The following is a 115,103-nucleotide window of genomic DNA, read 5'->3' on the forward strand; positions in this document are numbered from 1 at the left end:
CCAGCGCAGGACCGCCCGTGGCGCTCCGTGCTCGGCCGACCATCGCAACCAGTACTGCGCGTTCATCGCCACCCCTGCCGCTCTGCCGAATGGATGCCTCCACCGTACGGCCACCGGCACGCTGGCGGAACGTGTTCCAGTCGGAGATCGACCTATACCTGGGTAGGAGACGCGGCCAGGATCAGCGCCGGACGGTGACCCGCTCGGTGGCGGCCCGATGCTCCACGGCGGCCGGGTCGGGATTGACGACCTGGACCAGCGAGGCACCGGCGTACAGCACCGCGATGTAGCCGTCGATCAGCTCGGTCACGGTCTCCCACGGCGCGCTCGACAGCACCCGGTCACCGGCGGAGATCCCCTGGAGCGCCGCCGACTTCCTGGCCTCGGCGAGCACCTCGCCCACCGAGAGCCCGTCGAGCGCGGCCCGGAAGCCACCGGGCAGGAACTGGTCGCCGTGCACGCGGACCGCGGTCGCGAAATCGGTGACGCCGACCGGGACATCGCGCACCGGCGTGCCCATCGCGTCCAGCGACAGCACCGCCACCTCGTCGACGCCGTCGGCGTCGTCGAGCCGGTCGGGGGTGACCAGGGCGAGGTCGGCGTCGGGATCGGGGGTGAGCACCACCTCGGTGCCCGCCCACCAGCAGCCGAGCAGCACGGCCGCGGTCTGCCAGTGCGCCGGCAGCAGCACGGCGACCCTGGCGCCGGGACTGAGCGCGAACTCGTCGCGCAGCAGATTGGCGGTCTTGGCGGCCCAGTTGGCCAGCGTCAGACCCGACAGCTCGATGCGGGCGCCGGTGGCGTCGTCGTACCAGGTGACGCGCGGACCGGCCGGGTCGCGTTCGAGGATCGGGTCGAGGAGGACGTCGGTGAGGGTCGAGTTCGGCTCACGCATGGGTCAGTTCACGCATTTCGGTCCGTTCTGGCCTGCGTCGATCGGCGGGGCTGGCGGTACTGGCGTCGCGGTCGCCGAGGATGTTCCGTCGAAATCGAACATGCCTGCCGCGGCCGAGCCCGGACCAGAATAGTCGCTCGCCAGCACCACGCTCACGGTATCCGCCGACAGTGACGGATCCGCGACCACGGTGAGACCGCCCAGTGCCTCGGCCACCGCCGCGGCCTTCGGATCCCCGGCGTCCGCGGCGAGCACCCGGCTCGAACTCACGCTGCCTCCGGAGTAATTGCCCACCAGGCCCTCGCGGAAACCCTTGCCGGTCAACGCGCTCGACACCTTGGCGGCCAGCCCGGCCTTGCCGCCCGCGTTGAACACGCTCACCGTCACCGTCGACGGGTCGAGCTTCGGCGCGTCGCCGCCGCCCTTCTTCTCCTCGCCGACGAGCCCGGCGACGTAGTCCTGCACCGCCTTCGGCTCGACCCGGACCACCGATTCGCCCGCCGAGGTCATGCTGTTGAGGTCGGCGACCGGGATGGTCTCGAATTCCACCTTGCCGCCGGACAGATCCTTGAGCTGCTGCAGGAAGGCCAGCACGTCCCAGTCCTCGTCGAGCACCACCGTGCGCCCGACCGCCTCGCTGATCTCGCCGAGCTTGCCCGGATTCGCCAGGATCTTGGCATTGAGCAACTGGCCGACCAGCTGGGCCATGAACACCTGCTGACGCACGATGCGATCGATGTCACCGCGCGGCAGCCCGTGCCGCTGGCGCACGAAACTCAGCGCCTGCTGACCCTCCAGACGCTGCTGCCCGGCCGGGAAGTCCGCGCCCGACATCCATTCGTCCACCGCGTTGTTCAGGCACACCTCGACCCCGCCGACGGCATCGGTGAGCAGCACGAAGCCGAGCAGACTGACCTCGGCGTAATGGTCGACGGTGATGCCGGTGAGCGAGGCCACGGACTTGATCAGCGCCTGCCTGCCCGACTTGGTCGACTCGCGTTCGGCGTCGGCCTCGGAGCTGCCCTTGGCCAGCAGCTTGGCGCGTTCGGCCTCCTTGGTGGAGCCGTAGGCGGAGTTGATCTTGGCCTTGCCCTGGCCGGGCACGTCGACGTAGGAGTCGCGCGGGATCGAGATCGCGGTGGCCGAGCGGCCGTCGTTGGGCACCCGGACCAGCACGATGGTGTCGGTATTGGTGCCCACCTCGTCGCCCGCGTGCAGCATCGCGCGCTCGGCCGAGGTCAGCGGGTTGCCGTGCGCGTCGGTGCGGCTGTCGACGCCGACGAGCAGGATGTCGACCGCGCCGTCGCGACCGCCACCGAGCCCGAGGCCACCGATCCGATCGATATTGGCGATCAGGTTGTCGACACTGCGCCACGCGAATCCGGTGAGGGCGAGCACCAGCACCGCCGCGATCGCCACCATCACCTGCACCGGACCGGCACCGGTCTGGGTGGCGACCGTGGGTGGTCGTGTCGACTCTCGCAACTCGTGATCCTCTCGACGAACTCCGCGCTCGGCTCCGAATCCCCGGCAAACCCCACCATCTCGTGTGCCTGGGCTCGTCCACCGAAACCGGCCATCACAGGCTAACCAACAGTTACCACAGTCACGCCGAACCGCAGGTGTTCCGGCGTGCCAGACTGGCCGCGTGAACCCCGATTTCCCCGTCCCCTCCCGGCTGATCGTAACCGGAGCGCGCGGCCTGCTGGGGCGAGAGATCCTGCGGCTCGCGCCCGCGGCGTCGGGCTACGGCAGGGCCGAGCTCGATATCACCGATCGCGCGGCCGTCGACGCCGTCCTGCGCCCGGGCGCCGTGGTGCTCAACTGCGCCGCCTACACCGCGGTCGACGCCGCCGAATCCGATCGCGACGCCGCCTTCGCCGCCAATGCCACCGGCCCCGCCGTGCTGGCCGCCGCCTGCGCCGCGGCGGGAGCCCGGCTGATCCACGTGTCCACCGACTACGTCTTCCCCGGCACCGCGAGCACGCCCTACGAACCGGACGACCGCACCGGACCGGCGACGGTCTACGGCCAGTCGAAGCTGGCCGGCGAGCGGGCGGTGCTGGAGCTGAGCCCCGACGCGCAGGTCGTGCGCACCGCCTGGGTGTACTCCGGTGTCGAGGGGGATTTCGTCGCGACCATGCGCAGGCTGGAACGCGAACGCGAGACCGTCACCGTGGTCGACGACCAGCTCGGCTCCCCCACCAGCGCCGCCGATCTCGCGGCCGCGCTGCTCGAGCTGAGCACCCGGCCCGCCGCGCCGCGGGTGCTGCACGCCACCAATTCCGGCACCGCCACCTGGTTCGATCTGGCCGTCGCCGTCTTCACCGAGGTCGGGGCGGATCCGGCGCGGGTGCTGCCGTGCGATTCGAGCGCCTTTCCCAGACCCGCACCGCGACCGTCCTATTCGGTGCTGTCCCCCGCGGCGTGGGACGCGGCCGGTCTCACCCCGTTGCGGCCCTGGCGTTCCGCACTAGCCGACGCACTCCGGCGTCTGTCCGACTAGGCTGCCCAGTCGTGAACGCAGCCGATTCCGCGGCCCCTGCGGGCCTTGCCGTCGTCACGGTGACTTATTCACCGGGCGAGCACCTCGAGCACTTCATCACCACCCTGGCCGACGCCACCAGCGAGAAGCCGCAGGTGATCCTGGCCGACAACGGCTCGACCGACGGCGTGCCCGAGCTCGTCGCCGAGGCCAACTCGCATGTGCGGCTGCTGCGGACCGGCGGCAACATCGGCTACGGCGGCGCCATCAACCGGGCCGTCGCCGAGATCGACCCGTCGATCGAGTTCGTGATCCTGGCCAACCCGGACATCCGGTGGGGCGTCGATTCCATCGACAAGATGCTCGCGGCCGCCCAGCGCTGGCCCCGGGCCGGCGCGTTCGGGCCGATGGTCCGTGAGCCCGACGGCAGCGTCTACCCGTCCGCGCGCCGGGTCCCCGGCCTCGCCGACGGCGCGGGCCACGCCATCCTGGGCACGATCTGGCCGAAGAACCCCTGGTCGGTGCGCTACCGGCAGGAGAACGAGGAGATCTCCGAGCGGGTGGTCGGCTGGCTGTCCGGCTCCTGCCTGCTGGTCCGCCGGGCCGCCTTCGACACCATCGACGGCTTCGACTCGCGCTACTTCATGTACATGGAGGACGTCGACTTCGGTGACCGCATGGGCAAGGCGGGCTGGCACAATGTGTTCGTCCCCGACGCCGAGGTGACCCACGCCAAGGGCCACGCCGCGGGCAAGCATCCCGAACTGATGCTGCCCGCCCACCACGCCAGCGCCTACCGCTTCCAGGCCGACCGGCATCCGCACTGGTGGCAGGCGCCGTTGCGGGGCGCGCTGCGCGCCGGACTTGCGGTTCGCTCCCGGATTGCGGTTCGATCGGCGCTGCGCGAGAAAGCGCGCACCGGCGCCTGACGTGGGCGCCGTCACTGTGAACAGGGGAAACTCGATGGCAGGCAACTCAGGCACCGACGCGGTCATCCTCGTCGGCGGACAGGGCACGCGGCTGCGTCCGCTCACCCTCTCGGCGCCCAAGCCGATGCTGCCGACGGCCGGGCTGCCGTTCCTGACCCACCTGCTGGCCCGCATCGCCGAGGCCGGGATCACCCACGTGGTGCTGGGTACCTCGTTCAAGGCCGAGGTGTTCGAAGAGCACTTCGGTGACGGCTCCGAACTGGGGCTCGAGCTCGAGTACGTCACCGAGACCGAGCCGCTGGGCACCGGCGGCGGTATCCGCAACGTGCTGCCCAAGCTGCGCGCGGACAACGTCATGGTGTTCAACGGCGACGTCCTCGGCGGCACCGATCTGGGCGCGATCCTCGACACCCACGAGTCGACCAACGCCGACGTCACCCTGCACCTGGTCCGGGTCAGCGACCCGCGCGCCTTCGGCTGCGTGCCGACCGACGCCGACGGCCGGGTCACCGCGTTCCTGGAGAAGACCCAGGATCCGCCGACCGACCAGATCAACGCGGGCTGCTACGTGTTCCGCCGCGAGTACATCGAGAAGATCCCGACCGGTCGCCCGGTCTCGGTCGAGCGCGAGGTCTTCCCCGCGCTGCTGGCCGAGGGCGCGCGGGTGCAGGGCCACGTCGACGCCTCCTATTGGCGCGACATGGGCACCCCGGAGGACTTCGTGCGCGGCTCGGCCGATCTGGTCCGCGGCATCGCCCCCTCGCCCGCGCTGCCGGGGCAGCGGGGTGAGTCGCTGGTGCATCCCGGTGCGGGCGTCGCCCCTGGCGCGCTGCTCATCGGCGGCACCGTGGTCGGCCGCGGCGCCGAGATCGGTGCCGGTGCCCGCCTGGACGGCGCGGTCATCTTCGACGGCGCGATCGTCGAAGCGGGCGCGACCGTCGAACGCTCCATCGTCGGCTTCGGCGCCCGGATCGGGCCGCGCGCGCTGGTCCGCGACGGCGTGATCGGCGACGGCGCGAATATCGGCGCCCGCTGTGAACTGCTGCGCGGTGCCAGGGTGTGGCCGGGCGTGGAGATCCCCGACGGCGGCATTCGCTTCTCCACCGACGTCTGATCCGTTCCACCGCGGTGGCCGCCGACTGTCGGTCGGTGGCCACCGCGGTGGCGGTTTCCGCGACAAAATCACCTGGTCGGAGCCCCGATACAGGTAGTGAAGTACTCAGGCGTGGCGGTTCTCGACCCTGCGAACATTCGCGGTATGGAGAGGCTCGTCATCCTCCACCCGCAGGAACTGGCGGGTACTGTTCTGCCGCTCACCACTGGTCGGCAGCTGATCGGCCGCGGCGCGCGGGCGGACCTGCGCCTCGACGACCGCTATCTCAGCGCCGCGCACGCGGCCATCGATCTCACCGCCGGTCGCGCCACCGTGGAGGACCTCGGTTCCGCCAACGGCACCAGGGTCGACGGTGAGCTGATCGCGGGTCTGCGCCCGCTGCGCGACGGCGACATCCTTACCTTCGGCAATGTCGACGCGCGCTTCGAGCAGGGGCCACCCACCGTGACGATGCCGAGTTCGGCCGTTCGCAGGCCACCGCCGGATCCGGTCACCTTCACGGTGGAGCGGCAGACCGGGCACCAGATCAACAACGTCGGGCGGGATCAGATCAACAGCTACATCGAGCAGCGCGAGAGTTTCCTGCGCGCGGTCGCGGCGTCCAGGACCAAGGCGCGCTGGGTGTTCTGGATCGGCCTGTTCATGCTGGTCGGCGGCGGAATCGGCTACGCGTACTTCCTGATCGACGGGATCAGCGAACTGAACGACACGTTCGGCGATGCGAGCGCAGGGCCGCCCGACGGGATGCTGTTCTTCGGCCCCGACACGAGCCTCGGCATGCCCGCCGGGTTGATCTGCTTCGCGGTGGCCTTCGTCGGTCAGTTCCTGCTGATCATCGGCCTGATCATGTGGATCGTCGCGGCCGCCCGCGTCCGCAAGGTCGACCGGGACCCACGGCACGCGTGGAACTCACCGTTCGTCAGATAAGGGGAAAATCTCGTGGTCTTCAATATCGGCTCGCAGCAGGGCAACATCAACAACGTGGCCGGCGACCAAACCATCCACGGCGGTCAGCACGGCACCTTCACCGCCACCCAGACCGTCGACTTCGCCGTCGAACTCGAGGCCACCCTGCGGCGGCTCGGCATGGACCGCGCCGCCGACGACGCGGCCGCGGTCCAGCGCGAACTCGCCCGGCCGCAGCCCGACCGCGAACAGATCTCCGCGCGACTGACCCGGATCGCCCAGGCCGCCACGGTGGTCGCGGGCGCGGCGACCGCCGTGGCCGGCCCGCTCACCGCCCTCGCACACTGGCTGGGCGCGCTCGGCGCGCCGATCCTGGGGCTGCTCGCCTAGCTGAAGCCGACCGCCTGGTCGCCCCAGGCGGTGTGCAGGTCGGCGTCGGGGTTGTCGACGACGCGGTCGATGGTGTCGATGAGCAGGGTGGTGCGGGCCGACGGGCGGTAGTGGGGCCAGTGCTTGGAACCGTCGATGGCCGCGGGGACACCGTGTTCGGCGAAGGCCAGCCAGCGGCGCTGCATCCGGCCCGAGACCGCGACCGAGGCCTTGCGGCCGCCGAGCCAGAAGGTCGGATCGTGGTTCAGCGTGCCGAAATTGCCGAAGACATAGGGCAATTCGGTGGCGTGCCCGGCGCCGACCCGGGCGGCCTTCAGCATCGGGGTCGCGTAGTCGAAGCGGTACATCCAGGTCGGCGAGTGCTGGGCGTGGCCCTCGGCGACCCAGGCGGCGGGCATCCGGAAGGCCGCGTCGGTCGACATAGCCAGCGCCCCACGGGTTTTCGTCAGATCCGGGTAGGCGGAGGTGATCTCGGCGATCCGCTCGGGCGACATCTCCGGATGCGAGGCCGCGACATCGCGCAGCATCGCGTTCACCGCGTCGGGTGTCACCGGCATGATCGGCGAGCGCAGCACCCGGAACAGCGAGGCCTCGTCCCGGTTGGTCCCGATCAGCAGCGGCACTCGATGCGAACGCCCCTGCTGGAAAAGGTCGATCGGGTAGCCGGGCAACAGCTCACCGTCGACGACGGGCGCCGCCGCGAGCCTGCCCGGTTCGTTGATCGGCACCTCGTCGAGCAGCACCGCGCCCACCTCGACGAGCCGCTCGATCGGCAGGTCCAGCAGCCGATCCGTCTCGCCGGGGCCGAGTTCGAGCAGTTCCAGGTAGCGCTGCGCGACGACGGCCGCGCGTTCCTGCCCGAAGACCGTGGTGGCGGGCGGACTCTGGGCGATCGCCTTGTGGAACAGCCCGGCCGCCGACGGCGAGGTGAGCAGCGCCGTCACGCAGCCGGCGCCCGAGGACTCACCGAAGACCGTGACATTGTCCGGGTCGCCGCCGAACGCCGCGATGTTGTCGCGCACCCAGGCCAGCGCCGCCAGCTGATCGCGCAGGCCGAGATTCGGGGTGAACGGCGTGCCGAACGAGGACAGGTCGAGGAAGCCGAGCACGCCGATCCGGTAGTTCACCGACACGACGACCACGTCACCGGCCTCGGCCAGTTTGCGCCCGTCGTAGATGGTCTGCGCCGCGGTGCCGAGGCAGTAGGCGCCGCCGTGCAGCCACACCATCACCGGGCGCGGCGCGTCGTCGCTCGGCTCGGGTCGCGGCGACCAGACGTTGACCCAGAGACAGTCCTCGCCCATCGCCAGATCGGAGTCGACGGGCACCATCGCGCCCATCGCCTGCGGGGCGATGTCACCGAAGACGACGCAATCGCGCACGCCGTCCCAGGCGCGCGGCGGCCGCGGCGGCGAGAAGCGGTCGGATCCGGCCGGTGCGGCGGCGTAGGGGACGCTGCGCCAGACCGCGATCGGCCCGTCCCAGGCGCCGCTGACCGTTCCGTACTCCGTGCGAGCCAGCGGTTCGGCCTCGTGCGTCCGCACGTCGGGGCCGAGATCGGACTGAATGCTCATCGCACACCTCCTAGCCGGCGCGACCCGACGGGTGCCTGTGTATTTGCTCCCGCAGGCCGCAGCACCTGGTGACTCCTTACGAGAGTACGTGCGTCCGCCCCGGTCAGCCTCCCAACGCACCATTCCGACAGGTAACAGTTACCCCGCGGAACACACCGAATCCGCTTCTCAGCGGGCCGCCCGGCGGTCACGATGTGGATTCGGCCACGTCCGCCGCCCACTCCGGCCCCGGCGAGAGCGATATCGGCCGCTGCCAGGAGATCCCCGTCCGGGCAGCGGCCGACACCGCGTCCGGTTAGCTGGAAATGCGCTGTGCTTCGTCGCCGACATAGGCGGCCCACAGCCGCCGGTAGGGACCGTCGGCGGCGAGCAACTCGGCATGGGTGCCGACCTCCACCAGCTTCCCCCCGCCGACCACCGCGACCAGATCGGCGTCGGCGGCGGTCGCGAGCCGATGCGCGACGACGATCGTGGTGCGGCCCGCCGTCAGCACGTCCACCGCGGCGCGCACCCGCGCCTCGGTGGCCAGATCCAGCGAGGCGGTCGCCTCGTCCAGGATCAGGATGTCCGGGTCGATCAGCTGGGCCCTGGCCAGCGCGAGCAGCTGACGCTGGCCCGCCGAGAGGCTGCGGCCGTGCGCGCCGATGGACTGGTGGTAGCCGTGGTCGAGCGCGGCGATCATCTCGTGCGCGCCGACCGCCCGTGCGGCCCACTCGATCTCGGCCGGTGCCGCCCCCGGATTGCCGTAGGCGATGGCCTCGCGCACGGTGTCACCGAACAGGAACGGCTCCTGCGGGACGACGCCGAGCCGCTTGCGATAGTCGCGCAGCCGGAACCGGCGGATGTCCACGCCGTCGACGAGGACCGCGCCGCCGGTCGGGTCGTAGAACCGGGCGAGCAGCTTGACCAGCGTCGACTTCCCCGCGCCGGTCTCCCCGACCAGCGCGACCTTCTGCCCCGGCGCGATCCGCAGGTCGAGCCCGTCGAGCACGGTGCGCTCGCGCGCGGCGTAGCCGAAGCTCACCGCGCGCAGCTCGATCGCGCCGTCGAGCCGGGTGACCGGGAGCGGGTCCTCGGCCTCGGGGGTGTCGACCGGGGTGCGCAGCAGGTCACCGATGCGGTCGACGCCGACCACCGCCTGCTGATAGCTGTCGAACACCTGCGACAGCTGCTGGATCGGCGCGAACAGCAGCTCGATGTAGAGCAGGAACGCGATCAGCGTGCCCGCGGTGAGCAGGTCGTCGCGCACCTGGTGCACCCCGACCGCGAGCACCGCGGCGGTGGCGATCACCGACATGAGCTCGATGCACGGGAAGAACACCGCCATCAGCACCTGCGAGCGCAACCGGGCGTCGCGGTAGGCCCACGAGCGCCGCTCGAACTCGGCCTGGTTCACCGCTTCCCGGCGGAACGCCTGGGTGACGGTGATGTTGTCGACGTTCTCCTGCAGGTAGGCGTTGACCGCGCTGACCCGCTCCCTGGCCAGGTTGTAGGCGGGCACCGAGGCGCGCCGGAAGGCGACGGTGGCCACCGCAAGGATCGGCAGCAGCGCCAGCACCACCAGGGCCAGCCCCGCGTCGATCACCAGCAGCGCCACGACCACACCCGCGATGGTGACCGTACTGGTGAGCGCGGTGGCCAGGCCGGTCTGCAGGAACGCCGACAGGCCGTCCACGTCGGTGGTCATCCTGGTCATGATCCGGCCGCCGAGCTCGCGCTCGTAGTACTGCAACCCGAGGCGTTGCAGGTGGGCGAAGGTCTTCAGGCGCAGCCCGTAGAGCAGCCGCTCACCCACCCGCCCGGTGACGCGCACCTGGGCGACACTGATCCCCCAGTCCACCACCACGACGACGATCGCCAGCGCGGCGGCGCCGAGCACCACGTCCCGCGCCCCGGCCAGCACGCCGTGGTCGATGCCGTAGCGCACCAGGAACGGGATGAGCACCTGGGCGATGGCATCGAGCCCGACCAGGCCGAGCCCGGCCAGCAGCGGCCAGGTGAACGGCCGCAGCAGCCGGGGCAGCGAGAACGCGGTGTCGGGGGTGTGCGAGAAGGACCGGTCGACCTCCGGTTCGCCCGAGACGGGCGGCAGCTGGTCCAGCAGGGCGACGACGTCACCGGTCGGCGGCGCGCTCGCCATCATCCCGCCGCCCGGCCCGCCCGGACCAGCGGGCGCCCCCGCCGACCGGCGCGCGAACGCCTTGGCCAGGTGTTCCATGGTGCGGTCGTCGTCCTCGTCGACCTCGGGGGCCACCCACAGTTCCGCGGTGGCCTCGCGCGGGGTGTCGCGGTGCGGGTCGGCGCCGATGCCGACGACCTCGGGCGGGGTGAACAGGGCGCGGAACAGTTCGCCGGAGCGCTGGAGTTCGCGCAGCGTCCCGAGCTCGGCGACGCGCCCGCCGTCGAGCACGGCCACCCGGTCCGCCAGCGCGAGCGTCGAGAGCCGGTGGGCGACGACGATCGTCGTGCGCTGCCGCAGTTCCGCGCCGATGCGCTGGTAGATCAGCTCCTCCACCTGGGCGTCGATGGCGGAGGTGGCGTCGTCGAGTACGAGGACCGGAGCATCGGTGAGCAGGGCGCGGGCGAGCGCGATGCGCTGGCGCTGGCCGCCCGAGAGTCGTTGGCCGCGTTCGCCGATGGTGGTCTCGATACCCTGCGGCAGCGCGGCAACGAACTCGTCGGCCGCGGCCAGATACAGGGCGTGCCGGACCTGGTCGTCGCTCGCGTCGGGCCTGCCGTAGGCGACATTGGCCCGGATGGTGTCGGCCATCAGGTGCGTGTCCTCGAAGACCATCGCCACCCGCGCCCGCGGATCGGACAGCGCGCGCAGATCGACGCCGTCGAAGAGCACGACGCCCGCCTCGGGTTCGAGCAGCGCGGGCAACAGCGACACCAGAATCGTCTTGCCGCTGCCCGCTCCGCCCGCGATGGCGACCGTCTCGCCGGAGCCGATCGCCAGGTCGAGATCGTCGAGGATCGGGGTGTCCCCGAAACCGAAACGGACCGAACGGAACTCGACACTCGGCGGCGGTCCGGGGGCCACCGGCGCGGTGCCGGGGACGGGCACATCGGAACCCGGCGCCTCGATCACCTCGCGCACCCGGTCCAGCGAGGCCTTGCCCTGCTGACTCACCGTGAGCAGCATCGAGAACTGGCGCACCGGGCCGACGAACGCGCTCAGATAGGTCATGAACGCGAGAAACGTGCCGAGCGTGATGGCCTGGCGCAGCGCGAGCAACCCGCCGACGACCAGGATCAGCGCCTGACCGGCGGCGGGCACCGCCTGCACGACCGGGGTGAACCGGCTGGTGATCCGGGCGACCCGCAACCGCGACCGGTACAGATCGCGCGCGCTGTCACCGAGCCGGTCGAGCTCGTGCCGCTCTTGACCGAAACCCTTGACCACCCGCACCCCGGCCACCGCGGCCTCCACCCGCATCGCCACCTCGGCAGCACGGGCCTGGGCGTCCCAGTTGGCCGGGAAGAGCTGGCGCTGGCTGCGCCGGGTGACGATCCACAGCCCCGGCAACACGAGCAGCGCGATCACGGTGAGCGCGGGCGACATCACCGTCATCAGCACCAGCACCGCGACCAGCAACGCGACATTGCCCGCGATCATCGGGATGAGCTGGAGGAACATCTGGATCAGCGTCACGTCGGTGATCGCCCGGCTCACCACCTGCCCGGTGCGCAGCTGCGCCTGCTCGCGCCCGTTCAGCCGCAGCAGCGCGGCGAACAGGTCGCGGCGCAGATCGTGCTGCACCCCGAGCGACAGTTCCGAGGAGGCGACCCGGCGCGCGTAGGACGAACCGAACCGGGCCGCCCCGAGCACCAGCAGCACCGCGACCCACGGCGCCACCGAGGCCGCCGTGGCGCTGAGCGTGTCGACCACATGCCGCACGACCAGCGGCAGCGCCGCGGTGAGCAGCGCCGCCGCCAGCGCGCCGGTGTAGCTGACGATCACCAGCCGCCGGTGCTCGAGACAGCGGCCGACCAGGTAGCGGATCCAGTCCGTTCTCATCGGGCGGCCACGAGCGCGTCCGCCTGCTGGTCGAATCGGTTGGCGGGCCGGGCCAGGCCGTAGTGACCACGCAGGGTGGTCTCGGTGTAGTCGGTGCGGAACAGGCCGCGCTCCTGCAGGATCGGGACCACCTCGTCGACGAAGCGTTCCAGCCCCGACGGGAGCACGGCGGGCATGATGTTGAACCCGTCGGCCGCGCCCTGGCGGAACCAGTCCTCGATCGCGTCAGCCACCTGCACGGCGGTGCCCGCGAAGGTGCGGTGCCCGCGGCCACCGCCGAGGCGGGCGATCAGCTCGCGCAGCGTGAGCCGTTCGCGCCGAGCCAGATTCACGATCAGGGTGAAGCGACTCTTGGAGCCCTGGATGTCGTCCTCGGTGGGCAGGTCGTCGGGCAGTTCGCTGTCCAGGTCGAGCTGGTCGATGGGCAGCTTGAAGTGCGCGGCGAGCTGCTTGCGCGCGTACTCGGGCGAGATCAGCCGGGCCAGTTCGTCGTCGAGCGCGCGCGCCTGCTCCTCGGTGTCACCGATGATCGGGACGATGCCGGGCAGGATCTTGATGGTCTCCGGGTCGCGGCCGGCGGCGACGGTGCGCGCCTTGAGATCGGCGTAGAAGGCCTTGGCGTCGTCGAGGGTCTGCTGCGCGGTGAACACGGCCTCGGCGTAGCGGGCGGCGAACTCCTTGCCGTCCTCCGACGAACCCGCCTGCACCAGCAGCGGATACGCCTGCGGCGAGCGCGGCACGTTGAGCGGGCCGTCGACCCGGAAGAACTCACCGTGGTGCAGGATCTTGCGCACCTTGGACGCGTCGGTGTGGATGCCGAGTTCCTTGTCGGCCAGCACGGCGTCGTCGTCCCAGCTGTCCCACAGCTTCGTCGCGACGTCGACGAATTCGGCGGCCTTGTCGTAGCGCAGCTTGTGGTCGGGGGTGTCGTCGAGACCGAAGTTGCGGGCCGCGTCGGCGCCCGCGGTGGTGACGATGTTCCAGCCCGCCCTGCCCTTGCTCGCCCAGTCCACCGAGGCGAACCGGCGGGCCAGGTTGTAGGGGTCGTTGTAGCTGGTCGAGGCGGTGGCGATGAGCCCGATCCGGCTGGTCTGCACGGCCACGGCGGTCAGGATGACGGTCGGCTCCAGCTTGCCGCTGGGCCTGCGCCCCGGATCCCCCATCAAAACCGGGCTGTCGGCGAAGAAGATCGAGTCGAGCTTGCCGCGCTCGGCGGTCTTGGCCAGCCGGACGTAGTAGTCGATGTCGGTGTGCGCGTGCGGATCGCTCTCGGGCAGCCGCCAGGCCGCCTCGTGATGGCCGACCGACATCAGGAAGGCGTTGAGGTGCAGTTGTTTCGACATGGGAAGACCTTTCAGACCGCGACGGGCGCGACGCCGAGTGCGGCGAGCAGGGTGCGGCGGATGTGCTGGAATGCGGGCAGGCTGGGATCGCGCTCGGCGGGCAGCTCGACCGGGATGTCCACGGTGAGGCGGCCGTCGTCGAGCACGATCACCCGGTCGGCCAGGGCGACGGCTTCGTCGACGTCGTGGGTGACCAGTAGGACGGTGGGCCGGTGTCTGCGGATGAGATCGCGCAGCAGGGCGTGCATCTTGATCCGGGTGAGCGCGTCGAGCGCGCCGAAGGGCTCGTCGGCGAGCAGCAGGTCGGGCTCGCCGACGAGGGAGCGGGCCAGCGAGACCCGTTGCTGCTCACCGCCGGACAGCTCGCCGGGCCAGGCGCGCTCCCGGCCCGCCAGGCCGACCTCGGCGAGCACCGTGACCCCGGCCTCGCGGCGCGACCTGGGCTGTCCGTAGAGGACGTTGGGCAACACCCGCTGCCACGGCAGCAGGCGCGAATCCTGGAACACCACCGAGGTTTTCGCGGGCACCCGCAGCGAGCCCGTGCCCGCCACGTCGTAATCGAGTCCGGCCAGCGCGCGCAGCAGCGTGCTCTTGCCCGAACCGCTGCGCCCGAGCAGCGCGACGAACTGGCCCGCCGGAATGGTCAGGTCGATCTCGTCGAGCACGGTGCGCTCGCCGAAGCGGCGGGTCAGCGCGCGCACGGTGACCCCGGCGGCCGCGCTCACCCCGCGATCGTGCGCCGCCATGACAGCACCTTTCGCTCGAGCACCCGGATCGCCGAATCCGAGAGCAGGCCGAAGGCGCCGTACACCGCGAGGCCGACCAGGATCACGTCGGCCTGCCCGTAGTTCTGCGCGTTGGACATCATCTTGCCGAGACCGTCGGTGGCATTGACGGATTCGACGACGATCAGCGCCAGCCAGGCACCGGTCACCGACAGCCGCAGGCCGAGGAAGAAGCCGGGCAGCGAGCCGGGAATCACCACGCGACGGATGAACGTCGCCCGCGACACCCCCTGCACCTCCGACAGTTCCACCAGTTTCTGGTCGATCGTGGTGAGCGAGGCGTGGGTCTGGATGTACATGGTGACGATCACGCCGAGGGTGATCAGCACGACCTTGAACTCCTCGCCGATGCCCAGCCACAGGATCATCAGCGGGATCAGGCCCAGCGTCGGGATCGCCCGCTTGAGCTGCACCGGTCCGTCGACCAGCGACTCGCCGAGCCGCGAGAGCCCGGAGACCAGCGCCAGCACGGTCCCGACGGCGACACCGATGACCAGGCCGAGCACCGCGCGCTGCAACGAGACACCCAGGTGCGACAGCAGCGGACCGTCGACGAGCAGTTCCCAGCCGGTCCGCAGCACCGTCCACGGTGCCGCCAGTTTGCGCTGGTCGAGCAGCCCCGACCAGGCGCCCGCCGTCCAGGCGGCGAGCAGCAGGACCACGCCGAGCAGGCGCGCGGCCGGAATCGCCTTGCGCAGACCGAGCCTGCGCAGCGCCCTGCGGTCGACGAAGCCGTCCTCGCGCGGGGCGGCGACGGGGACGGCCGCGCGGGTCAGTGCGATGGTCATTGCGCCCCCTTGGTGCGATACGGACCGGGGACGGCACCGGCGGCCAGCTTCTCGAAGCGCCGGTCGAACAGGTCGGCGGCCGCGAACGGCGTGCCGAAGTAACCGGCCCCGGTGACCAGGTCGATGGTCTGCTGCTCCCAGGCGATCGCCGCGTCCCAATTCTCCGGGAAATACGGCTTCTCGACGGTCGAGAGAATGCGGCGGCCGTCGGCCTCGGTGACCGACTGATCCTTCACGTAGTAGGCGTCGATCCATTCTTCGGGATGCTCCCAGGCCCACACTTCGCCGCGCGCCCAGAATTTCACGAATTCGGCGATCGCGGCGGCCTTGCTGTCGTCCCGGAGAATGCTGGTCGGCGCCCACAGCACGCTCAGCGCGTCGACGGCGGGCGTGGCCACCGCCCTGGCGCCTTCCGACGCGTACTTGTCGAGGTACTTCGTCAGCGTCGGCTCGCCCAGCGGGGCGACGTCGATCTGCTTGCCCTGCAACGCCGTGAGGAACTGGGGTCCGTTGATCTCCACCAGCTGCACCTCGTCGGTGCGGATACCCGCCGCCGCGAGGGTGCGCAGCACGACCACGCCCTGCGCCTGCCCGGGGGAGAAGGCGATCTTCTTGCCACGCAGGTCGTTCAGGCCGGTGATCGCGGTGCCGGGCGCGGTGGCCAGCTTGTACAGCGGCGTCTCCCTGACCTTGACGCCGACGATCTTGGCGTCGAGCCCGGTGGCGTGCGCGTGGATCGGCGGAATCCCGGCATTGGTGGCCAGATCCAGCGAACCGCCGCGGAAGGCCTGGATGACATCGGGTCCCGCCGAGACCGCGGGCCAGGACGACACCGTGAACGGCAGCTTGCCGAGTTCACCGGAGGCGGTCAGCGCCACCTTGGCGGTGTTGGCGGAGACGGTCAGCGCCACACCGGGCGGCACCGTGGTCGGCAGCGCGGCGGTCAGCGCGGCCCCGTCGCTGTCGTCGGTGGCGCACGACACCGCCAGCAGCGACGCGGCGGCGGCGAGCAGTGCTATTCGTCGAATATTCTTACGCAAGATGATTTCCCGGATCGAATCGAAGTAATGTCGGCGAGCGAATTCGATGCGCGACAACACTGCATTTTGTTCATACGACAACTGTCGCCGCAGCCGTCCGTTCCGGTCAATATTCGACTGCCTTAAAATAACCACGAATCAAACCGCGTCGGCGACCACCGAGGTCAGCGGTTCACGGAACAATTCGTGGAGCACGACGCCGGCCGCCGACATCACCAGAACCTGTCCGGTGAAGGCGGATTCGCACACCACCTCCGCCGGGTCGGCACCGATGAGCGAGTGGGCGCGCACCGCGTCGTCGTAGGCTTCGCGGACCCCGGGCACCGTGCCGAGGCCCCGGTCGACCAGCACCAGCGCCTCGGGATCGAGCAGATCGATGAGCGCGGCCGCCACTTCGCCCATCGCCGTTGCCCGTTCGAGGAAGTACGCCCGTTCCGGTCCGCCCGCCGCGGCGGCCGCCACCAGCTCGGCCATGCTGTCGACCTGCCCGGCGCGCATCGCTCTGGCCAGCAGGGCGTGGTCGCCGAAATCGTCGAGGGCGAACGCGGATCCGGCGGTCGCGCCGAGTAATCGGGCGATCGAACCGGCCCCGGAGTGCGGGCCGTAGTGCACCCGCCCGTGCACGGCGATCGCCGCGTCGATGACATTGCCGACGAACAGCACGATCGAACTCGTCGTGCCGCGCAGGTGCCCGTAGAGCTGCTCGACGTGCGCCAGCGCCCTGGTGTGGCTGTCCACGCTGGTCGGCAAACCCGTTCGCGCGGCCAGGTATTCGCGCACCGGCACATCTCGCCAGCGCAGGTAGGAGTGGTCGACGACCGAACCGGTGGTGGTGTCGACCCGGCCGCCGACGGCCACGCCGAGGCCACGGACCCGCAGGCCGTCGGGCAGGCCCGCCGCGACGGCGCGCACCCGGTCGATCGCGGTGTCGAGGATGTCGTAGGGCGCGTGCGTCCGGTGCGGCACCTGCTCGCTGGACAGCACGGTCCCGGCGATGTCGACCACGGCGACGGTGATCTGCGCGGCCGCGATATGCAGTGCCAGCACCACGTTCCCGGCGGCGTCGAGCGCGATCGGGCTGTGCGGCCGGCCGACCCCGGCCGGTCCCGCGGTCTCGGGCAGCTCGACCAGGAGCCCCGCCTCGAGCAGGGCCTTGCTCTGCCAGGTCACCGTCGCGGGCGACACCCCGGCCCGCCGCGCCACGACGCTGCGCGGCGCGGGCCCCAGTTCGAGCACCGCCCGCAACACTGCCCCCGCGCTGCTGTTCGTCATGTGCCACCTCGCCGTCACCGCTGACCGATGAGGCTACGGAGCCACCCGGGCTGGACGAAGGCTTCGGCGCACGGTGATCGCAAGCGCCCGCCTACACTGTGCCGATGCCGAACTACAGCTTCCGGTGCCGCTCCTGCGGCGACACGTTCGAGGTGAACCGGCCGATGGCGCAGGCCGCGGACCCGGCCGCCTGCCCGGCGGGCCACGACGACACGGTCAAACTGCTCACCACCTTCGGCACCGTCGGCCGCGGGTCCGCCCCCGCGCCGGTGGCCGCGCCACGCCCCGCCGGTGGCGGGTGCTGTGGTGGCGGCGGTTGCTGCTGACCCGCGGAGCCGTCCGCTGATCGCCGCGGGTTCGTAGAATCGAGGGGGACCGATCCCCTCGCGGAAGAAGACGCGTCATGACCGTCGCGCGTATCGCGGTCGCCCTGGTGCTGGCCGCCCTGCTCGTCTACTCCGCCCGCGCGAAACTGTCCGGCAGGCCCGAGGTCGTCGAGGCCTACGCCAGGGTCGGCGTCGAACGCCGACGGCTGCCGATCCTCGCGGCCGTGCTGCTGGCCGCCGCGCTCGGGCTGGTCGTCGGCCTCTGGTGGACGCCGCTGGGCCTGGCGACGGCGCTCGGGCTGGTGGCGTACTTCGCGCTGGCGCTCCTCGCGCACGCCACCCACCACGATCTGAACCATGCCGGACCGCCCGCGGTGATCTTCGGGCTCGCGATCGCGGCCGCGGTGCTGTTCGCCTGATTCAGTCGCGGCGGTCCGCGTGGCCGAGGTCGCGGTCGGGATCGATGCGGTCGCGCACCCGCTGCTTGAGGACGGCGATGTCGGGGAAGCCGCCGTCGGTCTTGCGCTCCCACAGCTGTTCACCGTCGAGGGTGATCCGGAATATGCCACCCTGGCCGGGCACCAGGGCGACCTCACCGAGGTCGGTGGCGAAGGTGGTCAGCAGTTCCTGGGCCATCCAGCTCGCGCGCAGCAGCCAGCGGCATTGGGTGCAGTATTCGATCGCGATCCTGGGCACGGGGTCAGTATCCACCAGGGGCGACTCAGGCGCTGAACGTGCCGTCGAGGTAGACCCATGCGCCGTCGACCCGGACGAAGGTGCTGTTCTCGTGCATCGCGTCGCGGACGCCGGCCACCTTGTAATGGGCGATGAACTCGACGGTGCCGTTGTCGTCGAACGGCCCGCCGCGCTGCGTGCCGACGATCTCCAGGAACAGCCACCGCTGCGCCGGGTCGAGCTCGAGCTCGGCGGGCCGGGTGTTCGGATGCCAGGAACGCAGCAGGTAGTCGACGTCACCGACGACATAGGCGGTGTAGCGCGAGCGCATGAGGGTCTCGGCGGTGGGTGCGGGCCGGGTGCCTGCCAGGATCGGTCCGCAGCAGTCGTCGAACGGTTCGCCGCGACGGCACGGACACGGTTTCGCTTCACCCATGCCGGTCATCCTGCCGGGTCGGGACCGGCGGCGCCCACGCGGGATCAGCCGAACGGCTGGTGCGCGAGCGGGACCAGTTCCAGCGTCCGCGCGAGGTCACCGGTCTGATCGCGCCAGCGCCGCAGGTCGGTCACGCTGGGCGCCATCTCGTAGTCGAGGTGATGGGCCGCCCGGGACAGCGCGGCCCACAGCGCGCCGACCCGGCCCGCCGTCTCCGGCCCCGCGTACACGCGCAGGGCGAGGAGCTGGGCCCGCATCGGGCAGCGCATGAGTTCGGGGGCGATCTGTGCCCACAGTTCGTCGACGGCCTGCTCGAGCGCGAGCCGCAGAATCCACGCGACCGCCCGCGACCACACCCCGCCCGCGTCGGAGACGTCGCCGGACAGCAGGTTCTCGGCCGCCTCCAGGCGCTCGGCCACCGAGGGGCGCGGGGTGTACCTGGGCCGTCGCGGCCTGCTCCGCCGGTTCACCGGCGCACCACCGCAGCACCGCCGCCCCGGCGGGACCGCGAGCGCCGACTACCTGTATCGCGGCTCATGAGCGGACCGCGGCGGGCTCGTGGGCGCGCAGCCAGGCGATGAATCGTTCGGTGTCGCTGATCAATTCCCGCATCGGCCGATCGATCGGCACGTGCGCGCCCGCGGTGGCGTCGCGCAGCACGCCGACCAGCCAGCGGCCGCCGACCGCGCTCAGGTGCTTGTTCAGGTCGTCGACGCGGGCGCCGGGGCCCATGATCGCCAGGGTGATCATCGCGCGGGTGGTGTGGGCGTTGCGCACCCGCCGTTCCACTTCGGCGTGATCGAGGCCGGTGGCGAGCAGTTCCTGGCGGGCCTTCGCCAGCCCCGCCGCCTCGATCGCGGAGCGGCAGCAGGTGGCGACGAGTTCGTCGGCGATGGCGGGCGGCAGCTGCGGGGTGCGCAGCAGCGAGCGGGCGTCGTCGAGATAGCGGCGCACCGGGTCGCCGGTCACCCGCACCTCGACCACGGAACGTTCCCGGCGCTGTACCTCGAGCACCGTGGCGTCGAGCTGCATCCGGCGCACCGCCTCGGCCAGGCGCTCGTCGTGGGTGAACACCACCACCTGCCGGGTGGTCGCCACCTCGGCGAGCACCCTGGCCAGGCCGTCGACCTTCGCCGGGTCCATCGCCTGCACCGGATCGTCGATCATCACGAAGCGGAACGGACTGTGCGACATCGTCGCTCGCGGCAGGAACAGCGACAGCCCGAGTGCGTGCAGCTCGCCCTGGCTCATCACGCCGAGCGCGGCGCCGTCCACCTCGTCGACGGTCACATCCAACAGCACCCGCCGCGCGGTGCCCGCGCTGCCCTGCAACCGGATCGCGCCGAGTTCCACATTGCTCTGCTGTCGCAGCGTGCTCCACACCCACCGCGCGGTGCTCTCCAGCGGGCGCATCCGCTCGCCGCGAATCGTCGCGGTCGCCGATTTGAGCCAGTCCGCGGCCTTCTTCACCATCCGCAGTTCGGCCGCGTCGGCGGACACCGCGCGGGCGGGATCGAGCCAGGCGAGGATGCGCGGGACGAGCGGTGACCACACGGAGTCGAGGCGATCGAGCTCGGTGCTCGTATCACGTTGCAGAGCAGAGAGTTCGGCGCTCAACTCGGCGTAGGTGTCACCCAGACGCTGCGAAAACTCGTCATCGTGTTCCGCCTCGCCGAGCCCGGCCCACACCGTCCAGAGTGCATGCACCGCCGACAGTTGCCGCCTGATCAGACCCGCCCCATCGCTCGTCTGCCCGACGCTCGACGCAGTCCCACCACCGAACACGGCGGCACCGCCCAGCGCGGTCCCACCTCCAGGCGTGGCCACACCTTCCGACAGCACAGCGCCGCTGCCCGGTGTGGTTTCGCCGCCGACGATCGACGCGGAAGCGACCGGTGTCGGCTGCGCGGCGCCGAGCTCGAGGGGTACACGCGACGTGAGCGCGCGAGCGGCGGCCAACGCGGCATCGAACTCCGCGCGGGCCGAGCGGAGTGCGGCGAGTTGCGCTTCGCGCTGGCTGATTTCGCTGTCGGCGGCCGCCAGCCAGGCGGTGTCGAGGTCGCCGCGGCCGCAGAGCGGGCAGGGGCAGGCGCCGCTGGCGGTGACGTGTTCGCGGGCGCGGGTGAGCAGTTCGAGGACGCGCAGGTCGGACTCGGCGTCGGTGGTGGCGTGGCGCGACAGCGCGGTGGCGGCGTCGGCGAGGCGATCGACCGCCGCGGCCACCTGTGCCGGGTCGGGCAGCGTGAGGCGCAGGATGGCCCGCAGCCCGTCGGATCCGTCGGGCCCGAGCACCGAACCGGCGACCGCGGCGGCCACCGCGTCGAGATCGGGGTCCGGGACGCGGAGCAGGTCGGCGACGTGGCGGGCGCGCGCGTCGTCGACGTCGGCGAGTTCGGCGAGCAGATCGGTGCGGGACTGCCGGGAATCCTTGACGGCGCGCTCGAGTTCCAGCTTGCGCAGGCGGATGTGTTCGGCGGCGGCGGCCAGTTCGTCCAGGCCGAGCAGGCGGTGCAGCGCGTCGAACAGGTCGCTGGGCTTGCCGTCGACCAGGGCGCCGAGCTCGCTGTAGGACAGGAAGGGCCGATACAGGTCCAGCCGACCGCGCCTGCTGCGCGGGTCGATGGCCACGGTCCGGTCCGTGCCGCGGCGCTCGGTCCACTGCGCCTCGCCGAGTTCGCTGCCGGGCGCCCAGTGCGTGGCGACCGTGAGCTCGGCCTCCTCGCCCGCCGTGAGCAGGTCGACCTCGATCCGGGCGAGATCGGGTTCGTGCAGGTTGCGCCAGCCCTCGCGCCACGCGGTCGAGCGGCCGTCCCAGCGCCGGTTGCCGCCGGTGAGCGCGAATTCGGCGGCCTCGGCGAAGCTGGACTTGCCGCTGCCGTTGCGCCCGACGACCAAGGTCAGCCCCGGTCCGGGGTTCAGGCGCAGCGTGGCCGTCGGCCCGATGCCGCGGAAGCCGTGCACGGTGATCGAGCGCAGGAAGACCCCGGTATCACCGGAATCGGGTGCGGCTCGATCACCGTCGGCCTCGGCGAGGGCTGCCAGCACGCACTCGGCGACCCGCCCCTCCACGGCGGGGTCGGCGGCGAGCTCGCGCGCGACCACCTCGGCGATGCGATCCGAGCACACTTCTGCGACATCCCCCTTCGCGGCCGCACGCACCGCGGCGGCCGATCTGCCCGGCCCACGTGATCCTCCTCGGCAAACGCTACCTGATCGCGGAGCGTTCGCCCAGGGGATGCGCAGTGCCCCAGCGAATCTGCCCGCGGGAGTGGAATGGCCATCGTGGTGCCACGGCGGGCCCCTCGATGTCCACCCCTCGCCCACCCCGGCGGGCAGCTCGATGAGGTGTTCACACCCGCGCTACGCTGCGATGAGCGACGTGGGCGGTCCGGGCGAGCCGAACAGGTCAGAATGCCAGACTTTTCCGCAGGCAGCAAGTCCAACCGCACGAATCTGCCGGAGCGGCAGCGTCTTCCGCCGAGATTCGCCGACGTGAACGGCAGTTGTCGGTCCCCTGCGGTAGATATTTCGGCGAGGAGAGAACGGGGGAAGGCGATGACCGACCAACAGGCGCCGTGGACCGAGGACCAGGTCCGCGCACTCGCGCCGGACGCGAGCTCACTGGCTGCCGCGCGCAAGCTGGCCGGTCGCTGGCGCGCGACCGGCAGCGCGGGCAGTGCGGTGTGGGGTCTGTGCCAGGGCAGCGGGTCCAAGCCCTATCAGACGATCGTCGACCTGGCCGGGCCCGCGTACAAGTGCTCGTGCCCGAGCCGCAAGTTTCCGTGCAAGCACGCGCTGTCGCTGCTGCTGAGCTGGTCCGGCGGCGCGGTGCCTGCGCAGGACGCGCCCGCGGAGTTCGCCGCGGAGTGGCTGGCGGGCCGGGCGGCCAAGGCGGCGGCACCACCCAGGGCCAAGGCCGCCGCCACACCGTCGCCGGCGACCGTCGAGCAACGGCGGGCCAGGGTCTCGGCGGGCCTGACCGAGCTGGAGGTGTGGCTCACCGACCAGATCCGGACCGGGCTGGCCCAGACCGACCGCTCGTTCGCCGCGTACGAGGCGATCGCCGCCCGCATGGTCGACGCCCAGGCGCCCGGTGTCGCGGCGACGCTGCGCCGCCTGCCCGCCGCCGTGGTGACCACCGAGCACTGGCCCGAGCTGCTGCTGCGCGAGTACGCCCGGCTGCATCTGCTGGTGCTGGCCCATCGCACCATCGATGCCGTCCCGGAGCCGCTGCGGGCGGGCATCCGCACCCATGTCGGCTATCCGACCCAGGCCGAGACCGTGCTGGCCGAGCCCGCGGTGCGGGACCGCTGGCTGGTCCTCGGCATGCGGGTCAGCGAGGAGGAGCGCCTGCACACCCGGCGCACCTGGCTGCGCGGCCGCGGCAGCGGGCGCTGGGCGGTCCTGATCGAACATTCCTTCGGCACACCGAATTTCACCGGCGAGGTCCCCGCGCCCGGCCACGAGGTCGACGCCGATCTGCACTACTACCCCGGCGCCGCGCCGTTGCGCGTGCAGTGGGGCGCCCGGCACGGCGTCCCCGCACCGTTCACCACCGTGCCCGCGATCGGCGGCGTCACCATCGGCGACGCGCTCGACGCCTACGCCTCGGCACTGGGCGACGACCCGTGGCTGCGGGCCTGGCCCGCCCTGCTGGCCGACGTGGTGCCGGTGCTCGACGAGCACGGCTGGCACCTCGTCGACGCCGAGGGCGCCGCGCTGCCGCTGCCCGCCGGGGTGCGGCCGTGGCGGTTGTTCGCGGTGGCGGGCGGTCATCCGGTGACCGTCACCGGTGAGTGGCGCGCCGACGGGTTCGATCCGGTCTCGGTGTTCAGCGCCGGCGAGGTCACCGATCTGGAGACCGAGTTCCCCACCCGGTCGGCACCGACTCCCGAACTGGCCGAACTGGTTTCGGTCGCGCTGCTCGGCACGGCCCGCCGCAGCGCCGACGGCGTCCAGCTGGCCGACGCCGTGACGGCGGTGGTGCCGCAGCGCTCCGGCGAACCGCCGGTCCGGCTGCTCGACGCGGCCGCCCTCCAGGACCTCTACCTGCGCGGCGGCCGGATGCCGGGCACCGCGCCGAAGCCGGACCCAGCGCCCGACGACGCGCGCCCGCTGCTGCCCCGGCAGGCCGCCGAGCGCCTCAGCCGCCTGCTCACCGAGAAGTCCGCGTTCCTGCCCGAATGGTTCACCGCCGCGGCGCCGTTCGACTACCGGCTGCCGGATGTGCTGTGCGTGCAGGCGCTCACCGCGGCCGCCGATGTCCAGCTGCGCGGGCCGCTGCTGCGGCTGGCCGGTCGGCGTGGCCGGTGGCTGGCGGCGCGGAACCCGGCGTGGTCGACGCTGCTCGACTCGTTCCCGGTGGATCGGGTCGAGCGGGCCGCGCCCGAGGAGGTCACCGGAACACCCGGGGCGCAGGATGTCTGGCTGTTCGGCGCGCCCGGCGAGCGCAAGGATTGGCTGGCGCGCCTGCGCCACACCGATCCCGCCGCCGCGCTCGAGGTGCTGAGTACCGCGTGGGCCAAGGAATCGGGCCCGATCAAGGCCGAGTTGCTCGCGCTCCTCGTCGACGGATCGAGTCTCGCCGACGAGCCGCTGCTCGAGCGGGCACTCGACGATCGCCGCGGCGACGTCCGGCGCACCGCGGCAGGCCTGCTGGCCCGGCTGCCCGGGTCGGCGCTCGGGCAGCGGATGGCGGCGCTGGTGTCGGCGTGGCTGCGCGTCGACGCCGACGGCACCGTCGAGGTCACGGTGCCCGCTGCGGTCGACGCGCAGGCCAGGCGCGACGGCATCACCGACGGCACCGACCAGGCCACCCTGCGCTGGGACACCCCCGACTCCACGCTGAAGACCCTGCACCAGGCGATCGCGGCCACCCCGCTGACCGCGTGGGAACCGCTCGTCGGCGCCACCGGAGCGGCCACCGCGACCGCCGCGCTGACCCTGACCCTGCCGCCGCGCTACGCCAAGGCGATCGTCGACGGCTGGGTCGACGCCGCCCTCGCCCAGCGCGACACCACCTGGGCCCGTGCGCTGTTCGCCAACGCCACCCCGACCGAACAGGCCGTGCTGCGCCGCCGCGAACTGTTCACCCTGCTCGACGCCACCGACCGGATCGAGCACGTCCTCGATCTCGACGCCCACCAGCTCACCGAACTGCACGCGATCCTGCCCGGCCTCGACCATCCCTGGCCGCGCCCGGTCGCCGACCACGTCGTGCGCCTGCTCGGCGAACGCGCCCGCACGACCTCCCGTCAAGCCCATGCGAACGCCGGCGTCTACGCCGACCGGGCCCTGATCACCGCGGCGGGCGTCCACCTGCCCGTCGACCTGGCCGAGCGCGTCACCGCACTCGCCGACAGCACCGACGACCCCGCCTGGCAACAGGCCTTCCACCGACTCGCCCACCACCTCACCGACCGCGCGACCATGCTCGAGGAGCTGCGTTGACTGCTCCCAGCCCCGAAGAACCAGGATTCCTGCTTCACCATCAGCCGCCCGAAGGGAAAACTCCCGCCAGGTCTTACGCCGACTCCACAGGCGTTTCATCTCTCTGCCAGCCCGGCAGCGAGGATATTGCGGGCCGCGTTCACGTCGCGGTCGTGAACAGCGCCGCATCGGCACGTCCACTGACGAACCTGCAGCGGCAATTGGTCAGTGAGCACACCACAGGCCGAGCACACTTTGCTCGACGGGTACCAGCGGTCTACTGCCACCAACTCGCGTCCATACCAGTCGGCCTTGTAGTCGAGCATGCTGCGCAACTGTCCCCAACTCGCGTCCGAAATCGCACGGGCAAGCGTGTGATTGGTAACCATGTTGCGCACCGACAGGTCCTCGATGGCGATCACTTGGTTCTCGCGAATCAGCCTCGTGGACAGTTTGTGCAGGAAGTCGGTACGTCGATCGGTTATCCGCGCGTACACGCGAGCCACCCGTCGGCGTGCCTTCTGCCGATTGTTCGAGCCGATTTGTTTGCGAGCCAGATCCCGTTGCGCCCTGGCCAACTTCAGGCGATCACGTCGCTCGTGTCGCGGATTGGCGATCTTCTCGCCGGTCGACAGAACGGCCAACGAGGAGAGGCCAACGTCCACACCGACCATCGCATCGATCAGCGGCAGCGGCTCGATCGTCTCTTCAACGAGAACCGACACGAACCAACGGCCCGTCGCGTCGCGGGACACTGTGACCGTAGATGGGTTCGCGGATTCGGGCAGTTGCCGCGACCATCGGATATCAAGCGGCTCAGCCATCTTCGCCAAGGTCAGCTGTCCGCCGCGCCAGCGGAAGGCCGATCGCGTGTATTCCACGCTCGCCATAGACTTCTTTCGCGACTTGAACCTCGGATATCCTGCGCGTTTCGCGAAGAATGCGGCGAACGCTGCCTGCTGGTGTCGCAACGCCTGCTGCAACGGAACCGAACTGACCTCGTTCAAGAAGGCCAGCCCGTCACTGCGCTTCCACTCGGTCAGCGCGGCGGAGGCCTGCACGTAGGTGGTGCTTCGCCCGTCGGCCGCCCAGGCCCGGGTACGAGCATCGAGCGCTTTGTTCCAAACCAGACGAACGCATCCGAATGTTCGAGTCAGCTCTGCGCTCTGCGCGGGGGATGGATAGAAGCGGAACTTGTAGGCCCGCTTCACCGTCTTCGGCATGGCTCACACAATACGACACAACTATGTGAAGAAGGAGAGGGCGCAGCCACCCGGTCACTGCCGAGTGCCGCGTCGACAAGCCGATGACTACAGCTGAATCCACAACCACCCTGCTGCGTCCGCATGCCGAACAGGCCTTCGCCGAGGAGCTGGCCGCGCTGGCGCGCGTCGACGATCGGCCGCGGCCGCCGTCCTGGCGGCTCTCGCCGTGGGCGGTCGTCACCTATGTCCTGGGTGGCACGCTCGACGACGGCACCGTCATCACGCCGAAGTACGTCGGGCCGCGGCGGCTGATGGAGGTGGCCGTGGCGACCCTGGCCACCGATCGCGCCCTGCTGCTGCTCGGGGTGCCCGGCACCGCGAAAACCTGGGTGTCGGAACATCTCTCGGCCGCCATCAGCGGGGAGTCGACGCTGCTGGTGCAGGGCACCTCGGGGACCGCCGAGGAGGCGATCCGGTACGGCTGGAACTACGCCAGGCTGCTGGCCGAGGGGCCCAGTGACGCCGCGCTGGTCGCCTCGCCGGTGATGACGGCCATGCGGACCGGGGCCATCGCCCGCATCGAAGAGCTGACCCGCATCCCGTCCGATGTGCAGGACGCGCTGATCACCATCCTGTCCGAGAAGACCCTGCCGGTGCCAGAGCTGGGCGCGGAAGTGCAGGCGGCCAAGGGTTTCAATGTGATCGCCACGGCCAACGATCGTGACCGCGGCGTGAACGACCTGTCCTCGGCGCTACGCCGCCGCTTCAACACCGTGGTGCTGCCGCTGCCCGCCGACGAGGATTCCGAGGTCGCCATCGTCAGCAGGCGGGTCGAACAGCTCGGCACCGCACTGGAACTTCCGACCGTCCCCGCCGCGGCCGAGGAGGTCCGCCGGGTGGTGCGGGTGTTCCGCGAACTGCGCTCCGGGATCACCGCCGACGGGCGCACCAAGCTCAAGTCGCCCTCGGGCACCCTGTCCACCGCCGAGGCCATCTCGGTGATCACCAACGGGCTCGCCCTGTCCGCGCACTTCGGTGACGGCGTGCTGCGGGCCTCCGATATCGCCGGTGCCGTCCTCGGTTCGGTGATCAAGGACCCGGTCGCCGACTCGGTGATCTGGACCGAATACCTCGAGGCCGTGGTGCGCGAACGTCCGGACTGGGCCGACTTCTACCGCGCCTGCCGCGAGATCTCGCACTGACGCCGGGCCGACGGGGAGGACGGAACAGACCGCACACATGGGGTTTTCGATGAATCGACCGAATGACGGCACGAACCCGGACCATGATCCGGCGAGCGGGCCGAGTGCCGCACCCGTCGCCGCGGTGGCAACAGCCGATGTGAGCGCGCAGGTCACCGGGGCGTCGGCCGCGGACGACGCGACTCCCGACCCGAGCCAGGACAGGCGGACCGGGACAGGAGCCGCCGCGCAGACCCGGGTCTTCGGCATCCGCCACCATGGTCCGGGTTCGGCCAGATCGCTGCGTCAGGCACTCGAGGAGTTCCGCCCCGACGCCATCCTCATCGAAGGCCCCGCCGACGCCGACCCCCTCGTCGGCTTCGTCGCCGCCGACACCATGCGCCCGCCGGTCGCCCTGCTGGCCTACGTTCCGGATTCGCCTGCCCGCGCGGCCTTCTGGCCGTTCGCGGTGTTCTCCCCGGAGTGGCAGGCCATGCGCTACGGCGCCGACCACGCCGTGCCGGTGCGCTTCTGCGATCTCCCCGCCGCGAACGTCCTCGCCGACGATGACGACGCTCGTGGCGACCGCAGCGACCCCTTGGCCGCCCTGGCCTCGGCAGCGGGCTACGACGACGCCGAACGCTGGTGGGACGCCGTTGTCGAATCCGTCCCGGACAGTGCAGCTTTCGACGCGATCGCGGACGCGATGGCCGCCCTGCGCGAAGACGCGATCCAGACGCCACAGGACGATTCGCCGCTCTCGACCGGCCTGCCCACCGATTCCACAGTGGAACCGGACGACGTAGCACCGGCACCGGGATCGGGCACCGCGCTACCGGCGGACCCCGCGATCGCACCGCTGGTCGTCGATCAGCACACCCTGCGGCGCGAGGCGTACATGCGGCAGGTGATGCGGCAGACGCTCAAGGACGGGGCGAAGCGGCTGGCCGTGGTGTGCGGCGCCTGGCACGCGCCCGCGCTGGACGGGGCGCTCGGACCGGCCGCACCGGACGCCCGGCTGCTCAAGGGCTTGCCGAAGATCAAGACCGCGCTGACCTGGGTGCCGTGGACGCATTCGCGGCTGGCGGCGGGCTCGGGGTACGGGGCCGGGGTCACCTCGCCGGGCTGGTATCACCATCTGTTCACCGAGACCGAGCGACCGGTGGCGCGGTGGCTGACGAAGGTCGCCGGCGTGCTGCGGGCGCACGATCTGCCGGTGTCGAGCGCGCACATCATCGAGTCGGTGCGCCTGGCCGACACGCTGGCCGCGCTGCGCGGGCGCCCGCTGGCCGGATTGTCCGAAGTGACCGAGGCCGTGCGCTCGGTCATGTGCGGTGGCGACGAGACCATGCTGCGGCTGGTGATCGACGAACTCGTCGTCGGCGAGACCCTCGGCGGCGTCCCCGAGGACACCCCCACCGTGCCGCTGGCGGCGGATCTGCGAGCGCGGAGCAAGACGCTGCGGCTCAAGCAGGAAGCTCTCGCCCGCACGGTCGATCTGGACCTGCGCAAGGAGCGCGATGTCGAGCGCTCGCACCTGCTGCACCGGCTGCGGCTGCTCGGCGTCGACTGGGGCACGCCGACCGTCGGCGAGGTCCGCAACACCGGCACCTTCCGGGAGACCTGGACCCTGCGCTGGGAACCGGAATTCGAGGTCCGCATCGTCGAGGCCGCGGTCTGGGGCACCACGCTGCGCACCGCCGCCGAGGCGAAGATCCTCGACACCGCGAGCCGCGACGGGGTCACCGTCGCCGAACTCGCCGACGCGCTGGAGACCGCGCTGCTGGCCGATCTGGGCGGCGCCACCGACGGCCTGATCACCCGGCTGGAAGCGGCCGCCGCCCTCGACCACGACGTCACCCATCTGCTGGGCGCGCTGCCCGGTCTGACCAGGACCCTGCGCTACGGCGACGTCCGCGGCACCGACACCAAGGCGCTGGCCCATGTCGCCGACGGCCTGCTGGTGCGGATCTGCGCCGGGCTACCCGGCGCGGTCACCGGCCTCGACACCGACGCGGCCGAGGCGTTGCGCGCCCAGATCGACGCCGCGCACACCGCGATCAGCACCCGCGACGACGACCACGCCACCACCGAATGGCTGGCCACGCTCCAGCGCATCGCCGACCGCGACGACGTGCACGGCGCGATCAGCGGCCGCGCGGTCCGCCTGCTGTGCGACGCCGAACGCATCGACGACGCCGACTCGGCCCGCCGGCTGGCCGCCGCCCTGTCGGTCGGCAACACCCCCGCCGCCAAGGCCGCCTGGATCGACGGCTTCCTCGGCGGGCGCGGCCTGCTGCTCGTCCACGATCGGGAGTTGTTGCGCCGCATCGACGAGTGGCTCCGCGAACTCACCGAGGACCAGTTCGTCGCCACCCTGCCGCTGCTGCGCCGCACCTTCGGTTCCTTCGAATCCGGGGAGCGTCGCGCCATCGGCCAGGCCCTGCGTGATACCGGTTCTGCACCGGCCGCGGCCACCGGCGCGACCCCCATCGACCCGGCCCGAGGGCAGGCGGCCCTGCGCGCCGCCGCCGCGATCCTGGGCGCCGCCGGATGACCGCGCCACCGGCCCACGGTGCGGTCCTCGCCGCCGCCCGCCGAATCCGGTGCAGCACACCGCCGGAGATCCGAGCTACGGCCCGGGTATCACCGGCATCCCGACGAATTCCGCTCGAACACCTGGAGCTGCTGCCGTGACCGGTAACGACGACACCCATTCGCGCCGTTGGCGACTCGTCCTCGGCCAGGCCGCGGAGGAGCAGCTCGGCGGCTTGTCCTCGGGCCCCGACCAGGCCATGGACCAAGCCCTCGGCGCCCTCTACAACACCGGTGAGGCACGCGGATCGACGAAGAGGTCCGGCGGACTCGGTGGTTCGGCACCGCGCGTGGCGCGCTGGCTCGGCGACATCCGCACCTACTTCCCCGCGACCGTGGTCGAGGTGATGCAGCGCGACGCCGTACAGCGGCTGAACCTCACCCAGCTGCTGCTCGAACCCGAACTGCTGGAATCGGTGGAGCCCGATGTACACCTGGTGGGCACGCTGATGGGGTTGAACCGGGTGATGCCGGAGACCACCAAGGCCACCGCCCGGATGGTGGTCGAGAAGGTGGTGCGCGAGATCGAGCAGCGCATCGCCGCCAAGACCGTCGCCGCGGTCACCGGCGCGATCAATCGCTCGGCCCGCACCCACCGCCCGAAACTGCGCGATATCGACTTCGACCGGACCATCCGCAAGAACCTCGCCAACTATCTGCCCGAGCACCGCACGGTGGTGCCGGAGCGGCTGGTCGGTTACGGGCGCAAGGCACAGTCGATCCAGCGCGATGTGGTGCTGGCCATCGACCAATCCGGCTCGATGGCGGCCAGCGTCGTCTACGCCTCGGTGTTCGGGGCGGTGCTGGCCTCGATGCGCTCGCTGAAGACCTCGCTGGTGGTGTTCGACACCGAGGTCGTCGACCTCACCGAGCAGCTCAGCGACCCGGTCGACGTCCTGTTCGGCACCCAGCTCGGCGGCGGCACCGACATCAACCGCGCCATCGCCTACGCGCAGACGCTGATCACCCGGCCCACCGACAGCCTGTTCGTACTCATCTCCGACCTCTACGAGGGCGGCGTGCGCGAGGAGATGCTGCGCCGGTGCAACGCGATGAAGGAGGCAGGCGTCCAGGTGGTGGTCCTGCTGGCACTGTCGGACGAGGGCGCGCCGGCCTACGACCACGACAACGCCGCCGCGCTGGCCGCGCTCGGCATCCCCGCCTTCGCCTGCACGCCGGACAAATTCCCCGATCTGCTGGCGGTCGCCCTGGACCGCGGCGACCTCACGCACTGGGCCGACACCAACACTCCCGCCGTGTAGCACCGCGAGTTTCGCTAGGCTGCGAAGCGATCGGGTTCGGTGAACGGGGTGAGGCGATGTTGCGGCGCGGGGAGGTGTTCGCGGGGTTCGTCATCGAGCGGGAGCTGGGGCGCGGGGGCATGGGCGCGGTGTACGCGGCCCGCGACCGGCGGCTGCCCCGGCTGACCGCGCTCAAGCTCATGCACCGTGACCTGTTCACCGACTTCGAGATCCGGACCAGGTTCGAACGCGAAGCGGACCTGGTCGCGCAGCTGGACCATCCGAACATCATCACCGTCTACGACCGCGGCGTCGACGAGGACCGGCTGTGGATCGCCATGCAGTTCGTCGACGGCGTCGACGCGGCGGCGGTTCCGGTGCCACAGTTCGGGAGCGAGCGGATCGCCCAGGTCGTTACCCAGACGGCGAGCGCGCTGGACTACGCGCACCGCCAGGGCGTGCTGCACCGGGACGTGAAACCGGCCAACATCCTGCTCTCCCGCACCGCCGGGGTCGGCGCGGGCTTCGACGAACGCGTCCTGCTCACCGATTTCGGCATCGCGAAGCTCCTCGACGACACCGGCGGCCTCACCCGCACCGGCCAGTTCACCGCCACCATCGCCTACGCCTCCCCCGAACAACTCAGCAGCGCGCCCCTGGACGGCCGCGGCGACCAGTACTCCCTGGCGTGCACCGTCTTCCGGCTGCTCACCGGCAGCGGCCCCTACGACGCCCCCAACCCGGCGACCGTCATGCTCGGCCATCTCAATGCCGTGCCGCCGCGGGCCAGCACCCGGCGGTCCACCTTGTCGCCCGCGGTCGACGCGGTCCTGGCCAAGGCGATGGCCAAGGACCCGGCGCGGCGCTTCCCCACCTGCGCCGATTTCGCGGCCGCCCTCACCGAATCCCTCACGCGCCGAGGGACTGCCGCGCCGAGCGGGTCCTCGGCCACGCCCCGGACCGCCCTGTCCACTGGTCACGCGCCGGACCACCGATCCGGCACCGACTTCCGCGGCCGAGGCGCCGGACCGGTGGCCCACACCGACGCGCCGCCTGCCCGGCGGAACGCCGCGGCGGAGGCGGCCCGCCGGTCCGAGCCGACCGCACGCGGCGCGACAGCCGCGGACGGCCGGCCGCGGATCGACATCCGGCACCCGGCGCGACACCCCGGCGCCACCTCGCGCACACCGGCTTCCGGTCGGCACGACCCCGAACAGCAGGCGTCCCGACGCGAACACACGCACCGCAGCAGCGACGCCGTGGCGAGCGCGGGATCGGTGTGGCTGAACGCGGTACACGGTTGCCTGATCGGCGGTGCGGTCGGTGACGCGCTCGGGGCCCCGATCGAGACCAGAACCCTGCGCCAGATCCGGGACCAGTACGGCCCGGACGGCCTCACCGACGCCGATCCACTGCGGATCTCCGAGGAGACGCAGCTGACCGCGTTCACCGTGGAGGCATTGATCCGCGGCTCGGTGCGGGCCAGGGCCAAGGGCATCGGCGGGGCCACCATGGGCCTGCTCCAGCAGGGCATGCTCGTCTGGCTGCGCGGCCAGGTGGTCGACCTGCCCGACCAGCCGTTCGCGCTGCACAGCTCACTCAGCGGCCATCCCGAACTGATCGAGCAACGAGGCGTGGCGAATTCGGTGTACACGGCATTGCGGCAGGCCGCGGCGCGCCGCGCGCCGACCGCCCCGCTCGGGACCCGCCGTCAGCCGATCAACCAGTCCAAGGGCAGCGGTGCGGTGATGCGCGCGGCACCGTGCGGATTCGGGTACGCCGCGGATCGTTCCGGCGCGGCCACCGCGGCGATCTTCGAATTGGGTTGTGACGCGGCCGCACTGACGCACGGCCATCCCAGCGGCTGGCTGCCGGCGGGCACCCTGTCGGCGCTGATCTATCAGCTCGCCCGGGGAAACGACACCACGACGGCGCTCGCCCGCGCCCGGGCCGAACTGGCGACCTATCCCGAGCACGAGGAAACCTCGGCCGCCCTGGACGCGGCGGTCGCACTGGCCGAGGCGACCGCGCGCACCGGCCGCGGACCGACCCCCGAGGAGGTCGAATCCCTCGGCCAGGGCTGGGTCGGCCCCGAGGCACTGGCCATCGCCGTATACGCCGTGCTCGCCGCGGAATACCGGGGCGGCGCCGCGCACGACATCGTCCGCGCCGGACTCCTGGTGTCGGTCAACCACTCCGGCGACAGCGACGCCACCGGCTCGATCGCGGGCAGCCTCCTCGGCGCCCGCTACGGCCGCACCGCCCTCCCCCACCGCTGGTCCGACACCGTCGACGCCCGCGCCGCCCTGGACCGCCTCGCCACCGACTACTGCACCGAATTCGGCCTCACCCCACCACAGGACGACCACGGCCAGCCCACCCCGGACTGGTTCGACCGCTACCCGGCCTAGCCGAGTCACATCGCCCGTTGGCTACGGCGGGTGCCTCGGGCTACAGTGGGCCACCTGCGGCCGGAACGCCGCGTCCAAGGGTGGGGACAGATGACGAATTACGACGGTTTCACCGCGGATCTAGCTGGGATCCAGGCACTTTCCCGATTTCTCTACGATCGCGCCGCCGATCTTCGCGTGATCGGCAAGGGAATCCAGACGCTGCCGTGCGCCAGCGAAGACGCGCTCGGCTCGGCCGACGCCCTCACCGCCTACACCGCCTTCCACAGCGCGTGGACCAAGGAACTCGGCATCCACGCGGGTGCCCTCGACGAAGTCGGGGCGAAGTTCGATACGGCCGCCTCGACCTACTCACAAAAGGACGTGACCTGGTCGAGCGACTTCACGTCCTTCATGCACGGCACGGCGCTCGACAGCTAGGCGGAGCGAGGCAACGATGTCCGATCTCGAAACAATCGGCAAAGCGATGGCCCAATTGCAGATCGGGTCGTCGATGACGGTGGCGGCCGCGGTCGCGAGTCTGGCCGGTGTCCCGGCACCGAAAGGCAACGCCGAGACCATCGACCAGCTCTCGGATGGCTATGGGAAAGCGGCCGGGCCGACCGATATGGCCGCTCTTGACGTCGCCAACGCCTCGGCGCGGGAGCTGCCCGAGGTATGGGTCGGTCGCACCGCCAACGTCGCGGGTGACGTGGTGGTCGCCGTGGCGGAAGACGTGGAACTGGCCGCTGCGGTATTCGGCAGGGCGCGCACGATTCTGGCCACGCTCGCCGAGGGGATCACCACCGCGAAACAATCGCACACCGACGCGCAGGATCCGCTGCGTCGCGCGATCGAAGCCTGCGACGACAGCGACTGGATGACGGCGAAAAGTTACGGAACGAGCGCCGCCGAGCTACTACTGTCCGCGATCACCAAGGCCGAGACCGCGGGCACCGATGCCGCGCGGGACCTGCGGGCGCTCACCGCGCAAGCCAGGGCCGCGGTGATGGACTCGGGAAATCTGTCCGATTCGGACCGGATGGTCCTGGCCGAGACGTCGACCGGCGACGGCGCGCAGGGCAAGAACATCATTCTCACCACCGATGCCGCAGACCGGGCGGCGGCTCGACTGGACCAGATGAGCGACACCGACCGGCAGAAGGTCACCGAGCTGCTGGCGAACGCCAAATCGCCACAGGAACGCGCGTACCTGATGAAGACGCTGGCAGCCGGCCACAGCGCCGACGAACTCACTCAGTTCGCGAATACGATCCACCCCTACGGCGACGATACGACCTGGCTACGTGAGCATCTGACCCCGTTCACCAACTCCGACAGCACCATCTCGGCCAGCTACCAGGATGGCAGCTGGACCCAGGGCGGATATCCCACCTGTGTCGCCTCGTCGACGGTGATGGCTCGGGCGATGATCGATCCCTCGTACACCCTGATGCTGACCACCGGAAACAATCCGAGCGACCCCGCCTCCACCAGTAAGGACGCCTTCCTCTCCCGGCTCCGCGACGAACAAGCCACCCTCTACGACCACGGCCGCGACGAAGGCAGCATCATCGGCGATATCGGCCAGTTCTTCGGCAAGGATGGCATGCAGACCGACGAGGGCGAATTCATCGCCGACGAGCAGATCGGCGCGTACACCGGCAAGGACTACCAGCACGTGGAGCTCGGCGACACGCAATCCCGGCGCGACATCCTCGACGACATCTACAGCGCGGTGGACAACGGATCACCGGTCCCGTTCCAGGCGCGCGACAGCGACGGCGGCCACCAGATGATGGTGATCGGCCACGATGGTGACCGAATTCAGGTGTACAACCCGTGGGGCGTGGTCAGCTGGATCAGCGCCGACGACTTCGTCAACGGGAAATCGACAACCTGCCCACCGACGGCAAGGGCAAGGTGCCCAATCAGCTCGAAGGCGTGACCCTCCCCCGATGAACACCCAGTACACCGACGTCGAGGCCGCGGCGACCGACATCACCCGGCTCTTGATCGACGGACTGACCACACCGGATGCCCGCCACCCCGAACTGTTCGGAATCGGCGCGGTGGGCGCGGCGGTGCGGCTGGACCGTCTGCTCACCCCTCCTCGCGCGGTGGCCTACCTGGCCCGCGTCGTCGCGGCGGGCGGCACGGTATCGGCCGCCGCGCTGTCCGATCCGCTCCCGGATCCACGGCAGAGCGCGGTGCTGCGCCCCTGGCTCGACGCCGCGGCGGCGATTCCGGCCGCCATCGCCGTCGACGATCTGTTCGCCCGCTGGCTCGACGCCGTCGCGGCTGTCCTCGCGCTGCGCACCGTCGATCGGCGGCGGACCGGGCTGTCTCTGTGACGGCATCGACGGGCCGGCGCCGAATGATCGCCGGGCTCGTGGTCGTTGCGGTCGCGGTACCCGCGCTGGCGTGGGGTGTGGTGACGTATCGCAGCGGGCATGCCCCCAAGGGCACCCCGGCATCCGGGCAGACCCCGCCTGCGGTGTGCGAGCTGCCCGAATCCGTTCTGGCGCAGACTCGTACGCACAATTTCCGGGAGTTCGAGCTGTTCGACGCCGCGCCGGATCGCAACGCACCCGATCTCGACTTCTCCTGTGACTGGGACCAGCTGGCGGGGGCCGACGGCATCGACAGCAGAGCGATCGGCTGGCGTGCCTACCGATTCGACAGCGCCGACCGAGCTCTGCGGTACTTCGAGATGCATCGCGAGATGCCGAGTGTTCTGCCGCCTTTCGAGATTCGCTCCGTCGACGGCTTCCCCGGGCCCGCGTCCTGCCAGCGGACCGTCGACAAGTCGGGCACAACCGAGGTGGCGCTGACCGTGCTCGACCGGAATCGGATCGTCGTCGTCCGGATCGACGCCGAGGACCAGCACTTCCTCTGGACCCGGCCGACCCCGTTCACCACCGCTGAAGCTCTCACCGCGCTGGTCGCGCGGGAAGTACTGCAACGCACGTGGTAGTCGGACCGGTCCCGCACGGGGCCCGGTCCGACCACGACTCCTACAGGTCCGCGATGGCGGCCAGTGGGGGTGTGCGGGCGGCGCGGACGCCGGGCCAGACGGCGGCCAGGACGCCGACGACGCCGGAGGCGATCAGGACGGTGACCAGTTGCGACCACGGGATGGTGATCTGGTCGATGCCCAGGTCGCGCAGGGTGCGCAGGAAGCCGACGCCGAGGGCGATGCCGAGGACCAGGCCGACGATGGCGCCGAAGATGGCGATCAGCATGGATTCCAGGTAGATCGTGCGACGGACCTGGGAACGCTGGGTGCCGACGGCGCGCAGCATGCCGATCTCACGGCGGCGTTCGACCACCGACAGGGCCAGCGTGTTGATGATGCCGAGCACCGCGATCACCACGGCCAGGGCGAGCAGGCCGTAGAGGATGGCGAGCAGGGTGTTGATCTGCTTGCCCTGGGCGCCCTTGAACTGCTCGGCGTCCTGCACCTGCACGACGACGAACGGTTCGGTGGCCTTCTCCAGATTCGCCCGCATGGCGGTGAGGTCGGTGCCGGGCGCCGCCTTCACCAGCACGTAGATGTTGGTGCGCAGGCTCTGCGGCATCAGCTGTTCGTAGACGCCGGGGTCGACGACCATCGGGCCGAGCAGCGGCGAGTTGGCGAAGATGCCGCCGACGGTCAGCTCGAGCTGCTTGTTGTCCAGGCTGGTGATGCCGACCTTGTCGCCGACCTTCCAGCCCCGATCGGTGGCTTCCTTCTCGTCGACGAGCAGCCCGTTCGGGGCGATGGTGGTGGAGCCGCTGAGCAGGTCGATGTTCATCACCGGGTCGATCGGGCCGTCCGGGGAGGTGGCGCCGATCTGTTCCTTGCCGACCTTGAAGGCGACCACCCGGATGCCGGTGACATCGCTGACACCGGGCACCTCGGTGCGCACAGCGTCGACCGCGCCGATCGGCACACCGATCATCTGCGGACCGGCGAGCACGTATTCGGCCTCGACGCCCTTGTCGATCAGCACGCTGACGCTGGTCTTCGCGGAGGCGCCGAGAATGCCGATCGCCGAGACCAGCATCAGGCCCAGCGTCAGCGCGAACGCGGTGGCGGCGGTGCGGCGCGGGTTGCGCACGGCGTTGTTGCGGGCCATCTGGCCGATCGCGCCGAACGGGCGGGTGAGCACGCCGAGCACGAGCACCATCGGCCGCGACAGCGCGGGCGCGGCGAGCAGGACGGCCAGGATCAGGCCGAGCGCGCCGATGCCGACGGTCACCGCCGCGCTCTTGCCGGTGCCCTGGGCGCCGAGGTACACGAGCACGCCACCGGCGACGGCCATGACCGCGCCGATCACCGTGCGAATCCGCAGCGAGTCACCGGCGCTGGCGAATTCGGACCGCATGGCCTCCACCGGCGGCACCTTCGCGGCCCGCCGGGCGGGCGCGTAGGCACTGGCGACGGTGACGATGAGGCCCACCAGCAGCGCGACGATCGCGGTGCGCGGCAGCACTGTCAGTGATCCGGTGGGCAGGCCCAGGTCGAAGGCGTTGAGCAGGGCGGACAGACCGAACGCGAGCCCGATGCCCGCGATCAGGCCGAGCACGCTGCCGATCACACCGATCACCACGGCCTCGACGACCACCGAGCGGCCCACCTGCTGACGGCTCGCGCCGATCGCCCGCAGCAGCGCCAGCTCACGCAGGCGCTGGGCGACGATCATCGAGAAGGTGTTGTAGATGATGAACGTGCCGACGATCAGCGCGATCGCGCCGAAGGCGAGCAGGAAGTAGTTGATGAAGGTGAGTGCCTCGGAGACCTGCTTCTTCATGTCCTCGCGGACCTCGTCGGCGTTCTGCACCTTGTAGTTGGGCAGGCCGGCGGCGAGCTTGTCGCGCAGGTCGTCGGCCGAGACGCCCGGCGACGCCGCGATATCGGCGTAGGCGACGTGCGAGCCGTCGGTGAACAGCTTGCGGCCCTGCGGCTCGGTGAACATCACCGCGACCACCCCGCCGCCCTCGGTGCCTGGCATCTCGTAGATGCCGGTCAGCGTCACCTCGAACGGGTCGCCCTTGGACGGGACCAGCACCTTGGTCTTGTCACCGACCTTCAGCCCGGCCTTCTCGGCACCGCTGGTATTGAGCGCGATCTCGCCCGACTGGGTGGGCGGACCACCGGCGACGAAGGTATTGGGCTCCTCGACCGACTGCTCCGGCGGCAGGTAGGACAGGCCGAAGCTCGGCGCGCCACCGGTCTGCACGGCCTTCTTGCCGTCGGGTTCGAGCAGCACCACCGGGCCGTTGACGGCCGGGGCGACCCGGTCGACGCCCTCGGTCTTGGCCAGCGCGTCGACGATATTGGTCGGCAGGCCCAGCGACTGCTGGTCCTTGGGGCCGACGCGCACGTCGACACCCTGGGCCTGGCCCTCGAAGATGCCGTCGAAGGTGCGCTGCAGGGTGTCGGTGAAGACGAACGACCCGGAGATGAAGGCGGTGCCGAGCACCACCGACAGCAGGGTCAGGGCCAGGCGCACCTTGTGCGCGGCGAGATTGCGCAAGGCGACCTTGCGCATGGGATTCGTGCTCACTTGGTCTCCAGCGCCTTCATCCGGTCGAGGATGGAATCCTGGGTCGGATCGCGCAGTTCGTCGACGATCCGGCCGTCGGCGAGGAACACGACGCGATCGGCGTAGGCGGCCGCGCGCGGATCGTGGGTGACGATCACGACGGTCTGGCCGAACTCGTCGACCGAGGCGCGCAGGATCGAGAGCACCTCACCGGAGGAGTGCGAGTCCAGGTTGCCGGTCGGTTCGTCGCCGAAGATGATCTCCGGCTTGCCGACCAGGGCGCGCGCGCACGCGACGCGCTGCTGCTGACCGCCGGACAGCTCGGAGGGCCGGTGGTCGAGCCGGTCGCCGAGGCCGAGGCGCTTGACGACGGTGTCGAGCCACTCCTGGTCGGCCTTGCGGCCCGCGATGTCGAGCGGCAGGGTGATGTTCTCCAGCGCCGTCAGCGTGGGCACCAGGTTGAACGCCTGGAACACGAAACCGATGCGGTCGCGGCGCAGCGCGGTCATCTGCTTGTCCGACAGCCCGGTCAGCGCGGTGTCACCGATGCGGACCTGGCCCGCGCTGGCGCTGTCGAGCCCGGCCAGGCAGTGCATGAGCGTGGACTTGCCCGAACCGGAGGGCCCCATGATCGCGGTGAACTCACCCTTGGCGAAGTTCGCCGACACTCCATCCAGGGCTGTGACCTGGGTGTCTCCCGATCCGTACAGCTTGACCAGGTCTTGTGCGGCGGCCGCGATCTCGGTGTCGGCCGCCGCGTCGACGGCCTCGGTGCCCATGGCGTGCGAAGTCATGGTGTCCAGTCTGTCTGTCCGCCGGAAACCGCGCCATCCGGGATCCCCCCGATACCTACCGGATGACCCACTCGAACGCCGCCGCCTCCGACCGCGCGCCCTCGGCGGCGCGCGAGCGATTCGGTTCGCCGAGGTCGGCGAGCAGCTCCTCGGTGAGGCCGACCAGGCTCGCCAGCGACGCCGGGGTGAACCAGTCCGGCCTGGTGGCGAACAGGATGTCCTCGGAGGCGGTGTTGCCGCTCGCGCCGGGCGCGAACGGACAGCCGCCGAGACCACCGAGCGCGCCGTCGACCATGGTGGCGCCCGCCGCGACGGCGGCGAGGGTGTTGGCCACACCCATGCCCCAGGTGTCGTGGCCGTGGAAGACGATGCGGCGCGCCGGGGTGGTGTCGCGGACGGCCGTCACCAGCGCGCTCACCTGGCCGGGGTGCGCCTGGCCGAGGGTGTCGGCCAGGACGATGTCGGCGGCGCCCTCGGTGCGCGGGTCGCGGGCGATGCCGAGCACCCGTTCGGGATCGACCGGACCGTCGAACGGGCAGGTGAAGCTGGTGGCCAGGCACAGCTGGATCTCGCCACCCGCCTCGCGCGTCAGCCGGATCGCGTCGGGCATCGCGGCCACCGACGCCTCGGTGTCGCGGCCGATATTGGCCCTGTTGTGCGCGTCCGACGCCGAGAAGCAGTACTGGAAATTGCGGGCGCCCGCCGCGGCCGCCTTCTCGATGTGCCGCGGCGTGGCCACCCAGACCCAGCATTTCGCCAGCTCGTCGGGGGTGAGCGCGGCGATCAGCTCGAGCGAGTTGGCCATCGGCGGCACCAGATCCGGCCGGGCCATCGAGCCGATCTCCAGCGCGGGCACGCCCGCGGCCAGCAGCCGCCGGACGACGTCGATCTTCTGCTCGGTCGGCAGCACCTTGCCGGTCAGCTGCAACCCGTCGCGCAGGGTGACATCACGCAGCAGCGGCGCGGTCATCGCCGCTGGTCCGGTTCCTGGGCGGGCACGCACATGACCCCGCCGCACGGCTTGTCACCGACGCTGGCCGGCGTCGGATGCACGGTCGGGCGCACGTGGCCGGGGCCACGCTGTTCCCACTTGCTGCGCACCGGTGGGCGGCGTCTGCCGTGTACTCGCCTGCTCACGATGCCTCCAGCGCGTCGATCTCGTCTTGCGTCATCCCGAGCAGCTCGCCGAGCACCTGGGCCGTGTGTTCGCCGAGGTCGGGGCCGACATTGCGAATCGGCAGCGACTGTCCCCCGATCACCGGGACGATGCCGGGGAACCCCACCTGCTTGGGTTCGGGCTCGCCCACGTCGACGGGGAACGACTGGATCATATTGCGTGCGCGGTACTGCTCGTCGGCCACGATGTCGGCGGCGGTGTAGATCGGGCCGCACGGGATGGCCGCCTCGTCGAGGATCTTCAGCGCCTCGTCGCGGGTGTGCTCGACCGTCCACTCCGCGATCGAGGCGTCGAGGCGTTCCCGATTGCGCCAGCGACCAGCGTTGTCGGCGAGCTCGGGATCGGCCGCCAGGTCCGGACGCCCGATGACCTGCATGTAGCGCTGGAAGATGGCATCGCCGTTGCCGCCGATGATGATGCTGTAGCCGTCGCTGGTCGGATAGGCGTTGCTGGGCGCGATGCCCTCCATCCGGCCGCCGACCCGCTCCCGGTTGATGCCGTAGGCGAGGTGATCGGGGACCAGCGATTCCATCACCGACAGGATCGACTCGTTGAGCGCGACGTCGATGATCCGCTCCGGCTGCGGCACCGGGCCGCTGACCCGCTCACGCTGGAACAGCGCCATCACGGTGCCGAAGGCGGCGTAGATGCCCGCGATCGAGTCGCCGATCGACACCCCCACCCGCACCGGCGGGCGGTCGGGGTCGCCGACGAGTTCGCGCAGGCCACCCACGGCCTCGGCGACGGCGGCGAACCCGGGGCGCGCGGCCATCGGGCCGGTCTGGCCGTAGGCGGAGATCCGGGTGATGACCAGCTTCGGGTTCACCTCCTCCAGCACCTCGGGCCCCAGGCCCCATTTCTCCAGCATGCCGGGCCGGAAGTTCTCCAGCAGCACGTCGCAGTGCCGCAACAGGTCGAGCACGATCGCCCGGCCCGCCTCGGTGCGCAGGTCGAGCACGATCGACTTCTTGTTGCGGTTGACCGTGCGATACAGCATGGAGGTGTCGCCGCCGTAGAGCCGCCAGTTGCGTAACTCGTCGCCCGTTCCCGGGCGCTCCACCTTGATCACCTCGGCGCCGAAGTCGCCCAGAATGCGACCGGCGGTGGGAGCGGCGACATAGTTGCCGAGTTCCAGGACGCGCACACCGTCCAACGGCCGAATATTCTGTTCCGCCACCCCGCGACTTTAGCGTGTCGTCCGGGAGCTCGGCTGTTGGTGGTCGGGCTTGCGTCGTGTGCGGCACGGCGGGGAGGTGGTCGGGGAGTTACCCATGTCCCCGCGGGATCACCCCGCCACCTCCCTCCCCGTTGTCAGCTGGCGAGGAGTTCCGGTTCCTCGATGATGGAGTAGTGGTCGGCGTTGCCTTCGAGGACGGTGCTCGGCTTGCCGTCGACGCCGATCGGGATGTCGCCGGCGAGGGTGATGCGGGTCAGGCGGCGGGGCTGGTTGTCGTAGTCGTCGATGGCGTAGTGCTGGGTGGCGCGGTTGTCCCAGATGGCGACGTCGCCGTCGGACCAGGTCCAGCGGGTGGTGTTCTCCAAGCGGGTGACGCGGTCCTGGAACAGGCGGAACAGCGCCTGCGACTCGCTGGTGGACAGGCCGACGAAGTTCTTCACGAAGTGGCCGAGCAGCAGCGCGCGTTCACCGGTCTCCGGGTGCACGCGCACCACCGGGTGCTCGGTCTCGTAGTAGGTGGACTGGAACTCCGCGCGGTACTCCGCGGTCTTCGGGCGCAGCGGCTCGACAGTGCGGGCGGCGTAGTCGTAGACGTTGGTGTGCACGGCGCGCAGGTTCTCGGCGAGTGCCTTCAGCGGTTCGGGCAGCGAGTCGTAGGCCGCGACGGTGGAGGCCCAGGTGGTCGAGCCGCCGTAGGTCGGTAGGTACTCCGCGCGCAGAATGGACGCCTTCGGGATGCGGTCGACGAAGGTGACATCGGTGTGCCAGGAGTTGGCGCGGCCGGTCTCGGAGTCGATGGCCAGGCTCTTGACGCCGTGCGAGGTCACCGTCGGGTGCGGCGTCGTCGGGCTGCCGAGCAGCTGCGCGAACTCGTGCTGGCCGTCCTCGGTGAGGTGCTGCTGGCCGCGGAAGAAGATGACCTTGTGCTCGTTGAGCGCGCGCCGGATCGTCGCGACGGTCGCCGCGTCCAGGTCACCCCCCAGACGGACGCCGTCCACCTGGGCGCCGATGTGGGCGCCGAGCTTGGTCACCGTCAGCGCGGCGGGGATGGCGTGGTCGACCGTCATGGGAGATCACCTCTGTCGTTGTGGAACGGTTGGTATGCCTCAAGCACACCGCGAATTCCGTTCGGCAGACAGGTTTTCCCTCCGGGTGATCGGAACCGTCAGCCCAGGTTCTCCCGCAGGTAGGCGAGGTCCTCGGCGACTCCCTCGGCCGGGGTCTCCAGGATGACCGGGGCGCCCGCCGTGCGGCAGACCTCGGCCAGCAGCTGCGGGTCGATGGTGCCGTCGGCGAAATTGGCGTGCCGGTCGGCGCCGGAGTCGAACTCGTCACGCGAGGAGTTCAGGTGGACCAGGTCGATGCGGCCGGTGATGGCCTTGATCCGCTCGACGACGCCGACCAGTTCCTCACCGCCCGCCCAGGCGTGGCAGGTGTCGAGGCAGAAGCCGGCGCCGTAGTCGCCGACCGCGTCCCAGAGCCGGGCGATCGAGTCGAAGTGCCTGGCCATCGCGTGATTGCCGCCCGCGGTGTTCTCGATCAGGATCGGCACCGCGAAGCCGCCCTTGTCCTGCTGGCGTTCGAACAGCTTGCGCCAGTTGTCGATTCCGGTATCGAGCTCGGCGTCGGAGCGCACGTGTCCGCCGTGCACGACCAGGCCGAACGCGCCGAGCTCGGCGGCGGCCTTCGCCTGCTGGGCCACCGCGTTGCGCGAGGGCATCCGCAGCCGGTTGTTCAGGCTGGCCACGTTGATCTGATAGGACGAGTGCACGACCACATCGATCGGGCTGGCCAGGATCTCGGCGGCCTTCGGGTGCGGCTGCGGTTTGTCCCAGCTCTGCGGATCGACCACGAACAGCTGGATGACCTCGGCGCCGAGCTTCTCGCCGAAGCCGATCGGATCGCTCTCGTCGCGAACGTGTGCTCCAATGCGCATGACGTCACCCTAAACCGCGGCACCGACAGCATCGGCGGATGTTGCGAAGCGGGGGCGTCGGGAGATACATCGGTAGAATTTCGACGGGTGCTCTGCCCTGGAGGGGGTGACTTCGCGGTGTTGCGCAAAGGCGACGTGTTCGCCGGGTACACGATCCGGCGCGTGCTCGGCTACGGCGGGATGGGCGTGGTCTACCTGGCCCGGCACCCCCGCCTGCCCCGGCTCACCGCGCTCAAGCTGCTCAGCCGCGACCTGTCCGCCGACGATGAGATCCGCCACCGTTTCGAACGCGAGGCCGACCTGGTCGCCCAGCTCGAGCACCCGAACATCGTCAACGTCTACGACCGCGGCAACGACGACGACCAGCTGTGGATCTCCATGCAGTTCGTGGCGGGCACCGACGTGGCGACCGCCGACGTCAACGTGCTGACGCCCGGCCGCGCGGTGCAGATCGCCGCCGAGACCGCGACCGCGCTGGATTTCGCGCACGCGAGCGGGGTACTGCACCGGGATGTGAAACCGGCCAACATCCTGCTCGCCAAGCCGCCGATCGGACGCCCGGAACGGGTGGTGCTCACCGATTTCGGTATCGCGGCCGTGCGCGACAGCGAGACGACACTGTCCTCGGCGGGCAGTATCACCGCCACCCTGGCCTACGCGGCGCCCGAGCATCTCGCCGGCGCACCGCTGGATCACCGCGCCGACCAGTACTCGCTGGCCTGCACCCTGTTCTGGATGCTGACCGGCTCGGTGCCGTTCCCCGGCCCGAATCCGGCCGCGGTGATCCAGGCGCACATGAGCAAGCCGGTGCCGCCGCTGCGCAGCCTGCGCCCCGATCTGCCGTCGACCCTGGACACCGTGCTGGCCAGGGCCACCGCCAAGCAGCCGGGGGCGCGCTACGACAGCTGCGCGGAGTTCGCCGGGGCCGCCAGGGCCGCGCTGTTCGCGGTGCCCGGCCCGTGGCAGCACCAGCGGCACCAGCAGACGGCGACCGGGGTGGTGCTGCGTGCCCGCGAACCGTATCCGCAGCAGCCGTATTCGCGCCCGGCCACGCCGCCGCAGCCCTATCGTCAGGCGCCGCCGACCACGCCGGCCCAGCCGCACACGCAGGTGCCGCGACCGGCGACACCCGCGCAGCCGTATCCGCACGCACCGCGCCCGACGACCGGCAACACCGCCATCCCGCCGCGGCGCGGTACCCAGCGGCCGGGCACCATCGATTTCCCCGGTGGCCGTAACCATCCCGGCTACATCGTGCCGCCACAACCACGGCGACCACCGTGATCGGGGCGTCCTGGTCGGTCGCTTCGCTGGCCACCGTCCGCGCGGTCACCGACTGCTAAGGTTTCGTTGAATTTTCCCGTGGCGGGCCACCCGGCCGCGGCTTTCTTGCTGTACGCGCGTGCGCTGGTGGGTCCCGGCGCACGGCGGGAAGTGGAGCAGACATGCTGGCCAACGGAGATGTCTTCGCCGGCTACGTCATCGAACGGCAGCTCGGCCGGGGTGGCATGGGTTCGGTCTATCTGGCCAAGCACCCGCGCCTGCCGCGGATGACGGCACTGAAGTTGCTCAATCGCGAGATGTTCTTCGATCAGGAGGTGCGGGCGCGGTTCGAACGGGAGGCGGACCTGGTCTCGCGCCTGGATCACCCGAACATCGTCACCGTCTACGACCGCGGTCTCGACGACGAGCAGTTGTGGATCTCGATGCAGTTCATCGACGGCATCGACGCCGCCTCGGTGGACCCGCAGACGCTGCCGCCCGCCCGCGCGCTGCAGATCGTCAAGGAGACCGCCGACGCCCTGGACTACGCGCACGGCATGGGTGTGCTGCACCGCGACGTGAAACCGGCCAACATCCTGCTCGCCCGCTCGGGCGCCGGCCGCGGCGAACGGGTCTACCTCACCGACTTCGGCATCGCCCGGCTGCGCGACGACACCGGACATCTCACCCAGACCGGCACCTTCACCGCGACCCTGGCCTACGCCTCGCCCGAGCAGCTGACCGGCGCCGCGCTGGACCACCGCTCCGACCAGTACTCGCTGGCCTGCACGCTGTTCTGGCTGTTCACCGGGTCGGGCCCGTTCACCGCCACCAATCCGGCCGCGGTCATCCAGGGCCACCTGCAGCAGCCGCCGCCGCCGCTGAGCAACGTGCGGCCCGGCCTGTCCTACGCCCTCGACAGCGTGCTGGCCAAGGCCATGGCCAAGCGGCCCGACGACCGTTTCGACTCCTGTTCGGACTTCGCCAACGCCGCGATCACCGCGCTCAACAACCCGAGCGCGCCCGCGCTGCCGATCGTCGGCCCGCGCCCGACCACGGGTGGCGCGATCCCGGTGACCGGTGGTCCGCGCCCGACCACCGGCGGCGCGATCCCGCAGACCGGATCGCCGTATCCGCTTGCCGGGCAGGGCCCGATGACCGGCGGCCCGATGGGTACCGCAGCGCCGGGCCCGATGACCGGCGGCCCGATGACGGCCGGTCCGATGACCGCGGGTCCGATGACGGCGGGGCCGATGGCCAACCAGTCGCCCGCGCCGCTGACCGGTGGCGCCGCGACACAGCACCCGTACACCCAGCAGTCCCGGCCGCAGTACCCCACGCCGCCCGGACCGCCGCGCCCGCCGACGAACAACTTCGCCCAGTACCCGCAGGGGCCGCGACCGCCGTCGAAGTCGAACGCCGGCCTGATCGTCGGCATCGTCGTCGCCGTGGTCGTGGTGCTCGCGCTGCTGGTCGGCATCGGCATCGCGGTCAGCGGCGACGATTCGGGCGGCGGCTCCACCACGACGACCAGCGCGTCGGCGGGCAAGCACGTCACCCCGAACGCCGACGCGATCAGCGCCGAGTTCGGCCGGATGGTGCCCGCGAACGTCGACGGCGACACCGGCTACAACGGAGCCTCCTGCTGGGAGACCGATTCCAACTACACGCCATCGCCCAACGACGGTGACCCCGATTTCGGCTCCTGGGCCTGGCAGTGGCGCTGCTACGACGGCGGCGGCAGCGGCGGCAACGATCCGTTCTACCGGATCTACGTCTACAACTCGGCCGCCGATGTGCAGGCGGTGATCAGCGGCCTGCCGACCAACACCAAGTCGGTGGATACCAACGGCGGCAAGCAGTACACCAACTACAAGTACACCGACAACGGGAACAAGATCATCACCCAGTTCACCGGCGACCCCGATCGCGCGCAGTTCCTGATGTTCACCGACGGCTACGGCAAGGCCGACGAGGTGCTGCGCTGGTGGCGTTCGGCCCCGCTCAACTGATGGCGATGCTCGACCGGGACGACGTCTTCGCCGGATACACCATCGAGCGGTTGCTCGGCCGCGGCGGCATGGGCTCGGTGTATCTGGCGCGGCATCCGCGCCTGCCCCGGCGCACCGCGATGAAGCTGCTGAACCGGGAACTGTTCGACGACACCGAGATCCGGGCCAGGTTCGAACGTGAGGCCGACCTGGTCGCGCAGCTGGAGCATCCGAACATCGTCACCGTCTACGACCGTGGCGTCGAGAACAACCAGCTGTGGATCTCGATGCGCTACATCGACGGCGCCGACGCGGCCTCGCTGCCCGCCCCGGTCGATCCGGCGCGGGCGGTGCGCATCGTCGCCGAGACCGCGGCGGCGCTGGACTTCGCGCACAGCCGCAGCGTGCTGCACCGCGACGTGAAACCGGCGAACATCCTGATCGAACCGGTCGACGACACCGAACGCGTCTACCTCACCGACTTCGGCATCGCGCGCCTGCACGACGACAACGCCGCCAAGCTCACCCAGACCGGCACCTTCACCGCCACCCTGGCTTTCGCCTCGCCCGAACAGCTCTCCGGCATCGCCCTCGACGGCCGCGCCGACCAGTACTCGCTGGCCTGCACCCTGTACCGGCTGCTCACCGGGACAACGCCGTTCGACGCGAGCAACCCGGTCACGGTGATCCAGGGCCACCTGCAACAGCCGCCGCCTCGCGCCAGCGCGCTGCGCGCCGAGCTGCCGGCGGCACTGGACGCGGTGATCGCCCGCGGCATGGCCAAGCGGCCGGACGAGCGTTTCGCCACCTGCGCCGAATTCGCCGCGGCCGCCAGGCAGGCGCTGGCCGGTCCTGGTACGGGACAGCGGTTCCCGGCCTCGGCCCAGACCAGGACGTATCCGCCGAACTCGCCGTTCACCCCCGCGCCGGGATTGCCGATCGCCGCGAGTGGGACGGGCGGACCGAACTCGGCTGCCGAAGTGGGCAATCCGTCGTGGCCAGGCGGCGGGCAGCCGTCCTCGCCTGGCATCCCGCAGCCGACCTGGCCTGAGGCACAACAGTCCTCCTCCCCGGGGATTCCGCAGGCGGGATGGCCCGGCGCGCAGCAGTCGTCCTCCCCGGGGATTCCGCAGGCAGGGTGGCCCGGCGCGCAGCAGGCTTCCTCGCCCGGGCTCCCTCAGCAGTCCTGGCCTGGAGCGCAGCACGCCTCGTCACCCGGCGTCCAGCAACCGGCGTGGGCGAGCGGGCAGCACTCGTCGCCCGGCCTCCAGCAGCCGTCGTGGCCTGGTGCGCAGCAAACTCCCTCGTCCGGGGTCCCACAGCAGTCATGGCCAGGGGCGCAGCACTCCTCGTCACCCGGTAACCAGCAGCCGGTATGGGCGAGCGGGCAACCATCGCCTGCTGCGGGGATGCCGCAGGGATCGTGGCAGGGTGGCGCGCCGAGCAGGACGGCCGAGCGGCCGCGGGACGGCGGGTCGTCGCGGGGCGCGGGGACTCGGTCGAAGGTGGCCGACGACTATCTCGGCCGGAAGCGGGATTCCCGCTGGCAGGCGTCACCGGTGGGGTGGGTCGCGCTGATCGTCCTGCTCGGGCTGGTGATCTGGATGATCGTGGGCGTCCTGCAGAGTCCCGAGGACAAGCCGTCGGGCGCGCCGCCCGTCGAGTCGACCGAGTCCATCGCGCCGACCACGGTCGCGCCCACCACCGTCGTCACCCAGCGCCCGTCCAGCGCCGCGCCGACGACCAGCGATCGCAAGGTGATCGGCGCGAACGCCGCGCAGCTCAGCGACCAGTTCCCGCGCATGCTCCCGCAGACCAGCGCGAACAACCTGGTGCACGCCGGCTCCGGGCTGGGCAACGCGGGCTGCTTCGCCTACGACCGCACCACCGCCAGCCGCGACAGCGACGACGCCGACATGGGCGACTGGGTGGTCATGTGGCACTGCTTCGGCGGCGGCAACAAGGCGACCTACGAGTTCTTCCTCTACCCCTCCGCCGACCAGGCGAAGCAGGCGATCGCGGCGCTGCCCGCCAACGACGCCCGCGCCGCGACGCACACCGGGCACAGCTACACGAACTTCGTCCTCCAGGGCAGCCAGGCGCGGTCCCCGCGCATGGTCACCCGGTTCGACGCCGACCCGGCCCGCGCGGCGATGCTCATGTACAGCCGGGGGTTCATCGCCGACGAGGCGCAGATGCTGGAGTGGTGGCACACCGCGCCACTGACCTGAGCCGTCACCGACACGTTCGCGGGCGTGGGGCGCGGGCACAGGTTTCGCCGGGAGCGCGGCCGATGCAGCCCTCGCCCACCGGGGTGAGTGTCTCGCCTGCCGGGGTGAGTGTCAGGCCCTAGCCCGCCGGAGTCAGCGTGTAGTGCACGAAGTCGCGCACCGGTTCGTAGCCGATCGCCTGGTATATCTTGTTCGACGTCGGGTTGGCCAGGTCGGTGAACAGGCAGACGTCCGTGCCCTCGGCGCGAACCACCTGGGAGACAGTGGCGGTCAGCGCGCTGGCGAAGCCGTTGCCGCGCAGTTGCGGAGGCGTGTAGACCGGCCCGATCCGCGCCCAGCCGAGGGTTTCGCTCTGCCGGGCGACGAACGCGGCGGGCACCCCCTCGTGCTCCCACAGCCACCAGAATCCGGCGTCGATCCGGCGCCGCGCGGCCTCCTCGTCGAAGGGCCGCGGCTCACCGATCTCGACGCAGAAGGCATCGATGAAGTCCCGGCAGACCGGGAGATCGGCCACGGTGGCCAGGCGCGGCTTGCCCGCCGCCTCGGGCACGGTCAACGTTCCGAGACGGAACAGGCGGGCCGAGTACGACTCCGCGCTCGAGCCACCGGTTCGGGCCGCCCACTCGCGCCCGAACGTCTCCGCGTCGGCGCGCACACCTTCGACGCTGGTCGGCGGCGGTCCTGCCGCGAGAAAGGCGTCGGCCACGGCCGCAACGCTGTGCGCGGGCAACTCGCCCAGGTAGATCCGGCCACCGAAGGCACTCGTGGCGACACCGGCGACCCGACCCGCGTCCTCGCGCACGGTCAGGAATCGCGTCGCCGCGGTTCCGGCCCGGCCGCCGAGTTCGTTGGCCACGGCGGTGGCGATCACCGTATGCCGCAAGGGGTCTTGACGAAGAAAACTCTCCGCGTCGGCCAGGAAGTGGGCGGCGTCGCCGGTGATGTCGATACGCACCCTACCGACGGTAGGCCGTGGCGGGGGCGATCGCAGCTGAATTCTTCCGCTACTCAGTCCTTTTCGCGCGCGTCCCGATCGGTGCGCAGCTTCAGCAGGATGAGTCCCGCGGTGCAGGCCAGGATCAGGCCCGCCACGGTGATCTCCACGTGCAGGCCGGCGATGCCGAGCCCGGCGCCGACGAGGCCGCCGACGAAGAACAACCAGCCCAAGACCCGGGCGACGACCGCGAAAGCGCGATTGCCCGGTGGGTTCGACAGTGCGTGCTGAACATTTGCCACTGCGGCCGAATCACCGTTCGCCGCCGCGGTTTCCAGCCGGGGTGTCGAGTAAGCTCCCATCAGATTCTCCTCGATGACGCCGATCAGATTCTTGCTTCGCGCAGACCTCGCGCGTCGGGGTTCGTTCCGGGCGTCTCATGCGTAACTTTGCTCACACACGCTACGACCCGGCGACGCCGATCGCGCGCGACACGTCCCCGCGACACGCTGAAGAAATCAATCCGATATCTGAATCAATAGTGTTTAAGATAGGCTGTTTGCCCCGACCTGCACTACTGTGAGGCGACTCGAAGCCGACGAGGAGTGCACGCGATGGATGACAGCAGGACCAAGCTCGTAGGTCCGGCAATCGCTGTCGGCGCGGTATCGCTCGGACTGATCATCATCGGTGCCTGCGGTGTCGGACAGCAGGATGTCTACGTTCCGCCGCCGCCGCTGAACGCCGATCTGGCCGCCGCGCCGGCCAGGATCGCCGAGGAGACCACGTCCACGACGACCCGGATCTCGATTCCGCCCTCCCCCAGCTGGCGCATCGCCCCCTACATGTCGCCGCGGAAACCGTTCAGCCTCAGTTCCACCGAGACCTCGCCGTCGGAGACCCCCGCCGAGGGCGAGCCGACCAGCGAGTCCAGGCCGGCGGATCCGACGACCGAATCCCGCCCGCCCGCGACCACCGCCGAGGATCACACGACCACGCCGCGCAGCACCACCACCCGGCCGATCCCGACCCTCACCACCCCGCCGCGGATCCGGCCGACGGTCGACGACGAGGAAGCCGCCGAGACGGACTACCCGACGACGCATTCCCACGACAGCACCACCACCGCGCCGATCACCCCGGCCACCCCCACACCGGCGGCCACCACCGAGGCGGAGACGACCACCGTCGCCCCGACCACGACCGACGACGAGCGCTGACACGGCGACGGTGCGCACCCCACGGGGCGCGCACCGTCGGCAACGTCGCGCTACAGCTCCGGCAGGTCGTAGCTGCCGACCCGGTCGGCCAGAATCCGCCGGTGCTCCAGCGCCCCGCCGAGCGTCTGCCCGATCGCGGTGAGCCGGGCGACGTAGTGGCTCACCGGATATTCCGCGGTGACGCCGATGCCGCCGTGCATCTGGATCGCCTCCTGTCCGATGTGCTCGGCCGACTTGCCGACCTGCAACCGCGCCCGCGACGCCACCACCGGATCGTTGCCGCCGTCGGCCAGCGCCGCCGTCGCGAACAGGCTCATGCTGCGCGCCAGCTCGAGGGAGACGTAGCAGTCCGCGGCCCGCTGGGTCAGCGTCTGGAACTTCGACAGCGTGACGCCGAACTGCTTGCGGGTCTTGAGGTAGTCGGTGGTCAGGGCCAGCGCGATCTCCATCGCCCCGACCGACTCCGCGCACAGCGCCGCCTGCGCGTACCCCTGCACCAGCGCGATCTGCTCGGCCGCGTCGACGGTGTCGCCCAGCAGTTCCCCGGCGGCGCCGTCGAAGTCGAACTGGGCGCCGCGCCTGCCGTCGAAGGTCCGGTAGGCGCGCTTGGTCACCCCGGCACCGGCCGGGTCGACCAGGAGCAGGCCGGTGCCGCCGCCGGGCAGCACCGCGCTGACGATCAGCTCGTCGGCGACATCGCCGCGCAGCACCGGGTTCTTGACGCCGGTCAGCGTGTACCCGTCGCCCTGTGCGGTGGCGGCCGTGGTGATCTCGGTCGACGGCCAGCGCTGTCCGGGCTCGGCGTGCGCGAAGGCCAGCAGTCGCTCGCCCGCGGCCAGCGCGGGCAGCAGCCGGGCGCGCTGCTCGGCGCTGCCGGTCAGCTTCAGCAGCTCGGCCGGGATCACCACCGCGTCGAGCACCGGCTCCGGGGCGAGCGCGCGACCGAGCTCCTCCTGCACCAGCATCGCCTCGACGGGGGTGGCGCCGACGCCGCCGTCGTCCTCGTCGATGGTCAGGCCGAGCACACCCAGATCGGCGAGCTGCTTCCATACCGTGCGGTTCCAGCCGGGGTCGGTCTCGCCCGCCTTGGCCAGCGCTTCCCCGTCGTAGAACCGGTGCAGCAGCTCGCGCACGGTGTCGCGCAGCATCGTCTGTTCTTCGGTGAGTTCGAGATCCATGTCAGCGCCTCACAATCCGAGGATCGTGGAGGACACGATCGAGCGCTGGACCTCGCTCGAGCCTCCGTAGATGGTGACCTTGCGGTAGTTCAGATAGCCGGGCCCGGTGTGCTGGGCCCAGGCGGGCGAGGCGATGCCCTCGGCGTCGACCGGCAGCGCGTCGGCGCCGGCGATGTCGAGCAGCAGTTCGGTGGCCGCCTGCTGGAGCTCGGAACCGCGCAGCTTCAGCACCGAGGAGGCCGGGTTCGGCTTGCCGTCGGCGGAATTGGACACCACCCGCAGCTGGGTGAGTTCCAGGGCGAGCAGCTCGTTCTCCAGCTCGGCGACGCGGGCCGCGAACACCGGGTCCTCCAGCAGCGTGCCGTGGCCGGTCCTGGTCTGGCGCGCATAGTCTTTCGCGAGCCCGATCTTGACCTTGGTCTTGCCGACGCCGGTGATGCTGGTGCGCTCGTTGCCGAGCAGGAACTTGGCGTAGGTCCAGCCCTGGTTCTCCTCGCCGACCAGCTGATCGGCGGGCACCCGGACGTTCTCGAAGAAGACCTCGTTCACCTCGTAGCTGCCGTCGATCAGCTTGATCGGGCGCATGGTGACACCGGGCGAGCGCACGTCGAAGAGCAGGAAAGAGATGCCCGCCTGCTTCTTGGGCGCGTTCGGGTCGGTGCGCACCAGGCAGAAGATCCAGTCGGCGTACTGACCGAGCGTGGTCCAGATCTTCTGGCCGTTGACGATGTAGGAATCGCCGTCGCGGACCGCGGTGGTGCGCAGCGAGGCCAGGTCGGATCCGGCGTCGGGCTCGGAGAAGCCCTGGCACCACCAGATGTCGAGCGCGGCGGTCGGCGGCAGGAAGCGCTGCTTGAGTTCCTCGGAGCCGAACTGGGCGATCACCGGGCCGACCATCGAGGCGTTGAAGGTGAGCGGCTCTGGCACCGAGGCCAGCTGCATCTCGTCGAGCCACAGGTGGCGCTGCATCGGCGTCCAGTCCTTGCCGCCCCAGGCCACCGGCCAGTTCGGCACGGCCAGACCGTGGTCGTTGAGGATCTTGTTGGCGGTGACGATGTCGTCGCGGGACAGCTCGTGGCCGTATTTGACGCGGTCACGGATCTCGACCGGAATCTCGGTCTTGTAGAAATGCCGGAGCTCGTCGCGGAAGGCGACCTCTTCAGAGGAAAGGGCTAACTTCATCCGGGTCTCCCAGCGTGGTTGGTAGCCGTCGAGAAAAACTTACCCCCGAGTAAACGCCAGTGTCGACTACATCACACCCGCCCGTGCTCAGCCCCCGTGGCGCCGCGCGCGCCGGTGGCTCGGCGACCCCACCGCCGACCTGGTACGTTGCCAGACGAGCCGGGGAACCGGACTCGAGCATCCCAAGGAGTCACGGGTGAACGGCAGAACCATCGCAGGCAGGGCAGCGGCGGTCACCGCGGCGAGCATCGGCGCGCTGGCACTGCTGGCCACACCCGCGAGTGCGAACCCCACTCCGCTCGAGGAAGGCATCAGCCACCTGTCCGAGATCGCCGGGACGGACGACTCCGCCAAGGCGGGCGTCGGCGCGCTGGACAGCTTCACCAAGATCGTCGGCGCCGACCGGCTGCGCGACATCTCGGCCCAGTTCATCCCCTTCACCTACGCGGCACCGACCTTCGGCTGCGGCAGCAACGGCCCGGTCACCACGATCATCGCCGCCGCCACCTTCGAGGGCCCCGGCCCGCGCACCGAGACCAGCATGGCTCCCGGCGACATCCGGTTCAGCGCCAGCCCGCGGCACACCGGCTTCGCGCTGGCCTCGGGCCTGAGCGTGGCCTGGGTGAACGTGAACACCGGCCAGAGCGGCATCGTCCCGCTCGACGATCTCACCGAGTTCCAGCTGCCGTCGCTGTCGAAGACGGTGCACAGCGGCGCGGGCACCGTGATCGCGTCGATGTGGGGCACCATCGACTACCCGGGCGCGCGCTGCGTGATGACGCCGACCGTCGGCACGTTCGTCGTCCCGGATCTGCCGGTCCAGGCCACCGAGGCGCCCGCCGCGCCGCCCGCTCCCGAACCGCAGGCCACCAGCCCCGGCTCGGGTGAGTCCTCGGGCGCGCCCCGCTCGCAGGCGCCCGCCCCGCAGACCCCCGCTCCCGCGCCGGCTCCCGCGCCCGCCGAGGCACCGCGCACCACACCGGCCCCCGCGCCGCAGAACCCGCCGTCCGCGCTCACCGTCGGCGGCTGACTCCCACCTGGCGAACCCCCGCCGCCTACCTCCCGTTCGACGAGCGGGCCGCTGGGAACGTCCCCGCTGAGGGCGGCGCGATCCGGCTCATTGCCGCGGTGAACCTCCGCGCGACGAACCCGCAGCGACGCCTCGGGCGCCGGAGGCTGTCGCCTAGCCGATCGGGCGGATGCGCAGCACGGTGCCTTCCTCGGAACCGGCCAGCAGCGCCGTCGAATCGGCGGGGTCGGCGACGACCGCGGTGAGCGGTTGCGTCGCGACGACGGTGCAGGAGGCGCCCGTCTTGGGGTCGACGCGGACGAGGTGCCCGGCCAGGGTGGTGACGTAGAGGGCACCGTCGCGCACGACCAGGTCGTCGACGAAATCGGGCAGGGTGCCGAAGGAGGTCAGGTCGGCGACGGTGACGCTGTCGGCGGGATTCGAGCGCGACAGCCGCAGCACCCGGCCGACCGGCGTGCCGCCGGTGGCGACGAAGTTGGCGGTGACGTAGACCGAATCACCGGCGACGACAATGCCGTTGGGCCCGTCGACCTTGACCGCCGACCACCAGTCCATGTCCTCGCTGCCGTCCCGGCGCAGGCGGTGCACGCCGTTGCCCGCGGTGACGTAGAGATTGCCGTCGGTGTCGAAGGCGGCGCCGTTGGGCTGGGTGAAGCCGGTGGCGAAGGTGGCGGGCACCGGCGCGGTGGCCGCGGGATCGAAGCGGACGATCCCGCCGGTGCCGGACAGCGGCGAGTTCCCGGTGACGACGTAGAGCAGCCCGTCGGGGCCGAGCCGGACAGCGCCGGGCGCCGGCACCGCGACGGTGGCGGTCAGTCTGCCCTCGCGGTCGTAGCGCTGCACCTCGCCGCGCATGACGCGGGCGACCCACAGGTTCCCGTCGCCGTCGAGCCCGAAGTTCTCCGACCAGTCCAGCAGCGGCACGCTCGAGCGGATCGCGACGTCCTGGCTGGCCCGGCCACACTCGGCGATCGGCGCCGCGCCCGCGGTGCCCGTGCCGAGCGAGGCGGTGGTCACGACGGCGGCGCCGACGACGACGTGGGCGACGCAACGACGGAACGACATGGCAGACCTCGACTCTGTGGACGCAGTTCGACGCGCGAAAGTCTAACGGCTACCAACGGGTAGTGGGGTGTCCACACCGCACCGATACCACGCATCGTGCGCAACGCGGGCCGGAACGCACTGATCCTGTCGCGCACGACAATTCGCGCGGCGGTCATAATCGGTCGATGCCCTACTTCGACAGCGCCCGTGGCCGCCTGCACTACCGGCGGTGGCCGGTGCCGGGTGTCGCCGCGACGCTGGTGCTGCTGCCGGGCACCGGCCAGCACAGCGGGCACTACCACCGCTTCGCCGATCTGCTGCGCCCCACCGGGATCGAGCTGTGGACGCTGGACACCGCCGGTCAGGGCCTGAGCGAAGGCGATCCGGCCGCGCCGGGCACCGTCGCCGAGCTGGCCGCCGACGCCGGTGGGCTGCTCGCCGAGGTCGCCGCGGCGGGCGGCGCGGCGCCGGTGCTGATGGGCCATTCGCTGGGCGCGATCACCGCGCTCACCGTCGCCGCCGAGCGTCCCGGCGCGCTGGCCGGGCTGGTCGTCTGCGGGACGCCGCGCCGGGCCACCGAGATCGCGCCGGACCCGCGTCTGCGGGTGCTGGCGGTGCACGGCGCCGACGACCGGCGGGCGCCGATCGATGCGATCCGGCTATGGACAGGGCGGCACGGATCGGTAGATTTGCGCGAGTACGCCGACGCGGGACACGACCTGTTGCACGAACCGGTGCAGCAGCGCGTGGCGGCCGATATCGCGCAGTGGGTACTCGCCACGGCGCGATGAACGACGAAGGGGGAACAGTGCAACCGAATCGAACAGGGCTGCCGGATACGGCGGCGCTCGGCCAGGCCGTGGACGAGGGCGGACTGTGGATCGACGGCCTGCTGGTCGCCGACGGCGCGCCGGAACGCTGCGCCCAGCGCTACGAGCGCCTGGCCGACGCGGTGGACGCCCAGCTGCTCGTCCTCGGTGGGGCCGAGGTGATCCCCGGTTTCGGCGGACTGCCCTCGGGCGCCGCGCTGCGCGCGGGCTTCGAGGGCAAGGCGGTCGACGCGCTCGCCCAGCTGCGGGCCTACGCGAGCACCGCGCGGGCGCTGGCGGCCGTCTTCCGTGCCGCGGGCACGGCCTATCAGGACAGTGATCAGGCGCTGGCCGCGTCCATCGCGAAGCAGGAGACCGAGCATGCGTAGCATCTCCGGCCGCGTGCCCGGCACCGATCCCGACTACGCCGCCGTCGTCGAGGTGTTCGACAACCTCTCGCACGCCGAGATCCATCAGGCCGTCCGGCAACTCGATCCGGCGGCGCTGTCCGCCGCGGGAGAGCTGTTCCTGACCACCTCGACCGCGCTCGGTGACGAGGTCGAGAACGCGCACGGCGAGATCGGCGCCGCCATCGCCGACGGCTGGCGCGGCAGCGCCGCGCAGCGGGCGATCGACGCGGTGCGCGACTTCGAGCAGGCGGGCAGGCGGATCGCCGATGTGCTGACCGCGGTGGGCGTCCGGCTCGGTCAGGCGGGCGACGCCGCCGAATCGGTGCGCGCCGCCGTCACCGAACCCGATGGCGCCCAGCCGGATCCGGCGGCCGCGCTGCTGGATTCGCAGCAGGCCACCGACAATGCCGCGATCGTGCGGCGGGCCGAGAACGCCCGGCTCGACGCGGTGCGGGCGATGGAGACGATCTACGGGGGCGCCTTCGTACCGACCGGGTCGGGCGTGCCGTCCTTCCCCGAGATCACCACGGAGCCGGGAGCCGCCGATCCCGCTGTCGCGTCGAACGGTGTCGCCGGTGTGCCGTCCGCCGCCGTGCCCGTCGTCTCGGCCGGCGCGGCCACGACCGACCCGGCCGTGTCCGAGGCGACGACCGCCGGTGCGGGCGGCGGGAACGGGACGACCACGGCCTTCGTGCACACGGGTGGCGGCAGCGGCGCGCAGCCGGTCACGGCCGGAACGACCACGACGACAACCACCGCGGCGGGCGCCCAGGGCGCGTCCGTGGCACCGGCGACCGTCGGCGCCGCGAACACCGTGCCGGGCGGCCCGTCCTCCGCCGCGCCGGTGACACCGGCCGGATACCTGCCCTCGGCCGACCCGCGCGTCCGGCGCAGGCCCGCCGGACGGCCGGACGACGAGACGTCCACGGCGGCAACGCACGACGGCCCGACGCCGGACGACGACGCCACCCTCGCCGCGAGCACCGACACCGCCTCGGCGTCGACCGAGAGCCGCCAGGACGCCGTCGCGGCGAGTGGCGACGCGACGGCGGGCATGACCGCGGGGGCCATGGGCGGCCTGCTCGGCGGCGCCATGGTCGCCTCCGACACGACCCGCCCGCCGAACGGTCAGCGGCCACCGGTGCCGCAGGCCGACGACGAGGAGGACGACGACGAGTTCCTGCGGTTCCTCGACGAGGAGCCGACCTACCTCGAGCCCGCCGACGAAGTGAACGCGCTGATCGGCAAGATGGAGCCGACCAGTCCCGCCGTGCTCGGTGAGTGGACCGAGCGGGGGTGAACTGGCACCTCACGCCGGATCAGTTCGCGCTGGCCTGGGCGCGCACCGACGGCGACCGGATCCCCTATCCGCTCGCCGTGCGCGCCTCGGCCCGCGACACCGCCGAACGCGACGCCGCCCAGCCCGCCCTCGACGCCTGGTGCGCGCGCACCCTCGACGCCGATCTGTCGGCGGCGCTGCGGGTGCTGGCCGAGCCGGAGATCCGCGTCGAGGTGTGCGGCCGGGCCGTCGCGCCGGTCCGGATGCTCGGGGCCGTCACCCACGACGTGGCGGTGCTGGCCGTGCAGGAACCGGGCCGCACCGAGGACCGGGGCGGCTCGGTCCACGTCCAGGTCGGCAGCACGCGGCGGTTCGCCGCCCAGGTGTTCGCGCGGATGCCCGTCGGCAAGACCGGCACCGGCCCGCCGCTGTCGGCCCTCACCGCCCGCGTGGTCGAGGACAGCCGCGACCTGGTCACCGCCCCCGTCGCCGGTCCCTCCGACGCGGCCCGTGTCCGCAGGCTGCTGCAACGCCCCCGCGAGGGCATCGGGCAGATCCTGGTGGCCGCGGGTGACGATCGCACCCCATCGGGCGTGCTGTCCTGGATCGATGTCACCGGCGACGGCCGCTACCTGGTGCACACCGACCACCGCGTCGACATCGCCCCCGCCACCCCGGAACTCGCCGCCGACTGGCTGCGCAGACTGCTGCGCAACGCGTAGGGCCGATCCTCAGTCCAGACGGAGGAATTCGGCGAGCGCCGTCAGCTCTTCCTGGCTATCGGGGAGGTACTCGGTGAGCAGCGGGGAGCGGATGACGATGGCCTTCCACATCGCGCGGCACAGCGTCGCGTGGATCACGGTGCGCGACAGCAGCGCTCGCATGCCGAAGGGGGCGTCGGCGGGGGTGGAGGTGGTCATCGAGAGCAGGACGACGGCAGCTTCCCGGCCACGGAACCGGTCGGGGGTGCCGACCAGGACGTCCTCGATCTTGGCGCGCGCCAGCAGGGTTCGGATACGCGCCACCTGCGCCGCGTAGGGCGCGACGACGAACACGTCGTGCGGATGCAGCTTGCGCGCGCGCCCGCCCGAGGTCCAGGTCTCACCGAGCAGGGCGCGCACGCGGCGCACCACCTCGCGCGCCTCGGCGTCGGATTCGGTGGCGCTGCCGCGATGGTCGACGACCACGGTGCTCACGCCCGGCGCGATGCCGGCCAGATCCCGGGCCAGGGTGATGGTCTCGCTGGCCCGCAGCCTGCCCGCGTAGCAGCTCGCCGACACCGGCTCGCACACCGCGGGATGCATCCGCCAGGTGCGGTCGAGGAAGTAGCCGCGCTCGGCGGGCAGGGTGGCCGCGCCCTCGCACAGCCAGTCCAGCGCCGAGACCTGCACCGGTTCCGGATGCGCGGCCAGCGCCCGCGCCGGCACCGGATCGCCGATCAGCAGCAGATTGCGCGCGCTCACCGCCACGGCGACGGTGTCGGCCAGCGAGCTCGCGCCCGCGTCGGCGATCACCAGCAGGTCGAGGGCGCCGGGCGCGATCAGCGTCTCGTCGACGAAATCGGCAGTGGTGCCGCCGATCACGCACCCGTTGACCGCGTTGTCGAGGAAGCGCGGGTACCGCTCGGCATCGATCGCCGACCATTCCGGGCCGACCGAGGCGACATCCTTCTTGGCCACCAGCTCGGGCAGCAGCCCGGCCTCGACGACGGCGTCGAAGATCCGCTCGATCACCGCGTGCGACTGCGCGACCACCCCGATCCGCCACCGGTGCCGGGTGACCAGCCGTTCGATCGCACGACCGGTGATGCCGGTCTTGCCGGTGCCGGGCGGGCCGTGCACGGCCAGATAGGAGGCGTCCAGCGCGCCCACCGCGCTCGCCAGGGCGGCGGCGATATCGCCGTGCACCTGCGGCAGGTCCAGCCCGTCGCGCAGGCGGGGCGCGCGACGCAGCAGCAGGTCGTAGACGGCGTTCTCGGGCACCTCGGGCAGGGTCACGAGCAGGTCCTGCGCCGTGAGTTCCAGGGCCGCTTCGATTTCGGCCTCGCCGTCGGGCGGGCCGGGGGCGATGGCCGCGGGCAGGTCGTCGTAGGGCGGGCAGCCCGCGGGCAGCAGTTCCTCGAGCCGGACGGTGTCGTCGAAGTTCGCGTCGACGGCGCAGCCGAGGACGGTGGCCGTGGCGGTGGCGCGGCGGCCGAGGGTCTGGGTCATGCCCGCCGCGGCGGCGCCGTCGTAGATGGTGACCATCTGGGTGCCGGGGGTGAGCGTCGCGCCGGTGCCGAGCCTGCCGGTGAGGGTCAGGTAGCGCCGCATCGTCGGAAGCAGCGGGGTGCGATGCCATTTGGTGTCGACGGTGCCCCACTCCGCGACGAGCACGCCCGGCGCGTCGGCCCATTCGCCGACAGGGTGGCCGAGCCGGTCGATGTGGGCCCACCAGCGCGGCTGACGTTCCCGACGGTGGTAGCCGAGGATCGCGGCGGTCAGCGCCGCCGCGCGGGCGGCGTCGCCGTCGGCGACCGCCGCGAATTCGGTGAGCGCCGCCTCGAGCGAACCCGGCCGCAGCGACGGCGGGACGTCGGCCTCGGCGACCGCGAAACGGGTCCCCGGCACCGCTACTCCGGCTTCGTCGGCGCGGGCCAGCAGCCAATCCCGCAGCGCGAGTACGGTCGTGGCCCGGCTCTCCACGGCCGGGAACAGCCCGGCCAGACCCGCGAGGTCATAGGACTGTTCGCCGATCAGCAGGGCGGTGCGCACGATGGGCGCGAGGTCGAACAGCGCGCCGTCGGCCAGCAGTTCGTCGAGCAGGTCGGCGCCGGTACCGAGGCGACCGGCCCAGTCCAACAGCGCGGTCCGGACGGCCGAACCGTAGTGGTACACGCGCACATCGGGGTCGACCGCGCGGTGCTCGCCGATGATGTCGAGCAGTTCGTCGAGCACGTCGGCGGCCGAGGCGCCGGTGGCGGCGGGCCCGGCGGGTGCCACCTCGGCACGGTCACCGATCGGTCGGTGCGCTGCGGGCAGACCGGTAATCGCTTGGCGGGCACCGGGGCTCGGGTCGGCCGCGGACCCGGGCCGAGCGGTCGGCGTGGCGCCGGTGGCGTGCCCTGCGCTGGTCATCTCGGCGCGCTCCACCGTCGGGTGATGCGGTGCGGACAGATCGGTAGCGGTGTGACCGGGACCGCCGCTCGTCTCGGACGGGTCGCCGGAGAACCCGGGCCCAGCGGTCGGCGCGGCGCCGCAGCGCTCACCAGTCGGGTAATCACCGGATGCTGTGCCGGAGATTCCGTGTGCGATGGCCGGTGCGGCGGGTACACATCGGCCGAACGCCGCCGCGGGTGGTTCGGTGACCGCGCTGCGGTAGACGACGGAGCGCGCGTCGGACAGTTCGACGGCGGTGACGGTGCCGTGCTGGTCCAGGTCGACGATCAGCGCGAGATCGCCGTGGCCGGGGGCGGGGAGGGCACCCAGGGCGGCGACGTCACGGAGGGCGAAGGTCGGTTCGCCGGTGCGCTCACGCTCCAGCTGGATCTCGGCCTGGCGACGCAGGGCGGTCACCGTGCGCGGGGCGAGACCGGTGACCGGGGTGGTCGTGGTGGCGAGGCGATCGATCGTGAGCACACCCGCCTCGCGGAGCCGGGCACGCTGGGTGGGGCGGATTCCCGCCACCAGCAACAGGTCCCTGGCGGTGGACGCGGCGACCCGGCAGGTCGCGCAGCGTCCGCACGCGAGGTAGCGGGGGTCGCCCCACTGCACCGGCAGCAGTTCGGTCAGCTTCTCCTCGACGATCCGCTCCACCCGCGCCCGCCGAGCCGGATACACCCGCGCCAGCTCGTCGGTTCGCATCCGCTGGGCGCCCGCCTCGGTCCACAGGTACGCCGACGGGTCGACACCGACGCCCGCCTCGGCGAGCGCGGCACCGCACGCCGCGAACGCGAGCCGCGCCCGCAACGCCGCCCGCGCACCGTCGGCCGCTGACCTGCCGACCGACGCGGTCGCTCGTTCGAACGGGGTACGCCCGGCGGCCAACTCGCGCCGCAACGCGCGGAAGTCGTCCGCGGGCACGGAGACCGGCGCGGCGGCGCCCACTGTCGCGCCGGAATCCACCGACGCGCCATCGACCTCGGCCGACTCCTCGTGATCGACAACGACCGGTCCCGCTTCGCCGTACGCAGCCGACTCCGCCAGGCTGACAGGGACACCCGGCGTCACGGGGCCCCGACTACTCGCCGCAAACTCGCCCGGCTCCGGTCCCACGACCTCGCCCGCGGCGCGATCACCGGACTCGACGACAACGCCCGGCCCCCGACCGAACTCCAACGATGCGGGCAGATCGACCGCTCCGGACCTCGACGATGCGGGCAAGCCCACCGCCGCGGACCCGACCGCGATGTGTTGCGTGTACTGCCCGGTGCCCGGATCGCGGACCAACAGGTCGGCGCCGCAGGCGAAGCGGCCGTCGAAGAAGACCGCGCCGAGGATGGCGGCTGCGCCATCGCGCAGTGCCGCCGCGGTCTGCTCGGCGGCGGCGGTGAGTGCGGCGATCCGGGCGGCGGGAGTGGCGCCGGGGAGTTCGGGCGACGGGACGCGGATCAGGGCGTCGCCGAAGTGCCGCAGCAACTCCGGCGCCACCTCGGCGGCACGCACGACGGGGATCGCGGCGTCCGGCGCGCCGGGGAGGTTGCCGATGGCCGCGTCGAGGGCGCGAAGCAGCGCGAACTCACAGTCCGCCGCGCGCACGAGATCGCCGACGGCACCGATCACCCGATCACCGGACACGAACAACCGCGGCCCTCCTGTGTTCACGCACACCCGACGGCAAACACCTTAACCAGCGCCGCGGGCGACCAGGGCGCTACCCGCGGACATGTCGAGCAGTTGCGACGGGTGTGACCTCGCCGGGTCCGGCGAGCGCCCCGGCGTCAGAACCGCGGCTTGCGCCGTTCGGTCCGCGGCCGCGCGTCGCGATCGCGGCGCGGGCCCCGCGAGGCCAGCCGCTGCGCGGGCGGGCCCTGATCGGGCTGCAGCTGGATCAGCACGCCGCTGATCCTGGTGCGGCGCAAGGCTTCCAGCGTCTCGTGCGGCAGGTTGGCAGGCAGCTCGACGAGGCTGTAATCGGGCCGGATGCTGATGTGCCCGAAGTCGCTGCGGCGCAGGCCGCCCTCGTTGGCGATGGCGCCGACGATCGCGCCCGGCACCACGCGGTGCCGCTTGCCGACGCTGATCCGGTAGGTCGCCAGCTCCTGGCCGGTCTCGCGGGAGAACGACGGGCCGCGAGGGGCGCGGTCCTCGTCGTCGAAGCGGCGCGGGGCGCGCTCCCGATCACGGTCCCGGTCGCGCTGCGGGCGCGGCGCGGGCTCCGGCTCGGGCTCCATGAAGAAGTTGTCGCCGTCGAATCCGCCGACGGCCAGCGCCGCCGCGATGTCGACCAGCGGCGTGTTGTGCTCGGCCTCGTAGTCCTCGATCAGCTTGCGGAACAGCGCCACATTGTCCGAGGACAGGTTCTCGGTGATCATGTCGCCGAACTTGGACACGCGGGTCGCGTTGACGTCGTCGACGCTGGGCAGCTGCATCTCGATCAGCGGGTGCCGGGTGGCGCGCTCGATCGACTTGAGCAGATGCCGCTCGCGCGGCGCGACGAACAGCAGCGCCTGACCCGAACGGCCCGCGCGACCGGTGCGGCCGATGCGGTGCACGTAGGACTCGGTGTCGTGCGGGATGTCGTAGTTCACCACGTGCGAGATGCGCTCCACGTCGAGACCGCGGGCGGCCACGTCGGTGGCGACCAGGATGTCGAGCGCGCCCGACTTCAGCTGGCCGATGGTGCGCTCACGCTGGTTCTGCGCGATGTCGCCGTTGATCGCCGCGGCGGAGAAACCACGCGAGCGCAGCTTCTCGGCCAGCTCCTCGGTGGCCTGCTTGGTGCGGACGAAGATGATCATCGCCTCGAAGTCCTCGACCTCGAGCACGCGGGTGAGGGCGTCGAGCTTGCGCTGGTGCGAGACCTGCACGTAGCGCTGGGTGATGTTGGTGTTGGTCTGGGTCTTGGACTTGACCGTGATCTCGACCGGCTCGTTCAGGTACTGCTTGGAGATCTTGCGGATCGCGCCCGGCATGGTCGCCGAGAACAGCGCGACCTGCTTGTCGTTGGGCGTATCGCGCAGGATGCGCTCCACGTCTTCCTGGAAGCCCATCTTGAGCATCTCGTCGGCCTCGTCGAGCACCAGGTAGCGCAGCTGCGACAGGTCGAGCGTGCCCTTCTCCAGGTGATCGATCACGCGGCCGGGCGTGCCGACGACCACGTGCGCGCCGCGGCGCAGACCCGACAGCTGCACGCCGTAGCTCTGGCCGCCGTAGATGGGCAGCACGTGCAGCCCGGGGATGTGCGCGGAGTACTTGCCGAAGGCCTCGGCGACCTGGATGGCGAGCTCACGCGTCGGCGCGAGCACCAGCGCGCTCGGCTTCTTCTGCGCGGTGTCCAGACCCATCAGGATCGGGATCGCGAAGGCCGCGGTCTTGCCGGTACCGGTCTGCGCGAGGCCGACCACGTCCGCGCCCTGGAGCAGCGGAGGGATGGTCGCCGCCTGGATCGGGGACGGCGACTCGTAGCCCACATCGGCGATGGCCGCGAGGACGCGGTCATCGATCCCGAGATCGGCGAAGGTCGGGCCGTCTTCGTGCCTGTCGTCGTCGGCAGGAACGCTGTCGACCTCATTGGTACTCATTGACCAGGAGTTTACTGCCTGACGGTAGCTGTCCCGGCCACCGGGTGAATACGGTGAGACCTATGCAACTGCAGAACGGGTCAGCGCATCAGGAACCGGCACCGGACGCGGTGCCGATCGCGGTCGTCCAATTCGCTCCCCGGACCGACCCGGCCGCCAACCTCGCGGCCCTGCGCGAGCACCTGCGCACGGCCGCCGCGGCGGGCGCGAAGGTGGTCCTCGCCCCCGAATACTCGATGTTTGCGGTGACCCGGCTGGACGAGCGGGTGGTGGCGATCGCCGAGCCGCTCGACGGCCCGTTCACCACCGGACTGAGCGCGCTCGCAGCCGAATTCGGGGTGTATCTGGTCGCCGGTGTGGTCGAGCGGACGGCGCCGGAAGCGACCCGGATCAGCAATACCCTCGTCGCCCACGGACCCGACGGCGCGCGCGTCGCGGTGTACCGGAAGGTACATCTCTACGACGCGTTCGGGCACCTGGAATCCGACGTGGTCGAGGCCGGTCCGCTCGTCGCGCCGGCCACCTTCACCGTCGACGGTGTGATGTTCGGCATGCAGACCTGTTTCGATCTGCGTTTTCCGGAGGGATGTCGGCGTGTCGCGGCGGCGGGCGCCCAGGTGTTGCTGCTGCCCGCGCAGTGGATTCCCGGCCCGGCGAAGGTCGACCAGTGGACCACGCTGCTGCGCGCCCGCGCGATCGAGAACACCATCTACGTGGCGGCCGCCGACCAGTGCCTGCCGCGCGGGGCGGGCGCGTCGATGATCGTCGACCCGGCGGGCGTGGTGCTGGCCGAACTGGGCGACGAACCCGGGGTGCTCACCGCCGCGATCGACCCGGCGCATCTGGCCCGGGTGCGCACGGCCAATCCGAGCCTGTCGCTGCGCCGGTTCGCCATCACCGAGCGCGTATCGCCGGAGCCCGCCGCGGAGTAGCGTTCGAGATGTGGTCTACCCCGATCGGGCAGCGGCGGGCCGCGTCCTCGGCAAGGCCCTGGAGCACCTGCGGGCCCCGCGCCCACTGGTGCTCGGGCTGCCGCGCGGTGGTGTTCCGGTGGCGGCCGGGGTCTGCGCGATCGTCGGCGGTGAACTCGACATCCTGCTGGTCCGCAAGCTGGGCCTGCCCTGGCAGCCGGAGCTGGCGATGGGCGCGCTCGGCGAGGGTGGCGTGCTGGTGGTCAATCGCGACGTCATCGAACGCAGCGGGGTGACGCAGGAGGCCTTCGACGAGGTCGAGCGAGCCGAGCGGATCGAGCTGGCGCGCAGGCAGCGCGAGCTGCGCACCGGCGACCCGGTCCCCCTGGCCGGGCGGGTGGTGATGATCGTCGACGACGGCATGGCGACCGGCGCGACCGTGGTGGCCGCGTGCCGGGTGGCCAGGGCCCGGCATCCGGACCGGGTCGTCGTCGCGATGCCGGTGTCCTCGCCCGAGGCCGCGCGGCGGGTGCGCCGCGAGTGCGACGAGCTGGTCTGCCTCTGGACGCCCGCCGATCTGGGCGGGGTCGGGATGGCCTATCGCGACTTCCACCAGCTCGCCGACGACGAGGTCCGCGCGCTGCTCACCGATCAGCCGAAGCACTGACCTTCGCCGCGGTAGGTCGGCACGGTGGTGCGCGCACCCGCCTCGTCGACTAGGTGGATCCGGTCGAAGCGCTCGCACAGCTCGCCCGCCTTGGCGTGCCGGAACCAGACGCGATCGCCGATCTCCAGCTCGGCGCCACCGGCCAGCGGGGTCTGCACCTCGCCCGCGCCCTCGGCGCCGAGCAGCTTCAGGCCCGCGGGCCACACCGGCAGCGGCACCCGGCTCGGGCCGGCGGGACCGGAGGCGATGTAGCCGCCGGCGAAGACGGTGGCGATGCTCGGGGTGGGCTTGCGCAGCACCGGGGTCGCGAAGAACAGCGCGGGGCGCGGGGTGAACGAGCGGTAGTGGTCGAACAGCGTCGGCACGTACAGCCCGGACCCCGCGGTCACCTCGGTGACCTCCGGGTCGGTGATCGAGACCTCGATCGAGCCGGTGCCACCGCTGTTCACGATCTCCAGCGGACCGGTGACCATGCGCACCGCGTCGAGCACCCGGGAGCGCCTGCGGCCGATCTCGGCGGCGGACAACCGCTTGACCACCCGCACCGCGGGGTTGGTGTCGGGCAGGCCGGCGATCTGGGCCTCGTAGGTCATCACGCCGACCACGTCGAAGCCGCGCCTGCGCGCCTCGGCGGCCAGCTCGGCGGCCTGCTCGGGGCTGCGCACCGGGGAGCGCCGGGTGCCCAGGTGCAGCGGGCCGATCCGCAGGGCGGCGTCGACGTCGAGGCAGATCCGGGGATGGACCAGGTCGGTGCCGAGAGCGGCGCGGGTGAGTTCGAGCTGGGCGACGTCGTCGATCATCAGGGTGATCGCGGCCAGCAGTTCGGGGGACGCGGCGAGCTCGGCCAGCGCGGCCCGGTCGGTCACCGGGTAGCCGAGCAGGACGTCGCGGGCGCCGAGGCGGACCAGCCAGATGGCCTCCCGCAGCGAATAGGCCATGATGCCGGCGAAGCCGCCCTGCGCGGTGAGGCCGTCGCCGAGCACGCGTTCGAGCACGGCGCGGCAGCGCACGGATTTGCTGGCGACCCGGACCGCGACGCCGTTCGCGCGGCGGACCAGATCGGCGGCGTTGGCGTCGAGCGCGGCGAGGTCGACCGCGGCCAGCGGCGGATCGAGCTCGGCGGTCGCCGCGTGCAGATGGTGCAGCGATGTCGTCTGGGTCACTCGACTACTGAACCACCTATTTGGTCAGTCGTCCAGTATCGGCGGGGTCAGACTTCGACGGCCTTGAGCGTCAGGCAGCCGACCAGGTCGTCGATGACCACCAGGGTGGTCTCGTCGTTGCCGTCGGCGAGCCAGCGCAGCACCGCGCCGTAGAGCACCGAGACGATGTAGGTGGCGACGGAGTCGAGCGGCTCCAGCCACTGCGTGCCCGAGAGCCGGGCGCACAGCCCGAGGAAGGCGATGGCCTCGTCGTCCATCTGCCGGAACAGCGCGGTCGCGGTCGGGTCACCGATGGCGTCACCGGTGACCGACCACCGGTGCCGCAGGGTCTGCAACGCGGCGTCGTAGGCGGCGATCTGACGATCGGGCTCGGCCTTCACCAGCGGCCAGTAGGCACTCATGCCCGCGTGCAGCAACATGCGCAGCGCCCGCACGCCGGTGGCGTCCGAATTCGCGGCGGCTTGCTCCACGGCCTCACAGACGGCGGGCCGGAGCAATGTCTCGGTTAGTTCACGACTGGCGCTCAACGACAACTCCTCGGCAACAAATTTCGCTGCCCGCGGCGATGCGAGCGAGTGGAGAGACCGACCGGGCACCGATCAACCTATCCAGCGAGCTCGATCTTAGAAGGTTTTCTGGATTCACGAACTGATTCAGCCGTCCTTTTCAGACTGAAAGATTGTTTTGTTATCCGAATGCGACCTTTTGTAAAACCGACCATACGGCTTGAATAGTTCACATTCACCGCAGACGCCACCCCCACGCCATCATCCGCGCACTGGTCGAGTGTACAAGTCATCGCAGGTAGGCCCCGGTGCGTGTGGGCGACGGCACAGTGGCACCCGGCGAAACGGACACAACACAGTGCGTGTCGGATCCGCGAACTCCATCGCGGGTCCGGCGGAACCGTCGATAACCTGGACGGGTGACTCTTTCGCCTCCTGCCGATCAGTTCGCCCTCAGCGGCACCTTCAATTTCCGCGATGTGGGCGGGCTACGCACCACCGACGGTTCGACGATCCGGCCCGGCGTGCTGCTGCGCTCGGCCCAGTTGAGCGGTCTCGACGCGAAAGGGCACGACACCCTGCGCGGACTGCGCGTCACCGACGTGCACGATCTGCGCGGCCTGGCCGAGATCGACCACATCGGCCACGACATCCTGCCCGCGGGCGTCCGGTTGCACGTCACCCCGTTCGACTCGCGGATGGGCGAGGCGCCGCCGCACGAGGCCGAGACCGTCTCGGCGCGCACCCACATGCTCGAGGTCTACCGGCAGTTCCCGGTGATGCCGGAGGCGCACGCCGCGATCACCCGGCTGGCCACCTCCGTCGCCGAGGGCGACGGCGCGGCGCTGGTGCACTGCGCGGCGGGCAAGGACCGCACCGGCTGGGCGGTGGCCACGCTGCTGCGCGCGGTGGACGTCACCGAGGACGACGTCTACACCGACTACCTGGCCAGCAACGCCGCGGTCGAACCGCTGCGGCGGCTGCTGGAGCCGAAGATCGCCGACGGCGCGGCCCTGTCGGCCGACCTGCTCGGCGTGCACGAGGAATACCTGCGCACCGCCGACCGCACCGTGCGCGAGACCTACGGCGACACCGAGGGCTACCTGAGCGCGATCGGCCTCACCGGCGCGCTGCGCGCGGCGCTGCGCACCCGGCTGCGCTGAGCTACAGCCCGCTGACGCGGCGCTGCCGCACCGGCAGCACCGCGCGGACCAGACCGTTGTCCTCGATGCTCACCAGATTGCCGGTGTGGAACCAGCTTCCGCTGAACCGGGCGACCGAGGCGTCGGGATCGTTCCAGTAGCGCCTGCTGACATTCGGGCCGCGGCACAGCAATTCGCCGCGGCCCGCGCTCGCCTGCGGCCCGGACAGGGCCAATTCCGTCCCGCCGAAAGCGAATCCGAGGGTGGACGCGGATTCGGCGAGGTCGGTGTCGTCGACCATCAGACCGATGCCGCTGGTCTCCGTCGCGCCCCAGACCGACCACTGCCTGGCCGCCGGGAACAGGTCGCGCAGCGCCGCCGTCAGCGTGGCCGGGGCGGCCGCGGCGGCGCGTTCGGACCGGTGACAGGCCTTGCTGATCCGCCGCACCCCCGCGCCCGCCCGGCGCGCGACGAGTTCGGGGAGCAGGCCCGCGAAGATGCGCGGGGTGCCCGAGACGGTGTCGATGCGCTCGGTGTCGAGCACGTCGGCGAGGCTGGGCGCACCGGGCGCGAGCACCACCGTGCCGCCGACCGCGAAGGTCGGCAGCAACTGGTCGACACACCCGCTGGCGTGCGCCAGCGGCAGCAGCACCAGGTTGCGCAGGCCCTCGGCGGGCAGGTCGAGCGCGCCGATCACCGAGGACACCGCGGAGAGCAGGTTCTCGTTGGTGAGCTCGACGCCGGTCGGCACCGGCCGCCGGGCGGCCGTGCCGGTGTAGCAGAGCAGCGCCGGATCATCCAGTGCCGCACCGTCATCGATATAGGCGGCGCTGTCGGGCAGCGGGCCGTCGGGGCCGAGCACGAAGTCGGCGCTGCTGTCGGCGATCACCCGCTGCGCCACCGCGACCGGCAGCGAATCGGGGACGAGCACGGGGACCGCGCCGGAGAGCAGCGCGCCGAGGAACGCCTGTACCCAGCGGGCGCTCGTCGGCATGTGCACCGCGACGCGGTCGCCGTAGCCGATGCCCCGGTCCTGCAGCCCACCGGCGATCCGGGAGGCGCTGTGCCACAGTTCGCGATAGGTCAGCCGCGGCCCGCCCACCTCGACGACCGCCTCGCGGCCGGTGAACGCGTGCACCCGCAGGTCGAGCAGCTCGGTGAGGGCCGGGCTGAGGTCGCCGTAGCGCAGGATCCCGTCGGACCCCCTGGTCAGCCGCCCGGCCGCACCGTTGGCAGGGAACTCGATGATGGTCGCGCCCTCGTGCTCGCTCTGACCCATCCGGACCTCCACGTACGTCGATGCAGCACCGCACCTGTGACTATATGACGTGGATCACACAGCTGTCAGGCACTCGGCGCGCTCATTCGCCGCGATAGGTCGCCTTACCCGGGCCGATCTCCAGGAAACTGCGCACCGCGCCGCGCAGGTCGGCGGTCGCGAACAGCTCGCCCGAGATATCCGGCGTCACCGAATCCGCGTGTGCCACACCGCCGGAACGCCACGCCTCGATGATCTGCTTGGTCGCCGCGTGCGCGCGGGTCGGGCCTGCGGCCAGGCGCGCGACCAGCGCCGCGGCGGCGGCCTCGACATCGTCGTGCACCGCGTTGACCACGCCCCACTCGGCCATCGTGGCGGCGTCGTAGAGGTCACCGGTCATCACGAACTCGCGGGCGCGGCCCGAGCCCGCGCGTTCGGCCAGCCGCTGCGGGCCGCCCATCGACGGCGTCAGCCCGACGACCGTCTCCACCAGCCCGAACTTGGCCTTGGGCGCGGCCAGGATGAAGTCGCAGGCCAGCGCGATCTCGAAGGCCGCGGTGAGGGTGAGGCCGTGCGCGGCGAAGACCACCGGGCACGGCAGGGCCTCGATCGGGTGGATGATCTGGGCGAACAGGTCGTTCCAGAGACGGGCGCCCTCCTCGACGGTGAGCCCGTCGAAGATGTTCACGTCGACGCCGCCCGAGACGACCTTGCCTTCGGCGCGGATCAGCACCGCGCGCGGCGGCTGCTTGCCCACGGCGGCGATATCGGCGATCAGCGAATCGATGAGCCGGCGGTCGAACAGGTTCAACGGCGGGTGGGCGATGGTGATCGTCGCGATCTCGGCACCGTCTGCGGTGAAGTCGCGGATCAAACGGGTCGGCTGCGTTGCGCTCATCCGGTCAGACTAGAACCAGCTCCCGCGCGAGGACCAGCACGGAGATCGCGCCCACATCATGGAACCGGCGGGGTGTCGGCGCTCGTTGGCATGATGAGCTGTCGGGGACCGCGGTGCCCTACAGTTCGTTTCGTCAGGGCGAGGAGGAGGACGACGCCGTGTTCAACAAAGCGATCGAGAAGGCCGTGGTCGATGTGCTCGACACGGGGTCCAAGCTGCAGGCACCCGCGGTGCGCAAGTACGTCGCCTTTCTCCGCGAACGTCATCCCGGTGAGAGCCCGGCCCAGCTCGTGGAGCGGCTGGAGAAGCAGTATCTGCTAGCCGTCACCGGCAGCGGCGCGGCGGTCGGCGCGACCGCGGCGGTGCCCGGCGTCGGCACGCTGGCCGCCCTCGGCGCGATCAGCGCGGAGACCGCGTTCTTCATGGAGGCCTCCGCCCTGTTCACCTTGGCCAGGGCCTATGTCCACGGCATCGAGCCGGAGGACAAGGAGGCCCGCCGGGCGCTGGTGCTCGCCGTCGTCCTCGGTGACGCGGGCATGGCGATCGTGCAGAAGGGGCTCGGCACGTCGTCCAAGAACTGGGCGGGCACGCTGGCGAACAAGGTGCCGGGGATCGCCTCGATCAACAACCGGCTGCTGCAGCAGTTCATCAAGCGCTTCATCACCAAGCGCGCCGCGCTGATGGCGGGCAAGATCCTGCCCGCAGGCATCGGCGCCGCCATCGGTGGCGCGGGTAACCGGGCGCTGGGCAAGGTGACGATCGACAACGCGCGCAAGGCTTTCGGGCCGGCGCCCGCGTTCTGGCCGTCCCCACTGCATCCGGTCATCGAGGCCGATCCGCTGCCCGCGATCGACGCCCCCATAGCGAAGAACCAGTGAGCGCGCGCCGCGGCGACGCTGTGCGACTGCGCGGTGTCGGCAAGCAGTTCGAGCTGGTCAGCGCCGTGCACGAGGTCGGCTTCGCGGTGCCCGCCGGGTCGGTCACCGCGCTCGTCGGTCCCACCGGGGCGGGCAAGTCGACGGTGCTGCGGATGGTGCTCGGCTTGCAGAAGCCGAGCACCGGCACCATCGAGATCGACGTGCCGGGCACCGGTCCGGGCGCCGTCGGCGCGGTGCTGAGCCCGCGCGGCCTGCATCCGGCGCGCACGGTGCACGATCATCTGCGCTGCTACGCGCCGGTCGCGGGGGCATCCCGGCGGCGGGTCGCGGCTGTCCTCGCCGAGACCGGGCTGGCCACGGTCGCCGATACCCCGATCGCGCGGTTGCAGCCCGGTCAGCAGACCCGGCTGGCACTGGGCACCGCGCTGCTGGCCGATCCCCCGCTGCTGGTGCTCGACGACCCGTTCACCGGCGCCGACGGCAGGGAACGCGGCTGGCTGCACGAACTGCTGCGCGGGCACACCGCCCGCGGCGGCACGGCGCTGGTCACTGCCGACAAACTGGCCGACGTGGTGGCGACGGCCGATCAGCTCGTCGTGCTGAGCGAGGGCGCGGTCGTCTGGCAGGGCACCCCGGCCAAGCTGCGCCGCGGCCATCCGGACCGGCTCGTCGTCGCCGCCTCGCCCTCGATCGCGCTGGCCACCGCGCTGGCCGCGCGGGGCTACACCGACGCGGTGATGCGGCCCGACGGCAGGCTGGCCGTCGCCGAGGCGAGCGAGGCCACCCTCCGCGAGGTCGCCGAGGCCGCGCAGGTGCGGATCGGCAGCATCGTCGCCGATCCGATCCATCCCGACCGGGTCCTCGCCTCGCTGACCAAACCCCGCGGCCACCGGCACACCGTGCCGGCGCCGCACGCGAATCCCGCCGCGTTCGCCCCGGCGCCGACCTCGTATGGGATGCCACGATGACCGCAGTGCTGCCCGCCGATCTCCTGCCCGGCATCGAGTCCGAGGCGCGCAAGGTCGTCGCCGTGCGCCCGGCGCGGCTGTTGCTCGCCGCGCCCGTGGCGCTCGCGCTCGTCGGCACGCTGATCACCGCGCTGATGTCCGGGCCCGCCGATCCGAAGGGTCAGCCCGCCACCGGCGCCGCGACCATCGGGCTGTATCTCGGGCTGGCGGCGGTGTTCGTGGTGGCGGCCCTGCTCGGCATCGCCGCCACCGGCGGGGAGTACCGGCGCAAGACCATGGCGCTGACCGTGCTGTTCGCGCCCGACCGGACCCGCCTGGTCGTCGCCAAGTTCGCCGCCACCGCGGCGTTCGCCTTCGCCGTGGCGCTGGCCGCCGAGGTGGTGAGCCTGCTGGCCCTGCTGGTGGCCGGACGCGGCAAGTTCGACTTCGGCTGGCAGCTGACGGAGGTGCTCGGCGCCGGTCTGCTGGTCGCCCTGTGCTGGGCGGTGATCGGCGCCGGCCTCGGCCTGCTGCTGCGGACGTTCAGCGGCGCGGTCTGGCTGGTGCTGGGGTGGGCCTTCATTCTGGAACCGCTGATCTGGGTGGTGGTCAAGGGCTTCGGCGCGGGCGGCTTCGCCACCCTGCTGCCGGTCTCCGCCACGGTCGCGGGCGTCAGCGCGGGCTCGTTCGCCGAGGCCGAGGTCTTCGCGCCGACGCCCGCCGCCCTGGTGGTCCTGTTGCTGTGGACGGCCGCGATCGGCGCCGCGGGCTGGTGGGACCTGCGCACCCGCGACCTGTAGGCCCGGTGGCAGCCACCGAACCGGGCTGGATCCGCAGACTCTGGCGCCTGAGCCTGGATCATCCCCGGCTGCTCGCGGGTATCACCGCCGCGGTGCTGGCCGGTGCGGTCGTCTCGATCGCCGCGCCGCTGGCAACCAAACGCGCCGTCGACGCGGCGGTCGCGGGCGATACCTCGGTCATCGGCAGTGCCGCGGCGCTGCTCGCCCTGCTCGCGGTCGGCCGGTTCGTCGCCACCTTCGCGCGCAGGCTCTGGGCGGGCAAGCTGTCGCTCGAGGTGCAGCACAGCCTGCGGGTGTCGCTGCTGGCCGCGCTGCAACGGCTCGACGGCGCGGGGCAGGACGCGATCCGCACCGGCCAGGTGGTGTCGCGCTCGATCACCGATCTCCAGCTGGTGCAGGGCCTGCTGGCGATGGTCCCGTGGTCGGGCCTCGCGGTCTTGCAGTTCGTGCTCTCGGCCGTGGTGATGGTGTGGCTGAGCCCGCCGCTGGCCCTGGCCGCGCTGCTGGTCGCGCCCGCGATGGCGGTGATCGTGCTGCGGGTGCGGCCCCGGCTGTACGCGGCGACCTGGTCGGCCCAGCAGCGCGCCGCCGACCTCGCCGAACACGTCGAGCAGACCGTCACCGGGGTGCGGGTGGTGAAGGGGTTCGGGCAGGAGGCCCGGATGGTCGACGTGCTCGAGGAGCACGGCCGCCGCCTGTTCGCCGAACGCCTGCGCGCCGCCCGGATCAATGCCGGGTTCGCGCCGGTGGTCTCGGCGCTGCCGCAGGCGGGGCTGGTCGCGGTGATCATCGTCGGCGGCGTGCTGGCCAGGCACGGCGCGATCGGCGTCGGCACCTTCCTGGCGTTCACCGCCTACCTGGCCACCATGACGTCCTCGGCGCGCACGATCACCTCGGTGGTGATCATGGGCCAGCTCACCGAGGCCGCCGTCGACCGGGTCTTCCAGGTCATCGACGCCGCGCCGGTGCTGGTCGACCCCGACAAGCCGGTCCCCCTGCCGCCCGGCCCGCTCGGCATCGAATTCGACGCGGTGAGTTTCGGCTTCGCGGCCGATCAACCGGTGCTCCACGAATTGGACCTCACCGTGCGGCCGGGCGAGACGGTCGCCGTCATCGGTCCGGCCGGATCGGGCAAGTCGACGCTGTCGCTGCTGCTGCCACGCTTCTACGCGCCCGACGCGGGCCGGATCAGTCTGGTCGGCGCCGACGGCACCCGGGTCGACCTGGCCGACCTGCGCGCCGACGAACTGCGCGGCGCGCTCGGCGTGGTCTTCGACGATCCGTTCCTGTTCTCCGACACCATCGCCGCCAATATCGCCCTCGGCCGCCCCGAGGCCACCGACGCCGAGATCAGGGCCGCCGCGACGGCCGCCGCCGCGGACGAGTTCATCGCCGAACTCCCCGACGGCTACGACACCGTCATCGGCGAGCGCGGCCTCACCCTGTCCGGCGGGCAGCGCCAGCGCATCGCCCTGGCCAGGGCCCTGCTCACCCGGCCCCGCGTGCTGGTGCTCGACGACGCCACCTCCGCGGTCGACGCCGTCACCGAGGCGGAGATCTTCAGCAGGCTGCCCGATCCCGGCGGCCGGACGACGCTGATCCTGGCCCACCGCGAGTCCACGCTGGCCCAGGCCGACCGGGTCATCCGGCTGCCCGCGCCGCTGGGCGCCGCCCTGCCCACCGCGCCCTCCCCCACCACGAACCGCCCCGACGGCGGCCGCCCACGGTCGATGGCCGCGGCGGCCACCGACCTCAGCGAGACGCCCGAACTGCGCGCCGCCGTCGACGCGCTGCCCCCGGCCACCGAGCACCCCGGCCTCCCCGGCGACCTGCGCGCACCGCAACCCGACTTCGGCTTGCGCGCGCTGCTGCGTCCGGTGCGCGGCCTGGTCTGCGCGGTGATGCTGCTGCTCACCGTCGACGCCCTGATCGGCGTCGCCTTCCCGCCGCTGGTCCGCTACGCCATCGACACCGGCGTCACCGCGGGCGACGGCACCGCGCTGGCGATCGCGGGCGTCGTCGGGATCGGGCTGGTGCTGACCGGGCTGATCGTCGGCGCCGCCGTCACCGTGCTCACCGCGCGCACCGGCGAACGCGTGCTGTTCGGCCTGCGGGTGCGCAGCTACGCGCACCTGCAGCGCCTCGGCCTCGACTACTACGAGCGCGAACTGTCCGGCCGGATCATGACCAGGATGACCACCGACGTCGACGCTCTCTCGACGTTCCTGCAGACCGGCGTCGCCACCGGCCTGGTCGGGCTGATCACCCTGGCCGGCGTCGCCGTCGGCCTGGTCTTCATCGACGCGGGTCTGGCGCTGATCGTGCTGGCCACGGTGCCGCCCATGCTGCTGGCCACGCTGGCGTTCCGCCGGGTGTCCTCCTCGGCCTACACCGTCTCCCGCGAGCGGGTGTCGGTGGTCAACGCCGATTTCCAGGAGAACATCGCGGGCCTGCGCGCGGTGCAGGCCGCGCGCAGCGAGCCCGGCGCCGCGCGCCGCTTCGCCGAGTACTCGCACCGCTACCGCGACGCCCGCGTCCGCGCCCAGCGCGCCATCGCCGCCTACTTCTCCTTCGGGCTGGCCTGGGCCGACCTCGCCCTGGCCGTCGTGGTGTACCTCGGCGCGAACGCCGTCGCCGATGGCCGGACCACGACCGGAACGCTGGTCGCCTTCGTGCTGTATCTGGGCCTGCTGTTCGGCCCGATCCAGGAGCTGTCGCAGGTATTCGACGGCTATCAGCAGGCCAGGGTCGGCCTGCGCCGGATCGGCGACCTGCTGCGCACCGAGTCCTCGATCGCGCCCGATCCGCCGGACGCGGTGCCCGTCGACCGGCTGGACGGCGCGATCGTCTTCGACGACGTGCGCTTCCGCTACCCCGGCGCCGCCGCCCCCGCGCTCGACGGCGTCTCCTTCACCGTCCCGGCGGGCTCGACGCTCGCGCTCGTCGGCGCGACCGGCGCGGGCAAATCGACGATCGTGAAGCTGCTGGCCCGGCTCTACGACCTCCCGGGCGACCCCGCGGCGGGCTCGATCCGCGTCGACGGGGTCGATTTACGTAAATTTGTGCTCACCGACTTCCGCGGCCGGCTGGGAATTGTGCCCCAGGAAGCTCACCTGTTCACCGGCGACGTCGCGAGCAACATTGCATTCGGGCAACCTTTCGCCACGGCAGTGGACATCGGCACCGCGGCCGCCACCGTCGGCGCGGCGCAGATGATCGACGGATTACCCCAGAAAATGAACCAACCGGTCGGTGAAAGAGGGCGCGGACTGTCCGCCGGACAGCGTCAGCTGATCGCCCTCGCGCGGGCCGAACTGGTCGATCCCGATCTGCTCCTGCTCGACGAGGCGACCTCGACCCTGGACCCGGCGACCGAGGCATCGGTGCTGGTAGCGAGCCGATCGCTGGCGCGCGGCCGGACCACCGTCGTGGTCGCGCACCGGCTGGCCACCGCGGCGCGGGCCGACCTCGTCGGCGTGGTCGAGCACGGCCGGGTCGTCGAATTCGGCACGCCGCAGGAACTGCTGGCCCGGGGCGGACGTTACGCGCGACTCTGGGCGGCGGGTGCCGAAGCCGAGGGAATACTGTCGGCGCGTGACCGGTAGCACCCGGGGAGATCGGGTCAGTCGCAACACGGGTATGCCGCTGGGCATATGCTCGGTGAGGGCGCATCGGCAGCCATCCGCTGATACCCCTGCCGGGCACGTCACAAACGTCGCAGCGCGAAGAACGAAATGAGGCGAACACCAGCTGTGAGCAGCTCAACTTCCCAGTTCGGACAGAACCAGTGGCTAGTCGACGAGATGTATCAGAAGTTCAAACAGGACCCATCCTCGGTCGACGCCAGTTGGCACGAGTTCCTCGCGGATTACACTCCGGAGGTCGGCACCGAATCAGGTAACAGCCAGGCTCCGGCTCCCGCCGCCGCTGCGACACCCCCGCCGGCCGCCGCTCCCGCCGCCGCTCCCGCCGCGGCTCCCGCGCCCGCCGCCGCCAAGCCCGCCGTGGCGCCCCCGCCGCCGGCTCCGGCGCCGGCCCCCAAGCCCGCTCCCGCGACCGTGCGCGCACCGCAGACCACACCTGCCCCGGTGTCGAACGCACCGGCCACCGCCGCGCCCAAGGCCGCCGCCGTCGCCGACGAGACCAAGGTGCTGCGCGGCCCGGCCGCCGCCATCGCGAAGAACATGTCGGCCTCGCTGACGATCCCCACCGCGACCTCGGTGCGCGCGATCCCGGCCAAGCTGATGATCGACAACCGCCTGGTGATCAACAACCACCTGGCCCGCACCCGCGGCGGCAAGATCTCCTTCACCCACCTGCTCGGCTACGCGATCGTGCAGGCGGTCAAGGCCTTCCCGAACCTGAACCGGCACTTCGCCGAGATCGACGGGAAGCCGAACTCGGTCACCCCGGCGCACACCAACCTGGGCCTGGCGATCGACCTCGTCGGCAAGGACGGCAACCGCTCGCTGGCCGTCGCGGCCATCAAGGGCACCGAGGACATGAGCTTCGGCCAGTTCCACACTGCCTACGAGGACGTCGTCCGCCGCGCCCGCGAGGGCAAGCTCACCACCGACGACTTCGCCGGCGTCACCATCTCGCTGACCAACCCGGGCACCATCGGCACCGTGCACTCGGTGCCGCGCCTGATGCCGGGCCAGGGCGCGATCATCGGCGCGGGCGCGATGGAGTACCCGGCCGAGTTCCAGGGCATGAGCGACGAGCGGATCGCCGATATCGGCGTCGGCAAGCTGATGACGCTGACCTCGACCTACGACCACCGCATCATCCAGGGCGCCGAGTCCGGCGACTTCCTGCGCACCATCCACAACCTGCTGATCTCCGACGAGTTCTACGACGAGATCTTCCACGGCCTCGGCGTGCCGTACGAGCCGGTCCGCTGGCGCAAGGACATCAGCGAGCGCGGCGTCGACAAGAGCGCCCGCGTGCTCGAGATGATCGCGGCCTACCGCAACCGCGGTCACCTGATGGCCGACACCGACCCGCTGCGCCTGGTCAAGGACAAGTTCCGCAGCCACCCCGACCTCGATGTCACCGAGCACGGGCTCACGCTGTGGGACCTCGACCGCACCTTCAACGTCGCCGGCTTCCACGGCCAGGAGCGGATGAAGCTGCGCGACGTGCTGTCGATCCTGCGCGACGCCTACTGCCGCCACGTCGGTGTGGAGTACACCCACATCCTCGAGACCGACCAGCTCAAGTGGATCCAGGAGCGGGTCGAGCAGAAGCACGTCAAGCCGACGGTCGCCCAGCAGAAGTACATCCTGAACCGGCTCAACGCCGCCGAGGCGTTCGAGACGTTCCTGCAGACCAAGTACGTCGGTCAGAAGCGCTTCTCGCTCGAGGGCGCCGAGGCCGTCATCCCGATGATGGACGCCACCATCGACCAGTGCGCCGAGCACGCGCTCGACGAGGTCGTCATCGGCATGCCGCACCGCGGCCGCCTCAACGTGCTGGCCAACATCGTCGGCAAGCCGTACTCGAAGATCTTCACCGAGTTCGAGGGCAACATGAACCCGGCGGCCACCCACGGCTCCGGCGACGTGAAGTACCACCTCGGCGCGCAGGGCCAGTACCTGCAGATGTTCGGCGACAACGAGATCGAGGTCTCGCTCACCGCGAACCCCTCGCACCTGGAGGCGGTCGACCCCGTCCTCGAGGGCCTCGTGCGCGCCAAGCAGGACCTGCTGAACAAGGGCGACGGCCCCGAGGGCTTCTCGGTCATGCCGCTGATGCTGCACGGTGACGCCGCGTTCGCCGGTCAGGGCGTGGTCGCCGAGACGCTGAACCTGGGTGGCCTGCGTGGCTACCGCGTCGGCGGCACCATCCACATCGTGGTGAACAACCAGATCGGCTTCACCACCGCGCCGGAGAACAGCCGCTCCACCGAGTACTCCACCGATATCGCGAAGTTCATCGGCGCGCCGATCTTCCACGTCAACGGTGACGACCCGGAGGCCTGCGACTGGGTCGCGCGCCTGGCAGTCGACTTCCGGCAGAAGTTCCGCAAGGACGTCGTCATCGACCTCGTCTGCTACCGCCGCCGCGGGCACAACGAGGGCGACGACCCCTCGATGACCCAGCCGGAGATGTACGACGTCATCGACACCAAGCGTTCGGTCCGCAAGGCCTACACCGAATCGCTGATCGGCCGTGGCGACATCTCCATGAAGGAGGCCGAGGACGCGCTGCGTGACTACCAGGGTCAGCTGGAGCGCGTGTTCAACGAGGTCCGCGAGCTGGAGAAGTACGTTCCGGAGCCGTCGGAGTCCGTCGAGGACGACCAGAAGGTGCCCGCCACCGTGCAGACCGCGGTCGACAAGTCGGTCCTGCAGCGCATCGGCGACGCGTTCAACACCCCGCCGGACGGCTTCAACGTGCACCCGCGCGTCAAGCCCGTGCTGGAGAAGCGCCGCGAGATGGCCTACGAGGGCAAGGTCGACTGGGCCTTCGCCGAGCTGCTGGCCTTCGGCACGCTGATCGACCAGGGCCACGACGTGCGCCTGACCGGTCAGGACTCGCGCCGCGGCACCTTCACCCAGCGGCACTCGGTCATCATCGACCGGATCAATGCCGCCGAGTACACCCCGCTGCACAACATCGGCTCGGAGAAGCCGGGCTGGTTCGCGGTGCACGACTCGGCACTGAGCGAATACGCCGCCGTCGGCTTCGAATACGGCTACTCGCTGGGCAACCCGAATGCCCTGGTGCTGTGGGAAGCCCAGTTCGGTGACTTCGTCAACGGCGCGCAGTCGATCATCGACGAGTTCATCTCCTCCGGTGAGGCCAAGTGGGGCCAGCTCTCCGACGTGGTGCTGCTGCTGCCGCACGGCCACGAGGGTCAGGGTCCCGACCACACCTCGGGTCGCATCGAGCGCTTCCTGCAGCTGTGCGCGGAGGGTTCGATGACCGTCGCGGTGCCGTCCACCCCGGCGAACTACTTCCACCTGCTGCGCCGCCACGCGCTCGACGGCATCCGTCGTCCGCTGATCGTCTTCACCCCGAAGTCGATGCTGCGCAACAAGGCCGTGGTCTCCGACATCAAGGACTTCACCGAGTCGAAGTTCCGCTCGGTGTTCGACGAGCCCACCTACGAGCAGGGCGTCGGCGACACCACCAAGGTCAAGCGCATCCTGCTGACCTCGGGCAAGCTCTACTACGAGCTGGCCGCCGAGAAGGCGAAGCAGAAGCGCGAGGACGTGGCCATCGTCCGGATCGAACAGCTGTACCCGATCCCGACGTACCGCCTCAACGAGGCACTGGCCAAGTACCCCAACGCGACCGACATCGTCTGGGTCCAGGAGGAGCCGGCCAACCAGGGCGCCTGGCCGTTCTTCGGCCTCAACCTCCCCGAGGTCCTCCCCGAGCGCCTCGGCAAGCTCCGCCGCATCTCGCGCCGCGCCATGTCGGCCCCGTCCTCGGGCTCGTCGAAGGTGCACGCCGTGGAACAGGCCGAGATCATCGCCGAGGCCTTCGAGCCGACCGCGTAGTTCTTCGCACACAACGGCTGACGCCGGGTGGATCCGCACGATCCGCCCGGCGTCAGCCGTTTCCATATATGTCCAGGTATATCTCAGCTCCTCACGCGGCCCGGTAGGATGCCATCGACGAATCATCTTGGGGGGAGAGTTATTTCGTGATGCTCGATGCGAATCCCGCCTTCCGCCAGTGGGAGCTGCGGTGAACGACTTCTCGGTCCAATTGGGTAGCCTCGCCGGATTCCGGCTGGACCTGGAAGACCTCGGCACCAACTTCTCGTCGAATGCCTCGCGCCTGCTGTCGACTTTCTCGATCCCCGCCGGTACCGCCGGACTGCTGTCCACCCTGGCGCCGTCGTTCGAGAAATTGCAGACCACCCTGTCGTCATCCCACGGACAGGATCTGTCGAGCCTGAGCACCTTCGGCTCCGCTCTCGCCACGGCCGGAACCCAGTACCTGACAACGGACACCACCTCGGCACAGGCGATTTCCGCGGTGAGTGCCGATGAGGCGGTGAGCGTCTCGGGCGACCCCGGGGCGGTGAACAGATTCGCCGGACTGCAACTGCCGACGCTCACGGCGACCGATGATGCCCAGTTCACGGTTCGGCAGCTGGTGAACAGCGGCATAGAGGTTCTCTCGCCCTATGACGACAAGCTGAGCGAGGCGATCGGAATCAAACCCGCTGCGGACTATCTGAACCCGCTGGCCGCGGACTGGGAGGTATTGCAGCCACTCGGCGATCGGATCTGCCAACTCGGCATCAACGACTTCGTGTCGTCACAAAACCTCTCCGGTGGACTCCGCTGGCTGCAGTCCACCTGGATCGGAACGGCGGCCGAGGCTTTCGCGTCGAGTGCGACCACCCTCGGGCAGGCGATCTCGACGCGCAGTGACGACCTGGACGCGACGTCCAAGATCGTCCGCAACGGCGGTGCCTACCTGGAGCGCCTGGTCTCCAACCAGGCGATAGGGCTCAGCAACGACCTCATACAGCCGATAACCTTTCTGGATATCACTCTCCCGCTGTCGCATTGGGCCCTGATGATCAACGGACCGATGCGCGAATCGTTCCGAACGGACATCGTTGCCGCCGTCGACGCGATGAAGACATCGGCGAACGCGAGACGAGATGCGATAGCCACGGCGGTGGAGCGAATCTCCCAGGCGATGGACTACTCGCCGGGCCGGGCGAGGCCGACCTACGATGCGGCCGAGTTCGAGATCCCGGACAAGGTGGCCGCCGACGTGGGTGTGCGGCGATACGGACTCGACAACAACGTGTGGTGGGAGAACAGCATTGCATCCGCCTGAAGACCGGGAACTGCCGAGCAACCGGGCGATCTATGGTTCCGACACCGGAGTCCTGGGCAAAGTAGCAGCGGGGTTGGCCCGAACCGACCTCACGGCGGTTCTGGTGGCCTGGGATTCGCTCGGCTACGACCTCGCTCCGAAGCTGCTGAGGATCTATATGCGGGACGAGGGTCCCAACCACAATTACCGATTCGACAGCGCCGAGATCCGTAAGATCGTCAAAACGAGCGCTGTGCAGCGGGCGGCGGCGGCCAGCCTGGACGAGGTGAAGGATCTGGCGCGAGCGGATCCCCGCATTGGCACGACGAGGGAAATCACCCCCGCCGGCTGGATCGGCAACGTCGAAATCAGCGATGACGACGACCTGGCAAATGCCCTCGGGCACTTCGACGTCGCGGTAGGAACCGACACCACGGTCTACACAGCCGACGACGGCAGCCTCCGAGCGGAAATGGACTACCGGATATACGTCTACGACTACTACAACTTCGATCTCAAAGGTGATCATCTGATCAACATCAATCCCGCCAAGACCATCAACAACGAAGCGCGGCAGCTGGAAGAGGCGGGGTGGGCGCGCGCGTTCAAATCCAGGGGTGAATCCGCCCTGCAACACTGGAGCGGAACGCTGTGAGCCGGGTCGCGCGTCAGCGCAGCTACTCGGGCGGCTTGGCCTGCCTGCTGGTCGGGCTGGTCGTCGGCTGTTCCGGCGGTGACTCCGATGACTTGAAAAACCTCGCGTCCTGCGGCGAGTTCGCGTTCCCGGATGACGCGAAAGTGGTCTGGTTCCACGAGAACGCGACCTTCGGCGACACGCTCCTGGATGCGGTTGTCGAGATATCCGGGAGCGAGGTCCCGGAATTCAAGCAGCGGTCGCAGCTGAACAAGTTCGAACCGGGAGTCCCCAAGTATTGGCGCCAAACCTGGAGCGACATCGGCCAGGCGCAGCTGCTGGCGAACGACGCCGGGAACGAGCACCTGGTGGAGCTGAACCAGAGCCCGACCAGGTGGGTCGTGATCCACGATTCCGGCGAGACGAGGCAGCTCTTCATCAGGGTCGGATGTTGAGAAGGCGAATTCCGCCGGCGACAGGGGCGGATCCGGATGGGTCCGCCCCTGTCGGCTTTTCGGTCAGCCGTTGAGAGTGATCCAGGCCTTGCCCGAGAGCTGTTCCAGATCATGATGATTGGGATAGGTGTCGGTGGTCGCCACGATGCTCGCTTCGACGCGGCCGACACCGGGGCCCATGCCCATGCCGGTGATCACACCGTCCGGGGCGTGTTCGAGGACGCCGTTGCTGTCGACCTTGTGGGACTGGGCGTTCGCGACGCCGGTGTCGAGGTTCTTCCACCGCACCGAGACGCGGTACACCTCGCAGTTCTGCCCGGTCTGGACGATTTTCACGCGGACGCCGAGCTGCCCGGCCTGCGGCTGCGGGACTGTCTCGGCGTTGATGATGGCCGCGCAGCCGTTCCCCGGAAGCCTGGCGAGGGTCGGGTTGAACTGGACGACCTGGTCCGACGGCAGGGCCGCCGCCGGACCACTGAACCCGACGAGCGCGGCAACGGCCGCTGCGGCGGCCACCCCGACCCGAACCGAAACCCGTTGACCTTGTGTGCTTTTCAGACTCATGCAACGGATTTCGCGACTCGCCCATAGTTCGTTACCCATCGTAATGGTCTCGATATGGCAACGGCGCCGATGCCGGTGGTCAGCCCGCGTTGCGGGTGCAGACCACGTCGATGACCTGGGTGCCGCTGAGGTCCGAGGAGCCGAAGTTGGCCAGCCGGGCGATCGGGACACCGTCGGACAGGCGGTCGATGGCCTTGCGGATGGCCTCGCTGCGGTTGGGGCCCGAGGCGGCCGCGACCCAGCCCTCTTCGTTCCACACCAGCGCGCCGCACCCGTTGGCCCAGGTGGTCATCACCCCGCAGTCCTCACCGCCCGCGGCGACGCAACTGTCGATCACGGCGGCCCGGGCGCCCTCCGCGCTGTCCCAGTTCGCCGCGGACCAGCTCTCCCATTTCTGCGAGCTGAACCCGATCGCGCCGAACAGATCGCCCGCCGCGTTCGCCGAACCGGCACCCAGTACCGACCCGGCCGCAAGACCCAACGCCGCGACGGCGACGCCGGCCTTACCCATGAAACTCATCGAAAGATCCCCTCGTGGAATAGATTCCGAAATTCGGAACCGTGCAGCTAAGCATGGAACACCGCCGGTGGCCAATCCAGCGGTCTACCAACCGGCGGCGGCCCACAGAGTTCTCTCAGTGGTACGCCAGTGCCGCATCACGTCGGCCGGGTAGTGTCCGCCGCGAAGGACTGGGACAGGAGAAGGCATGGCGAGCGGACGGAACGGATACCTGCTGGTCGGCGGGATCGCGTCGGTCGGGGCGGGAGCGGTGCACTTCCTGGCCGCCGGGATGCACACCGAACACGCCACGCTGGCGCGGTTGATGGTGGTGCTGGCCGCGCTCCAGTGCGCGACCGGCGTGGCGGTGCTGCTCAGCGCGCGCAAGCCCGTCGTGGCGGCGATGCTGGCGGTGAACGGCTTCGCGGCGGCGGTGTGGGCGTTCACGCGGTTCGCCGATATTCCCTGGATCACCGGGCTGACCGCGGAGGCGCCACAGGTGGCCGACACCGTGTGCGCCGCGCTGGGCGCGCTGGCCGTGCTCGCCGGTGCCATCGGCCTGCTCCGCCCCACCGCCACCCTGCCCCCACTGAGGTCGGGGATCGCCGCGAGCGCGGTCGGCGTACTCGCGCTCGCGGCGATGCTCAACGGCGTCGGACACGTGCACAGTCACGGCGACACCGGCGGCGAGCACACCCACGCCGCGGGCGAGGAGCACGGCGACCACGACACCGGCACCGCCTGGCCGCGCCCGTTCGACCCCACCCAGCCGATCGACCTGTCCGGCGTGCCCGGCGTGACCGCCGACCAGCAGCTGCGCGCCACCAACCTGATCCGCAGCACCCTCGACGGCCTGCCCGCCTTCGCCGATGTCACGACCGTCGGCGCGCTGGGCTACCGCTCGATCGGCGACTCCGCCACCGGCTACGAGCACTACATCAACACCGGCTACATCCGCGACGGCAACTTCCTCGACGCGGGCCACCCGGAGTCGCTGGTCTACCGGGTCGACGGCCAGAACCGCACCCTGGTCTCGGCCATGTACATCGCCAACGGCAAGAAGATCGACGACCCGGCGCTGACCGAGTTCGGCGGTTCGCTGATGCAGTGGCACGTCCACGACAACCTGTGCTGGAAGGCGGGCGACAACGGCCCCGTCGTCGCCGGTGTCACCGACGCGGCGGGCAACTGCCCGCCCAACTCGATCAATCCCGGTGCGGGCAATCCGATGGTGCACGTGTGGATCGCCCCGCACCAGTGCGGTCCGTTCGCCGCGCTCGAGGGCCACGGCGCGGGCCAGGCGAGCGCCACCGACGGCCGCCGGACCGACACCTGCGGCGGCCACGACCACGGTGGTGGGCACAAGTAGTGCGCCCGCGACGACAGCTCGGCGCATGTCACGGGCCGTCGTCGGCGCTCAGCTCGGCCGCACCCACCGACGCAACGCGTCGATCGTCGTCTCCGGAGACGTGTTGAAGCAGAACCGGATTCCCGGGGCGAGCTCGGCGGCGACATTGATCAGCCGCTCGAACAGCAGGGTGTGCTCGGGAGCCATCCGCACCCCGGCGCCGATCATCGCCACGCCGAAGTCCCCGCCCGCAACGCATTCGCGCAAAACCGACTCGGCGGCATCCGGGTCGGCGGGCACCTGGCAGCTCACAAGGTCGAATCCGGCGTCCCGCAGCGCCGCCTCGCCCGCCGCGATCCGCGCGGTGAGCGTCGCTTGATCGAGCCCCGGGTAGCGGGTGTAGTCGACGGCGCCGGGATGCAGGCCGATCGACAGGACAGTGTCGGAATGTTGTTGCGCCACCGCGTTCTCCGTTCTCAGCAGATATCCGATGATGCCCAGCCCGGCGAGCACAGCCGCCAGCAGGGCACCGGTTCTCACCACGGCGTGGTGCCCGTCCGGTCGAAGAAACCGCCGGTGACGCCGTCGCGGGGCACCGAGGCCAGTTCGACGACGGCGTCGGTGCCCTCGGTGAGGGTCTGGAACCCACTGTGCCCGTTGAGGTCGGTCGCGGTGTAGCCGGGGTTCACGGCATTGACGCGCATGCCGGTCAGGTCGGCGGCGTACATGGTGGTGATCATGTTCAGCGCGGCCTTGGTGGTCGGGTAGCCGAGCGCGGGCGGCAGCAGGCCCGCCCACTGCGGGTCGGTGACGGTGGCGATCGAGCCGACCCCGCTGGAGACCATCACGATCCGCGGGTTCTCCGCGCGGCGCAGCAGCGGGAGGAAGGCATGGGTCACCCGGATCGGGCCGAACACATTGGTCTCGAACACTTCCCGCAGTTCGTCGGGACGGGTCTCGCCGGGCGCGGTGTGCGGGCCGCCGATGCCCGCGTTGTTGATCAGGACGTCCAGCCGGCCCGCCTCGGTTTCCACCGTGTCCGCGGCGGCGGAGACCGAGTCGTCGGAGGTCACATCCAGCGCGACGAACCGGACGTCGAGCCCGGCCGCGACGAGTTCGGCGGCCGCCGCTTCGCCCCGGGCGGTGTCGCGCGCGGCCAGGTACACCTGCCAGCCCGACCCGGCCAGTCTGCGGACCGCTTCCCGACCCAGTCCTTTGTTGGCCCCGGTGACCAGGGCGATCGTCTTCGTCATGCACCCAGATTCGCGCGGCGACCGGCCGCTCTCCAGTGCCGGCGAGCCATAGGACGGGCGATACCAGGACCTACGACGCCGGGACCGGCGACCCGGATTCGGCGTGCGCACCGGCGACGCGGATACCACGCAGCAGCAGGAGCGCGGCGATCACCACCACCGGCCCCGGCGTCGGTTCGACGATGACGGCGCACACCGCACCCCACCCGAGCACCGCCCACGCGAGGAAGGCGGGCGGCACGATGCCGCGCCGGTCCATCCACACGATGAGCAAGCCGACGAGCAGCAGCGGCCAGCCGAAGCCGGCGGGGTTGGCCCAGAAGCTGTTGGCCGCCGGAGTGTCCTCCCACCAGTGGCCCCACAGTTCCAAGGACAGCCATTCGTCGAAGGAGGACGAGCTGAGCAGCAGTCCGATGGTCAGGTGTCCGCCGCCGATGATCGCGAGCACGATCCCCGCCCAGTCGATCATCCGATGCACCCTCTGTCGCTCCATCACGAACCCCTCAGATCTGTACGGAACCGTATAAGACACAGCATATCTGCTATTTATACGGAACCGTATAGATCTGAGGGTATGGTCTGCGGCACAGGCGACACCGGGTGGGATTCGCGGTACCACCCCGCGCCCGAGGACCTGCGGCACCATGGAGAACGTGGACAGAGCGGAATTGGCGACAGTCCTGCGCAGCGCGCGATCCCGGCTCAGCCCGGCCGACGCGGGCCTGCCCGCCGGATCGCGCAGGCAGGTGCCCGGGTTACGGCGCGAGGAGGTCGCGAGTCTGGCCGGGGTCAGCGTCGACTACATCGTCCGGCTCGAACAGGGGCGCGGCCCCAAACCGTCCAGCCAGGTGCTCGGCGCGCTGACCAGAGCCCTGCGCCTGCCGGACGCCGACCGCGATCTCGTCTTCCGGCTCGCCGGTTCCGAACCGCCGCAGGCGGGCCGCATTCCGATGCTCATCCGTCCCAGCGTGCAACGCCTGCTCGACCGGCTCACCGATCTCCCGGTGATGGTGCTGTCCGCCAAATCCGATGTGCTGGCCTGGAACCCGTTGTCGGCCGCCCTGTTCGGCGACTTCTCCGCGTATCCGCCCGCGCAGCGCAATGTCCTGTGGCAGCGCTTCCTCGGGACGGCACCGACGCGGATCGTCATGTCACCCGACCGCGCCGAGGACACGGCCGCCGCCTGTGTCGGCTCGCTGCGCGCCACCAAGGCCGACTACCCCGACGACCCGGACCTCACCCGGCTGATCACCGAACTACGCACCGGCAGCGAATATTTCGATCAGCTCTGGCGCACCGGGCGATCCGGCTCGCTCAGTGCCCTCACCAAGACCATCATCCACCCGGAACTGGGCACCCTCACCCTGGACTGCGACACCATGCTCGTCCCCGACTCCGGCCAGACGGTTCTCATCTACTCCGCCGCCCCCGGCACCCCCACCGCGTCCGCCCTGGAACTGCTCCGCGTCACCGGCCTCGAATCCTTCACGCCGACAGCCGAATAACCACTGGCCCGCGATCCGCCCACCCGGCTACCGTGCGTTCCTCGACAAGGAGGAACGATGCGCACGACCACCCTGTGGCGGCCGACCGGTCCCGAGGAGCTGGCCCTGGTCGCCGCCTCCGGGTGGCTGGCCTGGCCGCCCCGGCTGCCCGATCAGCCGATCTTCTACCCGGTCCTCAGCGAGACCTACGCGATTCTGATCGCCCGTGACTGGAACGTCCCGGCCTCCGGCGCGGGGTATGTGACGCGCTTCGACGTCCGCACCGACTACCTCGACAACTACGAGGTGCGGCAGGCGGGTGGGCGCGACATTCTCGAATACTGGATTCCGGCCGAGGATCTCGCCGAGTTCAACCGCCAGATCGTGGGCACCATCGAGGTGGTCCGGCGGTTCCCCGACGACGCGCCGATCCCCGGCTGACGGCGCTCAGGCGGCTCCGGTGCGCTCGCTCGGGACCGCCGCCCGGATCGCGCGAGGCTCACCCAGATGTCGATTTCGAGCTGGACGAATCGGCGTCCCAGCCGGATGGCGAGGTTCATGACGCCCCCTTTCGCAATACAACTGCATTGTAAAGAGCGCGGGGCCTCGATAGCAATACGACTGCATCGTGAAAAGATGGGCACATGCCGAAACGGGTGGACCACAGCTCGCGCCGGGCGACGATCAGCGACGCCGTCATGCGCCTGCTCGCGCGCGACGGACTGGAGGCGATCAGCCTGCGCCACGTCGCCGCCGAGGCCGGCGTCTCACCGGGCCAGGTGCAGCACTATTTCCCCAGCAAGGACGCGATGATGGAATTCGCGGCAGGAACCATCGCCGAGCGGATCGCCGCGCGGATCGACACCGCGGGCCCCGACCCCGACCTGCGCCATCTCCTGACCGCCCTGCTCCCCACCGACCCCGACACCACCGCCGACACCCGCACCTTGATCGGCTACCTGGCCTTCGCCTCGGTCCGCCCCCAGGTCGCCGACACCCTGGCCACCAACGGACGCGCCTTCCGCGACCACATCGCCACCCTGCTCCCCGACCACCCCGACCCGACCACCGCCGCCGATACGCTGCTGGCCCTCCTCGACGGCCTGGCCCTGCACGCCACCCTCGGCCAGATCACCCCCGAGCACGCCCGCACGGTCCTGCACGCGGCGATCGACGCCGCCGTCACCGCCCGCTGATCCACCACGGTCTCGCGACGAACGCTCAGACCGATCCCTTCAGGTCAGTGGCGCGGGTGAGATCCAGCTCGATCGCGAACGGCACGGACCGGTCGCGGTGATCACGCCGCGGGCTTGGCCAGCCGGATCACCGTGTCCATCCGGGCGGGCAGTAGTTCGTCGCGGTTGCGGGCCAGTACATCCTCGACCTGGGTCGTGGTGTGCGCCCAGAAGCGCGCGTACTGGCTGTCCCGGCCCGCCACGTGAAAACTGTGGTGGTACAGATATTCACAGGCGTCGGTGAGATGTGCGTATCGGTGCGCCTTCAGCTGACGCAGGATCGCGGCGGCCAGCCGTTTGTGCGCCATCGTCGACACGACACCGAGCAGTGTGGGCACCGCCACCGCCGAGACCAGCGCGACGATCACGATGGCCCACAGCGGCATCCCGGGAATCAGCAGACGCGCCGCCGAGACGATGAGGGCGCAGGTGGCGATGACGATTCCGAGTCGCGGACCGGGCTCGGTGAGCAGCCGAGCGACGGCCAGCTGTCTCGGGCTCGGGTCCGCCGGCGTCACCGCCGGATCGAACGCGATACCGAATTCTTCGAAATACCCTTCGACGAAACGCTCCAGATCCGTGCCGCCGACTGGGGCGACACGAATGGGCCAGGCCCTGGCGAGATCCTTGTCGACGACCACGATGCCGTGATCGTCCGGCGACTCCCCCCAGGTGAAGATCCACGCCCAGTCCGTCGCCGACCCCGTGCGGTCCAGGCTCGCACCCGCGCCGTCGTACCCGCCCCGACTCAGCGCCACATGGGCCTTGGTCCAGGCAAGAGATTCCTCCACGCCGCCAGCCTAGGGTGGATCACCTTCGCCCGCGAGCCTTTGACATCACCCGAGTTCTGCTGTTGTCCAGCATGATTCGTGACCGAAGATGCTTACCCATCGACTACGTCTCCCCAGCCTGGAGCCTCAGGTCGGCACCTCGGCACCTCGGCACCTCGGCACCTCGGACGAGACAGCGTGTGACGACGGCCTTTTCCGTCTCCGCCATCACCAGCTCGGCGTTGATCTGCGCGCCCGCCATGGCGCCCGCCGCCGCGGCCGCGCCGACCTGGGCGGACGGATCGGTGACATTGCCCGCGATCCAGACGCCCGGGACGGTGGTGCGGCCGACAGGGTCGGCGGGGATGTGGTCGCCCGCGCCGGACGGATGCGGTTGCGGAGTCAGGCCGAGACCGGCGAGGAAGGTGGCGCGGGTGTTCATGCGCGGGCCGACGACCAGCGCGTCGCGGTCGAGCACGGTGCCGTCGGCCAGGCGGACGCCGGTGAGCGTACCCGCGGCGGACAGCACCTCGGTGACCGCGCCGTCGACGATCCGGATGTCGCGCGCGGCAAGCTTTTCCGCGTCCTCGTCGCTCAGCGGGGCAGCCGTGTGGGTCAGGAAGACGACGTCGTCGCTGAGCTGACTGAACAGCAGCGCCTGGTGCACCGACATCGGTCCGCCCGCCAGGATGGCGATGCGCTGGTCACGCACCTCCCAGCCGTGACAGTACGGGCAGTGCAGGACACCGTGGCCCCACTGTTCGCGCAGACCGGGGACATCGGGGAGTTCGTCGGCGAGGCCGGTCGCGACGAGGACGCGGCGCGCGAGCACCGTGCGCCCGCCGTCCAGCGTGACCCGGAACGACTCCGGCACCGCCGCCGGTCCTGCACCGTCCGACCCGCCGTCGCGAGGCCCTGGCGGAACCACGTCCGCGTCGACTCGCTCGACCGCGACGACCGCGCCGGGCACCACCTGTCCGCCGTATCCCCGCACCTCGGCCCGCCCGATCTCGAGCAGTTCGGCGGGCGGCATCCCATCCCGCGCCAGCAAACCGTGCACCCCCTCGGCCGGGGCGTTGCGGGGCGACCCCGCGTCGATCACGACGACGGATCGCCGGGAGCGGGCCAGCATCAGCGCCCCGTTCAGTCCGGCGGCGCCACCACCGATCACCACCACGTCGTAGGTGTCGTCCAACTCTGTCATCTCGACCTCCTTCGCCGACCACAGTGCCGCTCAGGTCCGGATACTGGCAACGAAATTTGCCGCCGTGGCAAACTGGAGAGCATGGACGACCTCGAACAGACCCTCGATTCGGTCGGCCCCCGCCTGCGCGACCTGCGTAAACGGCGCCGGACCACCCTCGCCGACCTGTCGGCCGAAACCGGCATCTCGGTGAGCACCCTGTCGCGCCTGGAATCGGGCGACCGCAAACCCACCCTGGAGCTGCTGCTCCCCCTGGCCAAAGCCCACGGCGTCACGCTCGACGAACTCGTCGACGCCCCACCCACCGGCGACCCGCGCATCCACCTGCGCCCGGTCACCCGCCACGGCATGACCATGCTCCCGCTCACCAAACGCGCGGGCGGCATCCAGGCCTTCAAGATGATCATCGCCCCCAACGCCCGCAACCGCCCCGAGGAACCCCAGGTCCACGAGGGCTACGAATGGCTCTACGTCCTCAACGGCCGCCTGCGCCTGATCCTCGGCGACAACGACATCGTCCTCACTCCCGGCGAAGCCGCCGAATTCGACACCCACATCCCCCACTGGTTCGGCGCCGCCGACAACCACCCCGTCGAATTCCTCAGCCTCTTCGGCAAACAGGGCGAACGAGCCCACTTCCGAGCCCGCCCCAAGACCTCCGATTGAGCGCACGCGGCGAACTCCACTGCGCGCCAGGGTTATAGACCGAACTCAGCCCTGTAGTGCCGCGATCAGCGCGGGACTCAGGGCCAGGGCGGGTAGGGATTCGACGAGTAGGTCGACCAATTGTTCTCGGGTGATGGGCTTTTCGGTCATCCAGGTGAGGATTGTTTCCTCGACGAAGGCGATCCAGCCGCGGATGGCCAGGGTGAGGCGGGCGAGGTCGGGGTCGTCTGGGGGTAGTGGGAGTTCACTGACGATGAGGTCGGCGATGGCGCCGCGGGTTTCGTTGACGTAGTCGACCAGGTCGGGGGCGATGCTCGCGGGTCCGCGCAGCACGGAGCGGTAGGACGCGGAGTGCTCGGTGGCGTAGTCGACGAAGCGCTCGATCGAGTCGCGCAGCATGTCGAACAGCGAGAGCTCGCGGTTGGGCGTGACGGCCGCGAAGAACTCGGCGCTCACGTGCCGGGCGATCGCCTCGTGGAACTCCTGCTTGGAGGCGAAGTAGTGGAACAGCAGCCCACGTGAGATGCCCGCCTGCTTGGCGATGTCGTCGACCGAGATGTCCTCGAGCGATCGCTCGGCCAGCATCTCGGCACCGAGGGTGATCAGCTGCAGCCGCCGCTCCTCGGGGCTGAGACGAACCCGCTTGGCCGCTCCCGAACTCGTGATACTCACGTCAATCATCCTAACGCTACTGAATCTGATTCAATAGCTGTTGACTCCCGCTCAATAAGAACGTAGTCTGCATTACATGAGTCGCAAGGTTACAGACAAAGTTGTCGCCGACCGCGGCGCCCGCCACCTCAAGACGATCATCGTCGGCAGTGGGTTCGCGGGCCTCGGAATGGCCATCCGGCTGCGCCAGCAGGGCGCCGAGGATTTCCTCGTCCTGGAGCGCGGCAGCGATGTCGGCGGTACCTGGCGGGACAACACCTACCCCGGCGCCGCGTGCGACGTGCCGTCGCACCTGTACTCCTACTCGTTCGCGCTGAACCCCGACTGGTCGCGCTCGTTCTCCAAGCAGGGCGAGATCCAGGCCTACATCCGTGGCGTCGCCGAGAAGAACAACGTGCTGGACAAGCACCTGTTCGACTGCGATGTGCTCGGCATGCGCTGGAACGCCGAGACCGCCCGCTGGGAGATCACCACCAGTAGGGGCGACTTCACCGCCGACACCGTGGTCTCCGCGGTCGGCGCCCTGTGTGAGCCGTCGCTGCCCGACATCAAGGGCATCAACGAGTTCAAGGGCGAGATCTTCCACTCGGCCCGCTGGGACCACGATGTCGAGCTCGCGGGCAAGCGCGTCGCGGTGATCGGCACCGGCGCCTCGGCCATCCAGATCGTGCCCGCCATCGCGGGCAAGGTCGCCCACCTCGACCTCTACCAGCGCACCGCGCCGTGGCTGCTGCCGCGCATGGATCGCCCGTACTTCCTGCCGGAACGCCTGGCGTTCAAGTACATTCCCGGCGTGCAGCGACTGTCCCGCGCGGCCATCTACGCCGCCCGCGAGACCCAGGTCGTCGGCCTGGCCAAGTACCCCGCGCTGATGAAGATCTTCGAGACCATCTCGCGCGGCAAGCTGCTGGCCGAGGTCCGCGACCCGGTCAAGCGGGCCAAGGTCACCCCGAACTACCGCATCGGCTGCAAGCGCATGCTGATCTCCAACGAGTACTACCCGGCGATCGACCGCGACAACGTCGAGGTCATCACCGAGGGCATCACCGAGGTCAAGGCCGGCTCGATCGTCACCAAGGACGGCACCGAGCGCGAGATCGACGCGCTGATCGTGGCCACCGGCTTCCACGTCACCGACTCGCCCGCCTTCGAGACCATCACCGGCCGCACCGGGCAGACCCTGTCCGAGCAGTTCGACGAGGTCGGCCAGCGCGGCTACAAGGGCTCGACCATCGAGAACTTCCCGAACATGTTCTTCCTGCTCGGCCCGAACGTCGGCCTCGGCCACACCTCGATGGTGTTCATGATCGAGTCGCAGATCAACTACGTCGCCGACGCGCTGGCCACCATCGACAAGCAGGGCCTGCGCACCGTCGAGGTCCGCAAGGACGCGGTCCGCGAGTACAACGCCGAGTTGCAGGCGAAGATGGCCGACAGCGTCTGGATGAACGGCGGCTGCGCCAGCTGGTACCTGGACAAGCACGGCAACAACACCACGCTGTGGCCCGATTTCACCTTCCAGTTCCGTAGGCTGACCAAGAATTTCGATGTCGCTGCCTACGACACGACTTCTTCGACCGACTCCGACACCGAACTGAAAGTGGTGGCAGCACAGTGAGCAATGATGCTTACTTCACGAACAAAGTCTGTGTGATCACGGGCGCGGGCTCCGGTATCGGCCGGGCGCTGGCCGAGAACCTGGCCCGGCGCGGCGCCAAGCTGGCGCTGTCCGACATCGACGCCGAGGGCCTGGCCGAGACCGTGCGCATCGTCGAGGGACTGGGCGCGCAGGTCAAGGCCGACCGGCTCAATGTCGCCGAGCGCGAGGCGTTCCTGCTCTATGCCGACTCGGTGAAGGCGCACTTCGGTGTCGTGCACCAGATCTACAACAACGCGGGCATCGCCTACCACGGTGACGTGGTCAAGACCGACTTCAAAGACATCGAACGCATCATGGATGTCGATTTCTGGGGCGTCGTCAACGGCACCAAGGCGTTCCTGCCGATGCTGATCGAGTCCGGTGACGGCCACGTCGTCAACGTGTCGAGCCTGTTCGGCCTGGTCACCGTGCCCGGCCAGGCGGCCTACAACTCGGCCAAGTTCGCGGTGCGCGGCTTCACCGAGGCGCTGTACCAGGAGATGAAGATCGCCAAGGCGCCGGTCAAGGTCACCTGCGTGCACCCCGGCGGCATCAAGACCGCCGTGGCCCGCAACGCCACCTACGCCGAGGGCATCGACGGCGCCAACACCGCCTCGCTGTTCGACAAGTACCTGGCGATCCACAGCCCGGAGATGGCCGCGCAGACCATCACCGAGGGTGTGCGCAAGGGTCACGCGCGCGTGCTGATCGGCTGGGAGGCCAAGGTGCTCGACGTGAGCGTGCGCTTCCTGGCGTCGGGGTACAACCGGATCTCGGCCGTCGTCAACGGCCGCTTCATGCCGCACTGACGCGACTAGGAAACGCCATGCGCGAGTTCACCATCCCGCTGCCGATCGCCCGTGCGGTGCTGGACCCGATCTTCCGGGTCACGCTCAACGCGCGGCTGCCGGTGGCGGTGCAGCGCGCCCTGCTCGACGTGGCCTCCGTGCTGCAGCCGATGCCCGACGGTTCCGTCGTGCAGCATCTGCAGCTCGGCGGCCGCCCGGCCGAGCGGGTCATCGCCGAGACCGCCATCCCCGGTTCGCTGACCAGGGCGGTCCCGCCGGAGCGCGCCGCGGGCGCGATCCTGTACCTGCACGGCGGCGGGTATGTCGTCGGGTCACTGGCCACCCACCGCTCGCTGGTCGCGCGGCTGGCCAGGGACAGTTCCTGCGCGGTGTACTCGCTGGACTACCGCCTCGCCCCCGAGCATCCGCTGCCCGCCGGCCTCGACGACGCCGAAGCGGCGTTCCTCGATCTGGTGGAGAACGTCGGCTACCGGCCGGACCAGATCTGCCTCGCCGGTGACTCGGCGGGCGGCGGCCTGGCGCTCGCGCTGGCCCAGCGACTGCGCGAGCGGCACCAGCTGACGCCCGCCGCGCTGGGCCTCATCGCGCCCTGGGTCGACCCCACCCAGGTGCCGAGCCGCAGCCGCGACCTGGTGATCAACCGGGCGTGGTCGCAGGCGTGCGCCGCCTACTACCTCGGCGACGGCGCCGCAACCGATGCGGGCTACGCTCCGCTCACCGGAAACCTCATCGGACTGCCTCCCACCTATGTGCAGGCCGATGTGAGCGAACTGTTACACGATCAGTGCTGTCAGCTCGTCTCGGCCCTGCGTGGCGCGGGTGTGCACGTCCGCTTCACCGAAACCCGCGGCCTCTGGCATGTCGCGCAACTGCAGGCCGCGCTGGTCACCGAGGCAGCGCTGGCACTCAGCGAACTCGCAGAATTCCTGCGAGAAGCAATCCAGCCAGTTTCGATCGACGATTTACGATAAGTCCTGGTGACAGGATTTTCGGACGGCGATATCGCGGCCCGCCCGAACGTGTCGTAGATTACTGGCGAGTAGAACCCACTGGAAGGGCACTGATGCGAGAGTTCGAAGTTCCGGCTTCCTACACCATCCCGGACGATGCGAACAATTCCGACAACGTCTTCCGCTTCGCCGCGGAGACGCCGAACACGGTGTTGTTCAACGTCCCGAACGGCAGCGGCGGCTGGAACGACGTCACGGCGAAGCAGTTCGAGAAGGCCGTCACCGGCGTCGCCAAGGGCCTGATCGCCTCCGGCATCGAACTCGGCGACCGCGTCGCCATCATGGCAGCCACTCGCTATGAGTGGACCCTGCTGGACTTCGCGATCTGGGCCGCCGGTGGCGTCACCGTCGCGATCTACGACAGCTCGGCCGCCGAGCAGGCCAAGTGGATCCTGCAGGACTCCGAGACCAAGCTGCTGGTCGTCGAGAACGACAAGCACCGCGCCACGATCGACGAGATCGAAGCCGGTTCGCTGCCCGCGCTGGCCGAGACCCTGCAGATCGACAAGGGCGCGATCGAGCAGCTCACCGAGCGTGGCGCCGACCTCGACGACGCCGTCGTGCACGAGCGCCGCAAGCAGGTCGGCGCGGCCTCGCCCGCCACCCTGATCTACACCTCGGGCACCACGGGCAAGCCCAAGGGCGTCCAGCTGACCCACGCGAACCTGTACGCGGAGTCGCGCTCGGGCGGCATCGAGCTGGCCGCCTTCGTCTCCGAGGGCCAGAAGACCCTGCTGTTCCTGCCGCTGGCGCACGTGTTCGCCCGCGCGGTCGCGCTGATCGCCTTCGATTCCAAGGTGATCGTCCGGCACAGCTCGGACTGGACGACCCTGGTGGAGCAGTTCGGCGATTTCAAGCCGGACTTCATCCTCTCGGTGCCGCGCGTGTTCGAGAAGGTCTACAACTCGGCCAAGCAGAAGGCGCACGACGGCGGCAAGGGCAAGATCTTCGACGCCGCCGCCGACACCGCCATCGCCTACAGCGAGGCGCTCGAAAAGGGCGGCCCCGACCTGATCCTGAAGCTGAAGCACTTCGTCTTCGACAAGCTCGTCTACAGCAAGCTGCGCGCCGCGCTCGGTGGTCAGTGCCTGGCCGCCGTGTCCGGTGGCGGCCCGCTGGGCGCGCGCCTGGGCCACTTCTTCCGTGGCGTCGGCGTCACCATCTACGAGGGCTACGGTCTGACCGAGTCCACCGCCGCGTTCAGCGTGAACACCGCGCAGTTCATCCGGGTCGGTTCGGTGGGTCGTCCGATCCAGGGCCACGCGGCCAAGATCGCCGAGGACGGCGAGCTGCTGCTCAAGGGCTCGGTCGTGTTCGGCGGCTACTGGGGCAACCCGGAGGCCACCGCGGACTCGTTCGAGGACGGCTGGTTCAAGACCGGTGACCTCGGCGCCATCGACGCCGACGGCTTCATCACCATCACCGGCCGCAAGAAGGAAATCCTGGTCACCGCGGGCGGCAAGAACGTCTCCCCCGCCGTGCTCGAGGACTCCCTGCGCGCGCACCCGCTGATCAGCCAGGTCATGGTCGTCGGTGACGGCCAGCCCTTCATCGGCGCGCTCATCACCCTCGACCCGGAGGCACTGCCGGGCTGGAAGGAGCGCAACGGCGTCGCCGCCGACACCGCGATCGAGAGCCTGATCGAGAACCCGACGCTGGTCGCCGAGGTGCAGGCCGCGGTCGACGAGACCAACAAGAAGGTCTCCAAGGCCGAGGCGATCAAGAAGATCCGCATCCTCCCGGTCGACTGGACCCAGGAGGGTGGCGAGCTCACCCCGAAGATGTCGCTCAAGCGCGCCGTCGTCATGAAGCAGTACGCGGGCGAGGTCGACAAGATCTACTCGTAATCCCCGTCTCGTCCGGAAGGCCGGTTGCGTTCGCGCAGCCGGCCTTGCGGCGTTTCAGGCGACGGCCGCGGACCGTTCGCGCAGGACGCGCAGTCCGGCCAGGCCCACCGCGAGATCGGCGGCGATCTCGAACAGGGCCGCGAACCAGGAGAACCCGGTGACGTTCGCGCTGACCGGCGCGTCGACGAAGCTGTCGCTGAGCGGGCCGAACCAGTCCGGCAGCAGGTGCACGACGAAAAAGCCCGCCGCGCTGGCGAAGCCGACGATCACCGCGGCCAGCGGGGCCGCGGAGTGCCGCCGGAACACCAGGACGACGACGAGCAGGGCCGCCAGGAGTTGCAGGGTGCCGAGCGCGTTGACCAGGGCCGAGGTGGCGTCCATCCCCCGGCGGAGATGGTCGGCGCCGTGGACGACGAGTGCGACGGCGAACACGGCGGTGGCCGCGCGCAGGGTGGTCTCGGGTGCTGTGGTCTCGGGCATGGGAGCCTCCTGCCGAGGACGGATTCAGTTCTACTACGGAGTGTAGTTTTCACCGGCGGCCGAGGACAGCTGTTCCGTCGTCACAGATCGGTCTCGGCGACGTAGGCTCGCTGACATGGCGTTGTTGCGGATAGCGGCCGGAATCGCGGCGGCCGCGCTGGTCCTCGGCGTGGCCGAGCTGGTCGCGGTATTCACCGGTGCGGGCAGCGCGCCCGCGTACGCGCTCGGCGCGACCGTCGTCGATCACACGCCGGACGGCTTGCGCGAGTGGGCGATCCAGAGCTTCGGCCGCAACGACAAGGCCGTGCTGTTCGTGTGCATGGGCGTGGTGGCGGTGGTGGTCGCCGGTCTGGCCGGGTGGCTCGAGCGGGCCACTCGGCCGGTCGGATCGATCGTGTTCGCGGTCTTCGGGGTGGTCGCGGCGGTCATCGGGGCCGGGCGGATCGGCGGAATCAGCGGTGCCCTGCCCGCGCTGATCGGCACCGCGGCAGGGATTCTCGCGTTGCGGGGGCTCGCCCGACGCATCGCTGCGATGTCGTCACCACCCGCGTCGACGGGCGTGGAACCGGGAGCCGGCCGCGGTGTGGGGCCAGACGACGGCGCCAAGGCGCTCGGCGGCGAATCGCCGGACGGCGCGACCGACCGAGCGCCCGTCGCCGGCGGCGCGATCACAGCCGGTAGCTCGGGCGCGACAGCCACCGGCAGCAGCGCGACCACAGCGGATGCCTCGGGAGAGACAGCCATCGGCCGGGGCGCCACCACGGGCCGGGCTGCGATCGCGGCGGAGGAGTCGCGCGTGGCGGTGACCGCCGGGCGACGGCGGGTGCTGGGCGGGATCGCCGCGACCGGCGTGATGGCCATCGGCGCCGGGCTCGCCGGGAGGTTGCTCGGTGGTGCGCGGACCGATGTGACGGCCGAGCGGTCCACCGTCGAATTGCCGCGTCCCGCAACGCCGCTACCGGAACTTCCCGCCGACGCCGACCTGCGCGTGCCCGGACTCACGTCGTATCTGACCCCGGCCGACGATTTCTACCGGATCGATACCGCGCTGATCCTTCCCCAGGTGTCCACCGCGGACTGGTCACTGCGCATCCACGGCATGGTCGACCGCGAAATCCGGCTCACCTGGGACGATCTCGCGCGCCGCACGCCGGTGGAACACCTGGTGACGCTGGCCTGTGTGTCCAATCCGATCAACGGCGATCTGATCGGCAACGCCCGCTGGCTCGGCTACCGCCTCGACGAACTGCTCGCCGAGGCGGGCCCGCACCCCGACGCCGACATGGTGCTCTCGCACAGCAAGGACGGCTGGACGGCGGGCAGTCCGCTGGCCGCGCTCACCGACGGCCGCGACGCGCTGCTGGCGATCGGGATGAACGGCGCTCCGCTGCCGGTCCAGCACGGCTATCCGGCGCGACTGGTGGTGCCCGGCCTCTACGGATACGTCTCGGCGACCAAGTGGGTCACCGAGCTCGAGGTGACACGGTTCGACAGGGCCACCGCCTATTGGACCCGGCGCGGGTGGTCGGCGCAGGGCCCGATCAAGACCGGCACCCGGATCGACACCCCGCGCGGGCGCGGCCGGATTCCGCAGGGCCGCACCACGATCGCGGGCGTCGCCTGGGCGCAGCACCGCGGCATCACCGGCGTCGAGGTGCAGATCGACAACGGCGAGTGGCGGCCCGCCCGGCTCTCGACCGAGGTCTCGATCGATACCTGGCGCCAGTGGGTCTACGACTGGGACGCCACCACCGGGCCGCACACCATCCGCGCCCGCGCCATCGACAACACCGGGGTGCCGCAGACCGCGGTCGAGCAGGATGTCGTCCCGGACGGGGCGACCGGATACCCGACCGTCACCCTCCAGGTCGCCTGATCGAACGGTTCGTCCCGGTCGTCGGCAATTCAGCCCGACAGCGCTGACGACCTGGTCGATCACCGATCCGACAGCCAGAAGGCCGGTCGCGCATCCGCGACCGGCCTTCCGCTACTCGTCGTTCAGAACCGCTGCGCCGCGAATTGCGCCGCGGTGAGGGTCATTCCGTTGACGCTGTAGAGGGTGTGCAGGGCATTGGGCTGGCCGAGCGGGGAACCGTCGCAGATGTTGTCCGCATCGATGCACAGGTCGATGGTCTTGCCCGCGTAGGGCGCGCCGATCACCACGGCGGGCGCGCCGGCATCGGCCAGGAACCGATCCGACGGCTTCCCGAACAGCGCGACCGCGGCGACGTGCTCGGCGACCTCGGGCGCCAGCGGCGCGGGCAGATGCGACTGGTACTCCAGCGGCACCCCCTCGGGCACCCCGGTGCCGGTGGCGAACCCGGCGACCGCCGCACCCTGGGAGTACCCGCCCAGCACGATCCGCGTGCTCGGGCAGTTGGCGGCGATGTACTCGACCCGCCGCTGGGCGTCGTTGATGCCGCGCACCACGGTGCGGGCGAAGGCGAGCCGGTCGGCGAAGTCGCTGCTCGCGGGGTAGTCGACCCCGTAGGCGCCGACCGAGCGGCCACCGGAGTTCAAGCGAACCGCTTCGACGAAGGACGCGCCGGTGAAACCGAGCTCACCACCGGGCTCGGCCGTGCCGCGCGCGAACACCACCTCGATGTCGGAACACGACGCCGCTGTCGCGGAGTGGATGGGCGATACCAGCGGAATCGCGGCTGCCATGAGTGCTGCAGACACGAATCGCGAAAGAGAACGTGCTGTCATTCCGGGCAGACTACCCACCTCGCCGCGTCGGCAACACCCCAGGTCACCGGCGCGGCGCCCGCGAAAGCGCCGATGCCGTCACCGGCATCGCGCTGACCGGGCCGGGTGCGGCGCCGGAACGAGCGCTGCCCGTCTCGCGCGCGGCGGGACGGGCAGCGGCGAGGCGGGTCAGGCGCCCGCGTCGGCCTTCGCCAGTTCGGGCTTCGGGGTGGCGCCCGATTCGCCGTGGCCGACGAACAGGGCCGAGGCGATCACGCCGATGATCAGGATGGCGGCGGGCAGCAGCATGGACTGGGCCAGTGAGGTGCTGAACTCGTCGAGGATCTGCGGCGGGAGCGGGCCGGTGGCCGCGCCCTCGCCGACCGGAGCGCCGCCGCCGAGGCCGTTGGCGGTGAGGCGGGCGGCGATCAACGCGCTGATCGCGGCGCTACCGAGCACCGAACCGACCTGGCGGGTGGTGTTGTAGACACCGGCGCCCGCACCGGCCTGGGTGACCGGCAGGTTGTGCGTGGCCGTGGAGGCCAGCGGCGCCCAGATGCAGGCGTTGGCCAGACCGGCGACGGCCGCGGCGAGCAGGAACCAGATGATCTGCGAATCCGGCTTCATCAGCGCGGCGAAGGCGAACGTCGACCCGGCGAACAGGGTGAAGCCGATGGTCGGCACCAGCCGCGGCGGCAGCCGGTCGGAGAACTTGCCGACGAACGGCGCCGCGAAGCCGGTGACGATCGCCATCGGCGCGAACACCAGCGCCGAGACCGTCGGCGACATCTCGCGCACCGCCTGCAGGTAGAAGTACGAGGGCACCATCATCGAGGTGACCGCGGCGCCCATCGCGGCGATGGCCAGGTTCGACAGCGAGAAGTTGCGGTCGCGGAACAGGCTCATCGGCACCAGCGGTTCGCCGCGGTTGCGGGCCTGGTTGATCACGAACGCGATCAGCATGAGCACGCCGAACCCGATCAGCAGCCAGATCCGCAGCGACCAGTCCTGCGTGTTGCCCTCCTGGATACCGAAGACCAGCGCCGTCATGCCGATACCGCTGAGCACGACGCCGACGAGGTCGAACCGGTGGTCGCTGGTCGGCAGCGCGGGCACCAGCCACACGGCCAGGCCGAAGGCGATGATGCCGACCGGGACGTTGACGAAGAAGATCCACTCCCAGCCCAGGTTGTCGACGAGCACGCCGCCCAGGATCGGGCCGACCAGCGTCGCGAGCCCGGCGACGCCGCCCCACAGGCCCATCGCGGCACCGCGCTTGTCCGGCGGGAAGGTGCGGGTGATGACGGCCATGGTCTGCGGGGTCATCAGCGCGGCGCCGATGCCCTGCGCGGCGCGCGCGGCGATCAGCATGCCGATGGACCCGGACAGACCGCACCACAGCGACGCGGCGGTGAAGATCGCCAGGCCGATCAGGTAGATGTTCTTGGGACCGAACTTGTCACCGAGCCGGCCGGTGACCAGCAGCGGCACCGCGTAGGTGAGCAGGTAGGCACTGGTCACCCAGATGACATTGGAGATGTCGGTGCTCAGGTCCTTCATGATCGCCGGGTTGGCGACCGCGACGATCGTCATGTCCAGCAGGATCATGAAGAACCCGACCACCAGCGCGAACAGCGCCAGCCACGGATTACGTTGGGTGGTCATCGAATTCGTTCCTATCGGAAGATGAGCTCGGGATATCAGTCGCGGGCGGCGCCGGCCGCCCACCTGGGTCGGGGCGCGGCATCGGGGTGGTCCCCCGGCGGCCATTCGTGGGTGGGGTCGCCGCTGTCGGTGATGCGTTCGCCGGTGTCGGGATCGAAGATCTCCCACTCGATCTCACCGGCGTCGAGGTCGGCGGCGAACCGCTCGATCCAGGTCAGTTCCGCCTGGATCGTCGCCTGGATGTATTCGAGGACGAACCAGTACCGGCGCGGGATCCGGTGCGTGCTCGCCCACGCGATCATGGCGTCGGCGTCGGTCACCGCCTCGCCCAGCCGCCCGGCCCGTTCGCGGAGCAGGGCGACGACCTGCTCGGCGGGCAGGGTGTGCGCCTCGGCGAGGGCGACCCGGAAGATCGGATACTCCTGCACCGGGGCGCGGAGCAGTTCGGTGATGCGGCCGCGCAGCGCGTCGCGACCGGTGTCGGTGATGCGGTAGGTGGTCCGTTCGGGCCGATTGCCTTCGCGTTCGGTGCCTTCGGCGCGGACCAGCTCGTCGGCCGCCAGCCGGGCCACCGCGTGATACAGCGATCCCGGCCGCACCTTGACCAGCAGGTCTTCCCGGCGGGCCATCAGCACCTGATACATCTCGTACGGATGCATGGGCCGCTCGTCCAGCGACGCGAGAACCGCGATGGCCAACGGCGTCATCGCGTTGCGACCCGGCTGTCCCACAACGCTCACCTCCACTCCCGCGCCGGCCCGCGCAGGTCCATGTTCCACACCAAATATTCCAGTAGGAATATACGGAGCGGAACAGTGACTGGCAAGCGAACTTTTCGGTACCTCGGTGTCCGATCGGGGCGATCGTGTTCGTAGTAGGGGTGAAGGAGCTTCATACCGACTGATCAGGAGCAGATGATGACCAAGGTTGTCGCACTCATGTCCATGTCCCTCGACGGCTTCGTCGCCGACCCGGACGACGGCGTCGCCGAGGTGTTCGACTGGTACTTCTCCTCGGGAGACGTCGAAGTCCCCACCGGTGGCGCGGATCCGATGACGTTCCGGGTCTCCGCGCCGAGCGCCGGGCACCTGCGGGCGCTCACCGCCGAACTCGGCGCCATGCTCACCGGACGGCGCACGTTCGAGGTCGCCCACGGCTGGGGCGGACGGCACGGGTGGGGACCCGCTTTCGTGCTCACCCATCGGGTCCCGGACGGGTGGCCGCGGCCGGATTCGACTGTCCACTTCGTCACCGACGGGCTCGAGAGCGCGGTGACGCAGGCCGTCGCGGCCGCAGCGGGCAAGTCGGTCGGCGTCCACGGCGCCGACACCATCCAGCAGTGCCTGAACGCGGGGCTGATCGACGAGATCCACGTCGATATCGCTGCGGTGCTGCTCGGGTCGGGGGTGCGGCTGTTCGATCGGCTCGCCGGTGCGCCGGTGTGGCTCGGCGACCCGGCGGTGACCGCGGGCGTCGGGGTCACCCATCTGCGCTATCCGGTGCGCAAGGCTTGATCCCGAGTCCGGTGGGCAACTCTCGAAGCGAAGGAGATGATGCGAGATGCAGTACCTGCTGTCCGTGATCCACGACCGACCCACCCTGGCCACGCCCGCGGAGGAGGCCGCGATCGACGTGTTCAACGACAAGCTGATCGCCGAGGGCTACTGGGTCTTCGCCGGTGGCCTCGGCGAGCCCGGCACCGCCACGGTCGTGGACAACCGGGGTGACGAGCCGATCGTCACCGACGGGCCGTTCGTGGAGTCCAAGGAATTTCTCATCGGCTTCTGGGTCGTCGAGGCCACCGATCTCGATGTGGCGCTCGCGCTCGCCACCGAGGGATCGAAGGCCTGCCATCGCAAGGTCGAGGTGCGGCCGTTTCTTTGAGCGGCGTCGACGCGGCGATCGTCCGGGCCCACCACGCGGAGTGGGCCCGGGTGGTCGCGGCGCTGGCTGCCCGGTTCGGCGATCTCGACATCGCCGAGGAGGCAGCGGCCGAGGCGTTCGCGATCGCCGTCGAGCGCTGGCCCGTCGACGGGGTGCCGCCCAACCCCGGCGGCTGGCTGACCACGACCGCCCAGCGCAAGGCCATCGACCGGATCCGCCGTGAGCACAAGCGCGACGACAAACAGCGGGAGGCCCGGATGCTCGACGACAACGACGCCGAACCGCCCGGCGTCATCGCGGACGAGCGACTGCGGCTGATCTTCACCTGCTGCCATCCGGCGCTGGCGATGGAAGCCAGGGTCGCGCTGACGCTGCGGATGGTCGGCGGGCTGACCGTGCCCGAGATCGCGCGAGCCTTCCTGGTGCAGGAGAGCGCCATGGGCCGGCGGATCACCCGCGCGAAGACCAAGATCAAGACGGCGGGCATTCCGTACCGGGTGCCGTCGGCGGCGGACCTGCCCGCCCGGGTCTCGGGGGTGCTCGCGGTGCTGTTCCTCGTGTTCAACGAGGGCTATCTGTCGACCGGACCCGATGCCGATCCCGTCCGGAACGACCTGACCGCCGAGGCGATCCGGCTCACCCGGCTGATCCGTGAGCTGCTGCCCGGCGACGGCGAGGTGGCCGGACTCCTGGCGCTGATGCTGCTCACCGAGGCGCGCCGGGGCGCCCGGCTGTCCTCGAGCGGCGAACTGGTCGCGCTCGACGACCAGGATCGTGGGGCGTGGGACCGGGCGCTGATCGCCGAGGGCCACCGGCTCGTCCGCGAGCGCCTCGCCACCCGGGTACCGCCCGGCCGCTACCAGATCCTCGCGGCGATCAACGCCGTCCACACCTCGGCCCGCGATATCCGCGACACCGACTGGTCCCAGATCGTCGCTCTCTACGACCAACTCGTCCGCCTGGACCCCTCCCCCATCGTCGCCCTCAACCGCGCCATCGCGGTCGCCGAACTCGACGGCCCCGAGGTAGCCCTGGCCACCGTCGACCGCCTCACCGACACCCTGCACGGCTACCACGTCTTCCACGCCACCCGCGCCGACCTGCTCCGCAGACTCGGCCACAGCCGCGCATCCCGCGCCGCCTACGACACCGCCATCGACCTGGCCACCAACCCCGCCGAGATCACCCACCTGACCCGCCGCCGCGACCAGCTGGGCGGGTGACGGTCAGATTTCGTTGTCTCTCAATAGATTTCGGCGAACAATTGCCGACTCTCTAGAGGCCGTGGGCGTCCAGCCAGGTGCGGGCGGCGGTGGCCGGGTCGGTGCCGGTGTCGACCTGGTGGATCAGGTCGGTGAGGCCCTCGGTGGTGAGTTCGCCTGCTACGTAGTTGAGTTTCTTCAGCTGGGTGCGGTCGAAGCGGCCGGAGCGGTAGAGGGCCAGGATATTCTGGGCGCGGACGGCGTATTTCGGGTCGTCGAGGACGACCAGGTCGGCCGCGGTGCCGGCGGGTGGGCCGTTGACGATGCCCACCTGGATCTCGCCCTCCCGCACGGCTTTCCGCAGCGCCGCCGGGTCCGGGTAGTGGGTGGTCGTGGCGAAGGCGCAGTCGGCGATCGTGACGGGAGCCGGGGTGGTGGGGGCGAAACCGGGCAGCTCGGTGTAGCCGGCGGTGAGGTCGGCGCAGCGCGGGGTCAGGGCGGCCAGCGTGCGGACACCGTCGCGGGCGGCGAACTCCTCGGTGACCAGGAAGCGGGAGCGCAGGTCGGTGCCGTCGGCGGCGTCGGAGGCCGACAGGCCCTGCGGGAGCGAGGCGTTGACGGCGGCCACCACGTCCTCGGGGGTGCGGGCGGGCGCGGCCGGGTTCCAGCGGTCGAGCAGGGCGCCGTCGCGGGCGGGCAGGACCGCGATGCGGCCCGCGTCGAGGTCGGCCCGCGGGTTGTCCGAGCCGCGCACGACGGCGGTCGGGGTGCCGGTGCGGGCCAGCGCCTGGGCATAGATCTCCGCGAGCACAATTGCCTCGACCGAGGAATCCGCACCCACCGCGACCACCTCGCGCTGCTCGTCGCCGGCGCACGAAACAGTGGTGAAAGCCCAGGTGGCGACCAGTAGCGCAGCCAGCTTCCGGCGCACCGCGCGCGACACCATCCGGCGACACCAACTTCCTGTATTTGCGGTCAACCCACGCAATTCGGCGCGACGCGGGCAGTATGAACTACCAGAATGTACCTGCGGCCCCCGGGTCGCATGCACAGCGCACTGCCCGCCTTTGCCGGAAGGACACCAGTGAAAACCGCGTTCGCCTCCTCTTCGCACGGACAACGTCGACCGGCACGCCGCTTCGCGCTCCGGGCGGGCCGGGTGCTGGCAGCCGCGGTCGCGCTGGCCGCCGCCATGATCGTGTCCGCCTGCGGCAACTCCGACCCATTGGCCGCCAAGGGCGATTGCGCCAGCGACGCGCTGATCATCGGATCGGCCAATTTCCCCGAGTCCGAGACCGTGGCCAATATCTACACCGAGGTGCTGCGGATCAACGGGTTCAAGGTCGACACGAAGTTCAACATCGGCAGCCGCGAGGCCTATATCCCCGCCTTACGCCAGTGCGCGATCTCGCTGATCCCGGAATACACCGGCAACCTGCTGCAATACCTGGACAAAGACGCGACCGCCACCTCCGAGGCCGATGTGAACGCGGCGCTGACCACGGCGCTCGGCACCGAGCTGGCCATCGCGACGCCCGCCCCCGGCCAGGATTCCGACGCCGTGGTCGTCACCCGCGCGACCGCCGACCGGTGGAACCTGCGCAGCATCGCCGATCTCGCGCCGCATTCGGCCGAGGTGAAGTTCGGCGCGCCCGCGGAATTCGCGCAGCGCCCCGGCGGACTGCCCGGCCTGAAGAAGAACTACGGACTCGACATCAGCGACGCGAATTTCGTGCCGATCGCCGACGGCGGCGGTCCGGCGACGGTGCGCGCGCTGGTCGACGGCCAGGTCACCGCGGCCGATATCTTCACCACCTCACCCGCGATCGCGCAGAACAACCTGGTCGTGCTGGCCGATCCGAAGAGCAATTTCGCCGCCCAGAACGTGGTGCCGCTGTTCAACGCCGCGAAGAAGACCGACAAGGCGGTGGCCGTCCTCGACGCGGTGTCGGCCAAACTCACCACCACCGAACTGATCTCGCTCAATACCGCGGTCTCGGGCGACGCCAAGATCGAACCGAAGGCCGCCGCGCTCGCCTGGATCACCGCGCAGGGACTCGACTCCCCGATCGGCTAGGCAGGCGCCCACTAGGAGAATCCGTGTCCGATATCGAATTCCGCGGCATCGAGAAGACCTATCCGGACGGGACGCGGGCGGTTCGCGACCTGAATCTGCGGATCGACTCGGGCTCGTTCACCGTCTTCGTCGGTCCGTCCGGCTGCGGCAAGACGACCTCGATGCGGATGATCAACCGGATGGTGACGCCGAGCGCGGGCAGTATCCACATCGACGGCCGCGATATCGCGACGGTCGATCCGGTGAAACTGCGCCTCGGCATCGGGTACGTCATCCAGAGCGGCGGGCTGCTGCCCAACCGCAAGGTGATCGACAATGTGGCGACCGTGCCGATGCTGCTCGGCGCCTCCCGCAAGTCCGCGCGGTCCGCGGCCATGGCCGTGCTGGACCGGGTCGGGCTGGATCGCGCGCTGGCCGACCGGTATCCGGCGCAGCTCTCCGGCGGTCAGCAGCAGCGCGTCGGGGTGGCGCGGGCGCTCGCGGCCGACCCACCGGTGCTGCTGATGGACGAACCGTTCAGTGCCGTCGACCCGGTGGTGCGGGCGGAGTTGCAGGTCGAGATGCAGCGGCTGCAGGCCGAACTGCACAAGACGATCGTGTTCGTCACCCACGACATCGACGAGGCGATCACCCTCGGCGACAAGATCGCGGTCTTCGGGCGCGGCGGGGTGCTGCAGCAGTTCGACGCGCCCGAGCGGGTCCTCGCCCAGCCCGCCACCGATTTCGTCGCCGGGTTCGTCGGCCGGGATCGCGGCTATCGCGCGCTGTCGTTCCGCACCGCCGACGCCGTGGCGTTGGCACCGATCCGGACCGTCGAGGCCGACGGGGTCGCCGGGCTCCGGCTGGCGCGGGGCGAGTGGGCGCTGGTGGTCGACGCCGACGGCAAGCCCGGCGGCTGGGTGGATGTGACCGGGGTGGAAGCCGTCCGCGCCGGAAAACCGCTGTCCGCCGGCGTGTCCGCGGGTGGCTCGCTGTACCCGCCGGACGGCGACCTGCGCCAGGCACTGGACGCGGCGATCTCCTCGCCGTCGGGCATCGGGGTGGCCGTCGACGACGCCGGCGCCGTGCGCGGCGGGCTGCTGGCCACCGACGTGCTCGCCCAGCTCGCCGAGCAGCGTGGCCGCGAGGACGCGGAACGGAATCGGGAGTTCTTCGACCAGGACGCGCCGTGCGATACCTGATCGACAATTTCGCCGAGGTCATGGCGATCACCCGCACCCACCTGGTGCTCGCGCTGGTGCCGCTGCTGCTCGGGCTGGCCATCGCGGTCCCGGTCGGCGCGGTGATCCGGGGCGCCGGGTGGGCCAGGCGGATCACCACGACGGTGTCGAGCCTGGCCTACACGATTCCCTCGCTGGCACTGTTCGTGATCATTCCGCCGCTGGTCGGGATCTCGGCCATCGACCCGCTCAATGTGATCATCGCGCTCACCGTGTATTCCACGGCGCTGCTGCTGATCGCGGTGCCGACCGCGCTGGACACCGTGCCCGCCGCGGTGATCGACGCCGCCGACGCGATCGGGTTCGGCCGGTTGCGACGCACCCTCACCGTCGACCTGCCGCTGGCGCTGCCGGTGTTCGTCGCCACGCTGCGGGTCGTGGTGGTCACCAATATCGCGATGGTGTCGGTGGGCGCGCTGATCGGGGTCGGCGGGCTCGGCAAGCTGTTCACCCAGGGCTATCAGCGCGACTATCCGGATCAGATCGTGGCGGGCATCATCGTCACCCTCGCGCTCGCGCTGATCTTCGACCGGCTGGTGTTCCTGCTCGGCCGCTTCGCCACGCCGTGGACCCGCGCCGACACGCACGGGCAGCGGACACCGCGAGAGGACGCGGCATGAATCTGTTCGTCGACGCCTGGCAGTACCTGAGCGACGGCGCGAACTGGGGCGGCCCGGCCGGGATCGACACCCGGCTGCTGCAACACCTCTGGTACAGCGTCCTGGCGGTCGCGCTGTCGGCGGTGATCGCGGTGCCGCTCGGGTTGGTCATCGGGCACACCCGGCGGGGCAGCGCGCTGCTGGTCGGCTTCGCCAACGCGATGCGCGCGCTGCCGACGCTGGGTCTGCTCACCTTCCTGGTGCTGCTGCTCGGGCTCGGCTTGATCCCGCCGCTGCTGGCCCTGATCACCGTCGGGGTCCCGCCGCTGCTGGCGGGCGCCTACGCGGGCATCGCGAACGTGCCCGCCGATGTCGTCGACGCCTCGCGCGCGATGGGGATGACCGAGCCGCAGATCCTGTTCCGGGCCGAACTGCCCAATGCCCTGCCGGTGATCCTCGGCGGATTGCGGGCCGCGACGCTGCAGGTGGTCGCCACCGCGACCATCGCCGCCTACGTCAACCTCGGCGGGCTCGGCCGCTACATCTTCGACGGGATCGGTCTCTATCGCTACGACCTGGTCCTGGTGGGCGCGCTCCTGGTGGCGGCCCTCGCCCTGGTGCTGGACGCGCTGCTGGCGGCGGCGGTCTGGGTGAGCGCGCCGGGCACCGGACGGCTGGCGCGCGGGACGATCGTCGACACCGACGTGTCGCTGGCCACGGAGTAGTCCGGGTCGTCGACCGTCGCCGGTGGCGAGGGTCAGTCGTCGCCGAGCAACGCGCGCAGGTGCGGATCGGCCGCCAGCACCTGCTGCATCCGGGCGCGCTCCTGGGCCCGATGGGCTCGCGACTGGAGCCACTCCTGCACGGCCGTCACGACGGCCGCGTTCATCGACAGGCCATCGGCCTCGGCGGCGGTGACGAGCTGAGCGTGCACCTCGTCGGGCAGCTGCACGGTGAGGGAGGTCATCACCCGATGATCCCAGACAACGCGAGAGCGCCCCGTTCCGGGGAACGGGGCGCTCTCGGTCGATCAGGGAACTACGCGACGCCCTCGGCGCGCGCGGCCTCGGCCACGGCCTCGGCGACCGCGGGCGCGACGCGCGGGTCCAGCGGGCTGGGGATGATCCGGTCGACGGCCAGCTCACCGGCGACGACACCGAAGATGGCGTCGGCGGCGGCGACCTTCATGCCCTCGGTGATCCGGCGGGCGCCGGCGTCCAGCGCACCCTTGAACACACCGGGGAAGGCGAGCACGTTGTTGATCTGGTTCGGGAAGTCGCTGCGGCCCGTCGCCACGATCGCGGCGTACTTGGCGGCCACCTCGGGGTGGATCTCCGGGTCCGGGTTCGACATGGCGAACACGATCGACTCCGGCGCCATCGAGGCGATGAGCTCCTCGGGGATGGTGCCCGCGGACAGGCCGAGGAACACGTCGGCGCCGGCCAGGGCCTCGGCGGCACCACCGGTCAGGCCGCGCGGGTTGCTGCGGGCGGCCAGGTCGGCCTTCACGCCGTTGAGGCCGTCCCGACCGGTGCTGACGATGCCCTTGGAGTCGAGCACGACCACATCGGGCACGCCGGCGGCGAGCAGGATGTTGGCGCAGGCCACACCGGCCGCACCGGCACCGGACACCACGACCTTCAGCGCCGACATGTCGCGGCCCTGCTGCGCGGCAGCGCCCTTGAGGGCGGCCAGCACCACGATGGCGGTGCCGTGCTGGTCGTCGTGCATGACGGGGCAGTCCAGGGCCTCGATGACCCGCTGCTCGATCTCGAAGCAGCGCGGCGCCGAGATGTCCTCGAGGTTGACCGCGCCGAAGCTCGGGCGCAGGCGGATCAGGGTCTCGACGATCTCGTCCGGATCGGTGGTGTCGAGCACCAGCGGGATCGAGTTCAGGCCGGCGAACTTCTTGAACAGCGCGGCCTTGCCCTCCATCACGGGCAGCGAGGCGCGCGGGCCGATGTCACCCAGGCCGAGCACGGCGGTGCCGTCGCTGACCACGACCACGAGGCGGTCGGTCCAGGTGTAGGTCTTGGTGAGCGCCGCGTCCTCGGCGATCGCCCGGCTGACCTGGGCCACACCGGGGGTGTAGGCGATCGACAGATCACGCTGGGTCTCGAGCGGGGCGCTGAGCTCGACCGACAGCTTGCCGCCGAGGTGACCCGCGAAGATCTCGTCTTGGGTGATGGCAGCCAGGCTCGCTGCGTCATCGGCCTGGGGCGCCGCGGTGGCATTCGGTGCGTCAGTCACAGGTGACACGATTTCACTCCTGCTCGAGTCGGACTCAACCGGGGGACGGTTACCGCCGGGTATATCGGGATTACGGAATTGCATGACGCTCATAGGGTGCGCAGCCAGGGCGAATACCGGAGAAAACCGGTCGCGTGGCGCGACACTGATCCGCCGAGCGGAGCCGGACGGGTGGTCCGGTCGGACATACGGGTCGACCCTCGGCCGCGACGGTGCGTCGCGGGGCGGAAGGTCGCCATGGTCCCCGAACCCGGCGGTGGCAAGGGCAGGGAATCCGCAACATTCTGCCAGCCCGGTCGACTCCTTGCCAAACCGGATCCGTGTGTCACCCGGCCGCGCGTCATGGATCGAGGGTATCCGCGGCGAATTGCCATGGCGTTAGAGAAAACTCGCAGTTGAGGGGGAACATCCGGTGAACAATCACACCGCGGCGGGTCGGCCCGCGGTGAGCTGATCGTCGGCCGGGACGCGCCGCACCCACACCGCGTCCAGCCCACCACAGCGCTGGCGCACCTGCCACTCCGGCGCGGCCAGCGGGTGGTCGATCCGGCGGTGGATACCGCGGGTCTCGGTGCGCACCAGCGCGCTGTAACCGGCCCAGCGCGCGACCGCGAGCAGCGCCGCCGCCTGCCTGGCTCTGACCTGTTCGGCGCCGAGGCCGCCCAGCTCGAACTGCGCGCCCGGCCACATGGCGTCCAGCTCGGCGATGCTGTCGGCCAGGCTACCCGCACTGCGCCGGTAGCTGCGCCGCAGCGGCAGGGTGTGCTCCTGCACCAGCCCGATCACCGAGCGCGGATCGATGTGCGCGTGCAGGCCGAGACCGGCGCCGGGGACCGGCCGCGCGCTGGTCGCGCGCTCGGTGGCCACCGCGAAGGCGGCGGCGCCCTCGCCCGCCCAGGTCCCCGAGGCCAGCGCCCAGGCACCGCTCAGGCCGCCGGTCGCGCCCGCGGCCCCCGTGACGACCTCACGCCCGGCGAGGGCGCCCGCGACGAACAGCCCGCGCACGGTGGTCGCGCAGTCGGGTCCGGTCAGCGCCACCCCGCCCGCGCCGAGCAC

General features: G+C 70.6%; 102 protein-coding genes (2 of these 102 only partly in view). 53 read left to right on the forward strand and 49 right to left on the reverse strand.

Features of this window, described 5'->3' with window-relative positions:
* The 3 genes from AB0L91_RS05755 to AB0L91_RS05765 form a co-directional block, all read right to left on the reverse strand.
* On the reverse strand, positions 1-66 hold the 5' portion of the coding sequence (locus tag AB0L91_RS05755; RefSeq protein ID WP_365007466.1) for a cytochrome P450. Its footprint begins 1,263 nt before the window's first position; the window shows 66 of its 1,329 coding nt (coding positions 1-66); it begins with the start codon at positions 64-66; its stop codon lies beyond the left edge, outside the window.
* A 115-nt stretch (positions 67-181) separates the two neighbouring features.
* Positions 182-895, reverse strand: coding sequence for a TIGR03089 family protein (locus AB0L91_RS05760; RefSeq protein WP_365007468.1), 714 nt, complete (start codon positions 893-895; stop codon positions 182-184).
* A 3-nt stretch (positions 896-898) separates the two neighbouring features.
* Entirely contained in the window at positions 899-2,317 is a 1,419-nt protein-coding gene (locus tag AB0L91_RS05765; RefSeq protein ID WP_365011190.1) for an LCP family protein, read from the reverse strand.
* Between the two features lie 226 nt (positions 2,318-2,543).
* On the opposite strand from AB0L91_RS05765, the gene rfbD reads away from it, so the two are divergent.
* The 5 genes from rfbD to AB0L91_RS05790 all read left to right on the forward strand — a co-directional run bounded on the left by rfbD (position 2,544) and on the right by AB0L91_RS05790 (position 6,719).
* A complete protein-coding gene (rfbD, locus tag AB0L91_RS05770; protein WP_365007470.1) occupies positions 2,544-3,401 on the forward strand; it encodes a dTDP-4-dehydrorhamnose reductase in 858 nt (285 codons plus the stop codon).
* A gap of 11 nt (positions 3,402-3,412) precedes the next feature.
* Positions 3,413-4,309 carry a glycosyltransferase family 2 protein gene (locus tag AB0L91_RS05775; RefSeq protein WP_355276184.1) on the forward strand — a complete coding sequence of 299 codons (897 nt, stop codon included), beginning with the start codon at positions 3,413-3,415 and terminating at the stop codon, positions 4,307-4,309.
* 34 nt (positions 4,310-4,343) lie between these two features.
* Complete coding sequence (locus AB0L91_RS05780) at positions 4,344-5,423, forward strand: NDP-sugar synthase (protein WP_355276186.1); 1,080 nt, start codon at positions 4,344-4,346, stop codon at positions 5,421-5,423.
* Positions 5,424-5,567: 144 nt separating this feature from the next.
* Positions 5,568-6,350 (forward strand): FHA domain-containing protein, encoded by a 783-nt coding sequence (locus tag AB0L91_RS05785; RefSeq protein ID WP_365007472.1) that lies wholly within the window; start codon positions 5,568-5,570, stop codon positions 6,348-6,350.
* Positions 6,351-6,362: 12 nt separating this feature from the next.
* Positions 6,363-6,719 (forward strand): hypothetical protein, encoded by a 357-nt coding sequence (locus tag AB0L91_RS05790; RefSeq protein ID WP_355276189.1) that lies wholly within the window; start codon positions 6,363-6,365, stop codon positions 6,717-6,719.
* Here the strand turns inward: AB0L91_RS05790 and AB0L91_RS05795 are convergent.
* From AB0L91_RS05795 to AB0L91_RS05825, 7 genes are all read right to left on the reverse strand, one after another.
* Positions 6,716-8,293 (reverse strand): carboxylesterase/lipase family protein, encoded by a 1,578-nt coding sequence (locus AB0L91_RS05795; RefSeq protein WP_365007474.1) that lies wholly within the window; start codon positions 8,291-8,293, stop codon positions 6,716-6,718. The two genes, AB0L91_RS05790 and AB0L91_RS05795, sit on opposite strands and share 4 nt — an antisense overlap.
* A gap of 295 nt (positions 8,294-8,588) precedes the next feature.
* On the reverse strand, positions 8,589-12,314 hold the full coding sequence (locus AB0L91_RS05800) for an ABC transporter ATP-binding protein (protein WP_365007476.1): 3,726 nt from the start codon (positions 12,312-12,314) through the stop codon (positions 8,589-8,591).
* Positions 12,311-13,657 carry an LLM class flavin-dependent oxidoreductase gene (locus AB0L91_RS05805; RefSeq protein WP_365007478.1) on the reverse strand — a complete coding sequence of 449 codons (1,347 nt, stop codon included), beginning with the start codon at positions 13,655-13,657 and terminating at the stop codon, positions 12,311-12,313. The genes AB0L91_RS05800 and AB0L91_RS05805 overlap by 4 nt, the downstream gene beginning before the upstream one ends.
* 11 nt (positions 13,658-13,668) lie before the next feature.
* A complete protein-coding gene (locus AB0L91_RS05810; protein ID WP_365007480.1) occupies positions 13,669-14,403 on the reverse strand; it encodes an ABC transporter ATP-binding protein in 735 nt (244 codons plus the stop codon).
* A complete protein-coding gene (locus AB0L91_RS05815) occupies positions 14,379-15,230 on the reverse strand; it encodes an ABC transporter permease (RefSeq protein WP_365007482.1) in 852 nt (283 codons plus the stop codon). Before AB0L91_RS05815 ends, AB0L91_RS05810 begins: the two co-directional genes overlap by 25 nt.
* Positions 15,227-16,270, reverse strand: coding sequence for an ABC transporter substrate-binding protein (locus AB0L91_RS05820; protein WP_365007484.1), 1,044 nt, complete (start codon positions 16,268-16,270; stop codon positions 15,227-15,229). The genes AB0L91_RS05815 and AB0L91_RS05820 overlap by 4 nt, the downstream gene beginning before the upstream one ends.
* 138 nt (positions 16,271-16,408) lie before the next feature.
* Positions 16,409-17,542, reverse strand: a complete 1,134-nt coding sequence (locus AB0L91_RS05825) for an ROK family transcriptional regulator (protein WP_365007486.1) — start codon at positions 17,540-17,542, stop codon at positions 16,409-16,411.
* Between the two features lie 104 nt (positions 17,543-17,646).
* On the opposite strand from AB0L91_RS05825, the gene AB0L91_RS05830 reads away from it, so the two are divergent.
* Together AB0L91_RS05830 and AB0L91_RS05835 are read left to right on the forward strand one after the other, a co-directional pair.
* The gene (locus tag AB0L91_RS05830; RefSeq protein ID WP_355276204.1) at positions 17,647-17,868 is read left to right on the forward strand and encodes a zinc ribbon domain-containing protein; all 222 of its coding nucleotides are present in this window, start codon (positions 17,647-17,649) and stop codon (positions 17,866-17,868) included.
* Between the two features lie 77 nt (positions 17,869-17,945).
* Positions 17,946-18,287: a DoxX family protein gene (locus AB0L91_RS05835; protein ID WP_365007489.1), complete on the forward strand. Its 342-nt coding sequence runs from the start codon at positions 17,946-17,948 to the stop codon at positions 18,285-18,287.
* Position 18,288: 1 nt separating this feature from the next.
* Here AB0L91_RS05835 and AB0L91_RS05840 read toward each other — a convergent pair whose 3' ends face one another.
* The 4 genes from AB0L91_RS05840 to AB0L91_RS05855 all read right to left on the reverse strand — a co-directional run bounded on the left by AB0L91_RS05840 (position 18,289) and on the right by AB0L91_RS05855 (position 22,105).
* Positions 18,289-18,564, reverse strand: a complete 276-nt coding sequence (locus AB0L91_RS05840) for a SelT/SelW/SelH family protein (protein ID WP_365007491.1) — start codon at positions 18,562-18,564, stop codon at positions 18,289-18,291.
* Positions 18,565-18,589: 25 nt separating this feature from the next.
* A complete protein-coding gene (locus tag AB0L91_RS05845) occupies positions 18,590-18,988 on the reverse strand; it encodes a YchJ family protein (RefSeq protein WP_365007493.1) in 399 nt (132 codons plus the stop codon).
* A 35-nt stretch (positions 18,989-19,023) separates the two neighbouring features.
* A complete protein-coding gene (locus AB0L91_RS05850; protein ID WP_365007495.1) occupies positions 19,024-19,398 on the reverse strand; it encodes a hypothetical protein in 375 nt (124 codons plus the stop codon).
* Between the two features lie 115 nt (positions 19,399-19,513).
* Positions 19,514-22,105: an AAA family ATPase gene (locus AB0L91_RS05855; RefSeq protein ID WP_365007497.1), complete on the reverse strand. Its 2,592-nt coding sequence runs from the start codon at positions 22,103-22,105 to the stop codon at positions 19,514-19,516.
* Between the two features lie 429 nt (positions 22,106-22,534).
* On the opposite strand from AB0L91_RS05855, the gene AB0L91_RS05860 reads away from it, so the two are divergent.
* A complete protein-coding gene (locus tag AB0L91_RS05860) occupies positions 22,535-25,429 on the forward strand; it encodes an SWIM zinc finger family protein (protein WP_365007499.1) in 2,895 nt (964 codons plus the stop codon).
* Positions 25,430-25,524: 95 nt separating this feature from the next.
* Here the strand turns inward: AB0L91_RS05860 and AB0L91_RS05865 are convergent, their stop codons facing one another.
* A complete protein-coding gene (locus AB0L91_RS05865; protein WP_365007501.1) occupies positions 25,525-26,631 on the reverse strand; it encodes a transposase in 1,107 nt (368 codons plus the stop codon).
* 83 nt (positions 26,632-26,714) lie between these two features.
* Here AB0L91_RS05865 and AB0L91_RS05870 point away from each other — a divergent pair, with 83 nt between their 5' ends.
* The 8 genes from AB0L91_RS05870 to AB0L91_RS05905 all read left to right on the forward strand — a co-directional run bounded on the left by AB0L91_RS05870 (position 26,715) and on the right by AB0L91_RS05905 (position 36,997).
* Complete coding sequence (locus AB0L91_RS05870) at positions 26,715-27,815, forward strand: AAA family ATPase (RefSeq protein WP_365007503.1); 1,101 nt, start codon at positions 26,715-26,717, stop codon at positions 27,813-27,815.
* A gap of 49 nt (positions 27,816-27,864) precedes the next feature.
* Entirely contained in the window at positions 27,865-30,351 is a 2,487-nt protein-coding gene (locus tag AB0L91_RS05875) for a DUF5682 family protein (RefSeq protein WP_365007505.1), read from the forward strand.
* Positions 30,352-30,487: 136 nt separating this feature from the next.
* Positions 30,488-31,651, forward strand: a complete 1,164-nt coding sequence (locus AB0L91_RS05880; protein ID WP_365007506.1) for a VWA domain-containing protein — start codon at positions 30,488-30,490, stop codon at positions 31,649-31,651.
* A 56-nt stretch (positions 31,652-31,707) separates the two neighbouring features.
* A complete protein-coding gene (locus AB0L91_RS05885; protein WP_365007508.1) occupies positions 31,708-34,041 on the forward strand; it encodes an ADP-ribosylglycohydrolase family protein in 2,334 nt (777 codons plus the stop codon).
* A 90-nt stretch (positions 34,042-34,131) separates the two neighbouring features.
* A complete protein-coding gene (locus AB0L91_RS05890; protein ID WP_365007510.1) occupies positions 34,132-34,461 on the forward strand; it encodes a hypothetical protein in 330 nt (109 codons plus the stop codon).
* Positions 34,462-34,477: 16 nt separating this feature from the next.
* Positions 34,478-35,968, forward strand: a complete 1,491-nt coding sequence (locus AB0L91_RS05895; RefSeq protein ID WP_365007512.1) for a hypothetical protein — start codon at positions 34,478-34,480, stop codon at positions 35,966-35,968.
* 10 nt (positions 35,969-35,978) lie between these two features.
* Complete coding sequence (locus AB0L91_RS05900; protein ID WP_365007514.1) at positions 35,979-36,374, forward strand: hypothetical protein; 396 nt, start codon at positions 35,979-35,981, stop codon at positions 36,372-36,374.
* Positions 36,375-36,412: 38 nt separating this feature from the next.
* Positions 36,413-36,997, forward strand: coding sequence for a hypothetical protein (locus AB0L91_RS05905; protein ID WP_365007516.1), 585 nt, complete (start codon positions 36,413-36,415; stop codon positions 36,995-36,997).
* 40 nt (positions 36,998-37,037) lie between these two features.
* On the opposite strand, the gene AB0L91_RS05910 is transcribed toward AB0L91_RS05905, so the two are convergent.
* The 7 genes from AB0L91_RS05910 to AB0L91_RS05940 all read right to left on the reverse strand — a co-directional run bounded on the left by AB0L91_RS05910 (position 37,038) and on the right by AB0L91_RS05940 (position 44,635).
* Positions 37,038-39,557 (reverse strand): FtsX-like permease family protein, encoded by a 2,520-nt coding sequence (locus AB0L91_RS05910; RefSeq protein ID WP_365011191.1) that lies wholly within the window; start codon positions 39,555-39,557, stop codon positions 37,038-37,040.
* A gap of 11 nt (positions 39,558-39,568) precedes the next feature.
* The gene (locus AB0L91_RS05915) at positions 39,569-40,345 is read right to left on the reverse strand and encodes an ABC transporter ATP-binding protein (RefSeq protein WP_355276227.1); all 777 of its coding nucleotides are present in this window, start codon (positions 40,343-40,345) and stop codon (positions 39,569-39,571) included.
* Between the two features lie 55 nt (positions 40,346-40,400).
* Positions 40,401-41,315, reverse strand: coding sequence for a hydroxymethylglutaryl-CoA lyase (locus tag AB0L91_RS05920; protein WP_355276228.1), 915 nt, complete (start codon positions 41,313-41,315; stop codon positions 40,401-40,403).
* Positions 41,312-41,482, reverse strand: a complete 171-nt coding sequence (locus AB0L91_RS05925; RefSeq protein WP_357343337.1) for a hypothetical protein — start codon at positions 41,480-41,482, stop codon at positions 41,312-41,314. The genes AB0L91_RS05920 and AB0L91_RS05925 overlap by 4 nt, the downstream gene beginning before the upstream one ends.
* On the reverse strand, positions 41,479-42,699 hold the full coding sequence (locus AB0L91_RS05930) for a CaiB/BaiF CoA-transferase family protein (protein ID WP_365007519.1): 1,221 nt from the start codon (positions 42,697-42,699) through the stop codon (positions 41,479-41,481). The genes AB0L91_RS05925 and AB0L91_RS05930 overlap by 4 nt, the downstream gene beginning before the upstream one ends.
* A 134-nt stretch (positions 42,700-42,833) precedes the next feature.
* Positions 42,834-43,766: a TauD/TfdA family dioxygenase gene (locus tag AB0L91_RS05935; RefSeq protein ID WP_365007521.1), complete on the reverse strand. Its 933-nt coding sequence runs from the start codon at positions 43,764-43,766 to the stop codon at positions 42,834-42,836.
* Between the two features lie 98 nt (positions 43,767-43,864).
* Positions 43,865-44,635: a deoxyribonuclease IV gene (locus AB0L91_RS05940; RefSeq protein WP_357343333.1), complete on the reverse strand. Its 771-nt coding sequence runs from the start codon at positions 44,633-44,635 to the stop codon at positions 43,865-43,867.
* 87 nt (positions 44,636-44,722) lie between these two features.
* Here AB0L91_RS05940 and AB0L91_RS05945 point away from each other — a divergent pair, with 87 nt between their 5' ends.
* The 3 genes from AB0L91_RS05945 (at position 44,723) to AB0L91_RS05955 (ending at position 50,120) form a co-directional block, all read left to right on the forward strand.
* Positions 44,723-45,919: a protein kinase gene (locus tag AB0L91_RS05945; protein ID WP_365007524.1), complete on the forward strand. Its 1,197-nt coding sequence runs from the start codon at positions 44,723-44,725 to the stop codon at positions 45,917-45,919.
* A 161-nt stretch (positions 45,920-46,080) separates the two neighbouring features.
* Positions 46,081-47,910, forward strand: coding sequence for a protein kinase (locus AB0L91_RS05950; protein ID WP_365007526.1), 1,830 nt, complete (start codon positions 46,081-46,083; stop codon positions 47,908-47,910).
* Positions 47,886-50,120: a protein kinase gene (locus AB0L91_RS05955; RefSeq protein ID WP_365007528.1), complete on the forward strand. Its 2,235-nt coding sequence runs from the start codon at positions 47,886-47,888 to the stop codon at positions 50,118-50,120. The genes AB0L91_RS05950 and AB0L91_RS05955 overlap by 25 nt, the downstream gene beginning before the upstream one ends.
* Positions 50,121-50,238: 118 nt before the next feature.
* Here the strand turns inward: AB0L91_RS05955 and AB0L91_RS05960 are convergent, their stop codons facing one another.
* Both AB0L91_RS05960 and AB0L91_RS05965 read right to left on the reverse strand, forming a co-directional pair.
* Entirely contained in the window at positions 50,239-51,075 is an 837-nt protein-coding gene (locus AB0L91_RS05960) for a GNAT family N-acetyltransferase (RefSeq protein ID WP_365007530.1), read from the reverse strand.
* A gap of 53 nt (positions 51,076-51,128) precedes the next feature.
* Positions 51,129-51,416: a hypothetical protein gene (locus tag AB0L91_RS05965; RefSeq protein WP_365007532.1), complete on the reverse strand. Its 288-nt coding sequence runs from the start codon at positions 51,414-51,416 to the stop codon at positions 51,129-51,131.
* 252 nt (positions 51,417-51,668) lie between these two features.
* Here AB0L91_RS05965 and AB0L91_RS05970 point away from each other — a divergent pair, with 252 nt between their 5' ends.
* Positions 51,669-52,274, forward strand: a complete 606-nt coding sequence (locus AB0L91_RS05970) for a hypothetical protein (protein ID WP_365007534.1) — start codon at positions 51,669-51,671, stop codon at positions 52,272-52,274.
* A gap of 50 nt (positions 52,275-52,324) precedes the next feature.
* On the opposite strand, the gene AB0L91_RS05975 is transcribed toward AB0L91_RS05970, so the two are convergent.
* Both AB0L91_RS05975 and AB0L91_RS05980 read right to left on the reverse strand, forming a co-directional pair.
* Positions 52,325-53,452: an acyl-CoA dehydrogenase family protein gene (locus AB0L91_RS05975; protein WP_365007535.1), complete on the reverse strand. Its 1,128-nt coding sequence runs from the start codon at positions 53,450-53,452 to the stop codon at positions 52,325-52,327.
* A gap of 9 nt (positions 53,453-53,461) precedes the next feature.
* Positions 53,462-54,634 carry an acyl-CoA dehydrogenase family protein gene (locus tag AB0L91_RS05980; protein WP_365007538.1) on the reverse strand — a complete coding sequence of 391 codons (1,173 nt, stop codon included), beginning with the start codon at positions 54,632-54,634 and terminating at the stop codon, positions 53,462-53,464.
* Between the two features lie 196 nt (positions 54,635-54,830).
* Here AB0L91_RS05980 and AB0L91_RS05985 point away from each other — a divergent pair, with 196 nt between their 5' ends.
* Complete coding sequence (locus tag AB0L91_RS05985; protein ID WP_365007540.1) at positions 54,831-55,664, forward strand: hypothetical protein; 834 nt, start codon at positions 54,831-54,833, stop codon at positions 55,662-55,664.
* 153 nt (positions 55,665-55,817) lie between these two features.
* Here AB0L91_RS05985 and AB0L91_RS05990 read toward each other — a convergent pair whose 3' ends face one another.
* Positions 55,818-56,729 carry an SMP-30/gluconolactonase/LRE family protein gene (locus tag AB0L91_RS05990; protein ID WP_357343315.1) on the reverse strand — a complete coding sequence of 304 codons (912 nt, stop codon included), beginning with the start codon at positions 56,727-56,729 and terminating at the stop codon, positions 55,818-55,820.
* Positions 56,730-56,896: 167 nt separating this feature from the next.
* Here AB0L91_RS05990 and AB0L91_RS05995 point away from each other — a divergent pair, with 167 nt between their 5' ends.
* Genes AB0L91_RS05995 through AB0L91_RS06010 form a run of 4 tightly spaced genes read left to right on the forward strand, consistent with a single transcriptional unit; the run spans position 56,897 to position 59,931 of the window.
* Positions 56,897-57,502, forward strand: a complete 606-nt coding sequence (locus tag AB0L91_RS05995; RefSeq protein WP_365007542.1) for an alpha/beta fold hydrolase — start codon at positions 56,897-56,899, stop codon at positions 57,500-57,502.
* A gap of 17 nt (positions 57,503-57,519) precedes the next feature.
* Complete coding sequence (locus AB0L91_RS06000) at positions 57,520-57,909, forward strand: hypothetical protein (RefSeq protein WP_365007544.1); 390 nt, start codon at positions 57,520-57,522, stop codon at positions 57,907-57,909.
* A complete protein-coding gene (locus tag AB0L91_RS06005; protein WP_365007546.1) occupies positions 57,902-59,230 on the forward strand; it encodes a WXG100 family type VII secretion target in 1,329 nt (442 codons plus the stop codon). Before AB0L91_RS06000 ends, AB0L91_RS06005 begins: the two co-directional genes overlap by 8 nt.
* A complete protein-coding gene (locus tag AB0L91_RS06010) occupies positions 59,227-59,931 on the forward strand; it encodes an ESX secretion-associated protein EspG (RefSeq protein ID WP_365007548.1) in 705 nt (234 codons plus the stop codon). The genes AB0L91_RS06005 and AB0L91_RS06010 overlap by 4 nt, the downstream gene beginning before the upstream one ends.
* A 9-nt stretch (positions 59,932-59,940) precedes the next feature.
* Here the strand turns inward: AB0L91_RS06010 and AB0L91_RS06015 are convergent, their stop codons facing one another.
* Both AB0L91_RS06015 and AB0L91_RS06020 read right to left on the reverse strand, forming a co-directional pair.
* The gene (locus AB0L91_RS06015) at positions 59,941-63,984 is read right to left on the reverse strand and encodes an AAA domain-containing protein (RefSeq protein WP_365011193.1); all 4,044 of its coding nucleotides are present in this window, start codon (positions 63,982-63,984) and stop codon (positions 59,941-59,943) included.
* A gap of 143 nt (positions 63,985-64,127) precedes the next feature.
* A complete protein-coding gene (locus AB0L91_RS06020) occupies positions 64,128-65,930 on the reverse strand; it encodes a DEAD/DEAH box helicase (protein WP_365007550.1) in 1,803 nt (600 codons plus the stop codon).
* A gap of 62 nt (positions 65,931-65,992) precedes the next feature.
* Between AB0L91_RS06020 and AB0L91_RS06025 the strand changes: the two genes are divergently transcribed.
* Both AB0L91_RS06025 and AB0L91_RS06030 read left to right on the forward strand, forming a co-directional pair.
* On the forward strand, positions 65,993-66,862 hold the full coding sequence (locus AB0L91_RS06025) for a carbon-nitrogen hydrolase family protein (RefSeq protein WP_355276240.1): 870 nt from the start codon (positions 65,993-65,995) through the stop codon (positions 66,860-66,862).
* A gap of 10 nt (positions 66,863-66,872) precedes the next feature.
* Complete coding sequence (locus tag AB0L91_RS06030) at positions 66,873-67,508, forward strand: phosphoribosyltransferase family protein (RefSeq protein WP_365007552.1); 636 nt, start codon at positions 66,873-66,875, stop codon at positions 67,506-67,508.
* Here the strand turns inward: AB0L91_RS06030 and AB0L91_RS06035 are convergent.
* Together AB0L91_RS06035 and AB0L91_RS06040 are read right to left on the reverse strand one after the other, a co-directional pair.
* Complete coding sequence (locus AB0L91_RS06035; RefSeq protein ID WP_365007554.1) at positions 67,493-68,671, reverse strand: alanine racemase; 1,179 nt, start codon at positions 68,669-68,671, stop codon at positions 67,493-67,495. The genes AB0L91_RS06030 and AB0L91_RS06035 overlap by 16 nt on opposite strands.
* 47 nt (positions 68,672-68,718) lie before the next feature.
* Positions 68,719-69,198 carry a TetR family transcriptional regulator gene (locus tag AB0L91_RS06040; protein WP_365007556.1) on the reverse strand — a complete coding sequence of 160 codons (480 nt, stop codon included), beginning with the start codon at positions 69,196-69,198 and terminating at the stop codon, positions 68,719-68,721.
* A gap of 398 nt (positions 69,199-69,596) precedes the next feature.
* Here AB0L91_RS06040 and AB0L91_RS06045 point away from each other — a divergent pair, with 398 nt between their 5' ends.
* Positions 69,597-70,340, forward strand: a complete 744-nt coding sequence (locus tag AB0L91_RS06045; RefSeq protein WP_365007558.1) for a tyrosine-protein phosphatase — start codon at positions 69,597-69,599, stop codon at positions 70,338-70,340.
* Between the two features lies 1 nt (position 70,341).
* On the opposite strand, the gene AB0L91_RS06050 is transcribed toward AB0L91_RS06045, so the two are convergent.
* Both AB0L91_RS06050 and AB0L91_RS06055 read right to left on the reverse strand, forming a co-directional pair.
* Complete coding sequence (locus tag AB0L91_RS06050; RefSeq protein ID WP_365007560.1) at positions 70,342-71,598, reverse strand: AMP-binding protein; 1,257 nt, start codon at positions 71,596-71,598, stop codon at positions 70,342-70,344.
* An 82-nt stretch (positions 71,599-71,680) separates the two neighbouring features.
* Complete coding sequence (locus tag AB0L91_RS06055; RefSeq protein ID WP_355276249.1) at positions 71,681-72,475, reverse strand: enoyl-CoA hydratase/isomerase family protein; 795 nt, start codon at positions 72,473-72,475, stop codon at positions 71,681-71,683.
* Between the two features lie 158 nt (positions 72,476-72,633).
* On the opposite strand from AB0L91_RS06055, the gene AB0L91_RS06060 reads away from it, so the two are divergent.
* The 8 genes from AB0L91_RS06060 (at position 72,634) to AB0L91_RS06095 (ending at position 84,982) form a co-directional block, all read left to right on the forward strand.
* Positions 72,634-73,353 (forward strand): hypothetical protein, encoded by a 720-nt coding sequence (locus AB0L91_RS06060; protein WP_355276251.1) that lies wholly within the window; start codon positions 72,634-72,636, stop codon positions 73,351-73,353.
* Positions 73,350-74,321: an ATP-binding cassette domain-containing protein gene (locus tag AB0L91_RS06065; protein ID WP_365007562.1), complete on the forward strand. Its 972-nt coding sequence runs from the start codon at positions 73,350-73,352 to the stop codon at positions 74,319-74,321. The genes AB0L91_RS06060 and AB0L91_RS06065 overlap by 4 nt, the downstream gene beginning before the upstream one ends.
* The gene (locus tag AB0L91_RS06070) at positions 74,318-75,100 is read left to right on the forward strand and encodes an ABC transporter permease subunit (RefSeq protein ID WP_355276254.1); all 783 of its coding nucleotides are present in this window, start codon (positions 74,318-74,320) and stop codon (positions 75,098-75,100) included. The genes AB0L91_RS06065 and AB0L91_RS06070 overlap by 4 nt, the downstream gene beginning before the upstream one ends.
* A 47-nt stretch (positions 75,101-75,147) precedes the next feature.
* Positions 75,148-78,705 carry an ABC transporter ATP-binding protein gene (locus AB0L91_RS06075; protein WP_365011194.1) on the forward strand — a complete coding sequence of 1,186 codons (3,558 nt, stop codon included), beginning with the start codon at positions 75,148-75,150 and terminating at the stop codon, positions 78,703-78,705.
* 129 nt (positions 78,706-78,834) lie between these two features.
* Positions 78,835-82,611 (forward strand): multifunctional oxoglutarate decarboxylase/oxoglutarate dehydrogenase thiamine pyrophosphate-binding subunit/dihydrolipoyllysine-residue succinyltransferase subunit, encoded by a 3,777-nt coding sequence (locus tag AB0L91_RS06080; protein ID WP_365007563.1) that lies wholly within the window; start codon positions 78,835-78,837, stop codon positions 82,609-82,611.
* 190 nt (positions 82,612-82,801) lie between these two features.
* The gene (locus tag AB0L91_RS06085; protein ID WP_365007565.1) at positions 82,802-83,914 is read left to right on the forward strand and encodes a hypothetical protein; all 1,113 of its coding nucleotides are present in this window, start codon (positions 82,802-82,804) and stop codon (positions 83,912-83,914) included.
* Positions 83,901-84,548 (forward strand): hypothetical protein, encoded by a 648-nt coding sequence (locus tag AB0L91_RS06090; protein ID WP_365007567.1) that lies wholly within the window; start codon positions 83,901-83,903, stop codon positions 84,546-84,548. The genes AB0L91_RS06085 and AB0L91_RS06090 overlap by 14 nt, the downstream gene beginning before the upstream one ends.
* Positions 84,545-84,982 carry a hypothetical protein gene (locus AB0L91_RS06095; RefSeq protein ID WP_365007569.1) on the forward strand — a complete coding sequence of 146 codons (438 nt, stop codon included), beginning with the start codon at positions 84,545-84,547 and terminating at the stop codon, positions 84,980-84,982. The genes AB0L91_RS06090 and AB0L91_RS06095 overlap by 4 nt, the downstream gene beginning before the upstream one ends.
* Positions 84,983-85,045: 63 nt before the next feature.
* Here AB0L91_RS06095 and AB0L91_RS06100 read toward each other — a convergent pair whose 3' ends face one another.
* Positions 85,046-85,498 (reverse strand): hypothetical protein, encoded by a 453-nt coding sequence (locus tag AB0L91_RS06100; RefSeq protein WP_355276266.1) that lies wholly within the window; start codon positions 85,496-85,498, stop codon positions 85,046-85,048.
* Between the two features lie 127 nt (positions 85,499-85,625).
* A complete protein-coding gene (locus tag AB0L91_RS06105) occupies positions 85,626-86,066 on the reverse strand; it encodes a DUF4189 domain-containing protein (RefSeq protein ID WP_365007572.1) in 441 nt (146 codons plus the stop codon).
* Between the two features lie 187 nt (positions 86,067-86,253).
* On the opposite strand from AB0L91_RS06105, the gene AB0L91_RS06110 reads away from it, so the two are divergent.
* The gene (locus AB0L91_RS06110; protein WP_365007574.1) at positions 86,254-87,414 is read left to right on the forward strand and encodes a hypothetical protein; all 1,161 of its coding nucleotides are present in this window, start codon (positions 86,254-86,256) and stop codon (positions 87,412-87,414) included.
* A gap of 48 nt (positions 87,415-87,462) precedes the next feature.
* Here the strand turns inward: AB0L91_RS06110 and AB0L91_RS06115 are convergent, their stop codons facing one another.
* The 3 genes from AB0L91_RS06115 to AB0L91_RS06125 all read right to left on the reverse strand — a co-directional run bounded on the left by AB0L91_RS06115 (position 87,463) and on the right by AB0L91_RS06125 (position 89,139).
* Positions 87,463-87,933, reverse strand: coding sequence for a hypothetical protein (locus AB0L91_RS06115; protein ID WP_365007577.1), 471 nt, complete (start codon positions 87,931-87,933; stop codon positions 87,463-87,465).
* Positions 87,930-88,646, reverse strand: a complete 717-nt coding sequence (locus AB0L91_RS06120; RefSeq protein WP_365007579.1) for an SDR family NAD(P)-dependent oxidoreductase — start codon at positions 88,644-88,646, stop codon at positions 87,930-87,932. Before AB0L91_RS06120 ends, AB0L91_RS06115 begins: the two co-directional genes overlap by 4 nt.
* A gap of 70 nt (positions 88,647-88,716) precedes the next feature.
* A complete protein-coding gene (locus tag AB0L91_RS06125) occupies positions 88,717-89,139 on the reverse strand; it encodes a DUF6463 family protein (protein WP_365007581.1) in 423 nt (140 codons plus the stop codon).
* A gap of 151 nt (positions 89,140-89,290) precedes the next feature.
* Between AB0L91_RS06125 and AB0L91_RS06130 the strand changes: the two genes are divergently transcribed.
* From AB0L91_RS06130 to AB0L91_RS06140, 3 genes are all read left to right on the forward strand, one after another.
* The gene (locus AB0L91_RS06130; protein WP_365007583.1) at positions 89,291-90,151 is read left to right on the forward strand and encodes a helix-turn-helix transcriptional regulator; all 861 of its coding nucleotides are present in this window, start codon (positions 89,291-89,293) and stop codon (positions 90,149-90,151) included.
* A gap of 57 nt (positions 90,152-90,208) precedes the next feature.
* A complete protein-coding gene (locus tag AB0L91_RS06135) occupies positions 90,209-90,571 on the forward strand; it encodes an ADP-ribosylation/crystallin J1 (RefSeq protein WP_365007586.1) in 363 nt (120 codons plus the stop codon).
* Positions 90,572-90,774: 203 nt separating this feature from the next.
* The gene (locus tag AB0L91_RS06140; RefSeq protein ID WP_365007589.1) at positions 90,775-91,326 is read left to right on the forward strand and encodes a TetR family transcriptional regulator C-terminal domain-containing protein; all 552 of its coding nucleotides are present in this window, start codon (positions 90,775-90,777) and stop codon (positions 91,324-91,326) included.
* 101 nt (positions 91,327-91,427) lie between these two features.
* On the opposite strand, the gene AB0L91_RS06145 is transcribed toward AB0L91_RS06140, so the two are convergent.
* Together AB0L91_RS06145 and AB0L91_RS06150 are read right to left on the reverse strand one after the other, a co-directional pair.
* Positions 91,428-92,156, reverse strand: coding sequence for a hypothetical protein (locus AB0L91_RS06145; protein ID WP_365007592.1), 729 nt, complete (start codon positions 92,154-92,156; stop codon positions 91,428-91,430).
* Between the two features lie 103 nt (positions 92,157-92,259).
* Positions 92,260-93,339: an NAD(P)/FAD-dependent oxidoreductase gene (locus AB0L91_RS06150; protein WP_365007594.1), complete on the reverse strand. Its 1,080-nt coding sequence runs from the start codon at positions 93,337-93,339 to the stop codon at positions 92,260-92,262.
* A gap of 81 nt (positions 93,340-93,420) precedes the next feature.
* Here AB0L91_RS06150 and AB0L91_RS06155 point away from each other — a divergent pair, with 81 nt between their 5' ends.
* Positions 93,421-94,005, forward strand: a complete 585-nt coding sequence (locus AB0L91_RS06155) for an XRE family transcriptional regulator (protein ID WP_357343259.1) — start codon at positions 93,421-93,423, stop codon at positions 94,003-94,005.
* A gap of 45 nt (positions 94,006-94,050) precedes the next feature.
* Here the strand turns inward: AB0L91_RS06155 and AB0L91_RS06160 are convergent, their stop codons facing one another.
* A complete protein-coding gene (locus AB0L91_RS06160) occupies positions 94,051-94,686 on the reverse strand; it encodes a TetR/AcrR family transcriptional regulator (protein WP_365007597.1) in 636 nt (211 codons plus the stop codon).
* A gap of 67 nt (positions 94,687-94,753) precedes the next feature.
* Between AB0L91_RS06160 and AB0L91_RS06165 the strand changes: the two genes are divergently transcribed.
* The 4 genes from AB0L91_RS06165 to AB0L91_RS06180 all read left to right on the forward strand — a co-directional run bounded on the left by AB0L91_RS06165 (position 94,754) and on the right by AB0L91_RS06180 (position 99,982).
* On the forward strand, positions 94,754-96,295 hold the full coding sequence (locus AB0L91_RS06165; RefSeq protein WP_357343247.1) for an NAD(P)/FAD-dependent oxidoreductase: 1,542 nt from the start codon (positions 94,754-94,756) through the stop codon (positions 96,293-96,295).
* On the forward strand, positions 96,292-97,125 hold the full coding sequence (locus AB0L91_RS06170) for an SDR family oxidoreductase (protein ID WP_365007601.1): 834 nt from the start codon (positions 96,292-96,294) through the stop codon (positions 97,123-97,125). Before AB0L91_RS06165 ends, AB0L91_RS06170 begins: the two co-directional genes overlap by 4 nt.
* Positions 97,126-97,142: 17 nt before the next feature.
* Positions 97,143-98,096 carry an alpha/beta hydrolase gene (locus tag AB0L91_RS06175; RefSeq protein WP_365007604.1) on the forward strand — a complete coding sequence of 318 codons (954 nt, stop codon included), beginning with the start codon at positions 97,143-97,145 and terminating at the stop codon, positions 98,094-98,096.
* Positions 98,097-98,188: 92 nt separating this feature from the next.
* Entirely contained in the window at positions 98,189-99,982 is a 1,794-nt protein-coding gene (locus AB0L91_RS06180; protein ID WP_357343241.1) for a long-chain fatty acid--CoA ligase, read from the forward strand.
* Between the two features lie 54 nt (positions 99,983-100,036).
* Here the strand turns inward: AB0L91_RS06180 and AB0L91_RS06185 are convergent, their stop codons facing one another.
* Positions 100,037-100,462, reverse strand: a complete 426-nt coding sequence (locus AB0L91_RS06185) for a hypothetical protein (protein ID WP_365007606.1) — start codon at positions 100,460-100,462, stop codon at positions 100,037-100,039.
* Between the two features lie 115 nt (positions 100,463-100,577).
* On the opposite strand from AB0L91_RS06185, the gene AB0L91_RS06190 reads away from it, so the two are divergent.
* Positions 100,578-102,338, forward strand: a complete 1,761-nt coding sequence (locus tag AB0L91_RS06190) for a molybdopterin-dependent oxidoreductase (protein ID WP_365007608.1) — start codon at positions 100,578-100,580, stop codon at positions 102,336-102,338.
* A gap of 122 nt (positions 102,339-102,460) precedes the next feature.
* Here AB0L91_RS06190 and AB0L91_RS06195 read toward each other — a convergent pair whose 3' ends face one another.
* The 3 genes from AB0L91_RS06195 to AB0L91_RS06205 form a co-directional block, all read right to left on the reverse strand.
* Positions 102,461-103,129 carry a cutinase family protein gene (locus AB0L91_RS06195; protein WP_355276302.1) on the reverse strand — a complete coding sequence of 223 codons (669 nt, stop codon included), beginning with the start codon at positions 103,127-103,129 and terminating at the stop codon, positions 102,461-102,463.
* A 210-nt stretch (positions 103,130-103,339) separates the two neighbouring features.
* Positions 103,340-104,815 (reverse strand): DHA2 family efflux MFS transporter permease subunit, encoded by a 1,476-nt coding sequence (locus AB0L91_RS06200; protein WP_357343235.1) that lies wholly within the window; start codon positions 104,813-104,815, stop codon positions 103,340-103,342.
* A gap of 35 nt (positions 104,816-104,850) precedes the next feature.
* On the reverse strand, positions 104,851-105,555 hold the full coding sequence (locus AB0L91_RS06205) for a PadR family transcriptional regulator (protein ID WP_365007611.1): 705 nt from the start codon (positions 105,553-105,555) through the stop codon (positions 104,851-104,853).
* A gap of 177 nt (positions 105,556-105,732) precedes the next feature.
* On the opposite strand from AB0L91_RS06205, the gene AB0L91_RS06210 reads away from it, so the two are divergent.
* From AB0L91_RS06210 to AB0L91_RS06220, 3 genes are read left to right on the forward strand one after another with little or no spacing between them, the layout of a single operon-like run.
* Positions 105,733-106,329: a dihydrofolate reductase family protein gene (locus AB0L91_RS06210; protein WP_365007613.1), complete on the forward strand. Its 597-nt coding sequence runs from the start codon at positions 105,733-105,735 to the stop codon at positions 106,327-106,329.
* 46 nt (positions 106,330-106,375) lie between these two features.
* A complete protein-coding gene (locus AB0L91_RS06215; protein ID WP_365007615.1) occupies positions 106,376-106,699 on the forward strand; it encodes a YciI family protein in 324 nt (107 codons plus the stop codon).
* Entirely contained in the window at positions 106,696-107,922 is a 1,227-nt protein-coding gene (locus AB0L91_RS06220) for a DUF6596 domain-containing protein (protein WP_365007618.1), read from the forward strand. The genes AB0L91_RS06215 and AB0L91_RS06220 overlap by 4 nt, the downstream gene beginning before the upstream one ends.
* Positions 107,923-107,974: 52 nt before the next feature.
* On the opposite strand, the gene AB0L91_RS06225 is transcribed toward AB0L91_RS06220, so the two are convergent.
* Positions 107,975-108,847: a glycine betaine ABC transporter substrate-binding protein gene (locus AB0L91_RS06225; protein ID WP_365007620.1), complete on the reverse strand. Its 873-nt coding sequence runs from the start codon at positions 108,845-108,847 to the stop codon at positions 107,975-107,977.
* A gap of 246 nt (positions 108,848-109,093) precedes the next feature.
* On the opposite strand from AB0L91_RS06225, the gene AB0L91_RS06230 reads away from it, so the two are divergent.
* The 4 genes from AB0L91_RS06230 to AB0L91_RS06245 are packed head-to-tail and all read left to right on the forward strand — an operon-like array spanning position 109,094 to position 112,522.
* Positions 109,094-109,978, forward strand: coding sequence for an ABC transporter substrate-binding protein (locus AB0L91_RS06230; protein WP_365011195.1), 885 nt, complete (start codon positions 109,094-109,096; stop codon positions 109,976-109,978).
* Positions 109,979-110,001: 23 nt separating this feature from the next.
* Positions 110,002-111,159, forward strand: coding sequence for an ABC transporter ATP-binding protein (locus tag AB0L91_RS06235; protein ID WP_365007622.1), 1,158 nt, complete (start codon positions 110,002-110,004; stop codon positions 111,157-111,159).
* The gene (locus tag AB0L91_RS06240; protein WP_365007623.1) at positions 111,147-111,818 is read left to right on the forward strand and encodes an ABC transporter permease subunit; all 672 of its coding nucleotides are present in this window, start codon (positions 111,147-111,149) and stop codon (positions 111,816-111,818) included. Before AB0L91_RS06235 ends, AB0L91_RS06240 begins: the two co-directional genes overlap by 13 nt.
* A complete protein-coding gene (locus AB0L91_RS06245; RefSeq protein ID WP_365007625.1) occupies positions 111,815-112,522 on the forward strand; it encodes an ABC transporter permease in 708 nt (235 codons plus the stop codon). Before AB0L91_RS06240 ends, AB0L91_RS06245 begins: the two co-directional genes overlap by 4 nt.
* Positions 112,523-112,554: 32 nt before the next feature.
* Here the strand turns inward: AB0L91_RS06245 and AB0L91_RS06250 are convergent, their stop codons facing one another.
* The 3 genes from AB0L91_RS06250 to AB0L91_RS06260 form a co-directional block, all read right to left on the reverse strand.
* Positions 112,555-112,764, reverse strand: a complete 210-nt coding sequence (locus AB0L91_RS06250; protein WP_355276321.1) for an Arc family DNA-binding protein — start codon at positions 112,762-112,764, stop codon at positions 112,555-112,557.
* A 71-nt stretch (positions 112,765-112,835) separates the two neighbouring features.
* Positions 112,836-113,993 carry an NADP-dependent malic enzyme gene (locus tag AB0L91_RS06255; RefSeq protein ID WP_355276562.1) on the reverse strand — a complete coding sequence of 386 codons (1,158 nt, stop codon included), beginning with the start codon at positions 113,991-113,993 and terminating at the stop codon, positions 112,836-112,838.
* Positions 113,994-114,467: 474 nt separating this feature from the next.
* On the reverse strand, positions 114,468-115,103 hold the end of the coding sequence (locus AB0L91_RS06260) for an FAD-binding protein (RefSeq protein WP_365007628.1). 912 nt of this gene lie beyond the right edge of the window; 636 of the gene's 1,548 nt are visible here — the last part of the coding sequence; its start codon lies beyond the right edge, outside the window; its stop codon occupies positions 114,468-114,470.

It is taken from the genome of Nocardia sp. NPDC051833 (assembly GCF_040681225.1).
Lineage (GTDB): Bacteria > Actinomycetota > Actinomycetes > Mycobacteriales > Mycobacteriaceae > Nocardia.

Excerpts from the sequence above, each read along its gene's own strand:
- AB0L91_RS05760 (WP_365007468.1), bottom strand. The coding sequence starts at position 895 with ATGCGTGAGCCGAACTCGACCCTCACCGACGTCCTCCTCGACCCGATC.
- AB0L91_RS05765 (WP_365011190.1), bottom strand. The coding sequence starts at position 2,317 with ATGGTGGCGATCGCGGCGGTGCTGGTGCTCGCCCTCACCGGATTCGCG.
- AB0L91_RS05780 (WP_355276186.1), top strand. The coding sequence starts at position 4,344 with ATGGCAGGCAACTCAGGCACCGACGCGGTCATCCTCGTCGGCGGACAG.
- AB0L91_RS05785 (WP_365007472.1), top strand. The coding sequence starts at position 5,568 with ATGGAGAGGCTCGTCATCCTCCACCCGCAGGAACTGGCGGGTACTGTT.
- AB0L91_RS05795 (WP_365007474.1), bottom strand. The coding sequence starts at position 8,293 with ATGAGCATTCAGTCCGATCTCGGCCCCGACGTGCGGACGCACGAGGCC.
- AB0L91_RS05800 (WP_365007476.1), bottom strand. The coding sequence starts at position 12,314 with ATGAGAACGGACTGGATCCGCTACCTGGTCGGCCGCTGTCTCGAGCAC.
- AB0L91_RS05805 (WP_365007478.1), bottom strand. The coding sequence starts at position 13,657 with ATGTCGAAACAACTGCACCTCAACGCCTTCCTGATGTCGGTCGGCCAT.
- AB0L91_RS05810 (WP_365007480.1), bottom strand. The coding sequence starts at position 14,403 with ATGGCGGCGCACGATCGCGGGGTGAGCGCGGCCGCCGGGGTCACCGTG.
- AB0L91_RS05815 (WP_365007482.1), bottom strand. The coding sequence starts at position 15,230 with ATGACCATCGCACTGACCCGCGCGGCCGTCCCCGTCGCCGCCCCGCGC.
- AB0L91_RS05825 (WP_365007486.1), bottom strand. The coding sequence starts at position 17,542 with ATGACGAACAGCAGCGCGGGGGCAGTGTTGCGGGCGGTGCTCGAACTG.
- AB0L91_RS05830 (WP_355276204.1), top strand. The coding sequence starts at position 17,647 with ATGCCGAACTACAGCTTCCGGTGCCGCTCCTGCGGCGACACGTTCGAG.
- AB0L91_RS05835 (WP_365007489.1), top strand. The coding sequence starts at position 17,946 with ATGACCGTCGCGCGTATCGCGGTCGCCCTGGTGCTGGCCGCCCTGCTC.
- AB0L91_RS05845 (WP_365007493.1), bottom strand. The coding sequence starts at position 18,988 with ATGACCGGCATGGGTGAAGCGAAACCGTGTCCGTGCCGTCGCGGCGAA.
- AB0L91_RS05860 (WP_365007499.1), top strand. The coding sequence starts at position 22,535 with ATGACCGACCAACAGGCGCCGTGGACCGAGGACCAGGTCCGCGCACTC.
- AB0L91_RS05865 (WP_365007501.1), bottom strand. The coding sequence starts at position 26,631 with ATGCCGAAGACGGTGAAGCGGGCCTACAAGTTCCGCTTCTATCCATCC.
- AB0L91_RS05870 (WP_365007503.1), top strand. The coding sequence starts at position 26,715 with ATGACTACAGCTGAATCCACAACCACCCTGCTGCGTCCGCATGCCGAA.
- AB0L91_RS05875 (WP_365007505.1), top strand. The coding sequence starts at position 27,865 with ATGAATCGACCGAATGACGGCACGAACCCGGACCATGATCCGGCGAGC.
- AB0L91_RS05885 (WP_365007508.1), top strand. The coding sequence starts at position 31,708 with ATGTTGCGGCGCGGGGAGGTGTTCGCGGGGTTCGTCATCGAGCGGGAG.
- AB0L91_RS05890 (WP_365007510.1), top strand. The coding sequence starts at position 34,132 with ATGACGAATTACGACGGTTTCACCGCGGATCTAGCTGGGATCCAGGCA.
- AB0L91_RS05895 (WP_365007512.1), top strand. The coding sequence starts at position 34,478 with ATGTCCGATCTCGAAACAATCGGCAAAGCGATGGCCCAATTGCAGATC.
- AB0L91_RS05900 (WP_365007514.1), top strand. The coding sequence starts at position 35,979 with ATGAACACCCAGTACACCGACGTCGAGGCCGCGGCGACCGACATCACC.
- AB0L91_RS05910 (WP_365011191.1), bottom strand. The coding sequence starts at position 39,557 with ATGCGCAAGGTCGCCTTGCGCAATCTCGCCGCGCACAAGGTGCGCCTG.
- AB0L91_RS05915 (WP_355276227.1), bottom strand. The coding sequence starts at position 40,345 with ATGACTTCGCACGCCATGGGCACCGAGGCCGTCGACGCGGCGGCCGAC.
- AB0L91_RS05920 (WP_355276228.1), bottom strand. The coding sequence starts at position 41,315 with ATGACCGCGCCGCTGCTGCGTGATGTCACCCTGCGCGACGGGTTGCAG.
- AB0L91_RS05935 (WP_365007521.1), bottom strand. The coding sequence starts at position 43,766 with ATGACGGTCGACCACGCCATCCCCGCCGCGCTGACGGTGACCAAGCTC.
- AB0L91_RS05940 (WP_357343333.1), bottom strand. The coding sequence starts at position 44,635 with ATGCGCATTGGAGCACACGTTCGCGACGAGAGCGATCCGATCGGCTTC.
- AB0L91_RS05950 (WP_365007526.1), top strand. The coding sequence starts at position 46,081 with ATGCTGGCCAACGGAGATGTCTTCGCCGGCTACGTCATCGAACGGCAG.
- AB0L91_RS05965 (WP_365007532.1), bottom strand. The coding sequence starts at position 51,416 with ATGGGAGCTTACTCGACACCCCGGCTGGAAACCGCGGCGGCGAACGGT.
- AB0L91_RS05970 (WP_365007534.1), top strand. The coding sequence starts at position 51,669 with ATGGATGACAGCAGGACCAAGCTCGTAGGTCCGGCAATCGCTGTCGGC.
- AB0L91_RS05975 (WP_365007535.1), bottom strand. The coding sequence starts at position 53,452 with ATGGATCTCGAACTCACCGAAGAACAGACGATGCTGCGCGACACCGTG.
- AB0L91_RS05980 (WP_365007538.1), bottom strand. The coding sequence starts at position 54,634 with ATGAAGTTAGCCCTTTCCTCTGAAGAGGTCGCCTTCCGCGACGAGCTC.
- AB0L91_RS05990 (WP_357343315.1), bottom strand. The coding sequence starts at position 56,729 with ATGTCGTTCCGTCGTTGCGTCGCCCACGTCGTCGTCGGCGCCGCCGTC.
- AB0L91_RS05995 (WP_365007542.1), top strand. The coding sequence starts at position 56,897 with ATGCCCTACTTCGACAGCGCCCGTGGCCGCCTGCACTACCGGCGGTGG.
- AB0L91_RS06005 (WP_365007546.1), top strand. The coding sequence starts at position 57,902 with ATGCGTAGCATCTCCGGCCGCGTGCCCGGCACCGATCCCGACTACGCC.
- AB0L91_RS06020 (WP_365007550.1), bottom strand. The coding sequence starts at position 65,930 with ATGAGTACCAATGAGGTCGACAGCGTTCCTGCCGACGACGACAGGCAC.
- AB0L91_RS06025 (WP_355276240.1), top strand. The coding sequence starts at position 65,993 with ATGCAACTGCAGAACGGGTCAGCGCATCAGGAACCGGCACCGGACGCG.
- AB0L91_RS06050 (WP_365007560.1), bottom strand. The coding sequence starts at position 71,598 with ATGGGTCAGAGCGAGCACGAGGGCGCGACCATCATCGAGTTCCCTGCC.
- AB0L91_RS06055 (WP_355276249.1), bottom strand. The coding sequence starts at position 72,475 with ATGAGCGCAACGCAGCCGACCCGTTTGATCCGCGACTTCACCGCAGAC.
- AB0L91_RS06070 (WP_355276254.1), top strand. The coding sequence starts at position 74,318 with ATGACCGCAGTGCTGCCCGCCGATCTCCTGCCCGGCATCGAGTCCGAG.
- AB0L91_RS06080 (WP_365007563.1), top strand. The coding sequence starts at position 78,835 with ATGAGGCGAACACCAGCTGTGAGCAGCTCAACTTCCCAGTTCGGACAG.
- AB0L91_RS06105 (WP_365007572.1), bottom strand. The coding sequence starts at position 86,066 with ATGAGTTTCATGGGTAAGGCCGGCGTCGCCGTCGCGGCGTTGGGTCTT.
- AB0L91_RS06110 (WP_365007574.1), top strand. The coding sequence starts at position 86,254 with ATGGCGAGCGGACGGAACGGATACCTGCTGGTCGGCGGGATCGCGTCG.
- AB0L91_RS06120 (WP_365007579.1), bottom strand. The coding sequence starts at position 88,646 with ATGACGAAGACGATCGCCCTGGTCACCGGGGCCAACAAAGGACTGGGT.
- AB0L91_RS06125 (WP_365007581.1), bottom strand. The coding sequence starts at position 89,139 with ATGGAGCGACAGAGGGTGCATCGGATGATCGACTGGGCGGGGATCGTG.
- AB0L91_RS06130 (WP_365007583.1), top strand. The coding sequence starts at position 89,291 with ATGGAGAACGTGGACAGAGCGGAATTGGCGACAGTCCTGCGCAGCGCG.
- AB0L91_RS06135 (WP_365007586.1), top strand. The coding sequence starts at position 90,209 with ATGCGCACGACCACCCTGTGGCGGCCGACCGGTCCCGAGGAGCTGGCC.
- AB0L91_RS06140 (WP_365007589.1), top strand. The coding sequence starts at position 90,775 with ATGCCGAAACGGGTGGACCACAGCTCGCGCCGGGCGACGATCAGCGAC.
- AB0L91_RS06150 (WP_365007594.1), bottom strand. The coding sequence starts at position 93,339 with ATGACAGAGTTGGACGACACCTACGACGTGGTGGTGATCGGTGGTGGC.
- AB0L91_RS06155 (WP_357343259.1), top strand. The coding sequence starts at position 93,421 with ATGGACGACCTCGAACAGACCCTCGATTCGGTCGGCCCCCGCCTGCGC.
- AB0L91_RS06160 (WP_365007597.1), bottom strand. The coding sequence starts at position 94,686 with ATGATTGACGTGAGTATCACGAGTTCGGGAGCGGCCAAGCGGGTTCGT.
- AB0L91_RS06165 (WP_357343247.1), top strand. The coding sequence starts at position 94,754 with ATGAGTCGCAAGGTTACAGACAAAGTTGTCGCCGACCGCGGCGCCCGC.
- AB0L91_RS06175 (WP_365007604.1), top strand. The coding sequence starts at position 97,143 with ATGCGCGAGTTCACCATCCCGCTGCCGATCGCCCGTGCGGTGCTGGAC.
- AB0L91_RS06180 (WP_357343241.1), top strand. The coding sequence starts at position 98,189 with ATGCGAGAGTTCGAAGTTCCGGCTTCCTACACCATCCCGGACGATGCG.
- AB0L91_RS06185 (WP_365007606.1), bottom strand. The coding sequence starts at position 100,462 with ATGCCCGAGACCACAGCACCCGAGACCACCCTGCGCGCGGCCACCGCC.
- AB0L91_RS06190 (WP_365007608.1), top strand. The coding sequence starts at position 100,578 with ATGGCGTTGTTGCGGATAGCGGCCGGAATCGCGGCGGCCGCGCTGGTC.
- AB0L91_RS06195 (WP_355276302.1), bottom strand. The coding sequence starts at position 103,129 with ATGGCAGCCGCGATTCCGCTGGTATCGCCCATCCACTCCGCGACAGCG.
- AB0L91_RS06200 (WP_357343235.1), bottom strand. The coding sequence starts at position 104,815 with ATGACCACCCAACGTAATCCGTGGCTGGCGCTGTTCGCGCTGGTGGTC.
- AB0L91_RS06210 (WP_365007613.1), top strand. The coding sequence starts at position 105,733 with ATGACCAAGGTTGTCGCACTCATGTCCATGTCCCTCGACGGCTTCGTC.
- AB0L91_RS06215 (WP_365007615.1), top strand. The coding sequence starts at position 106,376 with ATGCAGTACCTGCTGTCCGTGATCCACGACCGACCCACCCTGGCCACG.
- AB0L91_RS06225 (WP_365007620.1), bottom strand. The coding sequence starts at position 108,847 with ATGGTGTCGCGCGCGGTGCGCCGGAAGCTGGCTGCGCTACTGGTCGCC.
- AB0L91_RS06230 (WP_365011195.1), top strand. The coding sequence starts at position 109,094 with ATGATCGTGTCCGCCTGCGGCAACTCCGACCCATTGGCCGCCAAGGGC.
- AB0L91_RS06245 (WP_365007625.1), top strand. The coding sequence starts at position 111,815 with ATGAATCTGTTCGTCGACGCCTGGCAGTACCTGAGCGACGGCGCGAAC.
- AB0L91_RS06250 (WP_355276321.1), bottom strand. The coding sequence starts at position 112,764 with ATGACCTCCCTCACCGTGCAGCTGCCCGACGAGGTGCACGCTCAGCTC.